The sequence below is a fragment of the Streptococcus sp. Marseille-Q3604 genome, assembly GCF_916619785.1.
Classification (GTDB): Bacteria; Bacillota; Bacilli; order Lactobacillales; family Streptococcaceae; genus Streptococcus.
Genome location: NZ_CAKAKM010000003.1, coordinates 57,672 through 172,576 on the forward strand (window position 1 = coordinate 57,672; position 114,905 = coordinate 172,576).

The 114,905-nt window shown below is 39.2% G+C and carries 118 protein-coding genes, 3 tRNA genes, 1 other RNA gene and 4 pseudogenes (2 of these 126 cut by a window edge); 104 read left to right on the forward strand and 22 right to left on the reverse strand.

The genetic code is table 11. The features are described 5' to 3' along the window. From parC to LG375_RS09750, 12 genes are all read left to right on the forward strand, one after another. Positions 1-2,218 carry the 3' portion of a DNA topoisomerase IV subunit A gene (parC, locus tag LG375_RS09695; protein ID WP_225745721.1) on the forward strand. Its footprint begins 239 nt before the window's first position, so only the last 2,218 of its 2,457 coding nucleotides appear in the window; its start codon lies off the left edge, out of view; the stop codon is at positions 2,216-2,218. 159 nt (positions 2,219-2,377) lie between these two features. Beyond that, complete coding sequence (locus tag LG375_RS09700) at positions 2,378-3,406, forward strand: branched-chain amino acid aminotransferase (RefSeq protein WP_256263069.1); 1,029 nt, start codon at positions 2,378-2,380, stop codon at positions 3,404-3,406. Positions 3,407-3,523: 117 nt separating this feature from the next. After that, a complete protein-coding gene (locus LG375_RS09705) occupies positions 3,524-3,754 on the forward strand; it encodes a DUF2969 domain-containing protein (protein WP_060775851.1) in 231 nt (76 codons plus the stop codon). A gap of 60 nt (positions 3,755-3,814) precedes the next feature. After that, positions 3,815-3,895: transfer RNA gene (locus LG375_RS09710), tRNA-Tyr, on the forward strand. 68 nt (positions 3,896-3,963) lie between these two features. Beyond that, a tRNA-Gln gene (locus tag LG375_RS09715) sits at positions 3,964-4,035 on the forward strand. 120 nt (positions 4,036-4,155) lie between these two features. Continuing rightward, positions 4,156-5,358, forward strand: coding sequence for a 30S ribosomal protein S1 (gene rpsA / locus LG375_RS09720; protein WP_003094841.1), 1,203 nt, complete (start codon positions 4,156-4,158; stop codon positions 5,356-5,358). Between the two features lie 68 nt (positions 5,359-5,426). Continuing rightward, a tRNA-Arg gene (locus tag LG375_RS09725) sits at positions 5,427-5,498 on the forward strand. A gap of 253 nt (positions 5,499-5,751) precedes the next feature. Then, positions 5,752-6,101, forward strand: a transfer-messenger RNA (tmRNA) gene (ssrA, locus tag LG375_RS09730). A gap of 45 nt (positions 6,102-6,146) precedes the next feature. After that, positions 6,147-6,767, forward strand: coding sequence for a DUF3862 domain-containing protein (locus LG375_RS09735; RefSeq protein WP_002885892.1), 621 nt, complete (start codon positions 6,147-6,149; stop codon positions 6,765-6,767). A gap of 82 nt (positions 6,768-6,849) precedes the next feature. Next, a complete protein-coding gene (locus LG375_RS09740; protein WP_073686444.1) occupies positions 6,850-7,533 on the forward strand; it encodes a TVP38/TMEM64 family protein in 684 nt (227 codons plus the stop codon). Continuing rightward, positions 7,511-8,746 carry an aminoacyltransferase gene (locus LG375_RS09745; protein ID WP_080611478.1) on the forward strand — a complete coding sequence of 412 codons (1,236 nt, stop codon included), beginning with the start codon at positions 7,511-7,513 and terminating at the stop codon, positions 8,744-8,746. Before LG375_RS09740 ends, LG375_RS09745 begins: the two co-directional genes overlap by 23 nt. A gap of 97 nt (positions 8,747-8,843) precedes the next feature. Further along, entirely contained in the window at positions 8,844-9,806 is a 963-nt protein-coding gene (locus tag LG375_RS09750) for a Gfo/Idh/MocA family protein (RefSeq protein ID WP_021144497.1), read from the forward strand. Between the two features lie 45 nt (positions 9,807-9,851). Here LG375_RS09750 and LG375_RS09755 read toward each other — a convergent pair whose 3' ends face one another. The 3 genes from LG375_RS09755 to LG375_RS09765 form a co-directional block, all read right to left on the reverse strand. Continuing rightward, positions 9,852-10,154, reverse strand: a complete 303-nt coding sequence (locus LG375_RS09755; protein ID WP_002885967.1) for a DUF1827 family protein — start codon at positions 10,152-10,154, stop codon at positions 9,852-9,854. A gap of 9 nt (positions 10,155-10,163) precedes the next feature. After that, positions 10,164-10,622, reverse strand: a complete 459-nt coding sequence (locus LG375_RS09760) for an NUDIX hydrolase (RefSeq protein WP_084914834.1) — start codon at positions 10,620-10,622, stop codon at positions 10,164-10,166. A gap of 142 nt (positions 10,623-10,764) precedes the next feature. Beyond that, entirely contained in the window at positions 10,765-13,035 is a 2,271-nt protein-coding gene (locus LG375_RS09765) for an ATP-dependent Clp protease ATP-binding subunit (protein ID WP_225745722.1), read from the reverse strand. Positions 13,036-13,277: 242 nt separating this feature from the next. Between LG375_RS09765 and argF the strand changes: the two genes are divergently transcribed. The 25 genes from argF (at position 13,278) to LG375_RS09890 (ending at position 36,000) form a co-directional block, all read left to right on the forward strand. Next, positions 13,278-14,258, forward strand: a complete 981-nt coding sequence (gene argF, locus LG375_RS09770; protein WP_038675579.1) for an ornithine carbamoyltransferase — start codon at positions 13,278-13,280, stop codon at positions 14,256-14,258. Between the two features lie 68 nt (positions 14,259-14,326). After that, the gene (locus tag LG375_RS09775) at positions 14,327-14,557 is read left to right on the forward strand and encodes a DUF1797 family protein (protein WP_002885970.1); all 231 of its coding nucleotides are present in this window, start codon (positions 14,327-14,329) and stop codon (positions 14,555-14,557) included. A gap of 313 nt (positions 14,558-14,870) precedes the next feature. After that, the gene (locus LG375_RS09780) at positions 14,871-15,551 is read left to right on the forward strand and encodes an amino acid ABC transporter permease (RefSeq protein ID WP_002890385.1); all 681 of its coding nucleotides are present in this window, start codon (positions 14,871-14,873) and stop codon (positions 15,549-15,551) included. Then, positions 15,551-16,285: an amino acid ABC transporter ATP-binding protein gene (locus tag LG375_RS09785; protein ID WP_073686440.1), complete on the forward strand. Its 735-nt coding sequence runs from the start codon at positions 15,551-15,553 to the stop codon at positions 16,283-16,285. Before LG375_RS09780 ends, LG375_RS09785 begins: the two co-directional genes overlap by 1 nt. A 171-nt stretch (positions 16,286-16,456) precedes the next feature. Beyond that, complete coding sequence (locus LG375_RS09790) at positions 16,457-16,933, forward strand: ferrous iron transport protein A (RefSeq protein WP_064523218.1); 477 nt, start codon at positions 16,457-16,459, stop codon at positions 16,931-16,933. After that, the gene (gene feoB / locus LG375_RS09795; protein WP_225745723.1) at positions 16,930-19,068 is read left to right on the forward strand and encodes a ferrous iron transport protein B; all 2,139 of its coding nucleotides are present in this window, start codon (positions 16,930-16,932) and stop codon (positions 19,066-19,068) included. Before LG375_RS09790 ends, feoB begins: the two co-directional genes overlap by 4 nt. Before the next feature lie 17 nt (positions 19,069-19,085). Continuing rightward, a complete protein-coding gene (locus tag LG375_RS09800; RefSeq protein WP_155211674.1) occupies positions 19,086-19,226 on the forward strand; it encodes a FeoB-associated Cys-rich membrane protein in 141 nt (46 codons plus the stop codon). A gap of 149 nt (positions 19,227-19,375) precedes the next feature. Then, the gene (locus tag LG375_RS09805; RefSeq protein ID WP_225745724.1) at positions 19,376-20,152 is read left to right on the forward strand and encodes an alpha/beta fold hydrolase; all 777 of its coding nucleotides are present in this window, start codon (positions 19,376-19,378) and stop codon (positions 20,150-20,152) included. Between the two features lie 147 nt (positions 20,153-20,299). Further along, positions 20,300-21,154, forward strand: a complete 855-nt coding sequence (locus tag LG375_RS09810; RefSeq protein WP_080610357.1) for a bifunctional methylenetetrahydrofolate dehydrogenase/methenyltetrahydrofolate cyclohydrolase — start codon at positions 20,300-20,302, stop codon at positions 21,152-21,154. Between the two features lie 3 nt (positions 21,155-21,157). Next, positions 21,158-21,994: an NAD(P)H-hydrate dehydratase gene (locus tag LG375_RS09815; RefSeq protein WP_225745725.1), complete on the forward strand. Its 837-nt coding sequence runs from the start codon at positions 21,158-21,160 to the stop codon at positions 21,992-21,994. A gap of 121 nt (positions 21,995-22,115) precedes the next feature. Beyond that, positions 22,116-24,230 carry a penicillin-binding protein PBP2B gene (gene pbp2b / locus LG375_RS09820; RefSeq protein ID WP_225745726.1) on the forward strand — a complete coding sequence of 705 codons (2,115 nt, stop codon included), beginning with the start codon at positions 22,116-22,118 and terminating at the stop codon, positions 24,228-24,230. A gap of 136 nt (positions 24,231-24,366) precedes the next feature. Continuing rightward, positions 24,367-24,963 carry a recombination mediator RecR gene (recR, locus tag LG375_RS09825; protein ID WP_002886148.1) on the forward strand — a complete coding sequence of 199 codons (597 nt, stop codon included), beginning with the start codon at positions 24,367-24,369 and terminating at the stop codon, positions 24,961-24,963. Between the two features lie 103 nt (positions 24,964-25,066). After that, entirely contained in the window at positions 25,067-25,906 is an 840-nt protein-coding gene (gene licT, locus LG375_RS09830) for a BglG family transcription antiterminator LicT (protein WP_037599275.1), read from the forward strand. A 216-nt stretch (positions 25,907-26,122) separates the two neighbouring features. Further along, entirely contained in the window at positions 26,123-26,620 is a 498-nt protein-coding gene (ybeY, locus tag LG375_RS09835; protein ID WP_037599238.1) for an rRNA maturation RNase YbeY, read from the forward strand. Beyond that, entirely contained in the window at positions 26,601-27,005 is a 405-nt protein-coding gene (locus tag LG375_RS09840; protein WP_002890438.1) for a diacylglycerol kinase family protein, read from the forward strand. The genes ybeY and LG375_RS09840 overlap by 20 nt, the downstream gene beginning before the upstream one ends. 22 nt (positions 27,006-27,027) lie before the next feature. Beyond that, entirely contained in the window at positions 27,028-27,927 is a 900-nt protein-coding gene (gene era / locus LG375_RS09845; RefSeq protein WP_013990908.1) for a GTPase Era, read from the forward strand. Positions 27,928-27,971: 44 nt separating this feature from the next. Next, positions 27,972-28,793, forward strand: a complete 822-nt coding sequence (mutM, locus tag LG375_RS09850) for a DNA-formamidopyrimidine glycosylase (RefSeq protein ID WP_064523240.1) — start codon at positions 27,972-27,974, stop codon at positions 28,791-28,793. Next, complete coding sequence (gene coaE, locus LG375_RS09855; protein ID WP_049546179.1) at positions 28,790-29,383, forward strand: dephospho-CoA kinase; 594 nt, start codon at positions 28,790-28,792, stop codon at positions 29,381-29,383. Before mutM ends, coaE begins: the two co-directional genes overlap by 4 nt. A 50-nt stretch (positions 29,384-29,433) precedes the next feature. Beyond that, positions 29,434-30,657 carry a multidrug efflux MFS transporter gene (locus tag LG375_RS09860; protein ID WP_225745727.1) on the forward strand — a complete coding sequence of 408 codons (1,224 nt, stop codon included), beginning with the start codon at positions 29,434-29,436 and terminating at the stop codon, positions 30,655-30,657. Beyond that, positions 30,647-30,793, forward strand: coding sequence for a 50S ribosomal protein L33 (gene rpmG / locus LG375_RS09865; RefSeq protein WP_002890443.1), 147 nt, complete (start codon positions 30,647-30,649; stop codon positions 30,791-30,793). The genes LG375_RS09860 and rpmG overlap by 11 nt, the downstream gene beginning before the upstream one ends. Before the next feature lie 45 nt (positions 30,794-30,838). Then, positions 30,839-31,075 (forward strand): preprotein translocase subunit SecG, encoded by a 237-nt coding sequence (gene secG, locus LG375_RS09870; protein WP_002886135.1) that lies wholly within the window; start codon positions 30,839-30,841, stop codon positions 31,073-31,075. Positions 31,076-31,137: 62 nt separating this feature from the next. Beyond that, positions 31,138-33,591 carry a ribonuclease R gene (gene rnr, locus LG375_RS09875; protein WP_225745728.1) on the forward strand — a complete coding sequence of 818 codons (2,454 nt, stop codon included), beginning with the start codon at positions 31,138-31,140 and terminating at the stop codon, positions 33,589-33,591. 21 nt (positions 33,592-33,612) lie between these two features. Beyond that, a complete protein-coding gene (gene smpB / locus LG375_RS09880; RefSeq protein ID WP_225745729.1) occupies positions 33,613-34,077 on the forward strand; it encodes an SsrA-binding protein SmpB in 465 nt (154 codons plus the stop codon). 146 nt (positions 34,078-34,223) lie between these two features. Continuing rightward, entirely contained in the window at positions 34,224-35,630 is a 1,407-nt protein-coding gene (locus LG375_RS09885) for a Cof-type HAD-IIB family hydrolase (RefSeq protein ID WP_037599247.1), read from the forward strand. A gap of 1 nt (position 35,631) precedes the next feature. After that, positions 35,632-36,000 carry a S1 RNA-binding domain-containing protein gene (locus LG375_RS09890; RefSeq protein ID WP_002886108.1) on the forward strand — a complete coding sequence of 123 codons (369 nt, stop codon included), beginning with the start codon at positions 35,632-35,634 and terminating at the stop codon, positions 35,998-36,000. Positions 36,001-36,096: 96 nt separating this feature from the next. On the opposite strand, the gene LG375_RS09895 is transcribed toward LG375_RS09890, so the two are convergent. Further along, positions 36,097-37,179, reverse strand: a complete 1,083-nt coding sequence (locus tag LG375_RS09895; protein WP_225745730.1) for a M24 family metallopeptidase — start codon at positions 37,177-37,179, stop codon at positions 36,097-36,099. 315 nt (positions 37,180-37,494) lie between these two features. On the opposite strand from LG375_RS09895, the gene ccpA reads away from it, so the two are divergent. Genes ccpA through LG375_RS09910 form a run of 3 tightly spaced genes read left to right on the forward strand, consistent with a single transcriptional unit; the run spans position 37,495 to position 40,751 of the window. Next, positions 37,495-38,496 (forward strand): catabolite control protein A, encoded by a 1,002-nt coding sequence (ccpA, locus tag LG375_RS09900; protein WP_064523258.1) that lies wholly within the window; start codon positions 37,495-37,497, stop codon positions 38,494-38,496. Between the two features lie 59 nt (positions 38,497-38,555). Continuing rightward, entirely contained in the window at positions 38,556-39,623 is a 1,068-nt protein-coding gene (locus LG375_RS09905; RefSeq protein ID WP_225745731.1) for an MmcQ/YjbR family DNA-binding protein, read from the forward strand. A gap of 12 nt (positions 39,624-39,635) precedes the next feature. Beyond that, complete coding sequence (locus LG375_RS09910) at positions 39,636-40,751, forward strand: glycerate kinase (protein WP_225745732.1); 1,116 nt, start codon at positions 39,636-39,638, stop codon at positions 40,749-40,751. Positions 40,752-40,781: 30 nt separating this feature from the next. Here the strand turns inward: LG375_RS09910 and LG375_RS09915 are convergent, their stop codons facing one another. Continuing rightward, complete coding sequence (locus tag LG375_RS09915; protein ID WP_064523269.1) at positions 40,782-41,237, reverse strand: YueI family protein; 456 nt, start codon at positions 41,235-41,237, stop codon at positions 40,782-40,784. Positions 41,238-41,442: 205 nt separating this feature from the next. Between LG375_RS09915 and eno the strand changes: the two genes are divergently transcribed. Next, positions 41,443-42,747, forward strand: a complete 1,305-nt coding sequence (gene eno / locus LG375_RS09920) for a surface-displayed alpha-enolase (protein ID WP_002886048.1) — start codon at positions 41,443-41,445, stop codon at positions 42,745-42,747. A gap of 149 nt (positions 42,748-42,896) precedes the next feature. On the opposite strand, the gene LG375_RS09925 is transcribed toward eno, so the two are convergent. After that, the gene (locus tag LG375_RS09925) at positions 42,897-43,082 is read right to left on the reverse strand and encodes a hypothetical protein (protein ID WP_002890454.1); all 186 of its coding nucleotides are present in this window, start codon (positions 43,080-43,082) and stop codon (positions 42,897-42,899) included. Between the two features lie 171 nt (positions 43,083-43,253). Further along, a complete protein-coding gene (locus LG375_RS09930) occupies positions 43,254-45,434 on the reverse strand; it encodes an LTA synthase family protein (RefSeq protein WP_064523272.1) in 2,181 nt (726 codons plus the stop codon). A 161-nt stretch (positions 45,435-45,595) separates the two neighbouring features. Here LG375_RS09930 and LG375_RS09935 point away from each other — a divergent pair, with 161 nt between their 5' ends. The 12 genes from LG375_RS09935 (at position 45,596) to LG375_RS09990 (ending at position 57,146) form a co-directional block, all read left to right on the forward strand. Beyond that, positions 45,596-46,759 (forward strand): class I SAM-dependent rRNA methyltransferase, encoded by a 1,164-nt coding sequence (locus LG375_RS09935; RefSeq protein WP_037597587.1) that lies wholly within the window; start codon positions 45,596-45,598, stop codon positions 46,757-46,759. Continuing rightward, the gene (gene aroD / locus LG375_RS09940) at positions 46,756-47,433 is read left to right on the forward strand and encodes a type I 3-dehydroquinate dehydratase (protein ID WP_064523275.1); all 678 of its coding nucleotides are present in this window, start codon (positions 46,756-46,758) and stop codon (positions 47,431-47,433) included. The genes LG375_RS09935 and aroD overlap by 4 nt, the downstream gene beginning before the upstream one ends. Further along, the gene (locus tag LG375_RS09945; protein ID WP_064523277.1) at positions 47,423-48,280 is read left to right on the forward strand and encodes a shikimate dehydrogenase; all 858 of its coding nucleotides are present in this window, start codon (positions 47,423-47,425) and stop codon (positions 48,278-48,280) included. The genes aroD and LG375_RS09945 overlap by 11 nt, the downstream gene beginning before the upstream one ends. 12 nt (positions 48,281-48,292) lie before the next feature. Then, positions 48,293-49,360 (forward strand): 3-dehydroquinate synthase, encoded by a 1,068-nt coding sequence (gene aroB, locus LG375_RS09950; protein WP_225745733.1) that lies wholly within the window; start codon positions 48,293-48,295, stop codon positions 49,358-49,360. Beyond that, positions 49,361-50,527: a chorismate synthase gene (gene aroC, locus LG375_RS09955; protein ID WP_037599262.1), complete on the forward strand. Its 1,167-nt coding sequence runs from the start codon at positions 49,361-49,363 to the stop codon at positions 50,525-50,527. A 29-nt stretch (positions 50,528-50,556) separates the two neighbouring features. Next, entirely contained in the window at positions 50,557-51,663 is a 1,107-nt protein-coding gene (locus tag LG375_RS09960) for a prephenate dehydrogenase (protein WP_064523280.1), read from the forward strand. A gap of 9 nt (positions 51,664-51,672) precedes the next feature. Further along, on the forward strand, positions 51,673-52,011 hold the full coding sequence (locus tag LG375_RS09965; protein ID WP_037599265.1) for a YlbF/YmcA family competence regulator: 339 nt from the start codon (positions 51,673-51,675) through the stop codon (positions 52,009-52,011). A gap of 88 nt (positions 52,012-52,099) precedes the next feature. Further along, positions 52,100-53,050: an L-lactate dehydrogenase gene (locus tag LG375_RS09970; protein ID WP_225745734.1), complete on the forward strand. Its 951-nt coding sequence runs from the start codon at positions 52,100-52,102 to the stop codon at positions 53,048-53,050. Positions 53,051-53,130: 80 nt separating this feature from the next. Further along, positions 53,131-54,414, forward strand: coding sequence for a 3-phosphoshikimate 1-carboxyvinyltransferase (gene aroA, locus LG375_RS09975; RefSeq protein ID WP_225745735.1), 1,284 nt, complete (start codon positions 53,131-53,133; stop codon positions 54,412-54,414). Continuing rightward, positions 54,407-54,898 (forward strand): shikimate kinase, encoded by a 492-nt coding sequence (locus LG375_RS09980; RefSeq protein ID WP_070655119.1) that lies wholly within the window; start codon positions 54,407-54,409, stop codon positions 54,896-54,898. Before aroA ends, LG375_RS09980 begins: the two co-directional genes overlap by 8 nt. Continuing rightward, the gene (gene pheA / locus LG375_RS09985; RefSeq protein WP_002890467.1) at positions 54,889-55,713 is read left to right on the forward strand and encodes a prephenate dehydratase; all 825 of its coding nucleotides are present in this window, start codon (positions 54,889-54,891) and stop codon (positions 55,711-55,713) included. The genes LG375_RS09980 and pheA overlap by 10 nt, the downstream gene beginning before the upstream one ends. Positions 55,714-55,724: 11 nt before the next feature. Further along, on the forward strand, positions 55,725-57,146 hold the full coding sequence (locus LG375_RS09990; protein ID WP_064521331.1) for an LCP family protein: 1,422 nt from the start codon (positions 55,725-55,727) through the stop codon (positions 57,144-57,146). A gap of 14 nt (positions 57,147-57,160) precedes the next feature. Here the strand turns inward: LG375_RS09990 and LG375_RS09995 are convergent, their stop codons facing one another. The 3 genes from LG375_RS09995 to LG375_RS10005 are packed head-to-tail and all read right to left on the reverse strand — an operon-like array spanning position 57,161 to position 59,775. Beyond that, a complete protein-coding gene (locus LG375_RS09995; RefSeq protein WP_004182904.1) occupies positions 57,161-58,099 on the reverse strand; it encodes an ethanolamine utilization protein EutJ in 939 nt (312 codons plus the stop codon). Between the two features lie 16 nt (positions 58,100-58,115). Further along, the gene (locus tag LG375_RS10000; RefSeq protein WP_183139519.1) at positions 58,116-59,180 is read right to left on the reverse strand and encodes an acyl-CoA dehydrogenase family protein; all 1,065 of its coding nucleotides are present in this window, start codon (positions 59,178-59,180) and stop codon (positions 58,116-58,118) included. 46 nt (positions 59,181-59,226) lie between these two features. Further along, positions 59,227-59,775 carry a carboxymuconolactone decarboxylase family protein gene (locus tag LG375_RS10005; RefSeq protein WP_002885920.1) on the reverse strand — a complete coding sequence of 183 codons (549 nt, stop codon included), beginning with the start codon at positions 59,773-59,775 and terminating at the stop codon, positions 59,227-59,229. A gap of 213 nt (positions 59,776-59,988) precedes the next feature. On the opposite strand from LG375_RS10005, the gene rlmD reads away from it, so the two are divergent. The 9 genes and pseudogenes from rlmD (at position 59,989) to msr(D) (ending at position 68,565) form a co-directional block, all read left to right on the forward strand. Beyond that, positions 59,989-61,347, forward strand: a complete 1,359-nt coding sequence (rlmD, locus tag LG375_RS10010) for a 23S rRNA (uracil(1939)-C(5))-methyltransferase RlmD (RefSeq protein WP_225745736.1) — start codon at positions 59,989-59,991, stop codon at positions 61,345-61,347. Positions 61,348-61,456: 109 nt separating this feature from the next. Next, positions 61,457-61,576, forward strand: a pseudogene (locus LG375_RS10015) (cobyric acid synthase); the annotation flags it as partial. Positions 61,577-61,682: 106 nt separating this feature from the next. Next, complete coding sequence (locus tag LG375_RS10020) at positions 61,683-62,558, forward strand: aminoglycoside phosphotransferase family protein (protein ID WP_225745737.1); 876 nt, start codon at positions 61,683-61,685, stop codon at positions 62,556-62,558. A gap of 145 nt (positions 62,559-62,703) precedes the next feature. After that, entirely contained in the window at positions 62,704-63,321 is a 618-nt protein-coding gene (locus tag LG375_RS10025) for a DNA alkylation repair protein (RefSeq protein ID WP_225745738.1), read from the forward strand. Between the two features lie 247 nt (positions 63,322-63,568). Then, positions 63,569-63,889 (forward strand): TfoX/Sxy family protein, encoded by a 321-nt coding sequence (locus LG375_RS10030; RefSeq protein WP_070439264.1) that lies wholly within the window; start codon positions 63,569-63,571, stop codon positions 63,887-63,889. Between the two features lie 227 nt (positions 63,890-64,116). Next, on the forward strand, positions 64,117-64,560 hold the full coding sequence (locus tag LG375_RS10035; protein WP_049514508.1) for a GNAT family N-acetyltransferase: 444 nt from the start codon (positions 64,117-64,119) through the stop codon (positions 64,558-64,560). A 648-nt stretch (positions 64,561-65,208) separates the two neighbouring features. Beyond that, a complete protein-coding gene (locus tag LG375_RS10040; protein ID WP_000873143.1) occupies positions 65,209-65,379 on the forward strand; it encodes a hypothetical protein in 171 nt (56 codons plus the stop codon). A gap of 385 nt (positions 65,380-65,764) precedes the next feature. Further along, positions 65,765-66,982, forward strand: coding sequence for a macrolide efflux MFS transporter Mef(A) (gene mef(A), locus LG375_RS10045; RefSeq protein ID WP_000417519.1), 1,218 nt, complete (start codon positions 65,765-65,767; stop codon positions 66,980-66,982). A gap of 119 nt (positions 66,983-67,101) precedes the next feature. Continuing rightward, positions 67,102-68,565 (forward strand): ABC-F type ribosomal protection protein Msr(D), encoded by a 1,464-nt coding sequence (gene msr(D) / locus LG375_RS10050; RefSeq protein ID WP_000420313.1) that lies wholly within the window; start codon positions 67,102-67,104, stop codon positions 68,563-68,565. Between the two features lie 117 nt (positions 68,566-68,682). On the opposite strand, the gene LG375_RS10055 is transcribed toward msr(D), so the two are convergent. Genes LG375_RS10055 through LG375_RS10070 form a run of 4 tightly spaced genes read right to left on the reverse strand, consistent with a single transcriptional unit; the run spans position 68,683 to position 69,927 of the window. After that, positions 68,683-68,982 (reverse strand): DUF5960 family protein, encoded by a 300-nt coding sequence (locus LG375_RS10055; protein WP_001072467.1) that lies wholly within the window; start codon positions 68,980-68,982, stop codon positions 68,683-68,685. Further along, the gene (locus LG375_RS10060; RefSeq protein WP_000567222.1) at positions 68,969-69,337 is read right to left on the reverse strand and encodes a hypothetical protein; all 369 of its coding nucleotides are present in this window, start codon (positions 69,335-69,337) and stop codon (positions 68,969-68,971) included. The genes LG375_RS10055 and LG375_RS10060 overlap by 14 nt, the downstream gene beginning before the upstream one ends. Positions 69,338-69,349: 12 nt before the next feature. Continuing rightward, a complete protein-coding gene (locus LG375_RS10065) occupies positions 69,350-69,685 on the reverse strand; it encodes a hypothetical protein (RefSeq protein ID WP_000806926.1) in 336 nt (111 codons plus the stop codon). After that, entirely contained in the window at positions 69,682-69,927 is a 246-nt protein-coding gene (locus LG375_RS10070; RefSeq protein WP_001813542.1) for a hypothetical protein, read from the reverse strand. The genes LG375_RS10065 and LG375_RS10070 overlap by 4 nt, the downstream gene beginning before the upstream one ends. 336 nt (positions 69,928-70,263) lie before the next feature. Here LG375_RS10070 and LG375_RS10075 point away from each other — a divergent pair, with 336 nt between their 5' ends. From LG375_RS10075 to LG375_RS10120, 10 genes and pseudogenes are all read left to right on the forward strand, one after another. Next, on the forward strand, positions 70,264-70,806 hold the full coding sequence (locus tag LG375_RS10075; RefSeq protein WP_225745739.1) for a GNAT family N-acetyltransferase: 543 nt from the start codon (positions 70,264-70,266) through the stop codon (positions 70,804-70,806). Between the two features lie 204 nt (positions 70,807-71,010). Then, positions 71,011-71,577, forward strand: a complete 567-nt coding sequence (locus LG375_RS10080; RefSeq protein ID WP_070439270.1) for a hypothetical protein — start codon at positions 71,011-71,013, stop codon at positions 71,575-71,577. Positions 71,578-72,210: 633 nt separating this feature from the next. After that, complete coding sequence (locus tag LG375_RS10085) at positions 72,211-72,504, forward strand: hypothetical protein (RefSeq protein WP_004182883.1); 294 nt, start codon at positions 72,211-72,213, stop codon at positions 72,502-72,504. After that, complete coding sequence (locus LG375_RS10090) at positions 72,497-72,835, forward strand: type II toxin-antitoxin system RelE/ParE family toxin (RefSeq protein ID WP_004182882.1); 339 nt, start codon at positions 72,497-72,499, stop codon at positions 72,833-72,835. Before LG375_RS10085 ends, LG375_RS10090 begins: the two co-directional genes overlap by 8 nt. A 78-nt stretch (positions 72,836-72,913) precedes the next feature. After that, the gene (locus LG375_RS10095; protein ID WP_004182881.1) at positions 72,914-73,702 is read left to right on the forward strand and encodes an alpha/beta fold hydrolase; all 789 of its coding nucleotides are present in this window, start codon (positions 72,914-72,916) and stop codon (positions 73,700-73,702) included. A gap of 365 nt (positions 73,703-74,067) precedes the next feature. Further along, positions 74,068-74,901, forward strand: a pseudogene (locus LG375_RS10100) (ZIP family metal transporter). A 14-nt stretch (positions 74,902-74,915) separates the two neighbouring features. Further along, a complete protein-coding gene (locus tag LG375_RS10105) occupies positions 74,916-75,278 on the forward strand; it encodes an ArsR/SmtB family transcription factor (RefSeq protein ID WP_002890511.1) in 363 nt (120 codons plus the stop codon). Then, complete coding sequence (locus LG375_RS10110; RefSeq protein ID WP_002890512.1) at positions 75,262-77,349, forward strand: heavy metal translocating P-type ATPase; 2,088 nt, start codon at positions 75,262-75,264, stop codon at positions 77,347-77,349. Before LG375_RS10105 ends, LG375_RS10110 begins: the two co-directional genes overlap by 17 nt. 214 nt (positions 77,350-77,563) lie before the next feature. Then, positions 77,564-78,337, forward strand: a complete 774-nt coding sequence (locus LG375_RS10115) for an alpha/beta fold hydrolase (RefSeq protein WP_002890514.1) — start codon at positions 77,564-77,566, stop codon at positions 78,335-78,337. A 12-nt stretch (positions 78,338-78,349) separates the two neighbouring features. Next, entirely contained in the window at positions 78,350-78,790 is a 441-nt protein-coding gene (locus tag LG375_RS10120) for a GNAT family N-acetyltransferase (RefSeq protein ID WP_148512761.1), read from the forward strand. 60 nt (positions 78,791-78,850) lie between these two features. Here the strand turns inward: LG375_RS10120 and LG375_RS10125 are convergent. Further along, positions 78,851-79,027: pseudogene (locus tag LG375_RS10125) on the reverse strand (transposase); the annotation flags it as partial. A 408-nt stretch (positions 79,028-79,435) separates the two neighbouring features. On the opposite strand from LG375_RS10125, the gene LG375_RS10130 reads away from it, so the two are divergent. From LG375_RS10130 to LG375_RS10180, 12 genes and pseudogenes are all read left to right on the forward strand, one after another. Continuing rightward, positions 79,436-80,188, forward strand: a complete 753-nt coding sequence (locus LG375_RS10130; protein ID WP_148512762.1) for a CPBP family intramembrane glutamic endopeptidase — start codon at positions 79,436-79,438, stop codon at positions 80,186-80,188. 41 nt (positions 80,189-80,229) lie between these two features. Further along, positions 80,230-80,376: pseudogene (locus LG375_RS10570) on the forward strand (competence protein TfoX); the annotation flags it as partial. A gap of 26 nt (positions 80,377-80,402) precedes the next feature. Next, positions 80,403-80,945 carry a GNAT family N-acetyltransferase gene (locus tag LG375_RS10135; RefSeq protein WP_004182884.1) on the forward strand — a complete coding sequence of 181 codons (543 nt, stop codon included), beginning with the start codon at positions 80,403-80,405 and terminating at the stop codon, positions 80,943-80,945. 200 nt (positions 80,946-81,145) lie between these two features. Further along, the gene (locus LG375_RS10140) at positions 81,146-81,712 is read left to right on the forward strand and encodes a hypothetical protein (protein ID WP_002890492.1); all 567 of its coding nucleotides are present in this window, start codon (positions 81,146-81,148) and stop codon (positions 81,710-81,712) included. A gap of 179 nt (positions 81,713-81,891) precedes the next feature. Continuing rightward, positions 81,892-82,074, forward strand: coding sequence for a hypothetical protein (locus LG375_RS10145; protein ID WP_002890497.1), 183 nt, complete (start codon positions 81,892-81,894; stop codon positions 82,072-82,074). 452 nt (positions 82,075-82,526) lie between these two features. After that, positions 82,527-83,156: a TetR/AcrR family transcriptional regulator gene (locus LG375_RS10150; RefSeq protein WP_002890498.1), complete on the forward strand. Its 630-nt coding sequence runs from the start codon at positions 82,527-82,529 to the stop codon at positions 83,154-83,156. Positions 83,157-83,433: 277 nt separating this feature from the next. Next, positions 83,434-84,174, forward strand: a complete 741-nt coding sequence (locus LG375_RS10155; RefSeq protein WP_002890499.1) for an ABC transporter permease — start codon at positions 83,434-83,436, stop codon at positions 84,172-84,174. 134 nt (positions 84,175-84,308) lie between these two features. After that, positions 84,309-85,046: an ABC transporter ATP-binding protein gene (locus LG375_RS10160; RefSeq protein ID WP_002890501.1), complete on the forward strand. Its 738-nt coding sequence runs from the start codon at positions 84,309-84,311 to the stop codon at positions 85,044-85,046. A gap of 2 nt (positions 85,047-85,048) precedes the next feature. Then, positions 85,049-86,731, forward strand: a complete 1,683-nt coding sequence (locus tag LG375_RS10165; protein ID WP_002890503.1) for an ABC transporter ATP-binding protein — start codon at positions 85,049-85,051, stop codon at positions 86,729-86,731. Positions 86,732-86,930: 199 nt separating this feature from the next. Beyond that, a complete protein-coding gene (locus tag LG375_RS10575; RefSeq protein WP_002890505.1) occupies positions 86,931-87,104 on the forward strand; it encodes a hypothetical protein in 174 nt (57 codons plus the stop codon). A gap of 131 nt (positions 87,105-87,235) precedes the next feature. After that, on the forward strand, positions 87,236-88,012 hold the full coding sequence (locus tag LG375_RS10175; protein ID WP_037600270.1) for an alpha/beta hydrolase: 777 nt from the start codon (positions 87,236-87,238) through the stop codon (positions 88,010-88,012). A 32-nt stretch (positions 88,013-88,044) separates the two neighbouring features. Continuing rightward, entirely contained in the window at positions 88,045-88,782 is a 738-nt protein-coding gene (locus tag LG375_RS10180; RefSeq protein ID WP_037600273.1) for a DUF4336 domain-containing protein, read from the forward strand. Between the two features lie 143 nt (positions 88,783-88,925). Here LG375_RS10180 and LG375_RS10185 read toward each other — a convergent pair whose 3' ends face one another. Both LG375_RS10185 and LG375_RS10190 read right to left on the reverse strand, forming a co-directional pair. Beyond that, positions 88,926-90,098 (reverse strand): CynX/NimT family MFS transporter, encoded by a 1,173-nt coding sequence (locus LG375_RS10185; protein ID WP_037600276.1) that lies wholly within the window; start codon positions 90,096-90,098, stop codon positions 88,926-88,928. A 220-nt stretch (positions 90,099-90,318) separates the two neighbouring features. After that, positions 90,319-91,161, reverse strand: coding sequence for a DegV family protein (locus LG375_RS10190; RefSeq protein ID WP_201711877.1), 843 nt, complete (start codon positions 91,159-91,161; stop codon positions 90,319-90,321). Positions 91,162-91,286: 125 nt separating this feature from the next. On the opposite strand from LG375_RS10190, the gene LG375_RS10195 reads away from it, so the two are divergent. The 4 genes from LG375_RS10195 (at position 91,287) to LG375_RS10210 (ending at position 94,291) form a co-directional block, all read left to right on the forward strand. Then, on the forward strand, positions 91,287-91,856 hold the full coding sequence (locus tag LG375_RS10195; RefSeq protein WP_021144459.1) for a TetR/AcrR family transcriptional regulator: 570 nt from the start codon (positions 91,287-91,289) through the stop codon (positions 91,854-91,856). Positions 91,857-91,892: 36 nt separating this feature from the next. Then, entirely contained in the window at positions 91,893-92,528 is a 636-nt protein-coding gene (locus LG375_RS10200) for a copper homeostasis protein CutC (RefSeq protein WP_225745740.1), read from the forward strand. A gap of 122 nt (positions 92,529-92,650) precedes the next feature. Further along, on the forward strand, positions 92,651-92,923 hold the full coding sequence (locus LG375_RS10205; RefSeq protein ID WP_064521325.1) for a hypothetical protein: 273 nt from the start codon (positions 92,651-92,653) through the stop codon (positions 92,921-92,923). Between the two features lie 120 nt (positions 92,924-93,043). Then, positions 93,044-94,291, forward strand: a complete 1,248-nt coding sequence (locus tag LG375_RS10210; protein ID WP_225745741.1) for a DUF4767 domain-containing protein — start codon at positions 93,044-93,046, stop codon at positions 94,289-94,291. Between the two features lie 175 nt (positions 94,292-94,466). Here the strand turns inward: LG375_RS10210 and LG375_RS10215 are convergent, their stop codons facing one another. Further along, positions 94,467-96,233, reverse strand: coding sequence for a DHA2 family efflux MFS transporter permease subunit (locus LG375_RS10215; protein ID WP_225745742.1), 1,767 nt, complete (start codon positions 96,231-96,233; stop codon positions 94,467-94,469). Between the two features lie 171 nt (positions 96,234-96,404). On the opposite strand from LG375_RS10215, the gene LG375_RS10220 reads away from it, so the two are divergent. From LG375_RS10220 to LG375_RS10250, 7 genes are all read left to right on the forward strand, one after another. After that, positions 96,405-96,947: a TetR/AcrR family transcriptional regulator gene (locus LG375_RS10220; protein WP_225745743.1), complete on the forward strand. Its 543-nt coding sequence runs from the start codon at positions 96,405-96,407 to the stop codon at positions 96,945-96,947. A gap of 314 nt (positions 96,948-97,261) precedes the next feature. After that, positions 97,262-98,101 carry a DUF4300 family protein gene (locus LG375_RS10225; protein ID WP_225745744.1) on the forward strand — a complete coding sequence of 280 codons (840 nt, stop codon included), beginning with the start codon at positions 97,262-97,264 and terminating at the stop codon, positions 98,099-98,101. A gap of 48 nt (positions 98,102-98,149) precedes the next feature. After that, complete coding sequence (locus LG375_RS10230; RefSeq protein ID WP_225745745.1) at positions 98,150-98,899, forward strand: CPBP family intramembrane glutamic endopeptidase; 750 nt, start codon at positions 98,150-98,152, stop codon at positions 98,897-98,899. Positions 98,900-99,027: 128 nt separating this feature from the next. Next, entirely contained in the window at positions 99,028-100,071 is a 1,044-nt protein-coding gene (locus tag LG375_RS10235) for a FecCD family ABC transporter permease (RefSeq protein WP_225745746.1), read from the forward strand. Positions 100,072-100,075: 4 nt separating this feature from the next. Further along, on the forward strand, positions 100,076-100,831 hold the full coding sequence (locus tag LG375_RS10240; protein ID WP_225745747.1) for an ABC transporter ATP-binding protein: 756 nt from the start codon (positions 100,076-100,078) through the stop codon (positions 100,829-100,831). A 20-nt stretch (positions 100,832-100,851) separates the two neighbouring features. Continuing rightward, positions 100,852-101,868: an ABC transporter substrate-binding protein gene (locus LG375_RS10245; RefSeq protein ID WP_225745748.1), complete on the forward strand. Its 1,017-nt coding sequence runs from the start codon at positions 100,852-100,854 to the stop codon at positions 101,866-101,868. Beyond that, positions 101,849-102,538 carry an alpha/beta hydrolase-fold protein gene (locus tag LG375_RS10250; protein WP_225745749.1) on the forward strand — a complete coding sequence of 230 codons (690 nt, stop codon included), beginning with the start codon at positions 101,849-101,851 and terminating at the stop codon, positions 102,536-102,538. The genes LG375_RS10245 and LG375_RS10250 overlap by 20 nt, the downstream gene beginning before the upstream one ends. Positions 102,539-102,830: 292 nt before the next feature. Here LG375_RS10250 and LG375_RS10255 read toward each other — a convergent pair whose 3' ends face one another. Continuing rightward, positions 102,831-103,712, reverse strand: a complete 882-nt coding sequence (locus LG375_RS10255; RefSeq protein WP_225745750.1) for a diacylglycerol/lipid kinase family protein — start codon at positions 103,710-103,712, stop codon at positions 102,831-102,833. 103 nt (positions 103,713-103,815) lie between these two features. Further along, the gene (locus tag LG375_RS10260; protein WP_225745751.1) at positions 103,816-104,841 is read right to left on the reverse strand and encodes a DUF389 domain-containing protein; all 1,026 of its coding nucleotides are present in this window, start codon (positions 104,839-104,841) and stop codon (positions 103,816-103,818) included. Between the two features lie 771 nt (positions 104,842-105,612). Between LG375_RS10260 and LG375_RS10265 the strand changes: the two genes are divergently transcribed. The 6 genes from LG375_RS10265 (at position 105,613) to LG375_RS10290 (ending at position 111,685) form a co-directional block, all read left to right on the forward strand. Beyond that, positions 105,613-105,852: a GlsB/YeaQ/YmgE family stress response membrane protein gene (locus tag LG375_RS10265; RefSeq protein WP_002890536.1), complete on the forward strand. Its 240-nt coding sequence runs from the start codon at positions 105,613-105,615 to the stop codon at positions 105,850-105,852. 256 nt (positions 105,853-106,108) lie between these two features. Continuing rightward, positions 106,109-106,312, forward strand: a complete 204-nt coding sequence (locus LG375_RS10270; RefSeq protein ID WP_004182825.1) for a CsbD family protein — start codon at positions 106,109-106,111, stop codon at positions 106,310-106,312. A gap of 568 nt (positions 106,313-106,880) precedes the next feature. Then, the gene (gene lpdA, locus LG375_RS10275; protein ID WP_225745752.1) at positions 106,881-108,221 is read left to right on the forward strand and encodes a dihydrolipoyl dehydrogenase; all 1,341 of its coding nucleotides are present in this window, start codon (positions 106,881-106,883) and stop codon (positions 108,219-108,221) included. Between the two features lie 102 nt (positions 108,222-108,323). Beyond that, positions 108,324-109,397: a thiamine pyrophosphate-dependent dehydrogenase E1 component subunit alpha gene (locus LG375_RS10280; protein WP_014634179.1), complete on the forward strand. Its 1,074-nt coding sequence runs from the start codon at positions 108,324-108,326 to the stop codon at positions 109,395-109,397. 16 nt (positions 109,398-109,413) lie between these two features. Beyond that, the gene (locus LG375_RS10285) at positions 109,414-110,445 is read left to right on the forward strand and encodes an alpha-ketoacid dehydrogenase subunit beta (protein ID WP_004182823.1); all 1,032 of its coding nucleotides are present in this window, start codon (positions 109,414-109,416) and stop codon (positions 110,443-110,445) included. A 10-nt stretch (positions 110,446-110,455) separates the two neighbouring features. Further along, positions 110,456-111,685, forward strand: coding sequence for a dihydrolipoamide acetyltransferase family protein (locus LG375_RS10290; protein WP_225745753.1), 1,230 nt, complete (start codon positions 110,456-110,458; stop codon positions 111,683-111,685). Positions 111,686-111,866: 181 nt separating this feature from the next. On the opposite strand, the gene LG375_RS10295 is transcribed toward LG375_RS10290, so the two are convergent. Continuing rightward, positions 111,867-112,460, reverse strand: a complete 594-nt coding sequence (locus LG375_RS10295; protein ID WP_225745754.1) for a class I SAM-dependent methyltransferase — start codon at positions 112,458-112,460, stop codon at positions 111,867-111,869. A gap of 155 nt (positions 112,461-112,615) precedes the next feature. On the opposite strand from LG375_RS10295, the gene LG375_RS10300 reads away from it, so the two are divergent. From LG375_RS10300 to LG375_RS10310, 3 genes are all read left to right on the forward strand, one after another. Further along, on the forward strand, positions 112,616-113,203 hold the full coding sequence (locus tag LG375_RS10300; protein ID WP_073686249.1) for a TetR/AcrR family transcriptional regulator: 588 nt from the start codon (positions 112,616-112,618) through the stop codon (positions 113,201-113,203). 110 nt (positions 113,204-113,313) lie between these two features. Then, positions 113,314-113,625, forward strand: coding sequence for a hypothetical protein (locus LG375_RS10305; RefSeq protein ID WP_225745755.1), 312 nt, complete (start codon positions 113,314-113,316; stop codon positions 113,623-113,625). Between the two features lie 96 nt (positions 113,626-113,721). Further along, a complete protein-coding gene (locus LG375_RS10310) occupies positions 113,722-114,471 on the forward strand; it encodes a CPBP family intramembrane glutamic endopeptidase (protein ID WP_064523347.1) in 750 nt (249 codons plus the stop codon). Positions 114,472-114,728: 257 nt separating this feature from the next. Here the strand turns inward: LG375_RS10310 and LG375_RS10315 are convergent, their stop codons facing one another. Continuing rightward, positions 114,729-114,905, reverse strand: partial view of a hypothetical protein gene (locus LG375_RS10315; protein ID WP_014634186.1) — the 3' portion only. Its footprint extends 21 nt past the window's final position; only the last 177 of its 198 coding nucleotides appear in the window; its start codon lies beyond the right edge, outside the window — the gene reads right to left on this strand; its stop codon occupies positions 114,729-114,731.

The window sequence follows — 114,905 nt, forward strand, 5'->3', positions numbered from 1 at the left end:
CATTTATGATGCCATGGTGCGTATGTCTCAGGACTGGAAGAATCGTGAAATCTTAGTTGAAATGCATGGTAACAACGGTTCTATGGATGGTGATCCACCAGCGGCTATGCGTTATACAGAGGCGCGCTTGTCAGAGATTGCTGGCTACCTTCTTCAAGATATTGATAAAAACACCGTTCCTTGGGCTTGGAACTTTGATGATACAGAGAAGGAACCAACCGTTTTACCCGCCGCCTTTCCAAACCTCTTGGTTAATGGGGCTACAGGGATTTCTGCTGGTTATGCCACAGACATTCCACCACATAATCTGGCAGAGGTCATTGATGCTGTTGTCTACATGATTGATCACCCATCTGCTAAACTGGATAAATTGATGGAATTCTTGCCTGGCCCAGATTTTCCAACAGGGGCTATCATTCAGGGTAAAGATGAGATTCGCAAGGCTTACGAAACTGGTAAGGGCCGCGTCGTTGTGCGTTCACGTACTGAAATTGAACAACTCAAAGGTGGTAAGGAGCAAATCATTGTTACTGAAATTCCTTACGATGTTAATAAGGCAGTTCTTGTTAAAAAAATCGATGATGTTCGTGTCAATAACAAGGTTCCTGGCATTGCAGAAGTTCGTGACGAGTCTGACCGTACGGGGTTGCGTATTGCTATCGAACTTAAGAAGGATGCTGACAGCCAAACCATTCTTAACTATCTTTTGAAATATACGGATCTTCAAGTCAATTACAATTTTAACATGGTAGCTATCGACAATTTCACTCCACGTCAAGTGGGCTTGCAAAAGATTTTGTCTAGCTACATTGCCCACCGTCGCGATATTATCGTTGCCCGTTCAAAATTTGATAAGGAAAAAGCTGAAAAACGTCTTCATATTGTTGAAGGGTTGATCCGTGTCATCTCTATTTTGGATGAGGTTATTGCCCTTATCCGAGCTTCTGAAAATAAGGCAGACGCCAAGGAAAATCTTAAAGTCAGCTATGATTTTTCAGAAGAACAGGCCGAAGCTATCGTGACCTTGCAACTTTATCGTTTGACCAATACGGATATCGTTACTCTCCAAAATGAGGAAGCCGATTTACGTGAGCAGATTGCGACCTTGGCTGCCATCATTGGAGACGAGCGTACCATGTTTAATGTCATGAAACGTGAACTCCGTGATATCAAGAAGAAATTTGGTAATGACCGTCGTTCAGAGCTGCAAGCGGAAACCAAGACCATTGAAATTGATACCGCAAGTTTGATTGTTGAAGAAGAAACCTATGTCAGCATCACTCGCGGTGGCTATGTCAAACGTACTAGCCCACGTTCTTTCAATGCTTCAACGATTGATGAAGTCGGAAAACGTGATGATGATGATTTGATTCTGGTTCAGCAGGCTAAGACGACACAGCATCTCTTGATGTTCACTAACCAGGCCAATGTGATTTATCGTCCAATCCATGAGTTGCCAGATATTCGTTGGAAGGATTTGGGAGAGCATTTATCACAAACCATCACTAATTTATCTAAGGATGAAGAAGTGCTTTACGCCGAAATCCTGGATGATTTTGAAGCTGGTACTTACCTAGCAGCTACCAAGCTGGGTCAGATTAAACGTTTCGAACGCAAGGAATTTACGCCATGGCGTACCTACAAGTCTAAGTCGGTTAAATACGCTAAACTCAAGGATGATAGTGATTGTGTTGTCACAGTCACCCCAATTCAATTGGATGATGTCATGATTATCACTCAAAGAGGTTATTCCCTTCGCTTTAACGCGGACGAGGTACCAGTTGTTGGTGCCAAGGCAGCAGGTGTTAAGGCAATCAATCTTAAGGATGATGATATCGTTCAGGCTGTTTTTGTGGCAAATACTCAAAGTTTCTACCTTCTAACACAAAGAGCCAGTCTCAAACGTGTGGCTACAGCTGATATCCCACAGGCTAAGCGAGCTGGTCGAGGTCTCCAAGTTCTTCGTGAGCTTAAGACGAAACCACATCGCGTCTTTACGGCTGGTCCAGTCTTTACAGAAAATTCTGGTGGTGAGATAGATCTTCTAGCAACACCAGCAGAGGAGACTCCTCAGACCTTGCTTGTGACAGCCACGACAGGCGAAACGGCAGAGGTTGATTTGTCCCTTCTAAATCTTTCAGACCGTACTAGTAACGGTAGTTTCATTGAAGGATTAGCAGACAAAGAAGTCTTTTCTGCCAAGATTATTGAAAAATAAAGATAAAAAAGCTTTGTTCTCTTACTAGAGAGCAGAGTTTTTTTCTTTAAGAGACTAAAGAACTGTTTTAAAAAGAATTGTCAGAATTTTGCAACACAACCTTGAAATTTTCAATGAAAAGGACTATACTAGGAAGCACATAGTAACAGAAAAGAGGACATACACATGACAGTTGATTTAGACTGGGAAAATCTAGGATTTAATTACCGTAAACTTCCATTCCGTTATATCTCATATTTCAAAGACGGTAAATGGGACGAGGGGCAATTGACTGAGGATGCAACTTTGCATATTTCAGAAGCATCTCCAGCCCTTCACTATGGTCAAGAAGCTTTCGAAGGACTCAAGGCTTACCGTACTAAAGATGGCTCTATTCAATTGTTCCGTCCAGATGAAAATGCCAAACGTTTGCAACGTACTGCTGATCGTCTTTTGATGCCACAAGTTTCTGTCGACAAATTTGTAGATGCATGTAAACAAGTTGTGCGTGCCAATGAAGAATACGTTCCACCATATGGTACAGGTGCTACACTTTATCTCCGTCCACTTTTGATTGGGGTTGGTGATATTATTGGTGTGCATCCAGCAGATGAGTATATCTTTACTATTTTTGCTATGCCAGTAGGTAACTACTTCAAGGGTGGTTTGGCTCCAACAAACTTCCTTATTCAAGATGATTATGACCGTGCTGCGCCACATGGTACAGGTGCTGCTAAGGTTGGTGGTAACTACGCAGCAAGTATGTTGCCAGGTAAGATTGCACATGACCGTAACTTCTCTGATGTTATCTACCTTGATCCAGCAACTCACACTAAGATTGAAGAAGTGGGTTCTGCAAACTTCTTTGGTATCACAGCTGATAACGAATTTATTACACCACTCAGCCCATCTATCTTGCCATCTATCACCAAGTTCTCATTGCTTCACTTGGCTGAAAATCGCTTCGGTATGAAAGCTATCCAAGGTGATGTTAAGATTTCTGAATTGGATAAATTTGTTGAAGCAGGTGCCTGCGGTACAGCTGCCGTTATCTCACCAATTGGTGGGGTACAACATGGTGATGACTTCCATGTCTTTTACTCAGAAACAGAAGTAGGTCCTGTAACACGTAAACTTTATGATGAGTTGACAGGTATCCAATTTGGTGATGTTGAAGCACCAGAAGGATGGATTGTCAAAGTTGACTAATTCTTAATAGTAATTGATTATTTTAAGGCTTGCTCTTGCAAGCTTTTTTCTTTTTCGGTAGAATTAAGGAGATACATTAAGAAAGGATGGCTCGAGCCAAGTATCGGGTATAAATCTATGAGTAAAAAAGATAAAAAAATTGAAATCCAAATTAATGATGCCAAAGTAGTCGTCAACAAGGCAACCATCGAAGGTTTTGAACTTCTTGTTGGCAAGAAAGTGATTGGACAAATTGTGGAAATTGATAGTAAGTTTGCCGTTGTTGATAAGGAAAATGTTGCAGGTTTCCACAAAAAAATGGATGATGCAGTAGCTGCCATTATTGAATCGTACAATCTTAATCATTAAAATCCAAAGTAAAGGCTTGCTTTGGTCAAGAAACTGTGATATACTATTTCTTGTTCTTAAGGAGAGATAGCGAAGAGGCTAAACGCGGCGGACTGTAAATCCGCTCCTTCGGGTTCGGGGGTTCGAATCCCTCTCTCTCCATGTCTAAGAAACTGAATCGGGATAGTCGATGTCAAGTACTTAGATGTTTTTTTATAGCATTTTGCTATTGGGGTATAGCCAAGCGGTAAGGCAAGGGACTTTGACTCCCTCATGCGTTGGTTCGAATCCAGCTACCCCAGTAAAAGGTATCGGGTGCATTGGCACCGTCTATGTTAACCATTGTCTTTGCGGGTACCTTTAAAAATATATTGTTATCAAGGGTCAGAATTGGCTGGCTCTTGTTGGAGGATCTTTTTAGAATGAACGAATTTGAAGAATTGCTAAACAGTGTTAGCGAAGTTAACACAGGTGACGTTGTAACAGCTGAAGTTATCTCAGTAGATAATGATCAAGCAAATGTTGTTATCGAAGGAACTGGTATCGAAGGTGTTTTGACACGTCGTGAATTGACAAACGACCGTGACGCAAACGTTGCAGACCTTGTTAAAGTTGGTGAAACACTTGAAGTGCTTGTTCTTCGTCAAGTTGTTGGTAAAGATACTGATACTGTAACTTACCTTGTATCTAAAAAACGCTTGGAAGCTCGCAAAGCTTGGGATAAACTTGTTGGTCGTGAAGAAGAAGTTGTTACTGTTAAAGGAACACGCGCTGTTAAAGGCGGACTTTCAGTTGAATTTGAAGGTCTTCGTGGATTTATTCCAGCTTCAATGATCGATACTCGTTTTGTTCGTAACACTGAACAATTTGTAGGTCAAGAATTTGACGCTAAAATTAAAGAAGTTGATCCAGCTGAAAACCGTTTCATCCTTTCACGTCGTGAAGTTGTTGAAGCTGAAGCTGCAGAAGCTCGTAAAGAAGTCTTCTCTAAACTTGAAGTTGGTTCAATCGTAACTGGTAAAGTTGCTCGTTTGACAAGCTTCGGTGCTTTCATCGACCTTGGTGGTGTTGACGGACTTGTTCACGTGACTGAATTGTCTCACGAACGTAACGTTTCACCTAAATCAGTTGTATCTGTAGGTGATGAAGTTGAAGTTAAAGTTCTTGCTATCGACGAAGAAGCAGGACGTGTATCACTTTCACTTAAAGCAACAACACCTGGACCATGGGATGGCGTTGAACAAAAACTTGCTGCTGGTGATGTTATCGAAGGTAAAGTTAAACGCTTGACTGACTTCGGTGCTTTCGTTGAAGTATTGCCAGGTATCGATGGACTTGTTCACATCTCTCAAATTTCACACAAACGTGTTGAAAATCCAAAAGATGTTCTTTCAGTAGGTCAAGACGTTACTGTTAAAGTTCTTGAAGTAAACGCTGATGCAGAACGTGTATCACTTTCTATCAAAGCTCTTGAAGAACGTCCAGCTAACGCTGAAGGCGAAAACAACGAAAAACGTCAATCACGTCCACGTCGTCCAAAACGTCAAGAAAAACGTGACTACGAACTTCCAGAAACTCAATCTGGATTCTCAATGGCGGATCTTTTCGGAGATATCGAATTGTAAGATAGAAAAGAGGCATGGAAACATGTCTTTTTTTCTATTTTAGAATATGCTATAATAGTATACTGTTAGCACCCTTAGTGTAATGGATATCACGTAAGATTCCGGTTCTTGAGATAGGGGTTCGATTCCCTTAGGGTGCAAAAAGAAAAAACGTTGAAAGATTTGTTCGCTCAACGTTTTTTTAGTTGCTAAGTTTTAGTGAAATTATTATGTAAAATCTTTTAGTGTTGAAAGGAAAAACGCAAACATACAGATGAATGGCTACTAGCTTATCCTAAAATCAAAGTTGACTACTGTATTAGCGTCTCTATAGTGGATTTATTGGGAGAGACAGTTTGGCTAATCTTTTGCAATTTATTAAAGAATTTGATATAATACTCAGTATCTCATATTGGGGTCGTTACGGATTCGACAGGCATTATGAGGCATATTCTGCGACTCGTGTGGCGACGTAAACGCTCAGTTAAATATAACTGCAAAAAATACTAATTCTTACGCTGTAGCAGCCTAAACACCTGCTCGCGTGACTTCTAGCAGATTGCTTATGTTTGTTTAGAGGTTTTATTGATTTATAAGCTACGTTTGACTATTGCCTAGCTGGTTGAAAAGAGATTTATAGGCTCGCAGATAGAAGGCTTGAGTTATGTGTCGTCTATCTGTTAAATGAAAGACATAACCTATGGTTGTAGACGAATATGTTGGCAGGTGTTTGGACGTGGGTTCGACTCCCACCGGCTCCATAAAAACCAGAGGCGTCAGCCTTTTATTTGTATATATAGGAATTTATTATGAAAAAACTTTTGTCTTTGACCGTTTTAGGTCTCTCACTTTTTACTCTAGCTGCTTGTGGAAAATCTTCGTCTAAGACAGAGACGAAGGGATCTTTGGATAATGAAGCCTCTAAGATTTTAACCGTTAAGCATGGGAATGTTCGCCAGAACTTTGATAAGATTACCATGGCAAATGCTTCTCAGGAATTTTCAGGAGGCTCAAATCTTGATAGCTTGAAGGGTTGGTTTGGTGAACCTTCATCAACGAGTCAGGAGCAGGCAGGAGATGCTAAGCTTGATGTTTATAATTGGCAGTATGACAATGTTGTTGTTACAGCGAAACTCTTTAACAATAGCACTGTGGTTAAGTCAATTTCAAACTTTTCTTACGTCCGTGATCCTAAAATCACACTGAAGATGTACGAAAATCTCAAAAATGGAACTAGCTATGACGATGCTGTCAAAACGCTTGGTACACCTGATGTTTATTCGATTGCAGTCTCTTCAGATGCAACAATGACACAAGCGCTTTGGTCTTCGAACCTTGTTGCTAAGAAGGGTGAAACAGGTAGCCTTACCCTTAACTTTAAAAATGGTGCCTTGGAAAACAAGTCACAAGCAAATTTGATTAATAAGTAATCGCAGTAAAAGATGCCTTTCTAAATCAATGAAGGCATTTTTTTGTTATAATAAAAGGAGCGATTAAAATTATGGAGATGTAATGACCAAAAAAAGACTATTTTTTATAGGGATAGCCGGTTTAATACTGGTATTCTTATGGCCTCTTTTAAATAACTTCATCCCCTTAATCAAGGAATGGACCAACGCTAAGCATGATCAAGCCTTTTTAAGAGAAGTTTTTAAGCAGGCTAATTTCCAAAATGCACTGATCCTTCTTAGTCTCATGATTCTGTCATCGGCTATTCCTGGAGTTTCAAGTTCTATTTTTTGTATTTTTGTTGGGCTACTCTATGGCCCTTTGCTTGCGATTCCGATGAATATTATTGGTAATACTTTTGGGAATTTGACTAGTTTTGAAATTCTGAGAAGACTTGAAAAGCCAGAGAAGTCCAAACGCATGGAGAAACTTCTAAACTATATTGAGAACTTTAAGCATCGCTTTATTGGGATTTCACTGGCCTTCTCTATTCCATTTATACCATCAGCTCTGGTCAATTATGCTTGTGTTCAAATGAATTTACCCACAAGGACGAGGATTTTGGCGATACTTATTGGAGTGACGCCAGTATCGATTGTTTATGCAGTTAGTGGAGATTTGTTGCTTAATATCCGTCCAATCCGAATGCCATTAGTGGCAGTACTTGCCATCTTGCTTTTTATCTCACTCGTCATTTACTTTATCCATTTTAGGAAGGAAAAAAATGAGCTTCATTCAAGTAACTAAAGAAGAATTTAACACACATGCTCAACAAGTGTCTGAGCGTTCTTTTATGCAAACTGAGGAAATGGCTAAGCTTCTTGAAAAACGTGGATTTAGCATTAGCTATGTCGCTTGGAAAGAAGGAGACCAGCTAGAAGTCTCAGCAATTGTCTACAGCATGCCTATGACTGGTGGGCTTCGTATGGAGGTGAATTGTGGACCGATTCACTCAAATACAGCTCATCTAAGCGACTTTTACCAAGGTTTGAAGGATTATGCTAAGGAAAATGGTTCTCTTGAACTATTAATCAAACCTTATGATACTTATCAAACTTTTGATAGTAATGGTGAACCAACTAGTGATGAGCAGAAGCAATTGATTAGTCAATTGACTGATTTAGGCTATAGCTTTGATGGTTTACAGACAGGCTATCCTGGTGGTGAACCTGACTGGCACTATGTGAAGGATTTATCAGGGATTGAAGAAAAAGATCTCATCAAATCTTTTAGTAAAAAGGGAAAACCTCTGGTTAAAAAAGCCAAAACGTTCGGGATTAAATTAAAAAAACTGAAACGTGATGAGTTATCCATTTTTAAAGAAATCACTTCAGCGACCTCTGATCGTCGTGAGTATAGTGATAAATCGTTGGATTATTATCAAGACTTTTATGATGCTTTTGGTGACAATGCTGATTTTATGGTTGCTACCCTGAATTTTCAAGATTACTATGACCATTTGGAAAGTGATCAAGCTAAATTGGGGGCTAGAATTGTTAAACTCCAGGCTGATTTAGAGGCTAATCCAAAGTCTGAGAAAAAGCAAAACCAATTGAGAGAACTATCAAGTCAGTTTGAGACTTTTGATGTTCGTAAGGGAGAGGCAACTGCCTTTATCGATAAGTATGGTCAGGAAGACATTGTTCTGGCTGGAAGTCTTTTCGTCTATACCCCTCAAGAAGCTGTTTATCTCTTTAGTGGATCTTATCCTGAGTTTAATAAGTTTTATGCGCCAGCGCTCTTGCAAGAGTATGTGATGACACAAGCTATCAAACGTGGTATTACTTTCTATAATTTCCTTGGGATTATGGGGATTTTTGATGGTTCAGATGGAGTTTTGCGATTTAAACAAAACTTTAATGGTTACATTGTTCGCAAGATGGGAACCTTCCGCTATTATCCACAACCGCTTAAATACAAAGCGATTCAAGGAGTTAAGAAACTGCTTGGACGTTCTTAAATTTTAGAGGACTTCGATTTGAGTCCTCTTTCATTATAAGTCTCTATATGGGCTTGGACCATTGTAAAGAGAGATTAGAAATTAAGGAGGTAAGTTGATGAAACTTGCACTATTGGGTACAGGAATGATTGTGACAGAGGTTCTTCCTGTGTTAACTACTATTGAAGGAATTGAGCTTAAAGCTATCATGTCGACACCACGATCACTTGACAAAGCTAAAGCTTTAGCTAAGCAATATGGTTTGGCTCAGGCGACTAGTGATTATGAGGAGATTTTGTCCAATCCAGAAGTTGATACGATTTATGTGGGAACGCCCAACCATACCCACTATGATTATGCTAAGAAAGCACTTTTGGCCGGCAAGCATGTTATTTGTGAGAAACCTTTCACCTTACATTTGGAAGAGTTTGAAGAGCTGGCTAAGCTTGCGCAAGAAAAAGAGCTTCTCTTGATGGAGGCTATTACCAATCAATATTTGGCTAATTTTACAGCGATTAAGGAAGCCTTGTCTGATATTGGAGATATTAAGATTGTGAATATCAATTATTCTCAATATTCTTCACGTTACGATGCCTTTAAGCGAGGAGAGATTGCTCCTGCCTTCAACCCTGAAATGGGTGGGGGAGCACTTAGAGATCTTAATATCTATAATATCCATCTCCTGGTTGGTCTCTTTGGTAAGCCTAATCGTGTGGAATATCTACCTAATGTGGAGCGAGGAGTGGATACGTCAGGAATTCTAGTTTTGGACTATGGTCACTTTAAGGCTGTTGCCATTGGAGCTAAAGACTGTAGTGCCGAGATTCGTTCAACTATTCAAGGAGATAAGGGAGCTATTACCATTTTTGGTGCAACCAACACTCTCCCTGAGATTGGCGTCACCCTCAATGGTCAGAAAGAGAGAGTCGTCAATCTCAATAGTCTACAACATCGTATGCATGATGAATTTGTGGCTTTTGAAAAGATGGTGGCGACCAAGGATTTTGACAGTGTTGCCAAGCAGTTGGAACATAGTCGTCAGGTTATGGAAGTTCTGGATCAAGCTTCGAAAGCTTTGTAACATACAAAAAAACAAGCAGTGGTATTAGCCATTGCTTGTTTTGTCTTATACAGTTGTTGGGAATGAGATCTCAATCAATTTGTCAGTGTGTACTGTTCTGAGTTTGTCCATCAAAACGATATCCTTGTCGATTTTTCGTTTGAGGAAGAATTCACGGATAACTTCTAATTCATTGTCTTTAACAGCACGGTGTTTATTTGAAATCAAGAGTTCATAATGCTTAGGTGCTTGTGTAAAGACAACATCAGTATTCCCAGCAGAGTAGGTCTCTACGAGAAAGGCATCCGTGTTGTCTAGTTGGTTTTGAACGAGTTCTTGGTGTGTACGGGTCGTATTAATGAGTTTCATAGTTTCCTCCTAAGATTTGCTAGTTGTTATGTTGCTTGCTTTCCATTGTTCGATTCCCCATTTATGGCTGCCACGTTTAAGTTTAGCAATGGCTTCATCAATTGGAAACCAGGCCAGGTTATTGAAATCTTCGAGAGGTTTGCCAATTTTTGAAAAATCTACAACTTCATAAATATAGGCTGGATTGTAATAGTAAGTGTCACGGTGGCTTGAATAGAAGTATTCATCAGCCTGGCCATAGTACTGGCCTAAAGTGGCTGTAAACCCAAGTTCTTCAATCAACTCGCGTTCTAATGCGCTATAGTGATCCTCGCCTGCTTCGATTTCTCCACCTGGGAGAAACCAAGCTCCGTTAGGAGCCTGGACTAAAATAATCTTTGTCTTTTCTTGGTTAGGAATCACAGCATAAACACCGTAACGTGTTTGATAATGAGCTCCCTCAACCTTGTCACCAAATGTTGGATTCATGAGTTGCTCCTTACGTTTATTTGCCTATATTATACTAAAATTTTGCTCATTTTCCTATTGATTTAGGCAGAATTAGGGATAAATTTGAAAATAGGAAATGAAAAGATAAATAAACCAAGTCGTAATGACTTGGTTTATTTGTTTAATCAGATTCTTTTGCTGCCTCAGCTTTTTGAGTAGCTTTTTCGGCTTTTTTAGCAGACTTAATGGTAATGTGGCCTTTTGAAGTCATGACTGCCTTGAGATCTTTTTCGTTTGGATTTTCAAGGTAGAAGTCGGTAATAGCATCTTCAATGTGATCTTGGATGGTACGACGTAGTGGTCGAGCACCCATCTTAGGATCGTAACCAAGGTCAACCAATTTTTCCTTAACTTTCTCAGTTACACTGAGGTGGATACCGTTATTAGCCAAGCGTTGGTTGACATTATCAAGCATGAGGTCCACGATAGTGAGGAGATTTTCCTTGCTAAGGGCAGAGAATTCGATAATACCGTCAAAACGGTTCATGAATTCAGGGCTGAAGAAATCTCCAAGCTGGTTAAGCACAGAATTGGTACGATTTTCACGGGCAGCTCCAAAGCCAACGCTAGCTTCTACTTTACCTGTACCAGCATTTGAAGTCATGATGATGATGGTATCCTTGAAACTTACAGTTCGCCCTTGACCATCAGTCAAGCGACCGTCGTCAAGAACTTGGAGGAACATGTGAAGAACGTCTGGGTGAGCTTTTTCAACCTCATCTAGAAGAATGAGTGAATAAGGATTACGGCGGACTTTTTCAGTTAACTGACCAGCTTCGTCGTAACCGACATATCCTGGAGGGGCACCGACTAATTTGGCAACGGCGTGTTTTTCCATGTATTCTGACATGTCGAAACGAATCATACTGTCAGCTGAACCAAAGAGTTCAATCGCCAATTGTTTAGAGAGCTCAGTTTTACCGACTCCTGTAGGACCTACGAAGAGGAAGCTACCAATTGGGCGGTTTGGAGCACCCAATCCAACACGATTACGGCGGATAGCTTTAGCAATCTTATCAACTGCAGCATCTTGTCCGATAACATGTGATTTAAGATCATCGGCAAGACTAAGAAGTTGTGATTGTTCTTTTTCTTTCAAATCACCGACAGGAATATTGGTTTTTTGTTCCACAATAGCTTCGATATGTTTTTCGGTGATGACAGGCATATCCTGGTCTTTGATGGTTTGCTTTTGCATTTCCTTGTATTTGGCAATTTGGTCACGGAAATAGGCAGCCTTTTCAAAGTCCTCGTCACGAGTAGCTTGAGCCTTGAGGTTTTCAGCCTCAATCAAACGTTTGTCGATATCTTTAGGATCAACAAAGTTGAGGGTCAAGTTCATCTTCGAACCAGCTTCATCAAGAAGGTCGATGGCCTTGTCTGGTAAGAAACGGTCTTGAATGTAGCGGTTGGACAATTCTGCAGCTGCAGTAATCGCTTCGTCCGTATATTTGACGTGGTGGTAGTCTTGATATTTAGGCTGAATCCCACGCAAAATAGTGATGGTTTCCTCAACAGTTGGTTCGTCAACCTTAACTGGTTGCATACGACGCTCAAGGGCAGCATCTTTTTCGATGATGCGGTATTCGTTGAGTGTTGTTGCTCCGACCAGTTGTAGTTCCCCACGAGCAAGGGCAGGTTTTAGGATGTTTCCAGCATCCATATTGCCATCTCCAGCATTACCAGCTCCTACGATTTCATGGATTTCATCGATAAATAGGATAACATCCTGACGTTGACGAATTTCTTCCATGAGTTTTTGCATGCGTTCTTCAAATTGGCCTCGGATACCAGTCCCTTGAACCAAGCTGACCACATCAAGACGGATGACTTGTTTACCTTGGAGTTTTTGAGGAACACTACCATCTACAATTTTTTGAGCTAGACCTTCAACGACAGCAGTCTTACCGACACCGGGTTCACCGATGAGAACGGGATTGTTCTTGGTACGGCGGTTAAGAATTTCGATGACACGAATGATTTCCTCATCACGTCCAATGACTGGATCGATGTCTCCACGACGAGCGATGTCAGTGATGTTAATGCCGAACTCTTCAAGAAGACCTTGTGGCTGTTGAGGAGCTTGTTGGCGTGGTCCTCCTGGACGGCCTGGCCCTTGTGTATTGCCACCGTTTCCTCGGTTACCACCTTCTTGTGTTGGAGGTGTATTGGGAAGATCACCGTTAGAAGAACGGAAGTTATTTAGGTCGCTGAAGAAATCATCGAAGAAGCTGGAACCTCCAGTTTGATTGAATTGATTAAGGGGGTTCTCTGGGTCAGATTTCATGATTTTATAACAATTTTGACAGAGGTCAACTTGTTGCTGATTACCATTTACATTGGTATACAAATGAATACTAGCTTCATTAAGGTTACAGTTTTGACAGAGCATATCAGTACCTCTTTTCTATCTGAATTGGGAAAGACCTTTGTTGAAAATATTCTTGGTCAAAAAAGGTCAAATCTATGACTCCATTATAGCATGCGGGAGATAGATTGCAAGTAAAAAGCATCTAGGTTTGGCACTCTATTGGCAGGAGTGCTAACGTTGAATTTTAATTCAAAATCACTTGTTTATTATGTATAAATATTATATAATATTTTTATATTATTCAGAACGAAAGAGAGATACCTATGACACAAGCTAAATCCTTTTTGAAAGAAATCGACTTTACTAAGCAGGAACTCGAGGAGTTAATTGATTTATCTATAAAATTTAAACAGTTAAAGAAGGAAAGAATTCCGCATAAATATTTAGATGGCTTAAATATTGCCTTGATTTTTGAAAAAACATCTACCAGAACTCGCTCAGCTTTTACAGTGGCCGGTCAGGACCTAGGTATGAATGTGACCTACCTTGGTGCTGGAGACATTCAGTTGGGTAAAAAGGAATCTGTAGTTGATACGGCTAAGGTTCTGGGATCTATGTTTGATGGAATCGAGTACCGTGGTTTTAAGCAAGAAGATGTCGAGGAATTGGCTAAGTACTCAGGTGTTCCGGTCTGGAATGGTTTGACGGATACCTGGCATCCAACGCAAATGATTGCGGATTTCATGACTTTGAAGGAGCGTTTTGGTAGTTTGGAAGGCTTGACCATCGCCTATATTGGAGATGGTAGAAATAATATGGCCAACTCACTTTTGGTCACTTCGGCTATTTTAGGCGTTAATGTCAAGATTATTGCCCCAGAGGTGCTGCAACCTGAAGATGAGATTGTAGCCCTAGCTCAGAAACATAATAATGGTGCCGATTTAACCATTACAGATGATATTTCAGAGGTCAAGGGAGTGGATATGCTTTATACGGATGTCTGGGTATCTATGGGTGAAGAAGTAGACTTTAAATCTCGTATTGATTTACTCCTGCCTTATCAAATTAATGCAGACCTACTTGCCAAGACGGAAAATCCAGATGTCATCGTTATGCACTGTCTCCCAGCTTTTCATGATCTCAATACCCAAATTGGGCAAGAAATCTATGACAAATATGGTTTGGCAGAATTAGAAATCACCGATCAAGTCTTCCAAAAATACAGCGATATCATCTTCCAAGAAGCTGAGAATCGTATGCATTCTATCAAGGCCATTATGTACAATTCCTTGAAAAATATCTAAAATTCCCCCATTTTTCCCATAAGTGTGATAAAATAAGTAAGAAATACACAATTAATAGGAGAAATAACATGGAATCACATTTGGTGAGAATCATTAACCGTCTTGAAATGATGGCGGCTGATGGTGGTAATTTGAAACGTAATTTTGAACGTGAAGGAGTGGTTGTTGCCGAAGTATCATTTAGCAACGATCCTGAAAATGGTCCAGTTTTCACATTGCGTGACGTTGAAGCGCGTGAATCTTATTCATTTGATAGCATCGACTTGATTGCAATGGAAATCTACGATTTGCTTTACTAATAAATTATTTTGGAACTTTACAAGGTCCCAAAAGTCAGAATGCCTGAAACTCGATAGTTTCAGGCATTTTTATCAGGATGAAAGCATGGGATGATGCTTGTATGGCTTGTCAAAACAGGTAGTGTTTCAACTCATTGGCAAAGCTTTTGGCGTGGTGTCATCTTGGAAATACATGAGGTGTCTTGCTTGAGAGATTTGATAGCGATGTCTATAACTTAGTTTTTATACTGAAATATCGCATTTATAAGAAAATACTTTATTTTTATACAGTCTTCTGATATAATATTGAAGAATATTAGTAAGGAGTATCTAGATGAATTTTTCATTTCTACCGCAGTTTTGGTCTTACTTTAACTATGGTGTCTTAGTAACAATTATGATTTCGGTCTGTGTGGTCTTCTTCGGAACCATCCTTGGGGTTTTGGTATCCTTGGCCAAGCGTTCTGGAATCAAACCTTTGGAGTGGCTAGTAAGCCTTTATGTTTGGGTTTTCCGTGGGACTCCTATGGTTGTGCAGATTATGATTGCTTTTAACCTCATCCACATGAACCTTCCAACTGTGCAGTTTGGGATTTTAAACCTTGATTTGTCACGTATCGTTCCGGGTATTATCGTCCTTTCTTTGAACAGTGGTGCTTATATTTCTGAGAGCGTACGTGCAGGTATCGAGTCTATTCCTAAAGGCCAGATTGAAGCAGCCTACTCACTTGGTATCCGTCCATGGAATACCATGCGTTATGTGGTCTTGCCTCAAGCTATTAAAAATATCTTGCCTGCCTTAGGTAACGAGTTTGTCACTATTATCAAGGATAGTTCGCTCTTGCAAACCATCGGGGTTATGGAATTGTGGAATGGTGCACAAACTGTTGCAACAACGACCTACTTGACTTTGACGCCGCTCTTGTTCGCAGCCTTCTATTATTTGATTGTAACAACAGCTATGACGGCACTCTTGAAACAAATGGAACAACGACTTGGGGAGGGACGTAAATAATGGCAAAAACAATTATTGAGATTAAAAATCTTCACAAGTATTTTGGTAAGAATGAAGTTCTCAAAGGGATTGATCTAGATATTAAAAAGGGTGAAGTAGTGGTTATCATTGGTCCTTCAGGATCAGGAAAATCAACTTTCCTACGCTCAATGAACTTGCTTGAGAAACCTACAAAAGGCGTTATTTCTTTTGAAGGTGTGGATATTACAGATAAGAATAACGACATTTTCAAGATGCGTGAAAAAATGGGAATGGTTTTCCAACAGTTTAACCTCTTCCCGAACATGACAGTTAAGGAAAATATCACCTTGTCACCGATTAAAACCAAGGGTGTTTCAAAAGCTGATGCGGACGCGAAAGCTATGGAACTTTTAGAAAAGGTTGGCTTGAAAGATAAGGCAGATGCCTACCCAACAAGTCTATCTGGTGGTCAGCAACAACGTATTGCAATCGCACGTGGTTTGGCTATGGATCCAGATGTTCTCTTGTTTGACGAACCAACATCAGCCCTTGACCCAGAAATGGTTGGTGAAGTTCTTGCAGTTATGCAGGACCTTGCTAAATCAGGGATGACAATGGCAATTGTTACCCACGAAATGGGCTTTGCTTATGAGGTGGCTGATCGTGTTATCTTTATGGATGGTGGTGTTATTGTAGAAGAAGGAACACCACAAGAGATTTTCGATAATACTAAGGAAGATCGTACTAAGGATTTCTTGAGTAAGGTTTTGTAAGATATTCATTAAGTATGTATACATTGTTTGTGAAGGCTGGAACTTTTCCGGCCTTTTCTTTTTGTGTTCTGCTTTTCTAGAATTATTCTTGTTTAGGATAATTTTGCGGAAAAGATGGATAAATATGCTATAATGATGCCATATCAAAAATAATAAAGTAGGTCAAGAAATATGCTCATATATGATGCGGCCTTAAAAACGCCTTACCGGATTCTTGGCATTAACCTCCCTAAGGATAGTCTTTTGCACTTATCTAACCTAGGGCTGGCTGCCGGTGAAATGATTGAGGTGGTAACTAAGACCAAGAACAGTGCTATTATTATCGTGAAGGGGAGTCGCTTAGCCTTTGATGCTTCGATTCTAGATAAGATTGATTTGGCACCTGCAGAGGAAGATCAGGAAAAGATACCTCTTTCTGAATTACCAGTTGGACGTTCGGCTATCGTTACTGATATTTTTTCAGCAAATGAGACCAAACGGCGTCTTATGGATATGGGAATTACAAAGCGTACTCGGGTCTTATTGCGTAAGGTAGCCCCTTTGGGAGATCCTTTAGAAATTAGCTTGAGAGGGTATGAATTAACCCTACGCAAGTCGGAAGCGCAAATGATTAGTGTGGTCATGCTGGACGAGGGAGAGGAAAAATGACAGAAATTTCATTAATAGGTAATCCTAATAGTGGTAAAACCAGTTTATTCAACCTGATAACAGGGACCAATCAGCGTGTTGGTAACTGGCCGGGTGTTACTGTAGAACGAAAAAGTGGTCTGGTCAAAAAGAATAAGGATTTAGAAATCCAGGATTTACCAGGGATTTACTCAATGTCACCCTATAGCCCTGAAGAAAAGGTAGCGCGTGACTATTTGTTGAGCCAAAGGGCCGAAAGTATTCTAAATGTGGTTGATGCGACTAATTTGGAGCGTAACCTTTATCTGACAACGCAGTTGATTGAGACAGGTATTCCAGTCACTTTAGCGCTTAACATGAGTGATGTTTTAGAGGCTCAGGGAAAACAAATTAATGTTGATAAATTATCTTATCATCTAGGCGTCCCAGTAGTAGCTACTAGTGCTCTCAAGCAAACTGGTGTGGATCAGGTAGTGAAGAAGGCAGCCCATACGACGACTTCTACAGTCGGTGATATTGCCTTTCCAATTTATGATGATAAATTAGAAGCTGCTATTTCACAAATTTTGGAAGTCTTGGGAAATTCGGTGCCGCAAAGGTCTGCGCGTTTTTATGCCATTAAACTTTTTGAACACGATGCTTTAGTTGAGGCTGAGCTAGACTTGTCCCCATTCCAACGAAAAGAAATCAAAGATATCATTCGTATCACTGAGGAAGTTTTCACTGAAGATGCGGAGTCAATTGTCATTAATGAGCGTTATGCCTTTATCGAACGTGTTTGCCAGATGGCTCAAAGTCATACGGAAGATTTTGCCCTGACCTTGTCAGATAAGATTGATAGGATTGTTACCAACCGTATTTTGGCTTTACCAATTTTCGCAGCAGTTATGTATTTGGTTTATTTCTTATCTATCCAAACTGTTGGAACCATGTGGACAGACTGGGCTAACGATGTGCTTTTTGGTAAGTATGTTCCAGATTTGGTAACTTCTGGTCTTGACTTTCTTCAAGTTCAGGACTGGCTTAAGTCTTTGATTATTGATGGTATCGTCGCTGGGATTGGGACAGTACTAGGATTCCTTCCTCAAATTTTTGTGCTCTTTATCTGTTTGGGTGTGCTTGAGGACATTGGATATATGAGTCGTATTGCCTTTGTTATGGACCGTATTTTCCGACGTTTTGGGCTTTCTGGAAAATCCTTTATTCCCATGTTGATTTCGACAGGTTGCGGGGTTCCAGCGGTTATGTCTAGTCGAACTATTGAAAATGAAAGGGACCGTCGCATTACCATTATGACGGCAACCTTCATGCCTTGTTCGGCCAAGTTAGAAATAATTGCCTTGATTGCTGGAGCTTTCTTCCCTAGTAACTCATTAGTAGCACCAAGTACTTATTTTATTGGGATGGCTGCCATTATCTTATCAGGTATTGCCCTCAAAAAGACGAGTTTTTTGGGTGGCCTAACCAGTCCGTTTATAATGGAATTGCCTGCTTACCATTGGCCTAAAGCCATGTCAGTTTTGCGCTATGCCTTTGGTAAGGCTATGAGTTTTGTCAAACGTGCGGGAACCATCATTTTCAGTTTGACAGTTCTTATCTGGTTTATGTCTAACTACAACTTTACGCTACATACGGTAGATACGGAAGCCAGCATTTTGGCGACTCTCGGTAGGAGTTTGTCTTGGATTTTTGATCCGCTTGGATTTGGAAATTGGAAGGCAACAGTTGCGGCTCTTACAGGCTTAGCTGCCAAGGAGACTGTTGTTGCCACCTTTGGTATTCTCTATCATAATAGCAGTGAAGCTGGTTTAGCTGAGGCTTTACGAGGAGATTATTCTTCCCTAGCAGCTTATTCCTTCTTAGTCTTTAATTTACTTTGTGCCCCATGTTTTGCGGCTATTGGAGCTATTAAGCGAGAAATGGCCAATCTTAAATGGACAGTTGGTGCTATCGGTTTTCAAACAGGCCTAGCTTATTGTGTGAGTTTAATTCTTTATCAGTTTGGCCAAGTTATCCTATACGGCAAGTCAATGACAATTTGGACTTTTGTTGCTTTCTTGCTGTTAGTGACCATGATTTATTTTGTGGTTCGTAAACCACGTCAGATTAAGGATCAAATCATTAGCTTAGAGAATCTTCAAGAAGCCCATATTTAGGTTTAGGAGGAATTGTTATGTCAACGTTTATCATTGCCTTCATTATTTTTGCTTTGGCTGGTCTTGGCATCCGTCACTATATCAAAGGAAAAGGTTCTTGTGGCGACTGTGAGTGTTCTTGTCCGGTTAAGGAAGAAATGCATAAGGTTAATCGCTAATAATATATAGAAAAATGGTCTCTTAAATGAATAAGAGACTATTTTCTTACGATTGTAAGAAATGTATAAAGGTATCTAGGTTGGAAGTATGATACTATAAGATAGATAAATAATCTAAATTTTTAACAAAAAAGGGAGATGTATAAGGAATGGTTTTGAACAGAGAGATTGTCCTAATTCATGGGACCTGGTGTGATGGCAATGTTTGGGGAGAATTTGCGACAGGTCTACGTCAAATGGGATACAAGGTGCATACACCTAGCTTTCGTTACCATGACCTACCTTATCAAGAGTGCCTAGCTAAAGTTGGGACTGTTACCCTGCAGGACTATCGAGATGATTTAGTGGCTTTGATTGAAAGTCTAGACCAACCACCACTCATTTTAGGGCACTCTTTAGGCTGTCTGGTGGCTCAAATGGTTGCTGAAAAGACAGAAGTTGCTGGTATGATTCTCATGGGACCTGCTCCGACAGCAGATATTTATGCCTTTTATCCAACCATGTTAGCTTGTTTTGGCAAACACTTTTTACGCTGGGGGTTTTGGAAAAAAGCCATGCCCCCTTATAAAAAGGAGTTTTTCAAGTATTGCATGAATGAACAAGAGGAAACTTTGAAAGAGGAAGTTTTTGCTGGTCTGGTTCCTGAATCAGGAAAAGTTTATACTCAGATGGCTCTTCATTGGTTTGATAAGACAAAGGCAGCTTATGTGGACTTTAGTAACATTTTATGTCCTGTTCTCGTCATTTCAGGAACCAAGGATAAGATGACTCATCCTAATATTGCTAGAAGAACAGCTAAGAACTACCGTGATTCTGTTCTCGTTTCCTTAATAGGTGCAGATCACATGTATGAAAGTGGCAAATACCAGCAGAAGACCTTGAAGGTTATTAAGGGTTGGAGCCAGCAAAATGATTTTGTGGATTAGTCACGAAAGATAATCAGAAGAAGTTGGAAGGCAATTCCAGCTTTTTTAGTTTTCACTTGAAACGTCTTTTTGAAAATTTAGAAAATTTAGTCACAAAGAGTCCTCACTATGGTATAATTGAAAAAAAGTATGTATTGGAGAACACCCATGGCGATAATAATGGATGGTAAGGCCCTAGCTGTTAAAATGCAGGATCAATTGCAAGAAAAGGTAGCACGTCTAAAAGAAAAGGAATGGATTGTGCCAGGACTCGTGGTAATCATGGTCGGTGATAACCCTGCCAGTCAGGTTTATGTGCGAAATAAGGAACGTGCTGCTAAAAAGGCTGGCTTCCATAGTCAGACGGTCAATCTTTCTGAGAGTATTAGTGAGGAAGAGTTGATTGAAGTTATTGAGCGCTATAATCAGGATCCACTTTTCCATGGTATCTTGGTTCAATTGCCACTGCCGAATCATATTAATGAAATGCGTATTCTTTTGGCTATTGATCCTAAAAAAGATGTCGATGGTTTCCATCCTATGAATACTGGTAATCTTTGGAATGGTCGCCGTCAAATGGTGCCTTGTACACCGGCTGGGATTATGGAAATCCTTCGTGAGTACAATGTTGAATTGGAAGGTAAGACAGCAGTTATCATTGGACGTAGTAATATTGTTGGTAAACCTATGGCTCAGCTTCTTCTAGAAAAGAATGCTACAGTTACCTTGACCCACTCACGAACACCGCATTTGGCTAAGGTTTGTAGCAAGGCAGATGTCTTGATTGTAGCTATTGGACGTGCAAAATTTGTAACAGAAGAATATGTCAAAGAGGGTGCTGTTGTCATTGATGTGGGAATCAACCGTGATGAAGAAGGCAAACTTTGTGGTGACGTTGATTTTGATCAAGTGAAAGATAAGGTTGGCATGATCACGCCTGTTCCAGGTGGTGTAGGCCCTATGACTATTACTATGTTGATGGAACAGACCTATCAAGCTGCTCTTCGTAGTGCGAAAGGATAGTTTATGAAAGTTGATGACGATTTAGCTAGGCAAGTGATAACACCTCGCTTGAGAGAGTCTCACAAGGGTTCTTACGGTCGAGTGCTTTTAGTTGGTGGACTTTATCCTTATGGTGGTGCCATCATTATGGCTGCCATAGCTTGTGTCAATAGTGGGGCAGGCTTGGTCACAGTGGCTACGGATCGTGAAAATATCACAGCCCTTCATGCTCATCTCCCTGAAGCCATGGCTTTTGACCTTAGAGAGACTGAAAGATTTCTTGAGAATCTTAGGGCAGCTGATGTGGTATTAATCGGTTCTGGCCTAGGTGAAGATGGTGTAGCTAGTCAGGCTATGGACTTGGTGCTGGCAAATATTAGGGCAGATAAAAATTTGGTTGTTGATGGTTCAGCTCTCAATCTTTTGGCTAAGAAGAATAAGAAGAACTTACCAGATTGTCACCTTACTCTCACCCCACATCAAAAAGAATGGGAACGCTTGTCTGGTTTTAGGATTCCAGAGCAGACAGTTTCCAACACTCAAAAAGCCTTAGGTGAGTTCCAAGCTGGGACAATCCTGGTTGCCAAGAGTCACAAGACGGCTGTCTATCAGGGTGAAAAAGTAGCTCATTTAGAAGTTGGTGGGCCTTATCAAGCCACAGGAGGAATGGGAGATACCTTGGCTGGTATGATTACTGGTTTTCTGGCCCAGTTTCCTCCAATTGATCGCTATAAGGCTGTCACAGTGGCTACCTGGCTTCACTCAGCTATCGCTGATGATCTGGCTAAAAATGCCTATGTGGTTTTGCCGACACATATCAGTAAAGCCATTCCTAGCTGGATGAAAAAGTTATCATTATAATCTAAAAAACGTGTCTTATATTGAGGCAAGTTTTTTTAGATTTCGACATTTTTTTAAGATTGCTGAAGCTTATTTGTGATAAAATAAAAGAGAATTTTTATGAGAACATAGAGGAAAAAAAGTGACATCATTTTCGAAAAAACTCAGTCAAAAATGGGAAAAACGGCGCCAAAAACGAAAAGAAAAACGAGCGAATAAACCTAGAAAGCCAGTAAACATCTCCCGTCGTGTTTACTTGCTTTTTGGTGTAGTCTTTGTCCTTTTTTTGTTGCTTTTTGCACGTTTGACCTATATGCAGGTTTATAACAAATCGTTTTATACGAAGAAATTAGATGATAATTCTAAGTATACAGTTAGGATTGCAAGCGAACGTGGGCAAATCTTTGATGCTAAAGGGGTTGCCCTCACGACCAACCAGAGTAAGGATGTTATCACCTTCACACGTAGCAATTTGGTGTCATCAGATACGATGAAGAAGGTCGCTGAAAAGTTGGCGACCATGGTGACTCTGACAGAAACGAAGGTAACAGCACGTCAAAAACGGGATTTCTATCTAGCGGATTCTGCCACTTATAAGCGAGTTGTTAATGATCTTCCAAACGACAAGAAAACAGATAAGTTTGGTAATAAATTAGCTGAAGCTACTATTTATAACAATGCTGTTGATGCAGTTCCTGATGAAGCAGTGGATTACTCTGAGGATGAACTTAAGATTGTCTACATTTACTCACAGATGAATGCTGTTTCTAATTTCTCAACAGTCACATTGAAAACAGGGGACTTGACGCCTGAACAAATTGCGATTGTAGCAGCTAAACAGAAGGAACTCAATGGTATTACGGTTGCTAAGGATTGGGAACGTCATACGGTTGATTCAGCCTTGTCACCTCTCATCGGGAAAGTCTCAAGCTCAGAAGCAGGTTTGCCACAAGAAGATGCCAAGGAATACCTCAAAAAAGGGTATGCTCTTAATGACCGTGTAGGAACGTCTTATCTAGAAAAAGAATACGAGGAGAAACTACAAGGAAAACATACTGTTCGTGAGATTACAGTAGACAAGGAAGGCAAAGTTGCTAGTGATAAAATCACTCAAAAGGGCAGCAAGGGGAACAATCTGCAGTTGACCATCGACCTTGATTTCCAAAAGGGAGTTGAAGACATCCTAGGTCAACAGCTTTCTTCAGAGATTTCAGAAAATAAAGCTACCTATTCTGAAGGAATGTATGCAGTGGTTATGAATGCTGACACTGGTGCTGTGCTTGCCATGGCAGGGCAAAAACATGAACAAGGTGCACAAGATTTTAAGGCCAATGCTTTAGGAACAATCACTGATGTCTTCATTCCAGGATCTGTTGTTAAGGGAGCAACCTTAACTGCTGGTTGGCGTTCAGGTGCTATCTATGGGAACCAAGTCTTGACTGACCAACCCATCAACATTGCCGGTTCAGCCCCTATCACATCTTGGTTTACAGACCAAGGTAGCCGTCCTATTACCGCGACACAGGCTCTAGAATACTCATCAAATACCTATATGGTACAGATTGCTATCAAACTACTTGGCCAACAGTATGTTCCAGGTATGGCCTTGTCGACTGACAATATGGATAAGGCCATGACGACGCTTCGTGATACCTATGCTGATTTTGGTATGGGGGTGTCTACAGGACTTGATTTACCTGGAGAATCAGAAGGTTACATTTCTAAGAATTACAATGTAGCCAACGTCTTGACAGAGGCCTTTGGTCAGTACGACTCTTATACAACCATTCAGCTGGCTCAGTATGTTGCTTCAATTGCCAATGGTGGTAAACGTGTAGCACCCCATATTGTTGGAGGTATCTACGATGCAGGAGCTAATGGTAGTCTAGGAACTCTAGCTTCAACGGTAGATACACGTGTATTAAATACCTTACCTCTCGATTCTGAGCAATTAGGCCTTATCCAACAAGGTTTCAATGATGTGGTCAATTCTGGCTCTAGCCTTGCGTCTGGTAAAGCTATGGCAAGTTCTATCATTCCGATTAGTGGTAAAACAGGGACAGGCGAAACATATGCGACGGATGGTTCCGGTAATTCTGTAACAACGGTTAACCTTAATGCGGTTGCCTATGCGACTGCCAAAGATGGCACTAAGCTGGCTGTAGGTATTATGTATCCACACGCTCTAGATTGGAAGAGTAAGGCCCATCAAAATGCAGTCAAAGCTATTATGGAGCTTTATCAAAATACTCACTAAACAATGAAAATCTCTTGTGCCTTGCACGAGGGATTTTTCTGTGATATAGTGTTTGAGTGTTTATTCTTGGGTAAAGACTTATCCATGACAGTGATAAAAGATAAGAAATAAAAAATATAGAGAAATGGAGGCCTTCATGCTTTATCCTACTCCAATTGCGAAGCTGATTGATAGTTTTTCAAAACTCCCTGGAATTGGGGCTAAAACAGCGACACGCCTAGCTTTTTATACCATTAGTATGTCTGATGAAGATGTCAATGATTTCGCAAAAAACCTCTTGGCAGCAAAACGTGAATTGACTTATTGTTCGGTCTGTGGTCGTTTGACAGATGATGATCCATGTAATATTTGTACCGATGAAACCAGAGATCGTACTAAGATTTTGGTTGTTGAAGATTCCAAAGATGTTTCAGCTATGGAAAAGATTCAGGAATACCGTGGTCTCTACCATGTGCTTCAAGGGCTTATCTCCCCTATGAATGGTGTTGGACCAGACGATATTAACCTGAAAAGTTTGATTACCCGCCTTATGGACAGCGAGGTTGACGAGATTATTATTGCCACTAATGCAACAGCAGATGGTGAGGCGACGTCTATGTATATTTCGCGTGTCCTTAAACCTGCAGGAATCAAAGTGACTCGTTTAGCGCGTGGTTTGGCAGTCGGTTCTGACATTGAGTATGCTGATGAAGTGACCTTGCTAAGAGCTATCGAAAATCGAACAGAACTATAAGTAAAAAGTGTTGGTCAGGCCAGCACTTTTAGTTTGTAGTAAGTAGGTTTCTCATTAAAAATTTGGTAAAATAAAGTAAGCGCTTTTTTAATGAGGGATCATGATGCAGATTGAAAAGATTTTAAACAACAATGTTGTCCAAGCTTTGGATAATAATGTGGAATACATTGTCATGGGTAAGGGACTAGGCTTTCAAAAGAAGGTCGGAGACCTTGTTGATAAGGAAAAGATTGAAAAGACTTTTGTTTTGGAAAATACAGAGGCAGTAGAGGAATGGTCTCGTGTTTATGTCAATTTACCTGATGGTGAAATGCAGGTCTTTTTGAATATCCTTACTTTTGCTGAGGCTGTCTTGCAAACCAAGTTTGATCCCTCTTTTTTCATCGCCCTTGCTGACCACCTACATTACGCTATTGAAAGAAGTAGAGAAGGTGTTTCTTTGCAGAATCCCTTGGCTTGGGAGGTTCGAAAATTTTACCCTCGGGAGTATGAGATTGGAAAACAAGCTCTTCGTTTGATTGCCAAGGATTTAGAAGTTAAATTGGCAGATGATGAGGCTGCCTCTGTCGCTTTACATTTTGTCAATGCACAAAAGGATGTGGGTCTCCATGAAAAAGACCGACAGATGACTCAAATTGTGGTTGGAATTAGTGACATTGTCCGTCTTCATTTTGGTTGTGATTTGGAGGAGGATAGTTTCTCTTATAACCGATTTATTACACATCTTCGCTATCTAGCGCAACGGATTGTGAGTGGGGTTAGTGGTGGTAAAAATGATGCTTTTCTTTACGAGCAGGTTAGGGTAAATTATCCAGAATCCTTTATCTGTACCCAAAAGATTGCTAACTATATTAAGACAGGTTACACTTTTGAATTGAGTTTGGACGAACAGGTCTATTTAACCATTCATATTCAACGTCTTAAGGATAGTTTGGATAAGTAAGCGATTCACGGAGAGGCCATACAAAAAGCAGACAATTAGACTTAAGTCTGCTTTTTCTGTGTCCTTATGGTATAATGAGGTGATTAATATTAAACTAAAAATACTCAAAGTTAGGATTCTATGTATTTGAGTATTTCTATAAAAAGCTAATGAGTTAGTGAAAGGAAGCGAGCGGTTCTGTGCTTGAAGTGAGCATAGCCGTTCCTAAAGAATCTTATGTATATTGAAATGATTGACGAGACTGGACAAGTCTCTGAGAAATTAAAAGAACAAACCTTGGAGTTGCTAGATTTTGCAGCAGAAAAACTTGGCAAGGAAGACAAGGAAATGGCTGTTACATTTGTAACCAACGAACGCAGCCACGAACTAAACTTGGAATATCGTGATACAGACCGTCCAACAGATGTCATTAGTTTGGAGTATAAGCCTGAATTAGATATTAGCTTTGATGAGGAAGAGTTGGCTGAAAATCCTGAATTAGCTGAAATGATGGGAGAGTTTGATAGTTATATCGGTGAACTCTTTATTTCCGTTGATAAGGCTCATGAACAAGCTGAGGATTATGGACATAGTTTTGAACGTGAGATGGGTTTCTTGGCTGTTCACGGTTTTCTCCATATCAATGGCTATGACCATTACACCCCAGAAGAAGAAGCGGAAATGTTTGGATTACAGGAAGAAATTTTGACTGCTTATGGACTTACGCGACAATAATCCACAAAAAAAGTGGAAAAATAGAGAATTTACAGCTAGTTTTGAGTTTGCTCTGACAGGAATAATAACGGCTTTCAAAGAAGAACGCAATATGCGCAAGCACTTGGTTTCAGCTATCTTGGTGGTATTGGCTGGCTTGATTTTCCGTGTGTCTGCGACAGAATGGCTCTTTCTTTTGATGGCAGTTTTTCTCGTAATTGCCCTAGAGATTGTTAATTCTGCCATTGAAAATGTTGTCGATTTAGCTAGTAATTATCACTTTTCGATGCTAGCCAAAAATGCCAAGGATATGGCCGCTGGAGCTGTTTTAGTGGTTTCTTGTTATGCAGTCATTACGGGGATGATTGTTTTCATACCTAAAATTTGGCACTTAATTTTCAATTAAAACGAAATAGGAAAGAAGTTATATGACATTTAAATCAGGATTTGTGGCTATTCTCGGCCGTCCTAATGTAGGAAAATCAACGTTTTTGAACCATGTTATGGGGCAAAAGATTGCTATCATGAGTGATAAGGCTCAAACAACCCGCAATAAAATTATGGGAATTTACACAACCGATAAGGAACAGATTGTCTTTATCGATACCCCAGGGATTCACAAGCCTAAGACGGCCCTTGGGGATTTCATGGTGGAATCTGCTTATTCAACCCTTCGTGAGGTTGATACAGTCCTCTTTATGGTACCAGCGGATGAGCCTCGTGGTAAGGGTGATAATATGATTATCGAACGCCTCAAACAAGCTAAAGTTCCAGTTATCTTGGTAATCAATAAGATTGACAAGGTCCATCCAGATCAGCTCCTAGAGCAGATTGACGATTTCCGTACACAAATGGATTTCAAGGAGATTATTCCGATATCTGCCCTCCAAGGGAACAATGTTTCCCACCTTGTGGATGTCTTGAGTGATAACCTTGAGGAAGGGTTCCAATATTTCCCAGCGGACCAAATCACCGATCACCCTGAGCGTTTCTTGGTATCAGAGATGATTCGTGAAAAAGTCCTTCAGTTGACACGTGAAGAAATTCCACACTCTGTTGCGGTTGTCATTGATGAGATGAAGCGTGATGAAGACACGGATAAGATTCATATTCGTGCGACAATCATGGTTGAGCGTGACAGCCAAAAAGGGATTGTTATTGGTAAACAAGGTTCCATGCTCAAGAAAATTGGTACCCTTGCTCGTAAAGATATTGAAGTCATGCTCGGGGACAAGGTCTTCCTTGAAACCTGGGTTAAGGTTAAGAAAAATTGGCGTGATAAAAAACTTGATTTGGCCGATTTTGGTTACAATGAAAAAGAATATTAAAAAGCTGGGCACTTGCTCGGCTTTCTTGCTAGAAGGAGGAGCAGATGCCTGAGTTACCTGAGGTAGAAACTGTTAGACGAGGTTTAGAACGGTTAGTAGTAGGTCGGACTATTTTGTCGCTTGAGGTCAAGGTTCCAAAAATGATTAAGACCTCCTACGATAGTTTTTTGACTGATTTACCTGGTCAAACCATTCAAGCCCTGCGACGAAGAGGCAAGTACTTGATTTTTGACTTTGGACAGTTGATTATGATTTCCCACTTGCGTATGGAGGGAAAATACCTGCTGTTTACAGATCAAGTTCCTACCAACAAGCATTTTCATTTATTTTTTAAGTTAGATGATGGCTCCACCCTCGTCTATCAAGATGTCCGCAAGTTTGGGACCTTTGATTTATTGGCTAAAAGTCAAGAGGAGGCTTATTTTACAAGGAAAAAGCTTGGTCCTGAGCCTACTAAGAAGGCCTTCAAATACGCTCTATTTGAGAGAGCCTTGATGAGTTCTGCAAAGCCCATTAAAAGTCTCCTCTTGGAGCAAAAATTGGTGGCTGGTCTAGGAAATATCTATGTTGATGAGGTGCTTTGGGCGGCCAAGGTTCATCCTGAAATGCCAGCAAAGGAACTCAGCAAGGCAGCCATGAAGCGGGTCCATGATCAAACGATTGCCATTTTACAGCTTGGCATTGAAAAAGGCGGCTCAACCATAAGGACCTATCGTAATGCCCTTGGTGAGGACGGAACCATGCAGAACTATTTGCAGGTTTACGGAAAGACGGGACAGCCTTGTCCACGCTGCGCAAGCACAATTGAGAAAATCAAGTTAGGAGGGAGAGGGACACATTTGTGTCCTCATTGTCAGAAACGATGATTATTGGGTTAACAGGTGGTATTGCTTCAGGAAAATCAACGGTTGTTGAAATGATTAAAGAGGCAGGTTACAAGGTCATTGATGCTGATCAGCTTGTCCACGATATGCAGGCTAAAGGAGGCCGTTTGTATAGTGCCTTGCTTGATTGGTTGGGAGAGGAGATTCTCCTTCCTAATGGAGAATTGAATCGTCCTAAACTAGGGCAACTGATTTTTTCGAATGAGGAGATGAGACATCGGTCTGCTGAGATTCAAGGGACAATTATTCGAGAGGAACTAGCAGCTCAAAGGGATTGTTTGGCCAAGAAAGAAGATGTTTTTTTCATGGATATTCCCTTACTTATTGAGAATGGGTATCAGGAATGGTTTGACCAGATTTGGTTGGTGGCAGTGTTACCTGAGGTCCAGCGCCAACGCTTGATGAAACGTAATCACTTAAGTTCAAGGGAAGCTAGTATGCGAATCGCTAGCCAGATGTCTTTAGAAGAGAAAAAGCCTTATGCCAGCTTGATTCTTAATAATAACGGTAGTCTCGATGATTTGAAGGATAAAGTGAAGAGCGCAATAAATGATTTACCTAGCTCCTCATAGCTAGTCATTGTGATATAATGGATAGTGAATTTTAGAAAGAAGATGATTATTTGCGCCAAAAAGAGCTTAAAAGTACTGATTGGCAACGTAACCTTAAAATTGCATGGATAGGAACCTTTTTTACTGGAGCTAGTTTCTCCATTGTTATGCCTTTCATGGCCCTCTACATTGAGGAACTAGGTGTTAAAGGAGACATGGTTGAATGGTATACTGGTTTGTCTGTTGCCATCTCTGCTTTAGCCTCGGCCCTGGTTTCTCCTATTTGGGGACGCTTAGCTGACCGTTATGGCCGAAAGCCCATGATGATTAGAGCCAGCATGGTGATGACTTTTACAATGGGAGGTCTTGCCTTAGTCCCAAATGTTTTCTGGCTGCTTTTCTTAAGAACGCTGAATGGTTTGTTTGCGGGGTATGTTCCAAATGCCACAGCTTTAATTGCTAGTCAGGTTCCTCAGAACCGTTCTGGTTATGCCCTGGGGACCTTATCTACGGGTCTAACGGCAGGTGTTCTGATTGGCCCTTTGTTAGGTGGTACCTTGTCTGAGGCGTTTGGTATGAGAGGGACCTTTTTATTGGTGGGCCTCATTCTATTTATCTGCTGCCTCTTAACTGTCTTTGGTTTGCGAGAGAATTTTCAACCTATCGAAAAGGGAGAGATGATGACTCTTTCTCAGGTTTTTGCGAAAATTCCCAGCAAATCTATGTTGATTGGCCTTTTTGTGACCAGTATGATTATCCAGATTTCTGCCCAATCGATTGCACCTATGTTGGCCCTTTATATTCGTTATTTAGGTCAGAGGGACAATATCCTTTTTTACTCAGGTTTAATTGTTTCTGCTATGGGCTTCTCTAGTCTCTTGAGTACCCCTTTTCTGGGAAAATTGGGAGACCGTATTGGGAATCATCGCTTACTTTTAATGGGGCTATTTTATAGCTTCCTCTTGTATTTCCTTTGTGGTTTTGCCGGTTCAGCCTTGCAATTGGGTATCTTACGTTTTGCCTATGGCTTCGGTGTGGGTGCCCTTATGCCTAGTGTCAATTCTTTATTGACCAAGATGACACCCAAGGAAGGAATCTCAAGAATATTTAGCTTTAATCAAAGCTTTGCATACATTGGACAAGTTTTAGGTCCTTTTGTTGGTTCAGCAGTTGCGACTGGACTAGGTTATCGCTGGGTCTTCTTTGTGACCGCAATGATTGTCTTTGGAAATTTTGTCTGGTCCTTAATCATCTTTAGAAAATCGCTAGGAGTCAAGAATATAGGTGAGAGTTAAAATCAATTTAAAGTGTAGTGAATGTGGGAGCATCAACTATCTCACAAGTAAAAATAAACAAAATCATCCTGAGAAAATTCAGGTACCCAAATTCTGCCCCAAGGATAGAAAAGTAACCTTACATGTTGAATCTTAAAGGGTTCTATGGTAGAATAAAAAGGACTTTTTCGGAGGAATAACTATGTACGACTTATTATTAACGCTGCTCTTGGTGATGTCAGCTATTATTGTGATTGCGGTATTCATGCAGCCACAAAAGAATCCAAGTAGCAATGTCTTTGATGGTGGTGGGTCAGAAGCACTATTTGAACGTAGTAAACCACGTGGTTTTGAAGCCTTTATGCAACGCTTTACAGGAATCATGGTTTTTCTATGGATTGTAGATGCAATCGTCCTTTCCATTCTCTCAAGTAAGTAATGAGCTGACTGAGGTTGGCTCATTTTTTGCGTTATAGTCAATAAATAAAAGAAAAGGAAATCATGAAAGAATCTATTATAAATTATTTGAAGGAGCATGGGAAATCCAGTGTAAACGACATTGCCCAGGCTCTTAATCATGCTGGGGGAGAAAAGTTTCCTCAGCTCATCAAGGCCATATCAGCCATGGAAAGTAAGGGACAGTTGCGTTTTAATCGAGATGGCTCTGTTTCCTTGCGTCCTAAGAAAGAAAATCCAAATCAGGTGACTGTTGAAGGTGTTTTCCGTGCCAATAAGAACGGTTTTGGTTTCTTGCATGTCGATGACAGTGAAGATGATATGTTCATTGGTCGTAATGATGTTGGCCATGCCATTGACGGTGATACTGTTGCTGTTGTTATCAAGAAGCCAGCGGATCGTTTGCGTGGGACGGCAGCAGAAGCACGAGTTGTTGAAATTGTAGAACGTTCGCTTAAGACTGTTGTAGGGAAATTTATCCTTAGCGACGAGAAAGAACCTTATGCTGGTTACATTAAGTCTAAAAATCAAAAAATTCAGCAGCCAATTTTTATTAAGAAAGAACCAGTTGCCCTAGACGGTACTGAAATTATCAAGGTTGATATTGAAAAATACCCTAACCGTCACTATGATTACTTCGTAGGAAGTGTTCGTGACATTATTGGTCATCAAGGGGATGCTGGTATTGATGTCTTGGAAGTCTTAGAATCAATGGATATTGTTTCAGAGTTCCCAGAGGATGTCATGGCGGAAGCAGAAGCTGTACCAGATGCACCTAGTCAGGAAGACCTCCTTGGTCGTGTTGACCTTCGTCAAGAGGTGACTTTTACTATTGATGGAGCTGATGCTAAGGACTTGGATGATGCGGTCCATATTAAGCGTTTGCCAAATGGTAATTTTGAGCTTGGTGTTCATATTGCCGATGTGTCCTACTATGTCACTGAAGGTTCAGCTCTTAACCGTGAGGCCGTAGCACGTGGGACTTCGGTTTATGTGACAGACCGTGTGGTGCCAATGTTGCCTGAGCGTCTTTCAAATGGTATTTGTTCACTAAATCCCAATGTTGATCGCTTGACTCAGTCAGCCATTATGGAGATTACTCCAAAAGGTAAGGTGGTTAATCATAAGATTTGTCAATCTGTGATTAATACAACCTTCCGTATGACCTACAGTGATGTCAATGAGATGTTGGCTGGAAATCCAGAAAAGATTGAGCAGTTTAAGCCAATCATGGACTCTGTATCAGCTATGGCAGAATTGCATAAGATTTTAGAAGACATGCGTGAGCGTCGTGGTGCCCTTAACTTTGATACATCTGAAGCTCGTATCTTGGTAAATGAGAAGGGGATGCCAGTGGATATCGTGGTGCGTGAACGTGGAATAGCCGAGCGAATGATTGAATCCTTCATGTTGGCTGCCAATGAATGTGTGGCGGAGCACTTCACTAAGGCTAAGTTGCCATTTATCTACCGTATCCACGAGGAGCCAAAAGCTGAGAAATTACAACGCTTCATGGATTATGCCTCTATCTTTGGTGTTCAAATCAAAGGAACTGCCAATAAGATGGATCAACTAGACTTGCAAGAGTTCATGGCGCGAGTTCAGGGTAAACCTGGAGCAGAGGTGATGAATATGATGTTGCTTCGTTCTATGCAACAAGCCCGCTATTCAGAACACAACCATGGGCACTATGGACTTGCGGCTCAGTATTATACCCACTTTACGAGTCCAATCCGTCGTTACCCAGACCTCTTGGTTCACCGAATGATTCGTGAGTACACTAACAATATGTCTCAAGAAACACGTGAACATTTTGAAGAGGTTATTCCTGAGTTAGCGACATCATCTTCAACCCTTGAACGCCGTGCCATTGATGCCGAACGTGTCGTTGAAGCGATGAAAAAAGCGGAATACATGGAAGAGTTTGTTGGTCAAGAATTCGACGGTATTGTCGGAAGTGTGGTTAAATTCGGTATGTTTGTGGAATTGCCAAACACCATCGAAGGTTTGGTTCACATCACCACCCTTCCAGAATTTTACAATTACAATGAACGTACCATGACACTTCAGGGTGAAAAAACTGGTAAGACTTTCCGAGTTGGTCAGCCTATCCGTGTCAAATTAACACGTGCGGATAAGGAAACCGGAGATATTGACTTCCAATACCTTCCAAGCGAGTATGATGTCACTGAAAAAGTAGATCACAAGGCACGTCAGGAACGTGAAGAGAAAGCGAAAGCCTTCCGCAATAGAGGTCCACGTCGTGACCGTCAAAATGGAGATTTCGAACGTCGTGGTAAACGTGGGGATAACCGTAACCGTCAAGATGGTAATGGTCGTAAAGGCTCTTATGACGAAAAACGTAAGTCATCTAAGAAACCAGACAAACGTAAAAATCAAAACCGTCCTCATAATGATAACAAGGGACGTGAGAGTGGTCGTCGTAAGAAAAAAGGGAACAAACCTTTTTACAAGGACGTTGCTAAAAAACGAAAATAGGATGAGAATGGAGGGACTGCTATGCCAAAGGGTGAAGGCAATGTTGTTGCTCAGAATAAAAAGGCTAGACATGACTATAGTATCGTTGATACTATTGAAGCGGGTATCGTACTGACAGGGACAGAGATTAAGTCTGTTCGTGCGGCCCGCATCCAACTTAAAGATGGCTATGCCCAAATCAAAAATGGTGAGGCCTGGTTAATCAATGTCCATATTGCTCCTTTTGAGCAAGGAAATATTTGGAATCAAGATCCAGACCGTACGAGAAAGTTGTTGCTCAAGAAGAAACAGATCACCAAACTTCAAAATGATCTTAAGGGTACAGGAATGACTCTAGTTCCTCTTCAGGTCTACCTAAAAAACGGTTTTGCCAAGGTATTGCTCGGTATTGTCAAAGGGAAACACGATTACGATAAACGTGAGTCTATCAAGCGTCGTGAACAAGAGCGTGATATTAAACGTATTATCAAGAGTGTTAACCGTTAAACTGCCTATCATCTAAGACTACTATAGTCTTAGATGATTTTTTGTTTTTGGCTTTAAGACATGATATAATGAGAGTACCATGCGGTCTTTAGTTAGGATACTAGCTATACCTGACTCTAGCTGTGATACTGTAAAGGAGATTAGCGATGCCAGTAGATGCTAAAACAAAATACAAGGCCAAGAAGACTAAGATTGTTTTCTTTGACATTGACGACACCCTTCGTGTTAAAAAGACAGGCTACATACCTGAATCTATTAAGGCTGTTTTCAAAGGGCTTAAAGAAAAAGGAATTTTGACGGGGATTGCCACAGGACGTGGCTACTATGGTGTCGTTGAGGACATTCGAGACCTAGAGCCCGATTATTTTGTAACCATCAATGGAACTTATGTGATTAATCGAAAAGGGGAAGAAATTTATAACCAACCCCTCGCTCGTGAGGTTACAGAAGCTTTTGTTGCTTGGTGCAAAGAGATTGGAATTGCTTGGGGCTTTGCTGGTAAGGATAAGCCAGTTGTCTCAGAGCGTTCAGATTTGATTGATAATGCTATGAAACCAGTCTATGGTCTTTGTGATGTGGAGCCAGACTTTCACTTGTCGAATGATGTTTACCATATGTGGACTTTTGCGGAAAATGATGGTGACCTTGAATTACCAGAAGAACTCGCATCCCATGTCCGTATGGTACCCTGGCATGAACACTCCTCTGACGTCGTAGCAAATGGTATCTCAAAGGCCTCTGGTGTCGAGCATGTCTTGGAGCATGAAAATCTTAAACCAGTCAATGCCATGATGTTTGGTGATGGTCCAAACGATATGGAAATCTTTGACTATGTTGGACTTAAGATTGCTATGGGTAATGCCACACCAGAATTGAAAGAAAAAGCAGATTACGTTACAGGAACAATAGAAGAAGATGGCATTTTCAATGCCTTGGAGGAACTCGGATTGGTAGAAAAAGAACTTCATTTCCCACAACTTGACTTGGATACAGTAGAAGGTCCAGTCGCAACAATTAAAACAAATCATGGTAATTTGGTCATCAAACTCTTCCCTGATCATGCACCATTAACAGTTACTAACTTTGTCAATTTGGCCAAGAGTGGCTATTATGATGGTGTGATTTTCCACAGAATTATCAAGGATTTTATGATTCAAGGTGGTGACCCAACTGGTACTGGTATGGGTGGTGAGTCAAGCTTTGGTGGTAGCTTCCAGGACGAATTTTCTGAAGAGCTCTATAACCTCCGTGGTGCGCTTTCTATGGCTAATGCTGGACCAGATACAAATGGTAGCCAATTCTTCATCGTTCAAACGTCTGAAATTCCTTATGCTAAAAAGGAACTTGAACGTGGTGGATGGCCAGCACCAATCGCAGAAGCTTATGCTGAAAATGGTGGAACACCTCACCTAGACCGTCGTCACACAGTCTTTGGTCAATTGGTGGATGAAGACTCTTACAAGGTGCTTGATGAGATTGCCAATGTTGAGGTTGGGGCTCAAGATAAGCCACTTGAGGATGTTGTAATTGAAACAGTTGAGGTAGCAGACTAAGATGAAAATTGGAGACAAGCTTAGGGGTGTTATCACAGGCATCAAGCCTTACGGTGCCTTTGTTTCATTGGAAAATGGTACCACAGGCTTGATTCACATCTCAGAGATTAAGACAGGTTATATCGACAACATTTACAATACCCTCAAGGTAGACCAGGAGGTCTTGGTTCAAGTTGTTGATTTTGATGAATTTACACAAAAGGCTAGTCTTTCTTTGAGAACCCTTGAGGAAGAAAAAAATAAAATCCCTCATCGTCATCGTTTCTCTGATAGTCGTTTAAACTATGGCTTTAAACCCTTGGCAGAAGCAATGCCAGGATGGATTGAAGAAGGACTTGACTATCTTAGACAAGAGCATGAGGAAAAATAGCAAAAGCTGACTCTCGATGGGTCAGCTTTTTTGGTGTTTTCGATTTGGCTACAAACAAAAAGGTCTTCAACTTAATTGAAGACCCATGTTTATTAATTAGACATCAAAATAGAGCAATTCTTTTGGTGTGTGTGTGAAGACTTCAAAGCCATCTTTTGTCACATAACCACAGTCCTCGATACGAACACCAACTTTTTCAGGAATGTAAATACCTGGTTCGACTGAGAAGCACATTCCTTCTTCAATGACCATGTCATTTCCTTCCATGATAGAAGGGAATTCATGCACATCCATTCCGATACCGTGTCCGAGGCGGTGGTTGAAGTATTCGCCGTAACCAGCTTTTTCAATAACATTACGTGCTGCAGCATCGACTTCGCTGGCAGTTACACCTGGTTTAATCATATCTAGGGCAGCCTGTTGAGCTTCTAAAGTCAAGTGGTAGATTTCTTTTTTGAAATCATCGGGTTTTCCAACAGCGACTGTTCGCGTCATATCTGAAGCATAGCCATTCACCATACAGCCCAAGTCGAAGAGAAGAAGAGCATCTTTTTCAATTTTGTTGCTTCCAGGAATGCCGTGTGGGTTGGCTGCATTGTTACCAGTCAAGACCATAGTTTCAAAGCTCATTTCATAGCCCAAGCGTTTGATGCCAAATTCGATTTGAGCAATGATGTCTGTTTCAGTAACGTCGAGAGAAATATTGTCGAAACCAATATTAACAGCTTTATCAGCATAATCACCGGCAACAATCATTTTTTTAATTTCATCAGCAGACTTGATAACGCGCATTTTTTGGATGAATGGTGTCAGGTTTTCAAAGCGACCTTCAAAGACCGTTTGCAATCCTTGGAACTTAGTCACATTGAGATTGTCAAACTCTGCATAAATAATAGGGCTGTCTGTACTTGCTAGACCAGCTTTGATTTTTTGCCATGGATTTTCAGAATCCACATAACCAAAGACTGGGAAGTCGAGTACAGTAGAGGCACGTGCAACCTCAAGAGCAGGCACAAAGAGGGCAGGCTCACGATTTTCGTAGACGAAGAGGAACATTTGGCGTTCATGTGGGTCACAATCAAAACCAGTAAGATAATTGACAGTTACAGGATCTGAAACAATAGCTAGCCCTGCTTTATTTTCATTCAAAAAATGACGAATGCGATCAAGTTTAGACATAGAAAAAAACTCCTTTGTATTTCTTATACTCATTCTGTCACTTTTATAAGGAAAATGCAAGCTGTTTTTTTTGGCTTTTCATTAAATCATTTACTTTCATTGAGACTTTTTTAGGATAGTTTTGTAAGCGATGGATAGTCTTGGAAACACGAAATGAGAGGCCTTTTTCTGAAATGGCTTTCTTCCTCATAACCACGAAGAAGGAATCCCTTTCATTTTTTTGTAAAAAATCAGTCAAAATAATTGAAAGTGTTTTCAGAATCTGATACAATTAGCGTGAAAGAGTGAGCGTAAAATGAGAAAGGAAGTGTTTTTATGAATACTGATGAAACAATCACTATTTATGACGTTGCGCGTGAGGCAGGGGTTTCGATGGCGACTGTGTCTCGTGTGGTAAATGGAAATAAAAATGTAAAAGAAAACACCCGAAAAAAAGTGCTTGAAGTCATTGATCGTTTGGATTACCGTCCAAATGCGGTTGCGCGTGGCTTGGCGAGTAAGAAAACCACTACTGTAGGAGTTGTCATCCCAAATATTGCTAATAGTTATTTTGCTACTTTAGCAAGGGGGATTGATGATATTGCAACGATGTACAAGTACAATATTGTTCTTGCATCTAGTGATGAAAATGACGATCACGAAGTTACCGTGATTAACTCTCTATTTGCCAAACAAGTAGATGGTATCATCTTCATGGGTTACCACTTGACGGAAAAAATTCGTGCAGAATTTTCTCGTACCCGTACTCCGATTGTTCTGGCAGGAACAGTGGACCTCGAACATCAATTACCGAGCGTTAACATCGACTATAAAGCTGCCGTTGAGGATTCTATTACACAGCTTGCCAAGAATAATGAAAAGGTTGCCTTTGTATCAGGTCCACTAATTGATGATATTAATGGCAAGCTCCGTCTAGCTGGTTACAAGGCTGGACTTGAAAAGAATAATTTGCGCTACAATGAAGGTCTTGTCTTTGAAGCCAAATATAGCTATAAAGATGGCTTTGATTTAGCACAACGTGTTTTGAACTCTGGTGCCACTGCTGCCTATGTTGGAGAAGATGAATTGGCTGCAGGTCTCTTGAATGGCCTCTTTGCTGCAGGTAAATCAGTTCCAGAAGACTTCGAAATCATCACAAGCAATGACTCACCGATTACAAGCTATACACGTCCAAACCTTTCTAGTATTAATCATCCTCTCTATGATTTAGGGGCAGTTAGCATGCGTATGTTGACTAAAATCATGAATAAGGAAGAACTTGAAGATAAAGATGTTATTCTTAATCACGGTCTTACCTTACGTCAGTCAACAAAATAAAAAAGGAGTTGGGACTTAAGTTTGTCTCAACTTCTCTTTTTTAGAAAAAGGGAGAACCAATGACTTTTGAGGATGCTTATTTTAAACAGAAGATCCTAAAACAGGATAGCCTAGAGCCTTTTGGTTTTACAACTACTGAGCAAGGTTACGAGTTCAGAAAAACACTGATAGCTGATGAACTTGAAGCTCGATTGCTTATTGATTTAGAAGGTAAGTTGACGGGACAGGTTGTTGATATCGATCTTGATGAGCCTTATGATATCTTCAGGAGTCCTCAGGCCACTGGAACTTACGTTGGTCAAGTCAGAGAAGCTTATGGAGAACTTCTCTCACAGCTAGCTGATTCTTGTTATGAAAATCAATTGTTCTCATCTCCACAAGCTAATCGCCTAGCTCAGTTTTTAGTTCAAGAATTTTCAGACCAAGCAGACCATCCTTTCGAAAAGGAACCAAGCTATTTGTCCTTTAGGGTTGATGGTAAATGGTATGCCTTGTTTTTTCCTCTTAAGGGAGAAAAACTAGGGCTTGATGGAGAAAAGGCGGATTTAATTTATGATGTGGTTAACCTGAAGGTTAATCCAAAGCAAATGGATAAGCTCTTGAAAATGGATGGTGTTTTTCCTAGCTACCATATGTCCAAGAAGACCTGGGTTAGCCTTGTTTTAGATGAGACCTTGCCAGACCAGACCGTTTTTGAGCTTCTTAGTGACAGTCGTTCCCTAGTGGCCCCAAAACATCTTAGAAAGGCTTCGGAGCCTCATTATTGGATAATCCCGGTCAATTTGAAATACTATGATATTGGGGAGGAGTTTTCCGCAAATGAGGAGATTCTTTGGACACAGAAAGCTAGTATGCAAAAGGGAGATTTGGTGGCTATCTATATTACGGCACCTACCAAGGCCATCCGTTACCTCTGTCAGGTTTTAGAAGCGAATATCCCTAATCAAGGTTATCGTGAAGAGGCGAGTATTAAGGAGTTGATGCGGATTAAGCCCTTATACACCTTTAATGACACCGAATTTGACAGTGATAGACTAAAGAGTTTAGGTATCAAAACTGTTCGAGGTCCAAGACATATGACGGAAGAGTTAGTTCAGTCCTTATCCCCTTACCTAAAAGAAAAATAGAAGGAGGACATCATGCGAATTTTGATTGCACCTGATTCCTTTAAGGAAAGTTTGTCTGCAAAAGAGGTCGCCTTAGCTCTTAAATTGGGTTTTGAAAAGGCCTTACCCGACACTGAATTTGACCTCATGCCAATAGGTGATGGTGGCGAGGGCACCTTAGATGCTCTTGCTGAAAATCTAAATCTTGAGAAGAAAAGTATCGAGATTCCTCATGCCTATACAAGTGATGGAAGTGTTTCTTTTGCCAGCAATGGCCAGACTGCCATTTTTGAAATGGCTGCGATTTGTGGCTTGGAACAGATTCCTAAGGATAAACGAAATCCTCTAGCTCTAACGACACAAGGCGTGGGTGAACTAATTGTTCATTTGGTTCAATCTGGCATCCGAGATTTTATCATAGGCGTAGGTGGGTCTGCTACCAATGATGGTGGTATTGGTATGGCATATGGATTGGGTTATCGTTTTTATGACTCTCAGGGACAGGAGCTTGAGCCAATAGGTGCTAATCTTGGTCTTATTAAAAAGGTATCCTCTAAAAATAAGATTGATTTGTCTGGTGTTACTATTCATCTGATTACTGACGTAGATAATCCCTTGTGTGGTCAAGATGGAGCGACCTATGTTTTTGGTGGACAAAAAGGCCTAGCTCCTTCACAATTTAAAAAGGTTGACCAAGACATGACACAATTCTACGAAAACTTTGCTCCTGAGGTTTTAAAACTAGCTGGTTCAGGAGCCGGAGGAGGCATGGTAGCGGGTTTAGTAGCCTTTGCAGGCGCAGAAATTAAATCAGGGATTGACTTTGTACTTGATTGCGTTGATTTTGATCAACGTGTGAAGGAAGTTGATTTGGTCATAGTTGGTGAAGGACGTATGGATAGCCAGTCCTTGTCTGGTAAAGCACCAGTCGGGGTGGCTAGGCGGACACCATCAACTATTCCCGTCATTGCTATCTGTGGTAGTTTGAAGGATGACCTGCCTGATTTTCCAGTAGCAGGTATCTCAGCTGCTTTCCCTATCATTGGACAAGTATTAGAGTTAGACCAAGTTTTAGCTACGGCTAAGGAGAATCTCTATCGCACAGGACTCAATATTGGGAATCTCATCAAGCTCAGTAAAACATTGTGATATAAGAAAAAGCTGACTTTGCATCAGCTTTTATTTTCCAAATAGTTTAGCAAAAAATCCCTTTTTTTCAAGGATAGGTTCAGTTTTACTAGGAGCAAGGATATCAGGATAGAGCTCTGAAAATAACACTTTATCAAGATTCTCTGCATGATTACTATGTACGATAAGACCGTATGGTGAATGGGCCTTGGCCTCGTCAACGATAGTTGCAGAAATATTTAGTGCTTGAGCGGTCTTGATATAGGTAAATTGTGTCTGGTCGGCTAATTTTGGCGAAAGTTTGAGACTAAGATTAGGGTAAACGGCTAATAAGTCTTTTAATATTTGCGGAAAATTGTCAATTACAGTTTTCTTTTCGGTATTTTCCAATAGAACAGCTAGGACTACACGTTCCGCATAGGTTCCAAAATACTGACGAAGTTCATCGGGATTTAGGCGTTTTTCGCCACTAGCGCATTGGAGCACTTTGTTTTCAAGTGAAGTCATAGGAATCTCCTCTTAGTTTTCTACTTGTATTATACAATATTTTGAATTCCTTTTCATTTGAGTTGCTTTCTGAGATTTTCAAAAATAATTGAAAATATTAAAAAATAGAAAATCGCTAGAAAATTCTGGTTTTAATTTGCTTAAGCCTTGATATTATGGTAATATATAGGTGTAAAAAATTTTAACTCATAAGGAGAGTATTGTAATGTCAATTATTACTGATGTTTACGCACGCGAAGTCCTTGACTCACGCGGTAACCCAACACTTGAAGTAGAAGTTTACACTGAATCTGGTGCATTCGGTCGCGGTATGGTTCCTTCAGGAGCTTCAACTGGTGAACACGAAGCAGTAGAACTTCGTGATGGTGACAAAGCTCGTTACGGTGGTCTTGGTACTCAAAAAGCAGTTGATAACGTAAACAACGTTATTGCTGAACACATCATCGGATTCGACGTACGTGATCAACAAGGTATTGACCGCGCAATGATCGCTCTTGACGGTACTCCAAACAAAGGTAAACTTGGTGCCAACGCTATTCTTGGTGTGTCTATCGCTGTAGCACGCGCAGCTGCTGACTACCTTGAAGTTCCACTTTACAGCTACCTTGGCGGATTCAACACTAAAGTTCTTCCAACTCCAATGATGAACATCATCAACGGTGGTTCTCACTCAGACGCTCCAATCGCTTTCCAAGAATTCATGATTGTACCTGCTGGTGCACCAACATTCAAAGAAGCTCTTCGTTGGGGTGCTGAAATCTTCCACGCACTTAAGAAAATCCTTAAAGAACGTGGACTTGAAACAGCCGTAGGTGACGAAGGTGGTTTTGCACCTCGTTTCGACGGAACTGAAGATGGTGTTGAAACTATCATCAAAGCTATCGAAGCTGCTGGATATGTACCAGGTAAAGATGTATTTATCGGATTTGACTGTGCATCATCTGAATTCTACGATGCAGAACGTAAAGTTTACGACTACACTAAATTTGAAGGTGAAGGCGCTGCTGTTCGTACTGCTGCAGAACAAATCGACTACCTTGAAGAATTGGTTAACAAATACCCAATCATCACTATCGAAGATGGTATGGACGAAAATGACTGGGACGGTTGGAAAGCTCTTACTGAACGTCTTGGTGGTAAAGTTCAATTGGTTGGTGACGACTTCTTCGTAACTAACACAGCTTACCTTGAAAAAGGTATTGCAGAACACGCTGCTAACTCAATCCTTATCAAAGTTAACCAAATCGGTACTTTGACTGAAACTTTCGACGCTATCGAAATGGCGAAAGAAGCTGGATACACAGCAGTAGTATCACACCGTTCAGGTGAAACTGAAGATTCAACAATCGCTGATATCGCAGTTGCAACTAACGCTGGTCAAATCAAGACAGGTTCATTGTCACGTACTGACCGTATCGCTAAATACAACCAATTGCTTCGTATCGAAGACCAACTTGGTGAAGTTGCAGAATACCGTGGTTTGAAATCATTCTACAACTTGAAAAAATAATTCTATAGTCATATAGAATAAAAAGAGGTTCCTTAGGAATCTCTTTTTTGTGTTTCTAAAGAATCTTAGATTGTGTTATGCATTGTCTCTAAATAGAAACTCTAAACATAAAAAGCCCCCTCAATCCTATTGATTTAGGGGACTTCGTCTTAGAATAGACCTTTAATCTTGTCTAAAGCTCCACTAACCATTTCGTTACCTGAAACAAGTGACTTAGCTTGGTCAAAGTATTCGCCCAAATCATCTTTATTGTCATCGACAAACTTTTTAGCAGCTTCGAAATCTTTCTTTTCGATCATTTCTTTTACTTGGTTAAATAGGTCCATTGGATTCATATCTGTTCTCCTTTATAAGTTTTTTTACAAAAACTATTTAATCACGCTTATAGCAAACTAGCAAGAAATATGTTTGAGGCGAGTGCTATGAGGATTATGATTTTCCAGTTAAGTAGGATTGATAATTGTTTAATCTAAAAAAGGCAGTCCAAACAGGACTGCTTTTAAGGCTTATTGTTGTTCCGTTGAAGAACTACTTGACTCTGATTCACTTGAACTTGAGCTCGATTCAGATTCTGCAGGATGTAGTTCCTTGTAAGATGGGGTCTTGAATAGATCAGCTGTTGATTTATTGCCTTTTTGTTTGTAGAGGCTGGTTGATTTATCTTTCAGCTTTTTATTGATTTCTTTTAGTTGATCCATCTGTTTAGTGTAGGAAATCTTGCTAGAATCAACATGCTTCAAACCGTTTGGCGTATAGAAACGAAGAAGGTCACCTGTTTGAACAGCGTCACTCATCGAAAGCTGAGTTGCTACTGCCTTACGAATGGCTTCGTTATCTTTTTTAGTTGTCTCATCAGGGTTGGTAATTTCTTCCCCTGTTTGAGTGTTATAAAGTCGACCAGAGTAGCTGGTGTATTGAGGAGTAACATATTGACCTGAGGTTCTAAATGCGACGGTTTGCTTATTATCGGGAGATAGGAGGTCTTGTCCCATCTGGATATAAGAGCTAGTGTCAACACCAAGAACGTGAAGGAGAGTTGGAAGGGCATCAACCTCACCACCAAAGGTGTTAGAGATACCACCACCAGTATAGCCTGGAATATGAATCATGTAAGGAACGCGTTGAAGCATGGCTTTATCATAGTTTGACCAAGTTTCAGGGTTCTTACCGAGAAGTTCAGCAAGATTGCTGCTTCGTGTATCAGAGATACCATAGTGGTCACCGTACATGACAATAATCGAGTTATCGTAAAGACCGGTTTCCTTGAGGTAATCAAAGAAGTCTTTGATTGCTGAGTCGAGATAGTTAGCTGTTGCAAAATATCCGTTGACTGTCTCGTCTTTTGTTTCGGCAAGTGGGAAACCTTGTTCCTTTTCATCGCCTGAGAGAGAAGTATATGGGTAGTGGTTAGATACTGTAAGGTATTTAACGTAGAAAGGTTGTTGCATTTGTTCCAGATATTTGATGGAATCTGGGAACATGTACTTGTCATTTAGACCATACTGGAAGGAGTTTTCATCAGTTTTTTCAGTGAAGGCTGATGAGTCAAAGAAGTAATTATAACCCCATTGTTTATAGGTATTATTACGATTCCAGAAGGATCCAGTGTTTCCGTGGAAAACAGCTGATGTATAGTCACCTGTTTGAGCTAGGATAGATGGTGCCGCATAGGCGGTATTGGTACCGCCATAGTTTACCATGTATGAGCCTGTGCTTAGTCCAAAGAGAGACGTTTCCATCAAGGTTTCAGCATCAGAAGTTTTACCTGATTTTACTTGGTGGAAGAAGTTTGAAAAGGCTAGCGTTTCATTTGAGTGATAAATGGAATTGATGAATGGTGTAACCTCATAGTCTTGACCGTCTACTTTGAGCTTGTAATCAATGAGGAACTGTTGGAAGCTTTCCAAGTGAATAACGATGACGTTTCTTCCTTTAGCAATTCCGTAATACTTAGGATCAGGTGCTGCGTAATGCTCTTTAACGTAAGCTTCAACCTTTTTCATATCCTCAGCTGTTGCAGATGAACGAGCCTGTGAGGCCTGATAAGTTAAGTTACCAGAATAGGCTGTGAAGAAGGGGAGCCCCATAGCACGAACAATATAGTTATTTGAGAAACCACGTGTCAACAACTCGCCACGGTTAACTTCCGCTAAAAAGAGGTTAACTGAGAGAAGGAGTGTCGACAGTGCAGTAACGGCAAAACTAGCTCGTTTGTTAAATGGCTTGCTGTCCATCTTAAGCTTCTTCCTGAAACCAGCATAGATGAAGAAAGGTACATCAATCAGGTAGAAGAGATAGCTTGGCTCAAGAAGGTTCTTGGCGGAGTCTCCTAGTCCTGCTGCCGAACTAGAACTTGCTAGGATGGTATTTACAGTGATGAAGTCTGTAAACTCTCCAAAGTAAATCACATTAGCGATAAGTAAGAGGTTAAGGATGACATAGATAGCAATGGTAATGCTATAAAAGAAACGTCGTTTCTTGAAGTATAGTCCTAAACCTAGAAGCATTAATCCTAGTGGAATAGGGTTAATCAGCGAAAGCATAACCTGATATCTGCTTTCCAACTCAAGATTAATGTTGACGTAATAAGCGAATATGGTTTTTAGCCAGTAAAAGAAGAGTAACAAGAGGATAAATCCAAGTCTTGATGAAACTCCTTTCCAAAAGGCTTCAGTAATTTTTTTCAAAGTAATACTTCCTTTGATTCTATATTATCTTAACCATTATACCAAATAAGATAATGACTCTCAAAAATTTACTGCCATTGAGTGTGATATTCCTTGACATATAATTGATAAAATCTAGTCACGAAACAGAAATAATAGCATTTTTTTGGTATAATAGTAACATGAGTATATTGACGGTAAGTCCCTTTGCGGAGAAAAAAATCAAACAAGGAAAACAGCTTCTTTTAGCCGAAGATTTTCCAAATATAACTGAAAATAATCAGTTGGTTTATCTATATAGCCAATCCAAAGACTTTTTAGGAACGGGCTATTTGTCAAGTCAAAATAAGGGGATAGGATGGTTTCTGTCCCCTAAAAAACAACAATTGACAGTGACTTATTTTCAAGGACTTTTTGAAAGGGCTAAGGCCAAACGTCAATCCTATTATGATAATGAATTGACGACAGCTTTTCGTCTTTTCAACCAAGATGGTGACGATTTTGGTGGTCTCACAATTGATTTATATGGGGATTATGCCCTCTTTTCATGGTACAATGCCTTTGTTTATTCCTTGAAAAATGATATTGTAGAGGCTTTCCAAATGGTCTTTCCTGAGGTCTTGGGAGGCTATGAGAAAATCCGCTTCAAGGGTCTTGATTTCGAATCAGACCATCTTTTTGGGCAAGAGGCGGCTGATACCTTCACCATTTTAGAAAATGGGGTAACTTATGAAGTTTTCCTCAATGATGGGCTAATGACGGGGATTTTCCTTGATCAGCATGAAGTGCGTGATGGTTTAGTTAATGGCTTAGCTTTGGGGAAATCAGTTTTGAATATGTTCTCCTATACGGCAGCTTTTTCAGTTGCTGCGGCTATGGGTGGAGCGGTTGAAACGACATCAGTTGATTTGGCTAAGCGTTCACGTGAATTATCGACGGCTCATTTTGAAGCTAATGGTTTCAGTATGGAAAATCATCGCTTGGTCGTGATGGATGTCTTCGATTATTTCAAATATGCAAAGAAAAAAGGCTTATCTTATGACCTTATCGTCATCGATCCGCCAAGCTTTGCTCGAAATAAGAAACGCACTTTCTCAGCAAATAAGGATTACCACAAGTTAATTGCACAAAGTCTTGATATTTTATCAGAGCATGGGACAATCATTGCAAGTACCAATGCTGCTAATATGACAGTGCAACAGTTTAAGAAACAACTACGTAAGGGCTTGGGAGATGTTTCAGCGGACTTCGTTAACCTGCAACAATTACCAGCGGATTTTACCGTCAATCCTAATGATCCAACATCAAATTATTTGAAAGTATACACAATAAAGGTAAATAAATGAAAATTGTAGTTCCGATTATGCCAACTAGTTTAGAGGAGGCACAAGCGCTTGAACTGTCTCGTTTTGAGGGGGCAGACATTATTGAATGGCGTGCAGATTTTTTAGATAAGGATAGTATTTTAACGGTTGCTCCGGCTATTTTCGAGAAATTCGCAGGCTTTGAGATTATCTTTACCATCCGTACAATGCGTGAGGGTGGTAGGCTTGAGTTAACGGATGCGGAATATGTCGCACTGATTAAGGATGTAGCTGCGATTTATTCGCCAGATTATATTGATTTTGAGTATTTCACACGTAAGGCTGTCTTTGATCAAATGCTCGAATTTTCAAACTTGGTTTTGTCTTATCATAACTTTGAGGAGACACCTGAAAACCTCATGGAACTTTTGTCTGAGATGGCAAACTTGACACCACGAGTGGTTAAGGTGGCAGTTATGCCTAAGAATGAGCAGGATGTTCTCGACCTTATGAACTTCACACGTGGCTTTAAGGCCTTTAATCCTGAACAGGAGTTTGTGACCATGTCAATGGGTAAACTAGGTCGTTTGTCACGTTTTGCGGGCGACTTGATAGGGTCATCATGGACCTTTGCCAGTCTTGATAATGCCAGTGCTCCAGGACAAATTAGTTTAGCAGATATGCGCAGAATCAGGGAGGTTTTGGATGCAGATTGATGGACACACACGCCTAGCAGCTGTTGTCGCCAATCCAATCAAGCATTCGATTTCGCCATTCATTCATAATTCGGCCTTTGAGAAGACACAAGTTAATGGTGTTTATGTGGCCTGGGAGATTCCGGAATCAGACCTAGCCGAGACAGTTGAAAATATTAGACGTTACGACATGTTCGGTATCAATTTGTCCATGCCATATAAGGAAGCAGTTATTCCTTTTTTGGATGAGATTAGTCCTGCAGCTCAACTGATTGGTGCTGTCAATACAGTTGTTAATCGTGGTGGGCGTTTGACTGGTCACAATACGGACGGTTTTGGCTTTTTTGCTAGTCTAAAGAACTTTAGCCCTAAAGATGCCCATCTGATGATTTTGGGTGCTGGTGGTGCGGCTAAAGCTATTGTGACGCAGGCAGTTCTTGATGGTGCCAAAAAAGTAAGTGTCTATGTTCGCCCTCAGTCATTGGATAAGGCAAAAGAGAGCTTTAAGTCCTTACTTGAACAGACAACTTGTCACTTGGAGTTTCATGCTTTAAATGATCTTAAGTATTTTAAAGAGGAACTAGGCCAGGCTGATTTATTGGTGAATGCGACGAGTGTAGGTATGTATGGCGCATCCTTGCCTATTCCTACAGATACAAAATTTCCTAAGGGACTCTTGGTTGCTGATATCATTTATCAGCCTTTTGAAACACCTTTCTTGGCCTTAGCTAGGAAACAGGGAATAGAGGCTGTGAATGGACTTGGCATGTTGCTTCATCAAGCAGCAGGTGCCTTTAAATTGTGGACAGGCAAGGACATGCCAACAGACGCCATTTGGCAGGAATTAGAAAATATTTACAATAGCTAGGAGGGGACGACGATGAAACTAGAGGTAAATTTAACACATAACCCTTATGACATTATTATTGAAAAAGGAGCCCTTAAGACTGTCGGTCAATGGGTGAAGTCACTTTGGGAACCACAAAAGATTGCCCTTATTACAGACAACCATGTGGGTGGCTTATACGCTGAAAAAGTTAAGCTTAGCCTGGAGCACGAAGGTTTTGAGGTTGTCGTTTTTGATTTTCTAGAAGGTGAAGCGAGTAAAAATCTTAAGACTGTTAACAAGGCTTATGAGTTTTTGATTAAGAATGGCATGACTCGTAGTGATGGCATTGTTGCTCTTGGTGGTGGCGTTGTTGGAGACTTAGCAGGCTTTGTCGCTTCAACCTATATGCGTGGGATTCATTTCGTTCAGGTTCCAACCAGTCTAACTGCCCAAGTGGATTCATCTATTGGTGGTAAGACTGGTGTGAACACACCATTTGCTAAAAATATCGTGGGAACTTTCGCTCAGCCTGATGGGGTTTTGATTGACCCTAATGTCCTTGAGACACTTGGTAAACGTGAATTGATCGAAGGTATGGGTGAGGTTGTCAAATACGGTTTGATTGACGATCCTGAACTTTGGCACCTCCTTGAAAGCATTGATGGTTCGGTTCACAGTATCCTAGAAAACTCAGAAACCATTATTTACCGTTCATGTAATGTGAAGCGTAAAATTGTGGTCGAAGATGAGTTTGAAGGTGGTGTCCGTATGTACCTAAACTTTGGTCATACGATTGGGCATGCCGTTGAACAAACAGCTGGTTACGGTAAAGTCATGCACGGTGAAGCGGTAGCTATCGGAATGGTTCAGATTTCACGAGTTGCTGAGGAAAAAGGTCTGATGCCTAAGGGGATCACACGTCAAATCGCTGAGATGTGTGTCAAATTTGGCTTGCCAGTAGACTATGAGCCATGGCGTGTTGAGGAGCTCTATACAGCCCTCACACATGATAAAAAAGCTCGTGGCAATAGCATTAAGACAGTTATCGTTCCAGAGATTGGTAAGGCAGCTATCAATCAGATTCCTTTAGTTGAAATGAAAGAGTACTTGGAGAAATAAATGAGATATTTAACAGCAGGTGAGTCTCATGGCCCACGTTTAACAGCAATTATTGAAGGTGTTCCAGCTGGTCTTCCCTTGACGGCTGAAGATATCAATGCTGATTTGAAACGCCGCCAAGGTGGTTATGGTCGTGGTGGCCGTATGAAAATTGAGTCTGATAAAGTTGAAATCACTTCTGGTGTTCGTCATGGGAAAACAACAGGGGCTCCGATTACCCTTCATGTTATCAATAAGGACCATCAAAAATGGTTGGACATCATGGCTGTGGAAGACATTGAAGACCGTTTGAAAACCAAACGTAAAATCACTCACCCACGTCCAGGACATGCTGACTTGGTTGGTGGAATGAAATACCGTTTCGATGATTTGCGTAATTCCTTGGAGCGTTCTAGTGCGCGTGAAACAACTATGCGTGTGGCAGTAGGTGCTGTCGCTAAACGTATCTTGGCTGAGCTCGATATTGAAATTGCTAACCATGTTGTTGTCTTTGGTGGTAAGGAAATTGATGTGCCTGAGAATTTAACGGTAGCTCAAATCAAGGAATTGGCTCAACAATCAGAAATTTCAGTTGTTAACCAAGAACGTGAACAAGAGATTAAAGATTACATTGACCAAATCAAAAAAGAGGGAGACACAATCGGTGGTGTCGTTGAAACTATCGTTGGTGGTGTTCCTGTTGGTCTTGGTTCTTATGTGCAATGGGATACAAAACTTGATGCTAAGATTGCTCAAGCAGTTGTATCCATCAATGCCTTCAAGGGTGTGGAATTTGGTCTTGGTTTCAAAGATGGCTACCTCAAGGGCTCTCAAGTGATGGACGAGATTCTCTGGAATGAAGAGGATGGTTATACACGTCGCACTAACAATCTTGGTGGTTTCGAAGGTGGTATGACCAATGGACAACCGATTGTGGTGCGTGGGGTTATGAAACCCATTCCAACCCTTTACAAGCCTTTGATGTCAGTAGATATCGAAACACACGAACCTTACAAGGCAACAGTTGAGCGTTCAGATCCAACGGCCTTGCCGGCAGCAGGTGTTGTTATGGAATCCGTAGTTGCTACAGTCCTAGCTAATGAAATCTTGGACAAATTCTCTTCCGATAACATGGAAGAATTGAAAGAAGCGGTAGCACGTCACCGTGACTATGTGAAAAACTTTTAAGCAACATCAGACAATAGATGGGAGTAGTAATGAGTAAGAAAACAATTTATATCGCAGGATTGGGCTTAATTGGTGGTTCCTTGGCTTTAGGGATTAAAAGAGACCACCCTGATTATGAGATTCTTGGATATAATCGCTCTGACTATTCTCGAAATATTGCGCTTGAGCGTGGTATCGTTGACCGTGCAACCAGTGATTTCAAAGAGTTTGCCCCACTTGCTGATGTGATTATCCTTGCAGTGCCAATTAAGCAAACTGTGGCCTACTTGCAGGAATTGGCTGACTTAGATCTCAAAGATAATGTCATCATCACAGACGCAGGGTCTACTAAGTTGGATATCGTTGAGGCAGCTGAACGTTACCTAACAGGTAAAAATGTTCAGTTTGTAGGTTCCCACCCTATGGCTGGTTCCCATAAATCAGGGGCTATAGCAGCTGACGTGACGCTTTTTGAGAACGCCTATTATATTTTCACACCGACAAGTTTGACAAGAGAGACAACTATCCCAGAGCTTAAGGACATCTTGTCTGGGCTTAAGTCACGTTTTGTGGAGATTGATGCGTCTGAACACGACCGTGTAACCAGTCAAATCAGTCATTTTCCACACCTGTTGGCATCAGGTCTTATGGAGCAGGCTGCTGATTATGCTCAGGCTCACGAGATGACTAATCACTTTGCGGCTGGGGGATTCCGAGATATGACCCGTATTGCTGAGAGTGAACCGGGTATGTGGGCTTCCATTCTCATGACTAATGGGCTTGCTGTTTTGGATCGTATTGAAGATTTCAAAAAACGTTTGGACCATGTGGCTGACTTGATTAAGGCTGAGGATGAGAATGCCATTTGGGAGTTCTTTGACAATGGTCGTAAGAAGCGTAAAGAGATGGAAATCCACAAAAAAGGTGGCGTGGAAAGTGCCTTCGATATTTTCGTGGATGTGCCTGACCGTGAGGACGTTATCCTTAGCATTATGGAATTGTTGCGAGGAACGTCTTTGGTTAACCTTCGTATCAATGAAGAAAATCGTGAAGATATTCACGGTATCCTTCAAATTACTTTTAAAAATGAAAAAGATCGTACACATGCTAAGACTGTTATTGAAGCCAATACAGACTATCATGTGGTGATCGCCTAGGAGAATAAAATGACAAATATTTATGATTTAGCAAATGAGTTGGAACGTGGCATTCGTGCCCTTCCTGAGTACAAAACTTTGGTAGAGAAAAAAGAAGCTATCGCAGCTGATGCTGAGGCTAGTGCTCTTTTCAAAGAGTTCACTGATTTCCAAGAGGATTTCTATGCTAAAATGCAAGCTGGTACAATGCCAACAGCAGAAGAACAAGCAGCTGTTCAAGAATTGGGGCAAAAAGTGGAAGCTAATGACCTTTTGAAAGAATACTTGGCTGCACAACAAGGCTTGTCTGTTTATTTGAATGATATTGAACGTATCATCTTCAAACCTTTGCAAGAATTGAATAGCTAATCAGAGAGGGTGTGTCGGTTGACAGGCCCTTTTCTGCATTCAAAAGAGATTCTCTAAGAATGAAGATCAAATATTAAGGAGGAAAATGATGGCTCGTAAAATTGGAATTATTGGTATGGGAAATGTTGGAGCTGCGGTAGCTCATGGAGCTATTGCTCAAGGTTTGGCTGATAGTTATGTCTTTATAGATATCAATGAGAAAAAGGCTGAGGCGGATGCCCAGGATTTTAAAGATGCTATGGCCAATCTGCCTAGCTATGCCAACATCGTGGTTAATGATTATGCAGCACTTGAAGATGCTGATGTGATTATTTCATCCCTTGGAAATATTCAGTTACAGCATAATGCCGGTGAGGACCGTTTTGCTGAATTTCCATTTACCCGAGAAGCTGTTTATCAGGTTTCTCAGGAACTCAAAAAATTGGATTTTAAAGGCATACTCTTGGTTATCTCAAACCCTGTAGATGCCGTATCAGCCCTCTATCAAGAGTTCACAGGTTGGCCAAGAGAACGTGTGATTGGGACAGGGACTCTACTCGATACAGCTAGAATGAAGGCAGCGGTAGGAGATGATTTATCAGTCAATCCAAAATCAGTATCCGGCTACAATCTTGGCGAACATGGGAATTCCCAATTTACAGCCTGGAGTCAAGTCAAGGTCAAAGGTCAAGATATTACAGTATTGACCAGTGAAGAAGAGCGTCAAAATCTTTTTATGGCTTCTATGAAGGGTGGCCACAAGGTCTTTTATGGTAAGGGCTATACTTCATACGGCATTGCCAGTTCGGCTCTTCGTTTGGTATCTATTATCCTTTCGGATGCTCAAGAAGAAGTGGCGGTATCTAGCTATCAAGCAGCCTATCAGACCTACCTTGGCTATCCAGTTATTTTAGGACGTCAAGGGGTGGTTGCTCCTGTTCACTTGTCTTTGTCGGCTGAGGAAGATCGTCTTTTGGAGGAGTCTGCTAACTTAATTCGGAACCGTGTTCAAGAGGCAGTTGCCTTTATAAGAGAAAAGTATACTAATACTAGAGAGTGAATATTTTGACAATTCAGTCTATGGTTAGGCTTTTAATTATGGTATAATGAGAGCAACTATAAAATTTTCAGGAGTAACCTATGAAACTAGAAACCAAGGCACAAGGTCTTCATGGCAGCTTGCGTATCCCTGGTGACAAGTCAATCAGTCACCGTTCGATTATGTTCGGAAGTCTTGCCAAAGGTGTGACAACTGTTCGTGATATTTTACGAGGTGAGGATGTCCTCTCAACCATGCAGGTCTTTCGTGATCTGGGTGTGACTATCGAGGATGACGGTGATGAGGTTCGCATTCACGGTGTTGGTTTTGATGGTCTCAAGGCTCCTCAAAACAAATTGGACATGGGTAACTCTGGAACATCCATTCGCTTGATTTCAGGTGTGCTCGCTGGTCAAGATTTCGATGTAGAGATGTTTGGGGATGATTCCCTTTCAAAACGCCCTATGGACCGTGTGACCATTCCCTTGCGTCAGATGGGTGTAGAGGTATCAGGTCATACGGACCGCGATTTGCCACCTTTGAAAATGCATGGTAGCAAGTCTCTTAAACCTATTCATTACCAATTGCCTGTGGCCTCTGCTCAGGTTAAATCTGCCCTTATTTTTGCAGCTCTTCAAGCTGATGGCGAATCTGTTATCATCGAGAAGGAAAAAACACGTAATCATACGGAAGATATGATTCAGCAGTTTGGTGGTCAGCTTCAGGTAGATGGCAAGGAAATTCGTATTTCTGGTGGTCAAACTTTCACTGCTCAAGAAGTTGTGGTTCCAGGTGACATTTCTTCAGCTGCCTTTTGGTTGGTAGCAGGACTTGTGGTACCTAACTCTAAGATTGTCTTGGAAAATGTTGGTATCAATGAGACGCGTACGGGTATCATTGATGTGATTAAAGACATGGGTGGTAAGATTACCCTTTCAGATATTGACCAGGTTGCTAAATCTGCGACCATTACGGTTGAAACTTCAGAACTTAAAGGAACTGAAATTGGTGGAGATATCATTCCACGTTTGATTGATGAACTTCCAATTATCACACTCTTGGCGACACAAGCCCAAGGCAAGACTGTGATTCGTGATGCTGAAGAACTTAAGGTCAAAGAGACTGACCGTATTCAGGTGGTAGCGGATGCCTTGAATGCTATGGGTGCTGATATTGTACCAACTGAGGATGGTATGATTATCACTGGTAAGACGGTTCTTCATGGGGCAGAGGTTAATACCTTGGGTGACCACCGTATTGGTATGATGACAGCTATTGCTGCCCTTTTGGTTCAAGATGGTGAGGTTGACTTGCAACGTGCGGAAGCTATCAATACAAGTTACCCAAGTTTCTTTAGTGACTTGGAAGGATTGCTCCATGGCTAAGGTTTTATTGGGCTTTATGGGAGTTGGTAAGAGTTCCGTCGCCCCATACCTGGATGGTCGTTTCGTGGATATGGATCAGGTCATCGAGGAGAAAATCGGCATGTCCATTGCTGATTTTTTTGCAAAAGAAGGTGAAGCAGCCTTTCGTCAGATTGAGTCTGAGACTTTGGAGGAACTCCTTCAAGAGGGAGATGACGTCATCATCTCTACTGGAGGTGGTGTCGTTGTGACGGAGCGCAATCGTCAGCTCTTGACGAAAAATCGTAAGCATAACGTTTGGCTCCATGCTTCTTTCGATGTGGTCTATAATCGCATTGAAAAGGATACCAAGAATCAGCGCCCACTCTTTCTCAATCATTCCAAAGAGGATTTTAAGGCTATTTATGACGGTCGAATGGCACTCTATCAAGATTTAGCAGATTTGGTTGTCACAGTTGATAACCGAACGCCAGAAGAAGTAGCAAGGTTTATCAAATGTATGTAGGTTATTTGGGCCCTAGTGGGTCGTTTACGCATAATGCAGCCTTAAAGGCTTTTCCTGAGGCAGAATTGGTTTCTCTAGGTACCATTACCGAGGTTATCAAGTCTTATGAAGAGGGACGTGTGGATTATGCGGTCATTCCGGTGGAAAATTCCATTGAGGGCTCTGTTCATGAGAGTTTAGACTATCTCTTCCATCAGGCCGATATTCGTGCTGTGGCAGAGATTGTTCAGCCCATCAAGCAGCAGTTGATGGCGACGAAACATCATGAGAAAATTGAGAAAATCTTCTCACACCCACAGGCTATTGCCCAAGGGAAAAAGTATATTAAACAGCATTTTCCACATGCCAAGATTGAGACAACAGCCAGTACAGCCTTTGCGGCGCGTTTTGTCGCTGATAATCCAGATCAGCCATATGCGGCCATCGCTCCGCATGCAGCTGCTAAGGAATACGGTCTTCAAATCTTGGCTAAGGATATTCAGGAGATTGAAAAGAATTATACCCGCTTTTGGGTGTTGGGGAACACCGTTCCTGAGATTCCGCTCAATCAGATTGATTGCAAATTAACGCTGGCCTTGACCCTGCCTGACAATATGCCAGGGGCACTTTACAAGGCCTTATCGACCTTTGCCTGGCGAGGCATTGACTTGACCAAGATAGAAAGTCGTCCTTTGAAGACGGTACTTGGCGAGTATTTCTTTATTATTGACTGTGATTATACAAAGGAAAAGTTGGCTCAGTTCGCTCTTGAAGAGCTGACTGCAGTTGGAATTGGATATAAAATCTTGGGTGCTTACCAAGTCTATGAAATTTAAAGGGAAATCTTATGACCAAATCTAACAATGGACCGTTTACGCATCATGAACGGTTACGTTACAGCTATCTTTTAAAAAATCTTGCTCACCTGAATGGACAGCAGGCCTCAGAATTCAATTATCTTCAAGGAAAGTTGGATGCCTATGAAGCTGAGCGGCGGTATCAAGCGCAAATAGAGGACTATCAAGCAGCATGGCGCCAGCCTTATGACAATCGTTCTGACTACTATCAAGAACGTGATTATGAGTCTGTCAATCAGCTAACTGAGGAAGGTTTGCCCGTCTATCGGGAGGAAGTCGCTCAAAGTAAACCTAAACGTAAAAAGGTTCAAAGGCAAGCAACTCCTTCAACAACGTCGGCTCCAAGGTCCAAGTCGCAAGTAGCCAAGAAGAAGCGACCAAAGAAAAAGAGAAGGCTCAAGAAAGTTGTTAAGCTGGTGCTTAGTTGCTTGAGTCTTGGAGTTGTGTTCTTAGTGATAGCCATGGCCTATCAATTTTACAAGGGAACAGACCTTTCTGCTGCAGGTAATAATGGTAAATCCTATCAGCCTGCTGTAGTTGAGACCTTTAATGGTAAGGATACCAAGGATGGGGTTAATATCCTTATTCTGGGTTCTGACCAGCGAGTTAGCCAAGACTCTACCGATGCCAGAACGGACTCCATCATGGTTGTCAATGTGGGCAATAAAGAAGGTAAGATTAAGATGGTTAGCTTTATGCGAGATACCTTGGTCAATATCAAGGGGGCTTCAGAAACCGACTATTCTCAGGACTTGAAACTTAATACGGCTTTCAATATTGGTGAGCAAAATAATCATCAAGGGGCAGAACTCATGCGTGAGACCCTCAAACGAAACTTTGACATTGATATTAAGTACTATGCCATGGTTGACTTTGAAACCTTTGCGACAGGGGTCGATACCCTCTTCCCGAATGGTGTGGAAATTAATGCGAAGTTTGCGACCATTGATGGTAAAAAAGTGTCATCAGTACAAGTTCCAGATGATTTGAAGATGGACAAGAATGGTCATGTGCCAAATCAAACCATTAAAGTTGGTAAGCAGGATATGGATGGTCGCACCCTTCTGAATTATGCTCGTTTCCGTAAGGATGACGAGGGAGATTATGGCCGTACCAAACGCCAGCAACAAGTGATGCAGGCCGTTATGAAGCAGCTTAAGAATCCACTTAATCTCTTCAATGGACCTGAGGCTTTGGGGAAGGTTTACTCACTGACCTCAACCAATATGAGTATGACGGATATGTTGGATTTGGGACTGTCAAATGCTGGTAGTTTCAAAAAAGGGATCAATTCGCAAACCATTCCTTCGGATGGTGATTGGATTGACAGTTATGATTTGTATGGCGGTCAAGGAATTGAAATTGATTTTGATAACTATCAGTCAAAATTAAAAGAACTAGGATTTAGATAAGAAAACAAGCAGGTTCACACTGAACCTGCTTGTTTTTTGGTATTAAGAGCTTGTATAATCGCCTTGTATAAGAGTTTTAGAAAATGATAGAGCAAATAGGTCATGATGCCAAGAACGAAGACGAACTCTACCTTATAAACCAATTGGGTAGCTGGATTGACTAGTCCAAGACTGGTAGTGGCTGCCTTAAAAGCATTGACACTATTGACCAAGGGAAAGCTAAAAGCTGCAAAAAGTGGCATAAAGCCTTTTCTAACCAGTTTTACGAAGAGATCAAGAGCATAGAAAAAGAATGCTTGCGAGAATAAGAGTAGGGCAAGTAAAATAATAGTTGCAGGTCTTTGATTACTCTTGATTGAGCTGGTAATGAGAAGGGCCAGAGGTGCTGCTAAAATGGCAAGTATAGGTCGATAGAGGTGAGGGATGGCTATCTGTCTCATTCTCCACAAAACAAGTGGAAAGAGGGCCAGAGTCGCTAATGCCGTTACTCCCAGAATAAGTCCCTTGATGCTAGTTGGAACACTAGCTGGTACTGTCACAAGACTGATAGCAGGTCCAACGTAGATCACGAACCAGCTTGGAAAGACTTGGTTCAAAGATAGTGGGCGCATAAAACGCAGACTGAAAAAAATAATATAGGCAATATAAAGTCCAAGGAGCCCAACCCAAGTCACACTTAAGCCTATTTGAGCTAGTGGAAGGCGGCTGGCAAAGAGAAAGGCAGCCATAAAGTAGCTAGCAAAGGCCGAAGCAATGACTGGATTGTGCAAATCTTCCCTTACTTGTTCAAAGCCAAGAATCAAGCGTCCTAGTATAAGCATAAAACCTATACTTGCCAGAAACCAAATGCCCTGAGCAATCAGGGCATAGTGGTTTATTTGATTGGATAAACTAAAGAGGGCAAGAACTAGACTAGATAGGGCCAAGGGAATTTTCTTAAAAAATACCTTCATTGGTCTACCGACCTTTCTAGCTAGCTGCAAGAATGTGACGAAGCTGTACCGCACTCGGAGATACAATTGGAAGGAAGACGCCTTCATTCCAACGACGGATAAAGCTTGACTCTGATTCTTTCAAATAGCCACGACCACCACTAGCCTGAAGTTCGAGGAGCAGGCTGTTGGCTACGACGTCGACAATATCGATACGCAATTGGAAAAGTTCACGTGGTTTTTCAATGAAATAATTAGCATCATTAAGACCCGCAAAGAGTTGGTCTTGAATAGCAAGAAGATTTCCACGTGTTGCTTCAAATTCCTCACGAAGAACGCTACGGTTACTGTTTAGACTAGCTTCAACCTCATCAAGAGAACGTTGTGCCAAACCAAAGGCAAGACCAAACTGGAAGCCAAGGAAGTTCGGACGTGTTTTAGCAATATAGTCTGTACCTTCTTTTGAAAGGACCCAATTAGGATCTAACTTAACGTGATCAAAAGTAAGAGAGGCAGTGTTAGCACCTTGAAGGGAAACAAATTCCAAATCTTCAGAACGGCTGAGGCCCTCAGCTTCAGATGGAATGGTGATAATCCAAGGTTGGCTACCATCTTTAAAGTCAGCAGCAAAGAGAGCAGCGAATTTATCAGAACGAAGGTTAGTCACCCAAGGCAAACGACCATTGAGATAGTAGTCATCACCTTCTTGGCTGATAGTAACATTCAATTCTTCAATATCAGACAAGAATTTGACTGCATTAGACAAGCCAGTTCCACCAGCACGCTCACCAGTATACAATTCTTTCAACCATGTTTCACGAGGGTAAGCATTGTCGCTAGCTAGGATATACTCGATGAAAGTACGGTGTCCCCAAGAAATAAAGGAAGCTGTCAAAGAATGTTGTGCCAATTCATTAAGCACATCAACAACTTGAGTAGGACCACCACCTAGGCCATCAAACTCAGCAGGTACGCCGATTTTAAAGACGTCGTTTTCAGCGATTTTTTCAAGAAGTTGGTCCGCAATTGGTCCAGACTCTTGGTCAATATGGTCAGCGTTGGTGTCCAACCAAGTAAGGAATTCTTTTGAAAAATGTGACATAGGCTTAGGTCCTCCTCTAGTTTATCTTTATCAGTTTATCTTTGCATTAAGCGAATTCTTGAAGTTCAGGGTTAATTGGTGTTTGTGCGAGATTGTTAGCGTAGTTACACAAGCTTGCAAGGCTGACACCCAAGATAACGTCAAGGGCATTTTGTGCAGTGTAGCCAGCTTCCAAGAAGTCGTTGTAGGCTTCGTCACCAACAGCACCTTTGGTATTGATCACGGCAATAGTGAATTTAGCAAGGGTATCAAGTTTTGGATCATCTTCGATTGGTGTACGGTTACGAAGGGCTTCCAAAAGTTGAGGTGTCATTTGGATTTGCTTGATTGAAAAGGCTGTATGACCTGCCACACAGAAGGCACAACCATTAGTAACAGCAGCTGTAATTTGAACAACCTCACGTTCAGTTGGTGTCAATGAATTGCGACGGTTGATTTCACCGACAGTACGGTAAGTTTCAAGCGCAGTTGGCGCATTAGCAAGGAGACCAATCAAGTTTGGAATGTATCCCCCATTGGCATCTTTGACTGTTTGAAGGACGTCTTTGACTTCTTCCGGTGCAGTTTCGATTGTATGAATGGTAATATCTGGCATGATTATTCTCCTTTATATAGAAACGACATCTAGCCAAGCGGCTGAGTCGTTTAATTTTTTGTCATGGACCTATGATAGCACTGTATGACTTTTCTGAAAAATCTATATTATTTATGGCCAGCCATAAATTTGATTTATATGTGCTATAATGGAGGGTAGTAAAAGGCTTTGGAAGATCTGCTTAAGCCCTATAAGAGTAAAGAAAGTTGAATTATGTTAAATAAAAACGCTATTGTAGAAGTTGAAATTGTCGATTTGACACATGAAGGAGCAGGCGTTGCCAAGGTGGATGGCTTTGTCTTTTTCGTGGATAATGCCCTTCCAGGCGAAATCATCAAGATGCGAGTGCTTAAGCTCAAGAAAAATATCGGCTTTGGTAAGGTTGAGGAGTATGTGACCCTTTCACCAAACCGCAATCAGGACATTGATGCAACCTATCTACGTTCAGGAATTGCTGATTTTGGCCATATGACCTACGAGGAGCAGCTTAAGTTCAAGCGTAAACAAGTTGTGGACAACCTCTATAAGACAGCCGGTATCTCGGACGTAGAAGTTGCTGAAACACTAGGTATGGAAACACCTTACGCCTACCGTAATAAGGCGCAGGTGCCCGTTCGCCGTGTTAAAGGTCAGCTTGAAACAGGTTTCTACCGCAAGAATTCGCACGACTTGATTCCAATTGAAGATTTCCTTATCCAAGACAAGGAAATTGATAAACTCATTGTCTTTGTCCGTGACCTTCTCCGTCGCTATGACCTCAAACCTTATGATGAGAAGGAGCAGACAGGTTTGATTCGTCATTTGGTAGTTCGTCGTGGTTATTATTCAGGTCAGATGATGTTGGTCTTTGTAACGACCAGACCAAAAGTTTTCCGTATTGATCAAATCATTGCTAAGGTTACGGAAGCCTTCCCAAATGTCGTTTCTATCATCCAAAACATCAACGATAAGAACACTAACGCCATCTTTGGTAAGGAATTTCGTACCCTTTATGGTCAAGATACCATTACAGATAGTATGTTGGGTAATGACTATGAGATTTCTGCCCAGTCTTTCTATCAGGTTAACACCGAGATGGCTGAAAAACTCTATCAAACAGCCATTGACTTCTCAGACCTAAACAGCGACAGCATTGTTATTGATGCCTATTCAGGTATCGGGACAATCGGTTTGTCATTCGCCAAACAGGTCAAGGAAGTCTACGGCGTTGAAGTCATCGAAACAGCCGTTGAAGATGCCAAGAAAAATGCAGAACGCAACGGCATTACTAACGCCCACTATGTGGCCGACTCAGCTGAAAATGCCATGGCCAAGTGGAGCAAGGATGGCATTAAACCAGATGTCATCATTGTGGATCCACCACGCAAGGGCTTGACAGAAAGCTTCATCAAAGCCAGTGTTGCCATGCAACCTGAAAAGATTACCTACGTCTCATGTAACCCAGCAACCATGGCGCGTGATATCAAACGCTATCAAGAGTTGGGTTATGAATTGAAGAAAGTCCAGCCGGTGGATCTTTTTCCGCAGACGCATCATGTTGAGTGTGTGAGTTTATTGGTAAAACGCAGTTAAACATCTCGCTTTTACATTTCAAGGCGAGATGCTTCAAAGCTCCACTGGAACTTTGAACTCCCACAGACGCATCATGTTGAGGCAGTGTGAAAGTAGTTAATTTACAGTGAATGATAAAGCTATTGAGGCTAGTGCTGAAGAACTTGTTGATGTTCTCATAATTCCACTAAATGACCATTTCTGTCTTGTCTCGGATAAATCTGGGAACATTATAGAGGAAATTGACTAATTTTCATTATGTAAATCTAGATCTAGGATACTAAAGTGAAGACGAACTGGATGGGTTACTAGTGAAAACTGCAAAAAGTGTTGTGAAATGAATCGGAGAGCGCTTGATGGATTTTAGTAGTAAGATAGCCATAAATAAAGGCTGGTCAGATGATAAGAAATATTGTGTAACAGATCAGAAACAGCAAAAATATTTCTTGCGTGTTTCTGATAAGGAGAAGTTAGATTCTAAAAAATTTGAATTTGATATGATGGAGAAAGTTGCTTTTCTTGGAGTTCCGATGTGTAAACCGATTAGCATAGAACTCTGCGATGACGAAGTACATTCTTTACACGAATGGATAGACGGGAAAGATGCTCGAGAAACCATTTTAACTTATTCGAAAGAACAACAATATACTTATGGAGTAGAAGCAGGAATAATCCTTCAAAAAATTCATTCACTCCCTGTTACAGAAGTTCGTGAAGATTGGGAGGTCTTTTATAATCGAAAAATTGATGACAAAATCTCCAAATACAAAGAATGTCCTGTTCAATATGAAAATGGTCAGATCTTTATTGATTTTTTAAATGCAAATCGTGAATTGTTAAAAGATAGACCTCAGGTTTTCCAACATGGAGATTATCATATTGGGAATTTCATGATTGGTGAAGATCGTAAAATTTATGTCATTGACTTTGATCGATTTGATCTTGGAGATCCTTGGGAGGAATTCAATCGTATTGTATGGTCTGCTCAAGTCTCTCCCTCTTTTGCGTCAGGTATGATAGATGGATATTTTGATCATAAGGTTCCGGATTTATTTTGGAAGCTTCTCGCTATCTACATTCTAAATAATATAGTTGGTGCTCTGCCATGGTCTGTTCCTTACGGAGTTGAAGAAATATCAGTAATGCAAAATCAAGCTAAGGAAATTTTAGAATGGTATGATGATATGAAGCAAATCATTCCTAGTTGGTACTTGAACAAGGAGACTGAATAATATAAACGTTGGAATATCAATTTTTGAAAAATCAAATTACGATTACTTGATAATCTTATTTCGAATTTAAATCGCTATAAATACTTGTACGGAATTTAATAGTTTAAGATCTTGAAACTTAGAATATTGTGAGGGGAAAAATTGCATGAAAGAATATATTTTAAGTTTGGAAAAAGAATTTTCTTTAATAGCAAATGGATTTAAAGAAGAAGAGAAGAGAGCACTTGTTGATTATAAATCAAACGACAATGCATATAATAAAGAATTAGCATTTTTAGCTTATAGATCCAATGTATATCAAGTTAGAATGTTTAGTGTATTTCTCTTTGGTTATTTATCATTAGATGAAGAAATCTTGAGATTTATGAGGGATGAAGTTTCAAAAGATGATAATTGGAGAGTTCAAGAAGTATTAGCAAAAGCATTTGATGAATTTTGTAAGCAAACAGGTTATGAAAAATCCCTTCCAATTATTGATGAATGGTTACAAAATAGTGATCCAAATGTTAGAAGAGCTGTTACAGAAGGTTTGAGAATATGGACGAGTAGACCATATTTCAAGGATAATCCTAGTGAAGCTGTTAGACGAATTGCAGCATTAAAAGAAGATTCCAGTGAATATGTTAGAAAATCAGTTGGCAATTCTTTGAGGGATATTAGCAAAAAATTTCCAGAGTTAATTAAAGAAGAACTTGATTGTTGGGACGTTAAGAGTAAAGAGATTCTACAAGTTTACAAATTGGCAAGTAAATTTATTAAATGATACCTATAAACTATAAAGTTGAAAAAATGGTAACTATAAAATATTTTCTTTCTATAGTATAATTTTAAACAACAACTCAGTCACTTTCGTTCTATAATATAGAAGTTTGCTATCACGACATTTTGAGGCAGTATCACTGCTTGTACGAGCTACGAAGTAGCATAGTAGAAACGGAAGGCCCACCATATTGAACTAATATAAGTATTAAAAATCCTGTAGACCAATGCAAATTTTGGAGGTGTAGATTATGGCTTCAAGTAAAGAGTATTTAGATTTCATTTTAGAACAACTATCTGAGTTGGAAGAAATAACATATAAAGCAATGATGGGTGAATATATTATTTATTATCGCGGGAAAATTGTTGGTGGGATTTATGATGATAGGTTTTTAGTGAAGCCTGTTAAATCTGCAATAGCATATATGCCAAATGCAAAATATGAGTTGCCGTATGATGGAGCAAAGGAAATGCTATTGGTAGATGATGTTGACAACAAAGAATTTTTAACCGGCTTATTCAATTCAATTTATGATGAGTTACCTGCACCAAAACCGAAGAAAAAGAAATAATCAAATTCGAATTTGTGGAGAGGATTTGAATGAAAAATGCCGTTATATATGTTCATGGTAAGGGTGGTAATGCAGAAGAAGCTAATCACTATAAACAATTTTTGATGACAGCTTTGAAATCATTGGATTTGATTACAAATCATTGAACCCGTGGGATGCTAAAATCGAGTTTATAAATTATTTGCGAAACAATAATAACAATAAATATTTTAAGAAGTGGGTTGTTGATGGAAATACTAGAGGTTATGGAAAACAGGAAAAATTATATTGAGTTGCTATTATTGGCAGATGAGCAGGAGGATATGATAGACCGTTATATTGATAAGGGTAAAATGTATGTACTTGATGATAATGGTATTAAATGTGAGTGTGTTGTAATCGATGTGGGAAATGGCGTACTTGAAATTAAGAATATTGCGACAGTGCCGGAATATCAAGGCAAAGGTTACGCGAAAGCCATGATTGATTTTATTATCACGAAATACAGAGAAGAGTATTCTACTCTGCAGGTAGGAACGGGCGATAGTCCAATGACGATTCCGTTTTATGAAAAGTGTGGGTTTGTGCGATCACATATCGCCCCGAACTTCTTTACAGACAATTATGACCATCCAATATATGAAGGTGGCATTCAGTTGGTAGACATGGTTTATTTGCGGAGATCTTTCTAAATCCCAGTTTGTCTAACTGAATATTAAACTGTTTAAGACACTTACTTATTTCGAAGACGGGAAATGCTAAGGATGTGGATATGTTTCCAATGACTGCGCATGTTGAGGCGGTAAGTTTGCTAGTCAAGGAGTAAAACGACGAAGATTAGCATTTACTTCCGCCCATGCGATAGCTGTCCGTGATTGACAAGTGCTAGCACGCAGACAGAACGGAGATAGCGAACCGCTGAGTGTGTCGCTCTGCTCGTAAAAGCTTAGAAACCTTTGAACGAAAGGGATAATGAAAGCCTTGATTGCAAGGCTTTTTGCTTTATGGTGGGTAAGTATCAGAGTGAGAAAATTTTTGGAATGAGTAGAAGTGATAGCTAGAAATTATCAGTTTCTATTTCCATTTACCCTGTGGGTACGTGTTTGTTTCCATTGACAAGGAGTTTGTGGGAATAGAAATGTACCCACCTTGTTTGAATCAAGTGAAGTGTAGTTGAAGGAAATCTGTTGAAAGCAATACTTCATTTTACCGAATAAGTAATAATTTAGGCAACTTCAAATCGATTAAAAAAAACTATTTTAAAGGTTAAGAGTAGACAAAAATTGTCCACTCTTTTTTGCAAACTCAATTTATCAATAAATGAAATGAGGGAATGTAAAATGAAATATTTTGAGGTTGAGTTAGAAAATCCTGATGAATTTTTAAAACTACAAACAGAAGATTTTGTGAAAGCTAATCGCTTGCTACTAAGGAAGATAATCCAGAGCGTTACAGTCTATGAAGAAAACTTCGTCATATCCTTTAAATCTGGCATCGAATTGGAAGTATGAGTCTCATTCCATAACTTTTATATTGAACATATCATCTTGTTGTGTTATACTATAAATTGATATAAACAAAGATGTAGGAGGAACCGAAACTATGACAGCCTCAATGCGTTTAAGATAAGCTGGCAATAAAAAAAGCAGAATCTATACCCGATGATAGGCTTTTTTGTTGTGCTTATTTATACGATATTGAGCATTCATTAGTTACGGTGAGGATATTGGTTATTTAACTATACCTTTATTTAACTATGTCTTTAATATGAATGTTTCCAAATTGTATGTATGCAGACCAAAAGCCACATTGTGGGGTTTGGCCTGCATTTTTTATTGCCTAGAATGCTATTCAAAATAGAAATTCAAGCAAAATAATATGCAGGAGATAATATAAATGGAAAAATACAACAATTGGAAACGAAAATTTTATGCAATATGGGCAGGGCAAGCAGTATCATTAATCACTAGTGCCATCCTGCAAATGGCGATTATTTTTTACCTTACAGAAAAAACAGGATCTGCGATGGTCTTGTCTATGGCTTCATTAGTAGGTTTTTTACCCTATGCGATTTTGGGACCTGCCATTGGTGTGCTAGTGGATCGTCATGATAGGAAGAAGATAATGATTGGTGCCGATTTAATTATCGCAGCAGCTGGTGCAGTGCTTGCTATTGTTGCATTCTGTATGGAGCTACCTGTCTGGATGATTATGATAGTATTGTTTATCCGTAGCATTGGAACAGCTTTTCATACCCCAGCACTCAATGCGGTTACACCACTTTTAGTACCAGAAGAACAGCTAACGAAATGCGCAGGCTATAGTCAGTCTTTGCAGTCTATAAGCTATATTGTTAGTCCGGCAGTTGCAGCACTCTTATACTCCGTTTGGGATTTAAATGCTATTATTGCCATCGACGTATTGGGTGCTGTGATTGCATCTATTACGGTAGCAATTGTACGTATACCTAAGCTGGGTAATCAAGTGCAAAGTTTAGAACCAAATTTCATAAGGGAGATGAAAGAAGGAGTTGTGGTTCTGAGACAAAACAAAGGATTGTTTGCCTTATTACTCTTAGGAACACTATATACTTTTGTTTATATGCCAATCAATGCACTATTTCCTTTAATAAGCATGGAACACTTTAATGGAACGCCTGTGCATATTTCTATTACGGAAATTTCCTTTGCATTTGGGATGCTAGCAGGAGGCTTATTATTAGGAAGATTAGGGGGCTTCGAAAAGCATGTATTACTAATAACAAGTTCATTTTTTATAATGGGGACCAGTTTAGCCGTTTCGGGAATACTTCCTCCAAATGGATTTGTAATATTCGTAGTTTGCTGTGCAATAATGGGGCTTTCGGTGCCATTTTATAGCGGTGTGCAAACAGCTCTTTTTCAGGAGAAAATTAAGCCTGAATATTTAGGACGTGTATTTTCTTTGATCGGAAGTATCATGTCACTTGCTATGCCAATTGGGTTAATTCTTTCTGGATTCTTTGCTGATAAAATCGGTGTAAATCATTGGTTTTTACTATCAGGTATTTTAATTATTGGCATTGCTATAGTTTGCCAAATGATAACTGAGGTTAGAAAATTAGATTTAAAATAAACAATATTGGAGGAATATTTATGTATCTTATTTTCATGTAACTCTTCCTGCTAAAATCGCAGGGTTTTCCCTGCATACAAGCAAATGAAAGCATGCGATTATAGACAGGAGGAAATGTTATGGAATTAATATTAAAAGCAAAAGACATTCGTGTGGAATTCAAAGGACGCGATGTTTTAGATATAAATGAATTAGAAGTATATGATTATGACCGTATTGGTTTAGTAGGAGCAAATGGTGCTGGAAAAAGCACTTTACTCAGGGTACTTTTAGGAGAATTAACTCCCCCAGGATGTAAAATGAATCGTCTGGGTGAACTTGCCTATATTCCCCAGTTGGACGAAGTAACTCTGCAGGAGGAAAAAGATTTTGCACTTGTAGGCAAGCTAGGTGTTGAGCAATTAAATATACAGACTATGAGCGGTGGTGAAGAAACAAGGCTTAAAATAGCACAGGCCTTATCGGCACAGGTTCATGGTATTTTAGCGGATGAACCTACGAGCCATTTAGACCGTGAAGGAATTGATTTTCTAATAGGACAGCTAAAATATTTTACAGGTGCACTGTTAGTTATTAGCCATGACCGCTATTTTCTTGATGAAATAGTAGATAAAATATGGGAACTGAAAGATGGCAAAATCACTGAGTATTGGGGAAACTATTCTGATTATCTTCGTCAGAAAGAGGAAGAACGTAAGAGCCAAGCTGCAGAATACGAACAATTTATTGCGGAACGTGCCCGATTGGAAAGGGCTGCGGAGGAAAAGCGAAAACAGGCTCGTAAAATAGAACAGAAGGCAAAAGGTTCTTCAAAGAAAAAAAGTACTGAAGACGGAGGGCGTTTAGCTCATCAAAAATCAATAGGAAGTAAGGAAAAAAAGATGTATAATGCTGCTAAAACCCTAGAGCACAGGATTGCGGCCTTAGGAAAAGTAGAAGCTCCGGAAGGCATTCGCAGAATTCGTTTCAGGCAAAGTAAAGCATTGGAGCTCCATAATCCATACCCTATAGTCGGTGCAGAAATTAATAAAGTATTTGGGGATAAGGCTCTGTTTGAAAATGCATCTTTTCAAATTCCGTTAGGAGCAAAAGTGGCGTTAACTGGTGGTAATGGAATCGGAAAAACAACTTTAATCCAAATGATCTTAAACCATGAAGAAGGAATTTCTATTTCGCCTAAGGCAAAAATAGGTTACTTTGCACAGAATGGTTACAAGTACAACAGTAATCAGAATGTTATGGAGTTTATGCAGAAGGATTGTGACTACAATATATCAGAAATTCGTTCAGTGCTAGCATCTATGGGGTTCAAACAGAACGATATTGGAAAAAGTTTATCTGTTTTAAGCGGTGGAGAAATTATAAAATTGTTGCTTGCTAAAATGCTCATGGGTAGATATAACATCCTAATAATGGATGAACCCAGTAACTTCCTTGACATACCAAGTTTAGAGGCTTTGGAAATACTAATGAAGGAGTACACCGGAACTATCGTGTTTATCACCCACGATAAACGATTACTCGAAAATGTAGCAGATGTAGTTTATGAAATTAGAGATAAGAAAATAAATCTGAAACATTAAATTTAAGGTAGTCGCTGGTCAGTATAGTCTGTTCTGGTTGGCGACTCCATTGTTAAAGAGTATAAAGACTTTAGATTTTATGAATATTAAAAATAGGAACAGTCAATTGAACTGCTCCTATTTTTCTGCTAAATATATTGTAGTTTTCTTATATGTATAATGATAGATTAGCGGATTCTCATCTACGGTACTTACTTCAAATATGAAGAAGTGATCGCGGTTATCTCTGGACTTTTCCTTATTGAGGACAAAGTAATTCTTACGTGAAGTCGCCATTGTTTTTAGGATATCATCAGTTAGGAAGGTCAATGGAATATTCATGTTAGAGTAGCGGTAGAAGTCACGTTCAAAATCTTGGTAGCTCTCGCTATAATAGTCCATTTGTAGGTGATTACGCTGAAACTCAAGCTGATTCATAGAGCACCTCCTCGACAAGTTCAATACTAATAATGTCTTTTAATTTCAAATTGATGTGACCTGTTGTAGTTTTTATCAAAATGAAATCTTTGGTCAGACTTGGTATTGTTCCAGTGTAGGAAACACGCTTGTTTTTTTCAATCACTTGAATGCGTGTGCGTAGCTGCCCGGCGTATACTTGACTGAGGAGTAATAATTTCTTCTCTAGTGATAAGTCAGACATGTACGTTACTTTGTTTGTATCATCAGAGAGTGCTGATGCATGTTCAGATAGGAAAAAGCCCATCCATTTTTGCATCTTTGTATCCTGGTACTCTCTTGCTGATTGAAATGGTAAATATGAACGGTCAATCATATCAAATCCTTTCTATGCAGAGGCAAGGGTATTTTTATCAAATTGAATCGTAAAACCTTGAATTCCCCCACCTGTGTAACATTCTTTAAAGCGATTGATTACCTCAGTATAGATTATCACAGATGAGCTTGTTGGCTTAATGCTAAATGTAAATTCCAATGGTAATCGGTTTTCAGATTTAGCATGTACTAGTCGTATCGATATTTCAGTTGTTTTGAGTTTTCTCTGACGAAGTTTTGAAGTTGCTGTTTCAACGATTCCATGTAAAAATCTTTCAAGCATTTCAATATCATTACATCCTTTGCTACGGATTTCTGAAAATTGTACTGTATTTTTTTCTTGTTTCATTTTAATCCCTCCAATCCACCCGCGGAATGACCACCGATAAGTTTACTGCGTTCAATATTTCTGGAACCTTCAGTTAGGACGGTTCCTTTTTGTATGGCTAAAAAACCAAACTGTTCTCTGACAACATCAATAGCTGTCTGAAGTCTATTATCTTTTTCAATTTGTTCTACATCATCAAAGAGTGATAGTAGAGTATAGCTTTCATCTACGAAGCCACTATAAGATACACCAATTTGTCTCACTGCACCAGAGGTGTATTTTTTCGGAATAATACAAGTACATAACTCACCATTGTTTTGGGGAGATTTGCGGGTTCAATTTTATTCTGAGCATTTATAGATTTTTTCATCTCAGTCCTAGAATAGCCAATATGAATAGAAACGACAGTAGTCAATACTAGGGCTACTGTTCCGTTCCACAGTATCATTTAAAAATCATTTTCACACCCTTTCGTCTATTAGTATAGAAGAAAGCTCTCAGCACATGTGGAGTGTATAGCGTTGATACAAAGAGTCAAATCATGAAAAATCCTTCATTTGAAATGATTGTATAAACAGTTGGAATTTAAGGAGAGAAAAATGATTTTAGAAACGGAAAGATTGATTCTTCGCCCATGGGAAGAAAAAGACGCCAATGATTTATTTCAATATGCCAGTAATCCCGAGGTGGGTCCGATTGCAGGTTGGCCAGTACATACAAGCGTTGAAAATAGTAGGGAGATTATAAAAAGTTATCTTTCAGCACCTGAGACATACGCCATTGTTTTAAAAGAAACGATGCAGCCAGTGGGTAGCATAGGACTGATGATTGGCTCTGCAAGTGATAAAGGGATTCCGGATACTGAGGCGGAGATTGGTTACTGGATAGGAGTTCCCTATTGGGGTCAAGGCCTGATACCAGAAGCAGTTCGTGAGATGATGAGACATGGATTTGATGACCTGAATCTGGAGAAATTATGGTGCGGTTATTTTGACGGCAATACAAAGTCACGGAGGGTTCAGGAAAAATGTGGGTTCCGTTATCATCATACAAAAGAGAACGTTCCGTGTGCATTGGAAGGTGTTCTTCGTACAGAACATATAACCTGTCTCTCAAAGGAAGAGTGGATTTCGTTTAAGTAAATCACTGTTTGTGCGAGGTAATACCTTTTAACGATTACCTTATGATATTGTTAAAAGCTTTATAGACATGTTTCCACATACAGACAGCTTCACTTGATAGACTCAGCGATCAGTCGTTTCATGTCGAGGCAGTATCACTGCTTGTAAGATCTGAAAAATAAATTTGTGTAGCGCTCGCTGTAAAGTTTAAATGGAGGGTTATCGATGGTTATATTGGAATTTTATCAAGGTGATTATCAAAAGGATTTAGTCACGTTTGACTCTTTAGAAGAGGGGAGAGCGTTTGTAGCTCAAATCCCTGGGTATACTTTAGAAACAGAAGATGGGTTTGAAGTGGAGTATGTGAACCCAAAATACTTGTCGGATTATATGGAAATTGTCTTTAATGGAAATATTGTCCCTTTATCTAGATTTTTGTTTAATTCTGAAGAAAATGTGGACATTATTTGGAAAGAAATTTCGAATCTATCCGTTAAAAACGATAAAGTGATCGAAGGATATTCAAAAATCGACGCGTATGTCGTTAACAACGATGAAGTGAAAGCCTATGTCGAAGCAAGAGAAGCGAACTATCGCAAGGCAAAAGACTTCTTAGAACGCTGTGGATATGAAGCCGACAGAAGCTTTTTCGGAAGCGAAGACGGCGAAGCGATTCTCTACAGAAAACGTGGCGCTGAAGATTGGCACTTCTTGTGTCACTTAGACCCGCTGTTTGTAGAGATTGAAGATGTAGAAGGATATGTCAAAGAAGAGATTCAACCGTTAAACTAAAGAACGTTGCGAAGGCGTGGCGTGAGTTATATTTAAAAAGACTTCTATTTTGCTAGATGGTGGAATTAAGGAGAAATTTATGACCTTAAAACAAATTAAATTTAATCCTTTTAAACACTGGGAAATCATCAGCAACTTGTATAAGCAGTCCTTCACAAAGGAGGAGCGAATTCCCTTTTTTGGACTCTGGCTCTTATCATTGAGAAAAACGACTTTACATTGTGCCCTTGTCTCATTCGTGAATTAGGTAGGCGTTGACTTTGCTGTTATGAGACAAACAGGGCAACTAGTTCCATTCGACTATCAGGATATCTTTGACTCTTTTTCTTTTGGACTCGGAGATGTATCGATTCGTCCTATAAATCAATAGAATATACCTTACCAAAATTGTACTGAACTGAAATTGTTATCTAATTGAGTAAAGAACAAAAATTTTGTTCTATAATATAGATATTTTCTAGTACAACATGTGGAGACGGTATCACTGCTTGTACGAGCCTAGAAAATATGTAGAGGGAAAAGCCTTGATTGCAGGGCTTTTTATTGTAAGTCATTTTTATTTTTAGTTGAATACTTTTTCTTTTATATGTTAGAATGTATATACAAAATGTATTTACAAAAGGAGTTTTTAGTATGGCAAAGACACAAGCGGTAAATTTTCGAGCAGATTCGGTATTTTACCAAAAAACGAAAGACATCTTAGCAGACGAAAAAATTACGGTATCAGATGTTCTCAATGCAGCACTTAGAAAAATTGCCAATAGGACAGTTGATGCAAGAGAATTTGTTTCTAGTGATGTGCAGGATACGCAGTATCAAGTGGCTTTTGAGGATTTAAAGAAGGAAATTTTAATCGGGCATCAGGAAATTGCGCAAGGTAAAGTCACTTCTGTAGCAGATGTGAGAAAGGAATTTGGTCTTGACTAAGTTGAAACGCTATCAGGTTTTTCTTGCGGATCGAGCTAAGCAGGATATACGAGAAATTCACGACTATATCGTTATGAATTTTTATAGCCAACAATCTGCGGATGGGAAAGTCGATTTGATATTGACTGCTCTTGAAACCTTAGAAATATTTCCAGAAGCATGTCCACTTGTGTCTAGTAGAGGTTACGGTGAAATGACTGACGATGGGAAAACCTATCGTTATATGCCAATAGAGAACTATCTCGCATTTTATTATATTGAGAATCATACAGTATTTGTTGCTCGTATTCTAAGTGCAAAACAAGATTGGGTGAAGATTTTCTATAAGTAGATTTAAGAGTCGGATGGACATAGACTTTCAAGACAAGTATGGTATTGGCAATATGAGACATTTGGAAGGGTATCAAATATGAAATTTCATGAATTTGGTGATAAAAATTTGCCTCCCATTTTATTGATACACGGTGGCGGAAGTTCATGGTGGAATTATCTTAGACAAGCTCGTCTCCTGTCTCATAATTACCATGTCATTTTACCAACACTCAATGGTCATGGTGAAGAATACAAACTTGATTATGTTTCTACTGAAGATTCTGCTTTGGAGATTCTAGACTATATCAAATCAAACTGTGGTGGGAAATTGTTTGCGATTGGTGGTGTTTCACTTGGTGGTCAAATTTCCATGGAGCTTTTGTCTTTAGACAGTGAAATTGCTGAGAAGGCCATCATAGATGGAAGCCTCTGTATTCCTCAACCAAGGTTAGCTAAAATCAGCATCTTTCTAGTGTCTCTATTTGGTAAACTGATGTTCAATAAATTCTCTTGCAAACTTCAGTTAAGCATGATGAACAAACTCTATCCTAAACTGGCTTATCCAGAGGAAATAAAAGCTTATTATTTGGAGGATCTGCCAAGGACGCTTGTCAAAACAATGGTGACCATTTACAAAAACTATATGGGGCGTTACAAGCTGAAGGATACGATTTCTGCTAGCAAAGCTCAGGTTTTGTATATCTATGGTGAAAAAGAATTAAACTGTGTGAAAGTATCGGCGAAATTATTTCAGCAGCTACATCCAAATACGATTTTGTATGAAGTAAAGGGCTATAATCACGGCTATTTATCAGCTTACCTGCCTCAAGAGTGGGTTGATTTGGTGATACCATTTTTAAAGAGTGATTCATTTATAGTAAACTGAACCAAAAATAGTACATAATCTTCAACACGTTATAAAAACCTTGAAATCAGTATGTTTCAAGGTTTTAAGTACTCTTACGGATAGCATTGGGAACATCTAACTTTCTTGAGGAGTAAAGTTTGTTTCTCAATATAGTAATCGTTAAATTGTGTCAAAGCGTTATATGATATGATAATTCCAAATAGTCCTTTGGGCTTTTTATGGCATTGTGATATTCTCTAAGAATACGAGATTGCTTCAATAATTTACAAAGTTATGTGGATTTCTCATAGCTTTTTTACTTTCTTCCTTGACAATTGAGCAAGTGTTCAACTATAATGATAATAGTTGAGTGGTTGTTCAACTGAATCATCGATTATTGAGGTATGAGATGTAATTTTTCTTCTCTATCACCAGTAATGCAAGCTTTATTAGCTGGCTTATTCAACTGGTTTTGTACCCTTATCGGTGCTAGTTTGGTCTTTTTTGTCAAAACCATTCATCAAAAATTCATGGATATGATGATGGGCTTGGCAGCGGGCATTATGACGGCAGCGGCAGTCTGGCCTTTGCTTGTCCCTTCTTTGGACTATAGCCAGTCAATAGCTGCGAACAGATTTTACTGGTTGACGACGGCTGTTGGTTCTATTGTCGGGGGCTTATTTATCCGCTTTATTAATTATTTGGTTCCCGACCTGCATTTGAATCATCAGATGAGTGATAAGGAAGGGATTTTGAATCCCAAAAGACCCTTATCAAAGACCATGCTGCTTTATCTGGTGGTAGTGTTTCATAATATACTAGAGGGCTTAGCAGTTGGTGTGGCATTTGCTAGTGTGGCAAATCTCGCAACTAGACTTTCCTTTACGTGAATGAGTGCCCTTGGATTGGCCTTGGGAATTGGCATCCAAAATATTCGAGAAGGCTCTGCCTTGTCCTTGCCACTACGGGTAGAAGGGCGAAGTAGGAAATCAGCTTTCTACTATGGCGCCATGTCAGCGATTGTTGAGTCGATTGCAGCTGTTTTAGGGGCCTATGCTGTTATGTCTATGACCCAGCTACTACCTTATGCTCTCTTATTTGCGGCGGGAGCCATGATTTATGTTGCAGTGGAAGAACTTGTGCCAGGTGCTCAAGAGCACAAGAATACCGATATTGCGACAGGTGGGGTTATGGCCGGATTTCTAATCATGATGTTACTTGATACAACTTTAGTATAGGAGGAATAGAAAATATGTCACAGTGTTTAACAGCTTGTAATCCAGATTTAATTCAAGGGGTCCATGAGACGGAGTTTGATACCGTTACATTGCTAAATATGTCCAATTTTTTTAAGGCGATTTCTGACCCAACTCGTTTGCGGATTTTACAAGCAGTACGGCAAAATCCAATTTGTGTCGGAGACTTAGCGATTGCGTTACAGATGACCAAGTCTGCTATTTCTCACCAACTACGCTATCTGAGGGACTGCCAATTGGTCAAGGGGGAGAAAAAAGGAAGGATGACCTATTATGAACTTGCGGACGATCATGTCGCAGCAGTCTTGTCTTTGACACTGAAACATTTGAAAGAGGAAAAACATGAAGAAAGAGTATGAACTTCGAGGAATTGACTGTGGCAATTGTGCTGCTAAGATTGAACGTGCTGTCAATCAATTGGAGCAGGTAGAATCTGCCACTGTCAATCTGATAGCTCAAAAGCTGATTTTGGAAACAAAAAGCGAAGATGGGATAGATAAGGAAATTATTGACTTGGTGGATGCTATTGAACCTGGAATCGAAGTTATCAGTGAGAAAAAGGAAGAGGCACTTCCAGAAAAACGAGATTGGGCGAAAGAGCTGCTACTTGCTGTTATGATTCTATTTGCCTTCGGCTTTTTCCTGCCAGAGGAGTATTTCTGGATTCGTCTGGTCTATTATCTGACCCTATATATCATTATCGGCCATAAGGTTCTTATCAAGATGGTTCAAAATATTCAACGTGGTAATCTTTTTGATGAAAACTTTTTGATGAGTATCGCGACCTTAGGAGCCTTTCTCTTGGGAGAATTTCCAGAGGCAGTAGCCGTCATGCTTTTTTATCAGATTGGGGAGTATTTCCAAGATAAGGCCACCTCTCAATCTCGTCAGTCCATTGCACGATTGATGGATATTCGGTCGGATAAGGCTTGGAGACTAGAGGGGGGAGAAACCGTTCAAGTAGACCCTGAAACAGTAAGGGTTGCGGACCATATTTTAGTTAAGCCTGGGGAGAAGGTGCCCCTAGATGGTCTGGTCAGAGAAGGTCGTTCTATTCTGGATACGTCAGCCTTGACAGGAGAATCACTGCCTAGGGAAATTGGCGTTGGTGAGGACATTACAAGTGGTGTGATCAATTTGACTAGTCCATTGGTAATTGAAGTGAGTAAGACTTTTTCGCAATCAACGGTCAACAAAATTTTGGAATTAGTTGAAAATGCAAGCAATAAAAAAGCGGAGACGGAACGGATGATCACACGTTTTTCGCGTGTGTATACACCAGTGGTTGTCGGAATCGCTTTTCTGCTTGCAAGCCTGCCTCCCTTGCTTGGTTTAGGGGAGTGGTCGACTTGGCTTTATCGGGCACTTACCTTTTTAGTCATTTCTTGCCCTTGTGCTCTTGCGGTTTCGGTACCAATGAGTTTCTTTGGCGGGCTAGGGGGAGCATCTAAATTAGGTGTCTTAGTGAAAGGTGGGAATTATTTAGAGGCTCTTGCCAAGTTGGATACGGTCGTATTTGATAAGACGGGGACAATTACAAAAGGTATCTTTGCGGTGGATACCGTTGTCAACGCAGAAGGTGTCGAGGATGATATTCTGTACCTCGCTGCCCATCTGGAAAGCTATTCCAATCATCCAATCGCAAACTCTATTCGAACAGCCTATGGACAGGAAGTGGACGAGAATAGGGTGAGTCAGATTACCGAGCTACCAGGGCAGGGCATGTCCGGTAGGGTAGATGGCAGACAGCTCTATCTTGGGAATGCTAGATTAATGGAAGTTCAAGGGATTGCTTATCCAGCTATTGACAGCACAGGAACAGTTCTCTATTTGGCAGAGGACAGTCATTTTCTAGGCTATTTCCTTATCACAGACCAAGTGAAGGAGACGAGCATCGAGGCCTTGAAGGATTTACAGGCAGTCGGAATTAAAAAGACGGTTCTCCTTTCAGGCGATCGTCAGGCAGTGGTTGATGAATTTGCACAGCAATTTGCCTTTAATGATGCATTTGGAGATTGCTTGCCTCAGGATAAGGTGAGTACATTTGAGGAAATTCTGACTCAGTCTCAGCAGGCTGTTGCCTTTGTTGGAGATGGGGTGAATGATGCACCGGTTCTTGCTAGGGCAGATGTTGGTATTGCTATGGGAGGGCTAGGTTCGGACGCAGCCATTGAATCAGCAGATGTTGTACTGATGGATGATGACCTTGGAAAACTTCCTCAAGTCATTCGACTGGCAAAAAAGACAGTCAGAATAGCCCAACAAAACATGACCTTGGCTATTGTAGTTAAACTAATTTTCTTGGTTCTAAGTGGATTGGGAATTTCTAATATGTGGGAGGCCATCTTTGCAGATGTTGGTGTAACGCTACTAGCAGTATGGAATGCATTGAGGGTCTTGAGGATAGATACCTCCACTTTGTCAAAGTAAGTGAACTGATGTTAGTATGATTTTATGGACACGTTTTGGTAGAATAGTATCTAACCAAAGGAGATGTCCAAATGAGCCAAAAATATACCAAAGAGTTCAAGGAAACTAGTGTTCAATTACATGAAGCAGGACACGTGGAGTGTGTAGCTTTGCTTCTACGAGCTGATTAAACAAGGATTTAGCAAGTGAAAGTCCTAAAGTAAGGAGTCTAAACATGAAATTCCATGAATTTGGGGATAAGAATTTGCCTTCTATCTTACTGATACATGGTGGTGGCAGTTCTTGGTGGAATTATCTTCGTCAAGCACGAATCTTGTCAGAAGAATACCGTGTTATTCTACCCACTTTGAATGGCCACGGCGAGGAATATCAACTTGATTATGTTTCTACTGAAGATTCTGCTTTGGAGATTCTAGACTATATCAAAGCAAACTGTGGTGGGAAATTGTTAGCAATCGGTGGTGTTTCACTTGGTGGTCAAATTGCCATGGAGCTTTTGTCTTTAGACAGTGAAATTGCTGAGAAGGCCATCATAGACGGAAGCCTCTGTATTCCTCAACCAAGGTTAGCTAAAATCAGCATCTTTCTAGTGTCTCTATTTGGTAAATTGATGTTCAATAAATTCTCTTGTAAACTTCAGTTAAGCATGATGAACAAACTCTATCCTAAACTGGCTTATCCAGAGGAAATAAAAGCTTATTATTTGGAGGATCTGCCAAGGACGCCTGTCAAAACAATGGTGACCATTTACAAAGACTATATGGGGCGTTACAAACTGAAAGATAGGATTTCTGCTAGCAAAGCTCAGGTTTTGTATATCTATGGTGAAAAAGAATTAAACTGTGTGAAAGCATCGGCGAAATTATTTCAGCAGCTACATCCAAATACGATTTTGTATGAAGCAAAGGGCTATCATCATGGCTATTTATCAGCTTATCTGCCTCAAGATTGGGTTGATTTGGTTGAGCCTTTTTTAAAGAAGAAATAAGGAAAAATAAAGATGAATAGAATAGTAGACGATCAGATAACGCTTATTCCTTATTATAGAAATGATGACATCTCCCTTCTTTGGTATCAAGATAGTGAGGTTTGCAAACAAGTAGATAATACTGATCAGATTTACAATCTAACAAAACTTCATAAAATGTATGATTACCTAACTTCACATGGTTCTTGCTATTATATCCAATATGAAGGAGTGTTAGTTGGAGATGTGACACTCCTATATAACTCGGAACTTTCTATAGTTATCAGCAAAGAGTATCAGAATTTACAGATCGGAAGACGATGTGTTTCTGAAATGATACATCTGGCGAAAGAACAAAAAATGGTAAAGGTCTCTGCACAAATATATCCTTTTAATACTCAAAGTCAAAGAATGTTTTTGGCTTTGGGATTTCAGAAAGTAGATGAAGAGTGGTATGAATATAAGTTGATATAGAACAGTTGTATATTTCCATATATATTGGCTCTTTGTCAACTGTAGTGGGTTGAATAAAAGCTAACACCTGGAGAGGGCTATCGTTGTCCTCTCCATTTTTATATTCAGAGCGATAAAAATTCGTTTTTTAAAGTTGTCAAAGTTCCGAAAACCAAAGGCATTATGCTTGATAAGTTTAATGAGATTATTCGTTGCTTCCAATTTGGCGTTGGAATAGTGTAACTGAAGGGCGCTAGCCTTCAAATTTTCCTCCCAAAATGTGTCCAAAATATTGACAGAATTCCACTATCACTAAACGTTGAGGCAGTAAGTTTATTAGAAAAGTGTAACTAATCCTCAAAAGGTTCACTGAACCTTTTGAGTCCGCTCATGCGACAAGGTGAGGCCTAAGGTCGAGAAGGTGCCCTGGGGTATAGGAGTCGTAGAGTAAGGAGTTTATAACGAAACGATACGGTAACAGCGAACCGACGAGTGTGTAGGATTGCTTATAAAAGAGTAAAAACCTTGTAACGAAGCAATAATGAAAAGCCTTGATTGCGAGGCTTTTTTTGCGTTTTTGTGATAGAATATGCCTAGTTATAAATCGAGAGCAATTAGAAGCAGTAAAATATTTTATACATAAAATAATCAAGATAAGGAAGATAAATGACAGAAATTGAAAAAAAGAATTTAAAAAATTATCTTTATTTTACATTTGGAATTACTTATATAGCTTGGGGGCTTCTTGCCATATTTACACAATCTTATATTTTGGGATTAGAAACGTTTATAGGGAGAATCTTACATATAGTTGGTGCACTCGGACCAGCTATTGCAAATGGGTTTTATTTGAAAAGTAACAATATAAAATTTAAACATTTTGTATTCAATAAGAGAGAAAATAGTAGTAGTTATTTCATTATTCATATGATAGCAATTTTGATACTATTTTCTGTATCTTCTCGAGAATTAAATGGAGTATCAATTTATCTAATGCCACTATTCTTTATTCAATTAATTTTTTTTGGTGGTGGACATGAAGAATTAGGATGGAGAGGTATATTACAACCGTTACTTGATAAAAAATATACTTATTGGCAATCTAATTTGATTGTAGGATCAATTTGGGGAATTTGGCATCTGCCTTTATGGTTTATAGTTGGAGAAAGTCATCAAGGATTTCCTTTTATTTTATTTTTTATATATACATTATTTTTAAGTTTTGTTTTAGGGCTTCTTTATCGTCAAACGAAATCTGTGGGGTACTGTATATTATTTCATGCGTTCGCAAATTTGTTAAATCTCTATTTTGTGTTAAAAATAAATGTTATTTTTATTATCATTTTTATTGGTTATTTAATTTATACTATATTGGCGAGTAATAGAATTAGTAAGGAAAAGCAGGTAGAAACATTGTAAAAGACCCACAGGAAGTTTTCTGGGATGGATATCATTCGTATCTTTCGGATTCCGAGTTGAGTTATCCCTATGAAGGTTCAAAGACATTAATGCATGTATTCGACAGATTTGGGGATTCGGATTTAATTACGGAACTACTGGATGGTATGTATGAGGAACTGCCAACATCTAAACCTAGAATAAAATAATTAAATTGGAATTTAAGGAGAACAAAATGATTTTAGAAACGGAAAGATTGATTCTTCGCCCATGGGAGGAAAGAGACGCCCATGATTTATTTCAATATGCCAGTAATCCAGAAGTTGGTCCGATTGCAGGTTGGCCAGTACATACCAGTGTTGAAAACAGTAGGGAGATTATAAAAAATTATTTTTCAGCACCTGAGATATATGCCATTGTTTTAAAAGAAACGATGCAGCCAGTGGGTAGCATAGGATTGATGATTGGCTCTGCAAGTGATAAAGGGATTCCGGATACTGAGGCGGAGATTGGCTACTGGATTGGAGTTCCCTATTGGGGTCAGGGGCTTATACCAGAAGCAGTTCGTGAGATAATGAGACATGGATTTGATGACTTGAGTCTGGAGAAATTGTGGTGCGGTTATTTTGACGGCAATACAAAGTCACGGAGGGTTCAGGAAAAATGTGGGTTCCGTTATCATCATACAAAAGAGAACGTTCCGTGTGCATTGGAAGGTGTTCTTCGTACAGAACATATAACCTGTCTCTCAAAGGAAGAGTGGATTTCGTTTAAGTAAATCACTGTTTGTGCGAGGTAATACCTTTTAACGATTACCTTATGATATTGTTAAAAGCTTTATAGACATGTTTCCACATACAGACAGCTTCACTTGATAGACTCAGCGATCAGTCGTTTCATGTCGAGGCAGTATCACTGCTTGTAAGATCTGAAAAATAAATTTGCGTAGCGTTGCAAAGTTAAAATGGAGGGTTATCGATGGTTATCTTGGAATTGTATCAAGGTGATTATCAAAAGGATTTAGTCACGTTTGACTCTTTAGAAGAGGGAAGAGTCTTTGTAGCTCAACTCCCTGGGTATACTTTAGAAACAGAAGATGGGTTTGAAGTGGAGTATGTGAACCCAAAATACTTGCCGGATTATATGGAAATTGTTTTCAATGGAAATATTGTCCCTTTATCTAGATTTTCGTTTAATTATGAAGAAAATGTGGACATTATTTGGAAAGAAATTTCGAATCTATCCGTTAAAAACGATAAAGTGATCGAAGGATATTCAAAAATCGACGCATATGTCGTTAACAACGATGAAGTGAAAGCCTATGTCGAAGCAAGAGAAGCGAACTATCGCAAGGCAAAAGACTTCTTAGAACGCTGTGGATATGAAACCGACAGAAGCTTTTTCGGAAGCGAAGACGGCGAAGCGATTCTCTACAGAAAACGTGGCGCTGAAGATTGGCACTTCTTGTGTCACTTAGACCCGCTGTTTGTAGAGATTGAAGATGTAGAAGGATATGTCAAAGAAGAGATTCAATCGTTAAACTAAAGAACGTTGCGAAGGCGTGACGTGAGTTATATTTAAAAAGACTTCTATTTTGCTAGATGGTGGAATTAAGGAGAAATTTTTGACCTTAAAACAAATTAAATTTAATCCTTTTAAACACTGGGGAATCATCAGCGACTTGTATAAGCAGTCCTTCCCAAAGGAGGAGCGAATTCCCTTCTTTGGACTTGGCTCTTATCATTGAGAAAAATGGATTTACACTGTGTCCCTATCTCATTCGTGAATTAGGCGTTGACTTTGCTCTTATGAGCCAGACAGGGCAACTAATTCCATTCGACTATCAGGATATCTTTGACAATTTCTCTTTTGGACTTGGAGATGTATCGATTCGTCCGATAAATTAATAAAACGTACCTTACCAAAATTGTACTGAACTAAAAATATTATCTAATTGAGAAAAGAACAAAAGTTTTGGTCTATAATATAGATATTTTCTAGTATCGCATGTGGAGGCAGTCTCACTGCTTGTACGAGCCTAGAAAATATGTAGAAGGAAAAGCCTTGGTGACAGGGCTTTTTGTCATATAGTGGGGAAGTATCATAGTGTGAACTAGTCTTTAGTAGCTGAATTTTCAGTTTAGGTAAAATAGAACTTATTGAAATAGTTATGTGGATTATTTCATTACTTCTTTAATCATTTTAAAATCTTTAAATTAAGATTTGGAGAATTTAAATAATATTTGCATTTGAAAATGAAATGATTAATAAAACAGCTTCCGATAAGATATTTGACATTATTAGTTTCGTGCACTACAATAGAAGTTACATACCGATGGTATGATAGAAAGGGACTATAATGGCAAGGAATAGAAACTCACATGAAACTAGAAAAAAAATACTAGAGGTCTCTAAAAATCTATTTTTAGAAAAAGGATTTGATAATACTTCAATACAAGATATCATAGATGGCTTAGGTGGATTAACAAAAGGTGTTATCTATCATCATTTTGAGTCCAAATATGATATACTGCAAACGATCATTAGCGAAAATAATCAAGAAATTTTAAATTATAATTGGAGAGGAAATACTGGATTAGAAAAGATACAAAATTCTTTGATGGACTCTTTCTCTAATTTTGAACACCAAAGGCTCGTTTACTCTGCCTCAATCATGCTAAGAAGTCCACGTTTGTTAGGAGAGCAGTATCTAGGTCTATTTTCTGATTTTTTACCCGAAATTAGAGAAAAAGTTTACGAAGGAGTTGAAGATGGGTCTATTAAAACAGAATATCCAGAAGAGCTAGCAGATTTAATTGTTTTAACACTAAATATTTGGATTGGTTTTCAAATTTCCGTTTTTTCATTAGTAGAATTAAAGCGCAAAATGAATTTCATTAAACTTACTTTTGAAGGTCTAGGGGTACAGTTAATTTCTGATGAAATGATGGAGGTGATTTTCAACTTATTCGATCACTTAAAAAAATAGTAAATAAGTCGTCGCATGACATTCTTGTTAATACTCATTTCTATTTATGTATTATCAATTGAATAAATTATCTTACATAATTTATAATTAAAAAATAACATACTTTAAGTGTGTTATTAAAAATCTATTATACATACCGTAGGTATGTTTGTTTTTAGTATAGACATACCGATAGTATGTATAGTGACATTTTCTGAAGAATAAACTTATTTTTAAATATTTGTCGAGATTAGTCTGAATAGTTTATTCTTTATTTACGCTTTGGAGGAAATAATCTATGTTGTCGCTTATTAAAATTGAATTAAATAAAGTTTCTAAATCTAAATTATTTTTAGCTTGGTTGTGTACTATATTTATAGTGTTAGGTATTACAGCAATCATTATTATGGGTTTAGGTACTGACAATAAACTAGGAGAATTCACTGGACAGGATTCTAATGTTATTAGAGTTACTGGTAAATGGGAAGGTTGGGCAATTGTAGCTTCATTATTTTCATCTTTATTTACAAAAGCAGCATTTTTGATTTTCGAATCTTATTTATTATCTACGATTATTATTGATGAATTTAAACGAAGAACAATTTTTCAGTTGTTTTCTTACCCTATTTCTAAAATAAAGTTACTTTGGGGAAAAATTCTTTCAGTCATTCTAATAGCATTTATTGCCCATTTTTCTGCACATTTAGTGATTCAATTATTCATTAGATTCCTGGCTGTTGTAACTGAATCTAGTTATATCCCTCTAGCTAGTCAATTAATTAACTTAGCTGGAATAACGTTTGGAACAGTACTAATAGGCTTACTACCATTTGTTTTAGGTATGATTAAGCATTCGACAGCTATAACAATGCTTACTGGACTTGGTTTAGCAGCATTACTTTCGAATGCCAGTCCAGGAAGTTTATCTAATAATATTGCTGATAACCTATTCTTTTTGATATTTGCATGTTTCATAAGTTTAATGATTACTTCTTTTTCAATCTCTAGTATTTCAAGACAAGATATTAGTATCAAGTAGCATACCTGAGTTTAATTGAAGGAAAGTGATAATTCCTTGATGATTTCTATAAAAAAGAGACTGTATAAGTTGGTAGTTATGCACCGGAAGAAAAATTCTAGCATTTAAAGCTAGATATAGAAAGAGAGATAGAAATGAGAAATATCGTTGAAATAAAAGAAGTTTTTAAAACAATTGATAAAGAAGAAATTTTAAGTGGTATCAACCTTCAAATTGCTGAAGGAGAAATCTATGGTTTTTTAGGACCGAATGGTGCTGGAAAAACAACGTTAATGAAATGTATGTTATCCCTATCAACAATTACATCAGGTAGTATTGAAATTTTTGGGAAAAATCTACAAGAACACAGAGAAGAAATCCTAAGTCAGATTGGAAGTATTATTGAATCACCAATTTTTTATGATAATTGCACTGCAAAAGAAATCTTGGAAATTCACGCTCAGTATATGGGAAAAAATATTATTGAATCAGATATAATAAGAGCCTTAAGTATGGTCGGATTAAAAAATACGACTAAAAAAGTAAAAGAGTTTTCGTTAGGAATGAGGCAAAGGCTTGGTTTAGCTCGTGCCTTTCTAACAAAACCTAAATTGTTAATTTTAGATGAGCCAATCAATGGTTTAGATCCAATAGGGATTCAAGAAATTCGAAATCTTTTGTTGTCGCTTTCTAAGGAGCATGGAATTACTATTCTAATATCGAGTCATATATTATCGGAAATTTCACAGATAGCAGATAAAATTGGCTTTATCAAAAATGGAGAAATTGTAGAACAGGTTTCTATGAAAGAGATTAGGAGAGAGAATATTGACTTAGAAGAATATTTTATGTCACATTTTCTAAATGAAATTAAGAATTATGAGGTAGATTAAGGATGAAACAATTGATAAAGAACCATCAGAAGGCTTTTTATGCTTTCATGATATTTAATATACTGGTCCCTTTAACTAACGTTGCTTTTGCTTATTCTATTAAAGGTATTATTGATAGTGGCATGTCCCAAAATAAAGAAGCCTTAACTCAAGCGGTACTAGTAGGAGCTACTGTTATTTTCATCTATGCAGCACTCAACTTTATATCTCTTCGATTGAGAAATAAACTTGTTAGGCAAATCATGTCAAGATACAAAAACAAGGTGTTCCAATCTATTTTAGATAGGGATTATAGAGACTTTTCTAAAGAAAAATCAGGGAAATTTATTTCCGTATTAACCGAAAATATGAAGAAAATTGAGCAAGATTATCTATACCAGTATTTTAATATTTCAAAAAACCTTTCCTTAATGATTTTTTCACTTCTAGCTATGTTTATAGGTAATTGGTTTTTGACCTTATTAGTTATCATTGCTAGCATTATTCCAATGATGATTTCAGGATTTATTGGACAAAAATCAGCCTCTTTACAAAATAGAGCTATGGTTGCCGATCAGAAGTATTTAGCTAAGGTTAAAGATATTTTAGCAGGATTTCTTGTTATTAAAAGTTTTAATGTGAAAGATGCTATCTGTGAGGATTATAGTCATGAAAGTGAAAAATTTGATGAAATAAATTTTATAAAAGGGAAATTTGACGTTTTAGCTAATGTTATTTCACAGCTTTCAGGGATGATTGTTTTTTTGGTAGCCTTTGGTGGAGGGATGTATCTCGTATTTAATAGCTCTACCACAATTGGGAGTGTAACAGCTATTGTTCAACTGGTCAATTTTGTAGTAATGCCACTGAATGAAGTTGGAATGGGAATAAGTAAATTTCGTGAAGGTCAGGCAACACTAGATGCATTTGAGGTAAAAGATGTAACTGAGCTTCAGACTGGTGAAACAAAAGAATATTTCGATGATGTTATTTCTTTTTCAAATATAGACTTTTCTTACCCTAATACTGAAGAAAAAATTTTTAATCATTTATCTTTGAAGATTCAAAAAGGGGAAAAAATTGCAATTGTAGGAATGTCAGGGAGTGGAAAATCAACTTTGCTCAATCTATTACTGCGTTTTTACGATGTAACAAGTGGGCACATCTCCATTGATAATATAGATTTGCAAGCTATTTCAGCAGGGAGCCTTTATAACTTAATGACTATTGTTCAACAAGACATTTATATCTTTGATGATACTTTAAGATCAAATATTACTCTTAATCAATTCTTCACTGATGAGGAAATAAAGCAAGCGGTACAGCAGTCAGGTTTAGAAAGTTATGTTTTAGAAAATGAATCTGGTCTACAAGCTTTATGTGGAGAGAATGGCTCAAATCTATCTGGCGGACAAAAACAAAGACTTAGTATTGCGCGTGCCTTAATTCGAAAAACACCAATCTTATTATTGGATGAGGCTACCTCATCTTTGGATAATCAAGTAACTACTGAAATTGAAAATTCAATCCTGGATATTCAAGATTTGACTGCACTTGTAGTAACCCACAAGTTGAATGAGAACATTTTGAAAAAATACGATAGAATTCTCTTTATGAAAGGTGGCGTCATTGTTGAAGATGGTTCTTTTGGTGACTTGATGGATAGGAGAGGTGAGTTTTATAAGTTGTTTGAGTTGAGTGTGTAATTCTCTTTCGTTCTATAATATAGGAGTATACTAGCACGACATGTTGAAGCGGTATCACTGCTTGTGAGGCCTAGAAAATGTGTAGAATGAAAAGCCTTGGTGACAGGGCTTTTTATGGTAAGTCATTTGATATTTTTATCTGAATCATATTTCTTCTTCATGTTACAATAAATATATACAAAATAGAACGCTTAGAAAAATGGAAAATATAATGGTTAACCAAAGCAAATATGTGTCTAGTGATTTTCCAGAGGCAACGTATCAAGTGGCTTTTGAGGATTTGAAAAAGAAAATTTTAGTCGGGCATCAGGAAATTATTCAAGGTAAAGTCTCTTCTCTAGCTGATGCGAGAAAGGAATTTGGCCTTGACTAGGTAGGTTGCGATATTGTCTCTCTTACTTGTAACAGAGCTAAGCAGAGTAAATAGTAGAATAATAAAGGTGAACATAGACTTTCAAGTAAATATAGTACTGTCTATATGAGACATTTTGGAGGGTATCAAATATGAAATTTCATGAGTTTGGTGATAAAAATTTGCCTACCATTTTATTGATACATGGTGGGGGTAGCTCTTGGTGGAATTATCTTAGACAAGCTCGTCTCCTGTCTCATAATTACCATGTCATTTTACCTACACTTAATGGACACGGAGAAGAGTATCAAGAGGATTATATATCAACGGAAGATTCGGCACAGGAAATTCTAGATTATGTTCGACAAAACTGTGATGGAAAACTGTTTGCTTTAGGTGGAGTTTCACTTGGAGGTCAAATTGCTATGGAACTTTTGTCCTTAGACAGCGATATAGCTGAGAAAGCCATCATAGACGGAAGTATCTGTATTCCTCAACCAAGGTTGGCGAGATTTAGCATCTTGTTGGTATCTTTATTTGGTAAACTGATGATTAGTAAATCCTCTTGTAAACTTCAGTTAAGCTTAATGAATAAATTCTATCCCCAATTAGCTTACCCAGACGAGATAAAAGATTATTATATGGAGGATATGCCAAGGACACCTAACAAAACATTAGTGACTATCTATAAGACTTATATGGGGCATTATAAGTTGAAGAGTAGGATTTCAAAAAGTAAAGCACAGGCTCTCTATATTTATGGCGAAAAAGAATTGAACGGTGTTAAAGAATCAGCTAGATTATTTCAGCAGATGCACCCCGATACTATCTTGTATGAAGCAAAGGGCTATAACCACGGCTATTTATCAGCCTACCTACCTCAAGAGTGGATTAAGTTGGTTGTTCCATTTTTGGAGAATAACGATTGATTATACTTTATTAATTTAGAAAGCAGAGTTTCATGGAAGTCAAAAAATATAGTCCTCTCAATTCCTTAAAAAAGATAGCAGATAACCTGTGGATTGTGGATGGGGAAGAAGTACTGATGGATTTCAAATTCTTCAAAGTGCCTTTTTCAACTAGAATGACGGTTATCCGTTTGAAGAATGGTGGTATTTGGGTGCATTCACCGATTAAGCCTAGTGACAATTTGCTTTTTGAAATTAAGCAATTAGGTGAGGTAAAACACCTTATTGCACCCAATGTCTTACATTATAGTTATATAGATGAATGGCATCAACTATTTCCTGAAGCAAAAGTTTGGCTAGCTAGTGGTGTTCAAAAGCGTGCCAGAAAATCGGGAATGAGTTTGGATTATGGTCAGGAATTAAGCAAGGCCAATTGGAACGAAGAAATTCTTTTTACAACATTTGAGGGAAGTTTTTATGTAAAAGAGGTTGTTTTTTTCCATAATGAAAGTTCAACTCTGATTTTAACGGATCTTATTGAAAATATAGAAACTGAGAATGTATCGATTTTTGAAAAGCTACTGTTTAAAATAGGCGATAATCACTATCCAAATGGTAAAACACCAAGAGATTTAAGAATATGTTTCTTATTTGGCAAAAAACAAGCTTTGAGGAGTTATCACAAAATAAAGAAATGGGAACCTAAGAATATTATTATTTCTCATGGACCGTGTATGATTGGACAAGCAAAAGAGATGTTAAACCAAGCGTTCTTTTGGCTAGAGAAATAGGGTTCTGTGGTTAAGGGAACTTGTCGAAAGACAAATACGAATACTTCGACCTTTGTATTTAAAAGTTGCATTCATTCGCCGCACGCAAAATAACACCCCACAAGCTACAACTTGTGGGGCATTTTCTTTTATTAGTTTTTCTCTTACAAAATAAGGTCTGTTTTTTCAACTTTGTAAAGGGCAATTCCCATGATTATGGTCAAGACAAGAAGAATTAAAACAGCAGGGGTCCAAGAGTTAAAGAGTTGTTTGCTTGAACCGAACAAGACTGGACCAAGGGCTGCAAAGATATAGCCTCCGGTTTGGGCTAAACCTGATAGTTGGGCTGTTTTTTCAGGCGTGCTAGCCTTCATTGAAAAGGCAACCATCATGTAAGGGAATAGGACACTAGCAGAACTTCCGATTAAGAGGTTAAGGACTAACCAATACACAAAGCTGTCTGTATTGATTAGAAGCATGGAAACTCCGATGAGTCCTGCTAGGACGGTAGCCACTAGCATCAAATGGCGGTTACGATCAGAAAGTTTAGTGATTAGGCTAGGAACGATCATAGAGAATGGAATACTCGTCAGTGTGAAAACGGAAGCTAGAATTCCGGCATTGGCATCACCAACACCGGCTTGTGTAGCCATGGTTGGGAGCCAAGTGATAGTGGTATAGAAGAAGAGTGATTGTAATCCACCGAAAATCATGATAGCCCAGACCTTGCCACTCTTATACCAACTGCCTGAATTTTCGCTGGTAGAAGTTTCTTGTTCTAAGTAATGATTGTGACGGACATTAGGAAGCCAAACTACAAGAGCTAAGGCACAGACCGCGGTCAATACCCAGACCAAACCTTGCCATGAGGTTGCCTTAGTGATTGGAACGGCAACTGATGAAGCTACGGCTGTGGATAATCCCATGGCTGTAATGTAGAGTGTGGTTAAGAATCCTAACTGATTTGGCTCGTTAGCCTGAATTAGGCTTGGGAGAAGGACGTTGATAAAGGCAATTCCAGCTCCGACTAACAGCGTTCCCACATAAAGAAGAGGGAGATTAAGGGTACGCAAAGCAGAACCAAGTGTCATCACAATTAAAACACCGAGGAAGAGTCTTTCTATACCAAAGCGTTTGGCCCAGCTAGCCGCAAAAGGTGAGAATATCGCAAAGGTCAAGAGAGGGAGACTTGTCAAGAGACCGAGAGAACTGACCTCAACGCCTAGACCAGAAGCAATGTCTGATAAGACCGTAGACAAGGTTGTGAACGGGGCCCGCAAAACGATCCCTAGAAGAAGGATTCCAGGGATTAGAAAATGTGAATGTTTCTGTTTCATAAAGCGTCTCCATGTTTAATAAGGGTATTTTAATTTTTAAGAATATGACACTAATGCGTCACTTCCATCTTACCATAAATGAAGGGGGTGATGAAAGCGATTACGTTGGATTGTCAAGAAAGAATTTTTAGTTTTATAATCCTATTCTGCTGATTATCAAATAGCATAATCTGATTTTTAAAAGACCGAACATGTAGTCCAGCCTCTTTTCAATGTCGTCTTAAATTTCATACCCCATAAGGAGTCCGCCTTCTTCAGCATAAAAGCTACAGAGTCCAGAAGTAGGAAGGACTTCGATGCTTGCTTGGGCAAATTTTTCACGAACCAATTCAGAGAATTGCTCGATAATTTTTTCATTGTTGCGGTGGGCAATCGTAATGTGGCCTCCAGCATAACCAGCCTTGAGGAGTTCATCAAAGGCAGCTTTGATGGCTTTCTTTTGACCTCTGGCTTTTTGAAGCAATTCAAGAGTACCTGTCTTACTAGCTTCACCGACCATACGGATATTGAGGAGTCCAACAACGGTGCCAACTAGTTTACTTAGACGACCATTCTTCACCAAATTATCAACTTTGGCTAAAACAAAGAGCAACTTAGTCTTGGCTTGATAAGCTGTGATGCCATCAACGACTTGATCAAAATCAAGGCCTTCAGCGACTAAGTGATTGAGTTTACGAACGATAAGGTCGACCTCGCCACCAGCTGACAGGCTATCAATCACGTGAATCTTAGTATCAGGATGCTCTTCCAGATAAATTTTCTTAGCGATTTCAGCACTATTGTAGCTACCAGAAAGGGTTCCAGTAATCGTCACGACGACGATATTGTCCGCTCCTTCAAAGGATTTCATATAATCATCAGGACTCGGACAGGCAGACTTAGAAGCAGTCGTAGTCGCATACATTTCCTCCATCATTTGATCAATATTGAGTTGGGCATCATCCCTGTAAATGGTCTCGCCCACTTGGATAGTCAAAGGAACACTGACAAACTCCGTATCTGGTGCCAGATTGTCCAAAGAACGGTAGTCACAGCCTGAATCCGCAATAATTTTCCATTTCATAGGTTACACCTCATATCTGCATAATGTACATTGACAAGTTATTTGTCTTCTTTTACAATTTTATCATGAAGTGCATTGCTATCAAAGCAGATCTCATCAGGTGTGACAGATAGAAAGTGAATGTTATGGCAGAAAGAAAAATCTCAGAGAAATCTTTGGAAAATCTCAAACGATTTAACCAAGAAAACAAAGCAATTACACGAGAATCCATCGAAATTTCTCTCCTGCAATTGTTGGAGAAAAAAGACTTTAAAAAGATTACCATATCGGAACTTGTTGAACGTGCGGGTGTATCCCGTGCTGCCTTTTATCGCAATTATGGTTCTAAGGAAGAGATTTTGAAGTCTATTTTTGAGTCTAGCATTGCAAAGATTACTAAGTCCTTGGACGGCTATAATCTCAAGACTGATCTCTATCAGGTCTGGGTTTATCTCCTTAAGGAAGTCAAAAAAGAAGCCAAAATCATCAGTCTTGCCATTGATTATAATTTTGAGCAGGTATTGACCAAGGCAGTTTATGATTTTTTGGAAAAACGAAATGGTAGCTCATCAAATGGTGCCGGTAGTTACCTCAATTCCTTTTGGAGCTCGGCTATTGTTTCAGTGATTTCCAAATGGGTCAAGGATGGCATGAAGACCCCAGCGGAAAAGATTGCCAAACTAGGTCTCCCGCTTTTTCCACAAAAGAAGAAGTAGTAATCGCCTACTACTACAACTAATCGGAGGTTCAGTATGCCAATATATGAATTTTGTGCAGAGAATGTCACTAACTTAGAAAAAGCCTTTAAGGCTGGTGCTCAACGCGTGGAGTTGTGTGATAATCTGGCTGTTGGAGGCACGACACCTTCTTATGGTGTCATAAAGGCAGCTGTTGAGTTGGCCAAGGATTATCAGGCTAAAGTGATTGTGATGATTCGTCCACGAGGAGGCGACTTTGTCTATAGCCAGCAGGAATTGGCTATCATGCTAGAAGATATCAAGTGTGCGAGTGACTTGGGTGTTGACGGCTTTGCACTGGGTGCTCTGACTTCAGAAAATCAACTCGATACAGAAGCTCTAAAGACCTTGCTGGATGCCAGTCGAGGCTTAGAGGTCACCATGCATATGGCCTTTGACCAGATTCCTAAAGCAGATCAGCCTAGTGCAATCCAGTGGCTTAAGGACCACGGTGTGACGCGTCTGCTCACCCGTGCCGGTACTCCCGAGACTGCTCTAGACTTGCGCTTGAAACGTTATGCAGACTTGGTTGGGCTAGCAGAAGGTCAGTTGGAGATTTTGGCAGGTGGTGGTATCTCCTTGGATAATCGTGACCAATTTCTTGCCATACCTGGTCTTGAGCAAGTTCATGGAACACGTGTTGTTTTTTAGATTTCAAGGGAACCAGCTTCTTGGCTTGGTTCCTTTTAATTTTTGTACCATGAAAAGTCACTTTGCCTTTCTGGTCATTCTTTGGTAAGCTATTACTATAGCATTAAAAAATTGGGGGATGTATGTTAGATAATTTGTTAAAAAAGAACCCTGTCTTGGGTGTCATTATTTATCCGTTATTAGGGTTAGGAGCTATTTGGCTTGGTCACTATTACTCACAGAGCCTTTCACTATTGGAAAAAACGGGTGGTCAGCTTAAGGTTAATACTTTTGTTTACATTGCCTATCAATTAGGTGGGATCAAACTCGTCATGGGTTTCTTTATTCTTTTAGCGCTTTTCTTTTTCTATCTGGGCTATACTTACTTAAAAAAACTTGGCAATACTCAGAAATAAGGACCATGGTTATACATCGACTGCAGCTGCTTGCTTGCAGTTTTTTTCTTTTCTAACTGGTCAACCAGAATCCCCGTTTTATGCTAAAATAAAAGTATTACGCTTCAAAAAGGAGATGAGATGAAAGCAGAAGAATGGTTAACCTATTTTATAAAGATTTATGGACGTCGCCCAAAGATGACAGAGGTCGACGAGGCGATACAAAATGGTAGTCTCTTGGCCAATCGAGCAGAAGTAGAGAGCTTATTGTTAGCATCTAAGAAGAGTTTTTGGCAAACCTTAAGTCAGTATGTTGTGACTCATAAGGTCGCAGCGTCAGTTCTTGCAGTTTCTTGTATGACGCTTCTTGGTGGTGGTGCCATTTTTGCTTGGCATTCCCTTCATTCACAAGCTCAACAAATGTCATCCCTTGCGGTCTCTTCGTCAAGCAGTCAGACTGGTCAAATGTCTGGCTCAGACAAGTCCAAGCAATCGAGTTCCAAAACTTCTGACTCGTCTTCAAGCTCTAGTTCTCAAAGTCAGAGTGCCTCATCAGAAGCCAAAATGCCTGCCATGGATGTGGATGCTATTCGAAATGGTGATTTTTCAAGCATCGAAGGTGAATGGGTTTCTGACAGTGGTCATGTTGTGACAATTACCAAGTCAGGGCTCACAAAGTCTGAAGAGACAGGAAGTACTGATGGCAAGACTGTCGTTAAAGATTTCAATGGTCAGCCTATGTTTTATTTTGCGGACAATGGTCCAGGGCATGGGGTCAATCCTTTTGTGCCTGTGCCAGCCAATCAAGCAGCACCGTCTCCGGACAATTCTGTCAAAGACACAGACCGTTTGGTTCAAATTCCAGAGTCTGCTGGGCCAGGGGTGGTTTACACGTCTTATTACAGAGTGAAAAGCAAGAGCCAGTCCAGCCAGACTAGCCCAACCAATACGACAGCCCTTTGGAATAGTGACAAGGCTGCCAAGCTCGCAAGTTACATGGTGGAGTTTGGGCACAAGATGAATCAAGAAAGTTATAGAAGGCTAACACCTAACGGAAGTGATGATTTCTTTGGTGCCATGTCTTTTGCTAAAAATAACCGCATTATTGTAGGTGAAAAGACTGAACAAAATGCCCCAATGACCAACCAACAAAAGGTAGACGTTGCCTTTTCTGACGATGGTACAGGGACAGCCGACTATATCATTGTAGACAGCTACGGGTATTCAGGTTCTGCCATGATTCTCTACCATTTCACCATCCATAAAGGTCAACCGGTGGTCCTAGTTTCCATGCAAAATCAGGGGAATCCTGAAAACATGTATTACATGTACCCTACCAATAATAAGGACATCCAAGAAGCCTTTGCCAATATTGTGAATGACAAGTGATGGTTTGAGGGGGTTGAAAGAAAAATTTTACATCTTAAAAATACAATATAAGTGAACAAAAGATTTTCTATGTTCCAAATCTGTTTATTTACTATTTAACTATGCAGAATGATTCTCTATATAAAAAAGCCAGTCTATCGTCTAGACTGGCTTTTCCTATTATAAAATAACTTAGTTATTCATCTTTTCGCTTTTCTGTCATCAGAGCTAATGGAGTACATATCAATACAATAATTGCTCCTACAATAAATACATTATCAAATGCCCTGCTTAACTGCTCATTTTTTTCTTTAACAATGACTTTAAGAGCAGATGCTAATTCATCCTTTTGAGCTAATAATTTAATCGCTGTACCAACTTTAGCTTGTCCTCCAGATATAGTTTTCAAACTAGTTGATAACTGTGGGACACTTGAACTAACAGTTTCAACTCCATTGATTAATAACTGATTTGCATCATAAATCTTTCTATAATTACTCCCCTTTTTAGGTTCTGGAAGATTATCTGTTTTTTGAGCAGCTATTTTGATTGCCTCAACCATATTACTTTGTTTGGTTGAAATACTATTATTTTTCTTAGTCGTATCGAAAGTTTTTGAAATTTCCTTCTTAGCAACTTTTTTTACGTCTGTTGATAAAACCCGTTTTTCAATTTGGTTATACGCTGTTTCCTTAATTTGTGTTTTAGCAATATTGACATTACTATTTAAAATGGTAACGAGGAGAGCCATACCAATGGCTTGCCCAATATATCTAGAAGCATTAACGATACCTGACCCAATTCCAGCCTTATTAACTGGTAAATATTTTACAGATGACGTTAATGCCATTGCCATAAATCCTAGTCCTAAACCAATAATTACATTACAACAAACAATGAGGCTTTGTGAGGTATTATACTCAATAAGACTAAGCATAAATAATCCACCTGCTGTAATAACCAAACCGATACTAATGAGCAATCTTGCACTAATTTTTTGGTACATCTTAGTTGCTAACGGCATACCTACTACGATAGCTAAAGAGGTAGGAATAATAAGATATGCCGAATGCAAAGCAGAATAGTTACGAACATTTTGCAAGAAATAGTTTAAGATCAATGAAGGTACGATAATCGCAAATCCAAAAATCATATAAATAAGACTTGAAGATGTAAATGTACTTTCCTTGAATAAATTTAAGTCAATGATAGGTGATTTTACTCTTCCTTCGGTTAAACAAAGAAAAAATAGGCCTACAACACTAATAATAAAACTAGCTATGATGGTTTGTGATGCCCAACCATACTCGTGACCTTCTAATAAACCAAATATAAGTCCACCTAAAGTACAAGTAAGAAAAATAATACCTAGCCAGTCCATATTCTTTGAAATTTTTAAATCATATGATTCTTTTGTCCCTACTAGAATCATCAAGAATGCAAAGATAGCGATTGGAACATTAATACCAAAAATCCAATGATATGTTGTCCAATGGACAATTAAACCACCAATTACTGGTCCCCCCGCTGCAGCTAAGGCACTGAAGGTCCCCATAATAGCAGTAATACGGCTGGTATTCTCTTTCCCAAGTAGTTCAATTCCCATGGGGAGAACAATTGGAGTTAATATGGCACCTCCAATTCCTTGGAAGAACCGAAAAATAATTAAGAGTAATAAAGAATCAGCCACCATACATGAGAATGAGAAGATGCCAAATATGACTACACCAATTAGCATAACCAATTTTCTACCGTAGATATCAGCGAGTTTTGAAACAGTAATAATAAATACAGACATTGCTAAAACATAGATTGTTGCTACCCAACTTGTATCAGTCAATCCTGTATGTAAGTCTTCCATAATATTTGGTAGGGCGATATTAACAATCGTGGCATCTAAAGCTCCCATAAAGAGTGCTAAAACTAGACCTATAAATCCTAGAATTTTTCTTGATTTTGTCATTAAATTCTATTCCCTTCATTAATTATTTTGTTAAATGATTAATGATGCATCAATTATCTTCGCGAACATAAAACAGTCTTTTTTAACTTTTATAATTCACATAAAAAGAATATAATAATACCCATATATTGACCATGACAACATCAAACAATATGTTTAATTAAGGAAAAAATGACAAAGAAAAGAAAGACTAATAGCGTTACTAACCTCAAGTCTGCTTTGATAGACCTCCTACTTGAAATGGAGTACTCAAAAATAACCATTGGAAATATAACTCAGAGAGCAAATGTTAGTAGGGGAACATTTTATCAACATTTTCTTGATAAGGATGATTTAGCATACTCTATCGGAACAGAGACGATGCAAAGATTTTGGAAGATTTTAGCTCAAGGAAATTTAGATAAAGAGGACATGCTTTTAAAGGCTCTACTATTAATAAAAAATGACTATAAACATTTTAAAGCAATTTCAAAAGCACCTCACGTTCAATTTAAAGATAAGGTTCAACAACTTATTTGTGATCTTATAAATAACAACCCAGCTATTAGAGAAAAGATCAAGAAAAAGACGAAGATTTCAGATGAAATTGTGATAAAAGCCTTCTCTACATCTTTTGAAACCATTATCTCATCCTGGATTGATAATGATTTATCGGAAAGTCCCGAAAAAGTTGTAGATAATATCATTAAAATTGAACAGCTATTTTGGAAATAATAAAAAATATAGAAAAAATGATAAAAATCCGTAGTCTTCAAACGGTGTGAGCCTATACTGAGACTTTACGCCGTGATAAAAACGCCTGAAGAATTGGTATTTCAGGCGTTCGGAATTTTTGAGACTCTAGGCTCAAAAATTAGCCATGGAACTTCGAAGAAGTTCGCTGGCGTCCGCTATCACCTAAGGAAAGTCTCAAGTAAAAGCCTTTATCTTCAATCTAAAGCCTTGGCAACAAGGCTTTTTCTTGTGGAAAAGTATTCTGAGAATAAGTAGCTGTCAAAATCTGGTATAATGAAGCCAAGGAGGCGCCTATGAAAACTTTGAAAAAACAGACGCTAATTCTTTTATTTATCTCTAGCCTGCTACTCGTCGGTTTAGCAGTTTTTTCACATATCCACAAAAAGGAGGAAAAACCAAGCTACTCCAACCTTAATAGCAAGGCCAGTCTTAATGAGGTACGTTCCATTCTCTCGAAACATTTGAACGAGGAGAGTGTGGATAACTTTATCAATCTGGTTAGGGATTACAATGATACCGTGGGTACTGTTGGACTTTCTGGGAGTTTTGCGCCATTTACCAAAACAGACTATGATGTGGAAAAAATCAGTAGCCTGTGGACAGCCAAGCATGGTGACTTTATCGGTACCAACTGCCGTATCAACACCTACACGCTACTGAAAGGCAAAATCAAGATTCCTCAAGTCAAAAGTGATACTGAGCTCCTTTTCCAAGACAAGGACGCCATTGACAAGGGCAAGCTCTTTGATGCCAAGGATCAGGAAAATTTTGAAATTCTCTTTTCAAGGGTCAAGACTGAAGCTACCCAAGATGTCAAGGTTCACGCCAAGCATATGGAGGATTACTACAAACAGTTCACCTTTGATGACAAGGCACGCATGCTGTCGGTTGTTGTCCACGATAATCTGGATGGAGATTCCCTTTTTGTCGGTCACGTCGGCGTCCTAGTTCCTACGGCGGATGGCTACTTATTTGTTGAAAAGTTGACCTTCGAAGAGCCCTACCAAGCCATAAAATTTGCCAGCAAAAAAGATTGCTACAAGTATCTGACAACCAAGTACAAGGACTATACTGGACCAGGCCTAGCCAAACCCTTTATCATGGATAATGACAAATGGGTGGATATGGACTAGCTTAACGTGAAGCGGAAGTTTTAATAGGGAAGAAAAAGGAAGCAAGATATGAAAAGAAAACAAGCCTTGTTGCTTTATCTAGCAGGGACCCTTGGACAAATCTTATTAGTTAGTCTCCTTGTTTGGCTTCTAAGAGCAGGAGGAGTTAGGGTTGATTATGGGACTCCAATAGGCCTCTTTACCCTTATGTTAGGTGGCTTGTCCTCAGCCATTTGGGGAGCAATTATTAGCATCCGCTATCATCACTCCAGTTTTAAACAGCTTGTCAGAGATTTTTTCCAAGTCAAACAAGCTCCTCTTAACTATCTCTTAGTCCTCATTTTTATAGGTTTGGATTTTTTACCACAGGTCTTTAGTGGGGAAATGATTATTCCAACTTGGTATCTCCCCATAATTTTATTTGTAAAAGCCCTCGTCTTTGGTGGTATAGAAGAAATCGGTTGGCGTTATTTTTTCCAGCCTACTTTGCAAGAAAAGTTGACCTATCTAGCGTCTACGCTGTGTACCTTTGTAGCCTGGTCACTATGGCATTTACTCTATTTTTACATTGATGGGTCTATGGCCACGGTTTATTTGCTACCATTTTTGCTAGGCTTATTAAGCAATTGTTTCATCTTATCCGCTATTTATACAAAGACCAGAAGCCTTTGGCTTTGTGTGATGACACATGCGTTGATCAATGCTTTATCGCAACTGTCATCAGTTGAGAACATTTGGTTATCCCTTGTGATTAAGGTGTTGATAATTCTTCTTGCCATGAGAATTGCTAGTAGCAGTTTGGAGAAGGTTAAATCCTAAGAGTAGTTAAGTGACTGCTCTTTTTTCTATGTAATACTCAAATGACCTTGCCCTTCTTTTTGAGGCATGTTATACTAGAAAATGTATTGTCAAAATTTTCTGACATTACAGGTGGAAAGGAGGTGCTAATGCCTTTTAAAAAAACAAAACACCTTGTTTTTTCCCGCTACCTAAGCCTGCTCTGTTTGCTTCTGCTTTTGCTAGTAGCATCAGTTTTTATAGCAGTCTCTTTAGGGGCGGTCACTATAGATATAGGTGATACCTATGGTGTCATCTTCAGTAAATTGGGGCTTCCGATGGTCAGTCATAACATAGCCAAACCACTTGAAGCTATTATCTGGAATATGCGAGTTCCTAGGGTTATCCTGGGGTTAATAGTTGGTGCAGGCCTTTCCATGTCTGGGAGTGTCATGCAGTCAACCGTCAATAATCCTATTGCAGAGCCCTATATATTAGGAATCTCGGCGGGTGCAACTTTTGGAGCAACCTTTGCCATCATTTTAGGCCTTAAAGCTGTGGTAGGCTTGGGTGCCTTTGTGGGGGCTATCCTAGCGACGGTTCTTGTCCTAATTATTGCCTCTATGCAGGGGAGAGTGACCACATCTGGCTTGATTTTATCTGGAACGGTTGTTAATGCCCTCTTTATTGCCTTTGCCAATTTTATAATCTCTATTGGAGCGACAGCGGACAGTGTCATGACCATTAAGTTTTGGACCATGGGTTCATTGACAGGAACATCTTGGTCAGATTTGATGCTTCCAGCAGTAGTGGTTGGTTTGGCTTTTCTCTTTTTCTCAACTCAGTATCGTGTCTTCAATGCCATGATGATGGGCGATGAAGCAGCTTTGACTTTAGGGATTCCACTTAAACTCTATTGGTATCTTTATATCGCTATCGTTGCGATCATAACGGCAGTCTTGGTTGCTAGTTGTGGTATTATTGGCTTTGTGGGCTTGATTACCCCTCATATCGCTAGAAGTATAGTCGGGACTAACTATCGTAAGCTTTTTCCAGTGGCAACTCTCTTAGGTTCCTTGTTTGTGGTTTGGGCAGACGTCTTGGCTAGAATCCTCGTCAAAAATGCAGAGTTACCTATCGGTATCTTTACAGCCTTGGTTGGCGCACCTTTCTTTATTTATATTGTGACTAAAAATCGTAGGAAGGTGGTTTAGACTTATGGATGTAAAGTGTAAGGATATTCATTATTCGATTGGAGAGAAAAAAATCCTAAACGGTGTCTCTCTAGAGGTTGAAGGTGGGCAATTCCAGACCATACTAGGACCAAATGGGAGTGGGAAATCAACCTTGCTCAAAACCATTTACCGCCAGTTGAAACCAGATAGCGGTCAGATTTTACTTGATGGAAAAAGCCTAGATCAGATAAGCCTAAAGGAAACTGCAAAAGAAATGGCCGTTGTGACACAGTTTAACACCCTTCAATTTGATTGCACGGTGGAAGAAATTGTCATGCTTGGCCGAACGCCCCATCTTTCCTTTCTACAAAAAGAATCGGAGCAGGACCACTTGCTCGTCCAGGATGCCCTAGACAAGGTTGGCATGTCTGAAAAGAAGACACGCTATTATTCGTCCTTATCAGGTGGCGAAAAACAAAGAGTTATCCTAGCGCGTGCTTTGGCTCAGGAACCCAAACTCCTCTTATTGGATGAGCCTACCAACCATTTGGATATTAAGTATCAGTTGGAGATGTTGGCCTTGGTCAAGGAACTCGGCATTAATGTTCTCGCAGTTCTCCACGATATTCAATTGGCCTGTCGTTTTTCAGATTATATTTACTTAATGAAAGGGGGTGAGATTGTTGCCCAAGGTGTCCCAAGGGATGCCGTAACCCCACAATCCTTGCAGGCGGTTTATGATGTTCAGAGTCGTATTACTTGGACGGATGACCAGCAGGCAATGATTCAGTATTTATAAGCCTAGGAAAGGGAGGCCTTATGAACAAGAAAACTTTTGGTATCGCATTAATCGCTGCAGCAGTCCTCACATTGACAGCATGCAGTTCTACATATAAAAACAGCACATCATCGTCATCAGCAGCAAAAGAAACGGTGAAAAAGACTAACTCAGAAACCCAGTATCCTTTGACCGTCAAAACTTATGACGATCAAGGAACTGAGATAGATCAAGACTTCAAAAAGGCACCAGAAAAGGTTATCACAAACAACCTTTCATCAACGGAAATCTTGATTGAGCTTGGTTTAAAAGACAAGATTGTCGGTATGCTTAACCCTGACAATGAAGTAACCGATAAATATAAGGAAGACATTGCCTCAATCCCACATATCGGTGATAAGAAGACCATCTCTCAAGAAGCCATCTTGGCTTACGGACCTGATGCCCTTATTGGTCGTAACATGATGTTCTCAGACAAATCAATGGGAACCATCAGCACGTGGAACAGCAACGACATTCCCGTCTATACGCAAAAAGCTTCTGTTTCAACAACCAAACAAGATTTGAATAATATCATCGAAGATGTTAAAAATATTGGTGACATTTTCAACGTTCAAGACAAGGCAGACAAGTATGCAGGACAACTCCAAAAGCGTATCGACGCCGTTAAAAAGAAAAACAAGTCTTCTGACAAAGACTTGAAGAAGGCTTTGATCATGTGTGCCTACAACGATGAGACCTTTGGAACTTACAAATCTGCCCTTCAAGAAAGTATGCTTAATCAGCTTGGCTATACCAATGTTGCGACAGGAACATCAGATTTGACTCTGGAAAATCTCGTGTCTATGGAACCAGAATTGATTATCTATGTAACTAGTGACCGTAATAAGGCCATGGACAAGGATGCTACAGACAAGATGGAAAAGAACGCTGTTCTTGAAAATGTACCAGCCGTTAAAAACAAGAAAATCATGACTATTTCTTATGATGAGCTTATGGATTACGGTCCATCTGTGATTGATTCTCTTGAGAAGGTTAATGACTTTGTTAATAAATAAAGACTTTGTCTGCCATGGCATTCGAGTGACGATTGCCCTTCCTGAGTCTTATGATGCTACTAAGACTTATCCAGCTGTTTTTCTGAACGATGGACAACTGGATTATCTGGGAAAACTAGCGGATTCCGTTATCCTGGTAGGCCTTGAGCCCAAGAATCGCTTGGATGATTTTACACCTTGGTATGCTCAGGCTTTGAGACCTGGAAGTCCTGATTTTGGTGGCAAGCTAGCCAGCTATCATGACCATCTATTTGGCCATATTTTAAATAGCATCCAAGAGGAGTTTCGATTGGATGACAGTTGTATGGCTTACGGAGGCTACTCGCTAGGTGGACTGGCTGCTATCCACAGTCTTTATAGCAGTGATAAGATGCCTTTTATCTTTTCCATTTGTGGATCCTTCTGGTATCCAGATTTTGTAGATTACTGCCAATCCCATCAGCTTCTTAATAAGTCTTGCTCGGTCTATTTACGTAACGGTTTGACCGAAGGGGCTAATCATAAGAATAGACTGGCCAAGGCTCCTAGCTTTGCCAAAGAAGTACATGAATGCATCAAAAAACAGTGCTTGTCCACTTATTCAGCATTTGACCCCTACGGTCACCATGACCATCTCCAAGAAAGATATGATGCTTTTTCGGACTGGTTGATTGAAGAGTGGAAACTCTGAAATGCTGCTATTGGTGATTGAGTAGGAAAGAGAGAAGAAAAGTAGTGAAGAAAATTCCGACGATGGAATCTCTTCACTACTTTTTGTTATGCTCGAAAACTACCATCACAGTTGATGCTTCCGAAAAGTTTTTAGACATGAATCAAAAAACGTCTTAACTCCGTATATTCAAAGTAATTTACTTACCTTTGACTTATATCCTAACTTCAAAAAGGACAAGACTATTATTGTTGCTGATGCAGTAACTTATATCATTTAAAACTTTTTTGTTGGAGAAGTAGAAGGGAAAAAACTATACTTTGGTGCCTGTGAACACTTCGATATGGTTCCCTAGTATTTTTATATCTACTGGAAGATTATCTGATTTGTCTCCATCAACATCTGACTCTAACTCAACCTCTGAAGAAATCCTAATATTACGCGCTTTGATATATTCGATATTATCGTTACCTACTAGATCCCCTTTTAACAAATCTGGGATAGTCGATAATTTAGAAATGATGGATGCATCTTTTAAAATCAAGATATTTCCATATCCATCTGTATTATCATCAAATAGTTTTTTGTCTGCATAGTAATTAGATAGAAGAACTAAGACCTGACTAGCTTCACCTTCATAATTGCCATTTTCGCTTTCAATACGAACATTAAATACATCGTCTTCCACAACAGACTTCATCGTATTGATTGCATATGCAAAGATACCGTACTTTGTTTTATCTTCAATATCAACGTTATGAATAGCTTCTGGTAAAGATCCAACACTAAAAATATAGCCAAAATAATTTTGATTAGCTTTTCCAACATCAATGGTTTTAGTAAAATTGAAATCAAGTTCTTCAATCGCTTGATCAATACTTTGGTTGATTTCTAATAGCTTAGTGATTAAATTACCAGTTCCACCAGGAATAATCCCAAGTTTTGGGATGTGATTTTTTTCAGCAATCCCTGAAATAACCTCATTTACAGTACCGTCTCCACCAAAAACAATTACTGCATCATATTTTTCTTTAGAGGCTTTTTCAGCAAATTGAGTTGCATCTTTGGCTTTTTGCGTAATCTTAGTTTCAACATAATCAAAATACTCTTTAGCCTTATTCTCCAAGCTCTCTTTATAATTTAATGCTGTTTCTCCTCCAGAAGTTGGATTAATAATTATCATTACTTTTTTCATTGCTATTTTCTCCTATGGACTACTAGTGACAATACTTTTCAACGGTTTCTTATGCTTATCAAATTAATATCTCACATTACTTGTTGTTATTTGGGGATTCTTTTTACTTATCCTTTTCTATTTGTTGAAGATCATCATCGTTTTTATATTGAATGATGTAATCGACTAATTCTTTTTCAGTTAATCTATCATTTGTTAATTGTGAAACCTCAATCGAGATATTTTTCAAACCATATTCATTTTGTTTGTTAATGATACTTTGTAACTCAGCTTCTGAAAGATATTTACCTGAAATGGTTAGCTTTAGTGTATTGTTTTCTTTACTATATTTCTTTTTCAAAATAGTATGGTTTTCAAATTGATCAGATAGATAATTATTGATAGACTCATTGATTAGCGTATCTCGAACTAAGGTAGTTGCAGAAGCTAAACTTGGAATAATGAGAACAAGCGAGACTAGAATTAATATTTTTCGCATTTTCGAGGCTTTACGATTATGTTTAACATAAGGATTATTAACCATCATCACATTAGTGCCAATATATGTAGCAATCATAATAAAACTGCAGTTAATGGAGAACAAATATGACGCCCCTATCATATACTCAAGATTTCCTGTGGCAACAGAATACCCCACGGTACAAACGGGTGGCATAAGAGCAGTTGCAATGGCGACACCAGGAACAATGTTATTAGCTTCTTTCTTTCGTGCTCCAATAATGCCGGCTAATCCACCGACGAATGCTATTACAACGTCCCAAATTGTGGGCGAAGTTCTAGCAATAATTTCCGTACTTGCATAAGAAATGGGCGAAATTAAAAAATAAAGTGTAGAGGCTAAGAGGCTTACTGCAACTTGAATAAAAAGAACTTTAAACGATTTTTTGAGAAGTTTTGTATCTAATATTGCTAACGCAAAACCTACTCCAAGGATAGGTGTCATCAATGGAGAAATCAACATTGCCCCTATAATTGTTGGAATAGAATTCATATTCAAACCAATAGATGCAATCAATATCGCACACAATAAAGTGGTTAAGTCACTTTTTGATAAATCTAAATCCTCATAGATTTTGTCCCTAAATTCTATTAGAGAATAAAGTTTACCATCCTTCAAAACTTTTTCCATAACAGTACTCCCTCTTTGTTAGTATAGTCACTTTTTAAGAAGTTACTCAATACTGTTTGACCTCTTCTGAAAGGAAAGAATATCTTGAGGGAACAACTTTTTAAGCTCACTCTTTGATGACGTATCTAAATCATTGGCCATTATTATTGTAACTTCTTTACCTGGGTGTGTTTTATATTCTACTTTCAATTTGTAATCAATTCACTACTCCATATTAATTTTAAACTCCTACTGAAAGTGATGTAGTGTTTGGTGTATTATTTATACTATTTTGTTAGATACTTACTATTTAAAGAAAAATGTGTAAGGGTTTACATGTCTCAATTATACATTTTATTTTTACTTTCGTCACTCGAACATCTTAGGGCTATTTTCTTTTGTCGCTAAAATGCTAATCAATCAATCAATCATATGAATGTAGCAGTTTAATCAAACTTTTTATTCATAAATCAATCCATTTAGAGGAAGCCCTAATAATAGTAGAAGCCTGTGTAGATTTTTAACAAAAAATGAGATAAGTGAAATTGTAAAACTATGCAAGCGATTGCAAAGACCAATAATGGTTTTCATGTCTATTTTTGTGTAAGCGCAAACATTTTCATTGACTTATCAATTTGATTAACTTATACTGTTATTAACAGGTATATACTAACATTAATCTTATGATTGTTAAGATTAATATAAAAAATGTTTTAGCTAAAATGTAACTCTTTAGATGGTTTGATTTTCCAAACAATCTAACTTTCCTCTATTTAGAAAGGGGGAGACATTATGCTTTGGGCTATTATTGTCGGAGGCTTTATAGGTTTTATTGCTGGTGGAATCACTAAAAAGGGAGGTTCCATGGGAATAATTGCCAATATCTTTGCAGGTTTAATTGGTTCATCTGTTGGACAGTCACTCTTCGGTTCTTGGGGACCTAGACTAGCTGGAATGGCCTTAGTTCCATCAATTTTAGGGGCAGTTATTGTTGTTGCAGTAGTATCATTTTTCTTAGGGAAAAAAGAATAATTTTCAATATTTCGACAGGAAGACTCCAATCAACTAGCAAACTTAGTGCCGATAAATTAAAAAAGTGGTAAACATGGACTAGCTAATGGTTTATCAGCAAATAAAGATAACGTTAGTGAGGGTGTTCAAGCTGTTTATGACTCGACTTCAACACAAAAGCTATAATTTAACTTATCTTTTTATACTCAAAAATTTGAATGTATTGTTTAAGAGCGTTCATATTTAAAAATCTTTATGTCCAAAGGAGGATAATATTATGTCAGTAGAAGAAAAACTTAACCAAGCTAAAGGCGCTATTAAAGAAGGTTTCGGAAAAGTAACTGGTGATAAAAAAACAGAAAAAGAGGGTGCTGCTGAAAAAGCAGTCTCAAAAGTGAAAGAAGTTGCCGAAGATGCCAAAGATGCTGTTGAAGGAGCTATCGAAGGTGTGAAAAATATGATTAAAAAGGACGATAAATAATTAAATAGTCAATTGATTTTTCACATAAAAGTTACAAAAGCTACTCTACAAAAAAATAGAGTTGTCATATTCTACTCCTAATTACTCACTTATAAGATTACTTTCAAAATAACTACAAATCGATATTCTTATAATATTATTCAGTTGAAAAATTAACTTTCTTTAGATTAATTCAAATTCCTTTTTAACTCCATATACATATTCTTTCTAATAGTAAAAGCACTCTAATTTCTATAGTTTTATCCAAGCTATAGACGCTAGAGTGTTTTTTATAACATTTTGAAGAATTATTTAATGATTAGGGGAGATTTATATTTATCTAGTGTCTATAAAAATCAGCAAAGTATAAGTGCTAACATCATCCCGATTAGAGAATGGCAAACGTTTGCATTGCTTGTGAATGTTTTCACCACCAAAACATCACATTTTCAGTGAATTACTTGATTTTCATAAGTATTAGTTTTATAATTAAAGCATAGAAAGCGCTTTCAAAAATATCCCCGAGTTTTTGTCCTACTTGAAGTGGTTCGGCTAACAGCCTACTTCCATTCTAGAAAGGAGTATTGTTTTGAGTCAATGTGATATTCTCATTATAGGGGCAGGTCCTGGTGGTTATGTTGCTGCTGAAGAAGCTGCCCGTTTAGGTAAAAAGGTAACTGTCATTGAGAAAAACTCCATAGGTGGCACCTGTTTGAACGTTGGCTGTATCCCATCCAAAGCCTATCTTGAACATGCTCATTGGCTATTAGCTGCTAAAGAAGCCTCTCAGTATGGAGTAACAGTTTTAAATGATAATCTTGATTTTCAAAAACTTGTTGCTCGCAAAGATCAAGTCGTAGCAACACTACAGTCTGGTATTCAATCAAGTTTTAAACAATTAGGGATCACCTATATTGAAGGTGAGGCAGCTTATATTTCTGGTAAAACCTTCCAAGTTAATGGTGAAAGAGTCTCAGGTAAGTCTGTTATTTTGGCGACGGGGAGTCATCCATTTATTCCTCCTATTCCTGGTATTAACGATGTTGACTACTTGACAACGGATAACTTTTTCAACTTAAAGGAACTTCCTCAACGTTTGATTATCATTGGTGGAGGTATTATTTCCGTTGAGTTAGCTTTTGCCATGGCTCCACTTGGTGTGGATGTGACAGTGATAGAGGTTGCACCAACAATTTTAGCAACTGAAGATGACGAAGCACGTTCCATTATTAGAGAAAAGATGGAACAACTTGGAATTACCATTCTGGAGGGAGTTAGCATAGATAGGGTTAGAGAAAATGCTGTAATTTTAGCAGATGGCAAGTCCTACTCTTATGATAACTTACTTGTAGCAACAGGGCGTAAGCCAAATATTGAGTTAGCCCAAATGATGGGCTTGGAGCTGACCGAAAAAGGCTTTATTAAGGTAGATAGTTATTACGAGTCATCTCAAACAGGTGTTTATGCGATTGGGGATTTGATTCCTGGATATATGTTGGCTCATGTTGCTAGTAGCGAGGGAATCAAAGCTGTTCGAGCCATTTGTCGTCAGGCTGAGGAACCAGTTGATAATTCAAGTGTTCCACGGTCGCTCTTTACAACGCCAGAGATTGCTTCCTTTGGCTTGTCAGAAGAGGAGGCGGTACAACAAGGATATGATATATCAGTTGGTCAACTTCCTTATGTTTATAATGGTCGAGCCATTGCGTCTAATTCAGCAAAAGGTTTTGTTAAAATTGTCTCCGAAAAACGCTATCACCTACTATTAGGTGCCGTTATCGTTGGTCCACATGCAACTGATATTCTACAATCCTTGATTGTCTTGAAAGATGCTGAAGGAACACTTGATCAGCTTGATAAGACAATTTTTGCACATCCAACAATTTCTGAGTTGGTTCAGGAAGTTGCAAGACTGATTTTAAGGTCCTAAGGTCGATGGATAGGTTTAGCACAGCCATTCTCATTTTTCAATCTATATATCTGTCAATAATATTTGTTTTTTATAAAGCTCTCTATAGAAGGAGGAAACAATATGACACATTATCAAGAATTGCCACAAGCCCTAATGAAAGAAAAACATCAGGGACAAACCTTAACCAAGGAAGAAGTTAAGGTTCAAACTGCCCATGATCTTGGTGTGGAAAATGTTTCAAAAGAAGAGGCTAAATCCATGTATAAGACTATGTGGGATATTCGAAATTTTGAAGAAAATGCACGACATTTCTTTTCAATCGGTCAAATTCCAGGATTTGTTCACCTTTACTCAGGTGAGGAAGCTATTGCGACTGGGGTATGTGCTAACTTGACTGATAAAGACTACATTACTAGCACACATCGAGGACATGGACACTGTGTGGCTAAAGGTGGAGACCTTAAAAAAATGATGGCTGAAATCTTTGGTAAGTCTACTGGGCTTGGTAAAGGTAAGGGTGGCTCTATGCATATCGCTGACTTGGATAAAGGAATCCTTGGTGCTAATGGTATGGTAGGCGGAGGCTTTGGTCTTGCGACTGGTGCTGCTATGCGCAACAAATATCTAAAGACTGATGATGTTGCTGTATGTTTCTTTGGTGATGGTGCTGCCAATGAAGGTAATTTTCATGAGTGCTTAAACATGGCCTCTATTTGGAATCTACCTGTGGTATTTGTAAATGAAAACAACCTTTTTGCAGAATCAACACCACAATGGTATTCATCAGGTTCTCCAACAATTGCTGAACGTGCACAAGCTTACAATATGCCTGGAGTTCGCGTTAATGGTAAGGACTTATTTGCTGTTTATCAAGTGGCTAAAGAGGCCATTGAACGTGCACGTCGTGGAGATGGTCCAACGTTAATTGAAGCTATTACTTATCGTAACCATGGCCATTTCGAAGGAGATGAGCAAAAATACAAAGCACCAGATGGAATCGAAAAAGAATGGGCAGATGTGGATGCCTTGGAAGTATTTCGTGACCTAGTAACTGAAAAGGGTATCCTTAGCCAAGATGAATTGGATGAGATTGTTGCCCAATCACAAAAAGATGTTGAAGATGCAATCCACTTTGCTCAAGAGAGCCCAATTCCAAAAGAAGAAGCTCTCTACGAAGACGTATTTGCAGACTGATTGAGGAGGATTCATAATGACTAGAGAAACATTATTTATGAAAGCCATCAATGAAGGGCTCGATCAAGCCATGGAAAGAGACGAGCGAGTTGTTCTCCTAGGAGAGGATATCGCAGGTGGTGTTAATGTTGAACACTTAGAAAATAATAATGAGGATGCCTGGGGCGGTGTCATGGGTATCACACGAGGATTGATGCCGAAATATGGCAGGGAACGAGTTATTGATACTCCGATTTCTGAGCACGGCTATTTATCAGCTTCGGTTGGAATGGCGCTTACGGGACTAAGGCCTGTACCAGAGTTGATGTTTAATGATTTTATTGGATTCTGTTTTGATGCCCTATTAGGACAGGCATCTAAGATGCGTTACATGTTTGGCGGTAAAGCTAAAGTTCCCATGGTTGTTCGTACTATGCACGGGGCAGGAGCTTCAGCTGCGGCGCAACACTCTGGATCCTATTACGGTTTATTTGGATCGATTCCTGGTATTAAGGTGGTCGTTCCTGCTACCCCTTATGATGCCAAAGGATTACTCCTAGCATCAATAGAGGATGATAATGTAGTTATCTTTTCTGAGGACAAGACTTTATATGGATTAAAAGGGGAAGTGCCAGAAGAATACTATACTGTACCAATTGGTAAGGCTGCCGTTCGTAGAGAAGGTAAGGATTTAACAATTGTGACAATTGGTAAGATGTTGTATGTAGCCTATGAGGTCGCCGACCGCTTGGCAAAAGACAACATTTCTGTAGAAGTGATTGATCTTCGTACAGTTGCTCCATGGGATGAAGAAACAGTGTTAAATTCCGTGAAGAAAACTGGTCGTTTAATTATTGTGGATGAGGCAAATCCACATAACAATACTGCAACTGATATTGCATCTGTAGTTTCAGATAAAGCTTTTGATTATCTTGATGGACCAGTGAAATGTGTTTGTGCACCAAATACTCCTGTTCCATTTGCGACAAACTTAGAACAAGCCTATATTCCTGATGCGGATAAGGTTTTGAAAGTAGCTGATGAATTGATTCAGGACTTGAAAGGATAGGAGGGCGCTTATGGCAACAGAAATTTTAATGCCCAAGCTCGGCCTAACCATGACTGAAGGACTCATTCAAAAGTGGTTGGTCCAAGTTGGTGATACAGTAACAAGTGGTCAGCCTTTATTAGAAATTAGTTCTGAAAAATTGACTAGTGAAGTCGAATCCCCTGCTTCTGGGGTTGTTCTAGACATTGTGCATGGTGAAGGTGTTACAGTTAAATGTAAGGAAGTCGTTGGATGGGTTGGTCAGGAAGGAGAGGATGTAGGAACCCAAGAGGCTCCTGCACAAGAGGAAACTCCAACTGAAGTCGCTAAAGATTCAACACCGTCTAGTCCTAAATCTACTACAGCACCTATAGCTCGTACTAGTGGTGAACGCATTTTCATTACACCGGTGGCTCGTAAGATGGCTGTTGAGAAAGGCTATGATATCTCCCTTATTAAAGGGACAGGTGGAAATGGTCGTATTACAAGACGTGATGTAGAAGCTTACCAACCAAGTCTTGTTGTTGATAAGGTTGTAGAACCTCTACCACAAGCTATGACCTCAGTCCAATACGGTGAGGGACTCCAAGGCATGCGTAAGATTATTGCCGAACGTATGATGAACAGTCTTCATTCTTCTGCTCAAGTGACACTCCATCGTAAGGCTGATTTAACTGAGCTTTTGAAATTCCGTAAAGAACTTAAGGCCAAGGTCCATACTCCACTTGAAAATGGTGAACTAGGTATCACAACTCTATTAACTAAAGCAGTAACCAAAGCTTTGAGAGATTTTCCAGCTTTGAATGCTTGGTATGGCGGCGGCATTCATCAGATTCAAGAAAGCATTCATATTGGTATGGCAACAGCTTTGGATGATGGTTTGGTTGTCCCTGTGATTCGAGACGCAGACCGTATGACTTTAGCAGATCTTGGTCAAAGCATTAAGACTCTGGCTAATCAAGCTCGAAAAGGTACACTTCCATCTGACCTATATAGTGGTTCTACTTTCTCAATTACGAACCTAGGGGGGCCAGGTGTAGAATACTTCACACCAATCCTTAACTCCCCAGAGGTGGCAATTCTTGGAGTAGGAGCAACTCAACAAGCTTTGGCATTTAATGAGGAGGGAGAGGTTGTTCAAAAAGACTATCTTCCATTGAGTCTGAGCTTCGACCATCAAATCATCGATGGCCTTCCAGCAGCTGAATTTTTAGCACAAGTTATATCTTATCTTGAAGACCCGTATCTCCTTATTTTCTAACAGAATTATCCATTTGTAAGATGCAATTGTGGACGAATAGGACTTACTAGAGGTATAAAAGTAAAGTAATTGTTGATGTTCCGCAACCTAGTATGAAGAGAAGACTAACTTAGTCTTCTCTTTTCGTGTTGCTAAGGGGAGAGCTTTTCTTAAGTCAAGTGGGAATTTGTCTATCAATTTCCTAATGTCTTTTAATAACAATATACAAAACCCATTTGTGATTTTGCCTTTCTTCAATCTTTGAAAAGCCAATACTTGTTAATAACTGACTCAATTCAGAACTTGTTCCATAATCTGTCATATGATACTTAATTTTTTCTTTTTCGGAAGCAATAATCAGAATAGAATGATTGGACATGACTCTATAGATTTCCTGAAAACTCTCTTTTAAATCTTTCCAGAAAATATGGGTCTGAATGGCAAAGACAAGATCAAAATAATGATTTTGGTAGGGAAGGTTTTCGACATTGCCAACCATCAGCTGGACATTATCGTTTTCTATTGACTTTAAAAGCATCCGTTTAGCAGTTTGATAAGACTCCTTGGAAATATCAATGCCATGAATGTCAAGATTTTTATCTAAAGCAAGTAGGTTTTTGATAGTGCTACCGCCGCCATAACCGACTTCTAAAATACGACTATTGTTAGGGATAGTGGTTTGTTTTATTGCCCAAAGGCTGAGTTCCTTAAAATAGGACGACCAGATGTTGGTAATCACTCGGCCAACAAGACCACTCGGATTTCTAGATTGCTTTATAAGATATTGAATGAGCATGTTCCCTCCCATTTTTGAAAATAAAGTTTGAAATATAGATGGTTTAAATTCAAACTTTATTATAGAGAAAGCTAGTAAGAATAGCAAGGAAAAATGAAATATATACTCATATATTTCAAACTTATGCTACAATTGGTAATAACAGAGGTATTCACATGAATCAATATCAAAAGACGACTGAGAAAAAGAAGCAAGCGATTATTCAAGCAGCTTTGCGTTTGTTTAAAGACAAAGGTTTTAAGGAAACGAGTATAAAATCTATTGCAGAGGCAGCAGAAGTATCTCCTGTTTCTATCTACAATTATTTCGGGAGCAAAGATAATTTGGTGGCTCTCTGTGTTAATGACTTGTTTGAAGAAATAACCCAACAAGCTGAGGACATTTTAAATAGCAATCTAGATTTTAAAACAAAATTAGACCAGGCTTTTGCCCTATGTCAGGAGAAAATGAGTCAGCAAATCTCGGACTATTTTCAAGATAAAATGGTGGAAGATTCTGTTTTCTCAACTCTCCTAACGAAAGCAATCACTGCAAAAAAACGTGACATCTATCGTGCTTATATTCATCTCGGAAAAGCAGAGGGCCTTATTGCTGAAGACCTATCGACAGAGCTTATCTTAAATGTCATGGATGCTCTTAATGGTATGGGAAATCAATTAGCCCATAGTGACAATTTAGAGACAGAGGTTGAGCAGATTCATCAGATCTTTTTGTACGGTATTTTAGGAAAAAAGAAATCATGATTTTCCTAATTCTATTATTGTTCACAGCTAGCAACATCCCATCCCAATCAGTTGTATATTCTCATGCATGGGTGTAAAATTTACTATATAAAGATAAAGAGGAGCAAGTTATGGAATTAAAAGATTTTACAGAAAAAGAACAAAAGCAAATCGAAAAAGGTTTGAGCACAGCTGAGATTTCTGATAAGGAAGCGGCTAAGAAGTTACTCGCTCTCGTACCACAAGAATGGATTAAACGCATTCCTTTCTTTGTCAGAGGGCATGCGACGACTAAGACAGTCGAGCGTGTAGCCAAGCAATATCCTGAACTTTATGCAGCGGCTAAGCGCCAAGGGGACCTTCCTGAAAAAGAGAGAGAAGAGCTCCGTAAAATCATGTCAGGCATCTTTGAAGAAAAAATGAATAAACACAAGATTAAATAAGATTTTTAAAGACAATGTATTTATTTCTACAATTACGAATTAACCTTCCATAAAAAAGAGATACTGTCAATTTTACCATCCCGTTACGGAGAAAAAATGAGCAAATTTATTTCAAAACAATCAGTCGCTATCTGGTATGTACTGTCTGCCCTCTTTGCTACATATATAGTAGGGCAAGTTATCCTATGGTGTTTCCCAGACAGGAGTAGTCTGGGTGCCTCACTACTGTTTATCCTAATGAACTGTGTTCCCCTGATTATGGCGGCTGTCTTTTCTCTTGTGTTGAGTGAAGTCAAATCCTTGGGTGAATTCTTCAAAAAGGTCTTTCTTCAAAAAGAAAGTCCCCTGTCCTGGATTCTAGCTCTCTTCATTCCAGTCATCTACTATGGAATCTCATTCTTTCTCAGGAATGTTAGCTTTACTGGGAACACCTTCTTGGCCTTCTTACTATATTTTCCCTGGACCTTTTTATATGGGGGGCTGGAAGAAGTAGGTTGGCGTTGGTTTTTACAAGAACATCTTTACTTTAGTAAGCACTTTATAACTAAAATGATGGTTCTTTCCATTGTCTGGTTCCTCTGGCATATCCCTATCTATCAACTCCCTTGGATTACAGCAGGTTCCTCCAACTATCTCGTTTTTTACCTGATGATTTTAGGAAATACTTTTCTATTTGGAGCTCTCAAAGAGTATTCGAAAGGAGCTGCTCCTTGTATCCTCGCTCACATGCTGATCGATAGTCTGGCTGTCCTTATGCTGGTTCAGAGCTCTCTTACTCAGATTATCCTTCTGGTTATTTTCGAAATCCTACTAGCCTCTTGGCTGGTGGCGGTACGAAAATCATAGAAATAGAGTTGAACCTCCCACTGAATTTCGGTGGGAGCTTTTCTTTCCTATCTGTTGATATAATGACACAGTTTCATTTTTAGGAGGTGACTCGTTTGGCCAAGGATACATTTCATCATCAAAAGGCTGAAAAAGAGAGAGAAGAGCTCCGTAAAATCATGACAGACATCTTTGAAGAAAAAATGAATAAACACAAGATTAAGTAATGTTGTATCAAAAGAGGTATAAGTCTACAAACTTATACCTCTTTCATATCTTTACTTCTTACTTGATTTGGATAGGGTGATGGCAACCATTGTCGCACACAGGAAAAAGGCTGCTAGTAAACCTTTTGTAGTCGTGGTCATAAAGGGTTTATCAAAGACATAATAGTTATAGACAGAAAATCCCAGTCCAATAAGAGTTACAATAATCGACACAACAAATAGCGTCAT

Excerpts from the sequence above, each read along its gene's own strand:
- LG375_RS09705 (WP_060775851.1), top strand. The coding sequence starts at position 3,524 with ATGAGTAAAAAAGATAAAAAAATTGAAATCCAAATTAATGATGCCAAA.
- rpsA (WP_003094841.1), top strand. The coding sequence starts at position 4,156 with ATGAACGAATTTGAAGAATTGCTAAACAGTGTTAGCGAAGTTAACACA.
- LG375_RS09735 (WP_002885892.1), top strand. The coding sequence starts at position 6,147 with ATGAAAAAACTTTTGTCTTTGACCGTTTTAGGTCTCTCACTTTTTACT.
- LG375_RS09740 (WP_073686444.1), top strand. The coding sequence starts at position 6,850 with ATGACCAAAAAAAGACTATTTTTTATAGGGATAGCCGGTTTAATACTG.
- LG375_RS09745 (WP_080611478.1), top strand. The coding sequence starts at position 7,511 with ATGAGCTTCATTCAAGTAACTAAAGAAGAATTTAACACACATGCTCAA.
- LG375_RS09750 (WP_021144497.1), top strand. The coding sequence starts at position 8,844 with ATGAAACTTGCACTATTGGGTACAGGAATGATTGTGACAGAGGTTCTT.
- LG375_RS09755 (WP_002885967.1), bottom strand. The coding sequence starts at position 10,154 with ATGAAACTCATTAATACGACCCGTACACACCAAGAACTCGTTCAAAAC.
- LG375_RS09760 (WP_084914834.1), bottom strand. The coding sequence starts at position 10,622 with ATGAATCCAACATTTGGTGACAAGGTTGAGGGAGCTCATTATCAAACA.
- LG375_RS09765 (WP_225745722.1), bottom strand. The coding sequence starts at position 13,035 with ATGCTCTGTCAAAACTGTAACCTTAATGAAGCTAGTATTCATTTGTAT.
- argF (WP_038675579.1), top strand. The coding sequence starts at position 13,278 with ATGACACAAGCTAAATCCTTTTTGAAAGAAATCGACTTTACTAAGCAG.
- LG375_RS09775 (WP_002885970.1), top strand. The coding sequence starts at position 14,327 with ATGGAATCACATTTGGTGAGAATCATTAACCGTCTTGAAATGATGGCG.
- LG375_RS09780 (WP_002890385.1), top strand. The coding sequence starts at position 14,871 with ATGAATTTTTCATTTCTACCGCAGTTTTGGTCTTACTTTAACTATGGT.
- LG375_RS09785 (WP_073686440.1), top strand. The coding sequence starts at position 15,551 with ATGGCAAAAACAATTATTGAGATTAAAAATCTTCACAAGTATTTTGGT.
- LG375_RS09790 (WP_064523218.1), top strand. The coding sequence starts at position 16,457 with ATGCTCATATATGATGCGGCCTTAAAAACGCCTTACCGGATTCTTGGC.
- feoB (WP_225745723.1), top strand. The coding sequence starts at position 16,930 with ATGACAGAAATTTCATTAATAGGTAATCCTAATAGTGGTAAAACCAGT.
- LG375_RS09800 (WP_155211674.1), top strand. The coding sequence starts at position 19,086 with ATGTCAACGTTTATCATTGCCTTCATTATTTTTGCTTTGGCTGGTCTT.
- LG375_RS09805 (WP_225745724.1), top strand. The coding sequence starts at position 19,376 with ATGGTTTTGAACAGAGAGATTGTCCTAATTCATGGGACCTGGTGTGAT.
- LG375_RS09810 (WP_080610357.1), top strand. The coding sequence starts at position 20,300 with ATGGCGATAATAATGGATGGTAAGGCCCTAGCTGTTAAAATGCAGGAT.
- LG375_RS09815 (WP_225745725.1), top strand. The coding sequence starts at position 21,158 with ATGAAAGTTGATGACGATTTAGCTAGGCAAGTGATAACACCTCGCTTG.
- recR (WP_002886148.1), top strand. The coding sequence starts at position 24,367 with ATGCTTTATCCTACTCCAATTGCGAAGCTGATTGATAGTTTTTCAAAA.
- licT (WP_037599275.1), top strand. The coding sequence starts at position 25,067 with ATGCAGATTGAAAAGATTTTAAACAACAATGTTGTCCAAGCTTTGGAT.
- ybeY (WP_037599238.1), top strand. The coding sequence starts at position 26,123 with ATGTATATTGAAATGATTGACGAGACTGGACAAGTCTCTGAGAAATTA.
- LG375_RS09840 (WP_002890438.1), top strand. The coding sequence starts at position 26,601 with ATGGACTTACGCGACAATAATCCACAAAAAAAGTGGAAAAATAGAGAA.
- era (WP_013990908.1), top strand. The coding sequence starts at position 27,028 with ATGACATTTAAATCAGGATTTGTGGCTATTCTCGGCCGTCCTAATGTA.
- mutM (WP_064523240.1), top strand. The coding sequence starts at position 27,972 with ATGCCTGAGTTACCTGAGGTAGAAACTGTTAGACGAGGTTTAGAACGG.
- coaE (WP_049546179.1), top strand. The coding sequence starts at position 28,790 with ATGATTATTGGGTTAACAGGTGGTATTGCTTCAGGAAAATCAACGGTT.
- secG (WP_002886135.1), top strand. The coding sequence starts at position 30,839 with ATGTACGACTTATTATTAACGCTGCTCTTGGTGATGTCAGCTATTATT.
- rnr (WP_225745728.1), top strand. The coding sequence starts at position 31,138 with ATGAAAGAATCTATTATAAATTATTTGAAGGAGCATGGGAAATCCAGT.
- smpB (WP_225745729.1), top strand. The coding sequence starts at position 33,613 with ATGCCAAAGGGTGAAGGCAATGTTGTTGCTCAGAATAAAAAGGCTAGA.
- LG375_RS09885 (WP_037599247.1), top strand. The coding sequence starts at position 34,224 with ATGCCAGTAGATGCTAAAACAAAATACAAGGCCAAGAAGACTAAGATT.
- LG375_RS09890 (WP_002886108.1), top strand. The coding sequence starts at position 35,632 with ATGAAAATTGGAGACAAGCTTAGGGGTGTTATCACAGGCATCAAGCCT.
- LG375_RS09895 (WP_225745730.1), bottom strand. The coding sequence starts at position 37,179 with ATGTCTAAACTTGATCGCATTCGTCATTTTTTGAATGAAAATAAAGCA.
- ccpA (WP_064523258.1), top strand. The coding sequence starts at position 37,495 with ATGAATACTGATGAAACAATCACTATTTATGACGTTGCGCGTGAGGCA.
- LG375_RS09905 (WP_225745731.1), top strand. The coding sequence starts at position 38,556 with ATGACTTTTGAGGATGCTTATTTTAAACAGAAGATCCTAAAACAGGAT.
- LG375_RS09910 (WP_225745732.1), top strand. The coding sequence starts at position 39,636 with ATGCGAATTTTGATTGCACCTGATTCCTTTAAGGAAAGTTTGTCTGCA.
- LG375_RS09915 (WP_064523269.1), bottom strand. The coding sequence starts at position 41,237 with ATGACTTCACTTGAAAACAAAGTGCTCCAATGCGCTAGTGGCGAAAAA.
- eno (WP_002886048.1), top strand. The coding sequence starts at position 41,443 with ATGTCAATTATTACTGATGTTTACGCACGCGAAGTCCTTGACTCACGC.
- LG375_RS09925 (WP_002890454.1), bottom strand. The coding sequence starts at position 43,082 with ATGAATCCAATGGACCTATTTAACCAAGTAAAAGAAATGATCGAAAAG.
- LG375_RS09935 (WP_037597587.1), top strand. The coding sequence starts at position 45,596 with ATGAGTATATTGACGGTAAGTCCCTTTGCGGAGAAAAAAATCAAACAA.
- aroD (WP_064523275.1), top strand. The coding sequence starts at position 46,756 with ATGAAAATTGTAGTTCCGATTATGCCAACTAGTTTAGAGGAGGCACAA.
- LG375_RS09945 (WP_064523277.1), top strand. The coding sequence starts at position 47,423 with ATGCAGATTGATGGACACACACGCCTAGCAGCTGTTGTCGCCAATCCA.
- aroB (WP_225745733.1), top strand. The coding sequence starts at position 48,293 with ATGAAACTAGAGGTAAATTTAACACATAACCCTTATGACATTATTATT.
- aroC (WP_037599262.1), top strand. The coding sequence starts at position 49,361 with ATGAGATATTTAACAGCAGGTGAGTCTCATGGCCCACGTTTAACAGCA.
- LG375_RS09960 (WP_064523280.1), top strand. The coding sequence starts at position 50,557 with ATGAGTAAGAAAACAATTTATATCGCAGGATTGGGCTTAATTGGTGGT.
- LG375_RS09965 (WP_037599265.1), top strand. The coding sequence starts at position 51,673 with ATGACAAATATTTATGATTTAGCAAATGAGTTGGAACGTGGCATTCGT.
- LG375_RS09970 (WP_225745734.1), top strand. The coding sequence starts at position 52,100 with ATGGCTCGTAAAATTGGAATTATTGGTATGGGAAATGTTGGAGCTGCG.
- aroA (WP_225745735.1), top strand. The coding sequence starts at position 53,131 with ATGAAACTAGAAACCAAGGCACAAGGTCTTCATGGCAGCTTGCGTATC.
- LG375_RS09980 (WP_070655119.1), top strand. The coding sequence starts at position 54,407 with ATGGCTAAGGTTTTATTGGGCTTTATGGGAGTTGGTAAGAGTTCCGTC.
- pheA (WP_002890467.1), top strand. The coding sequence starts at position 54,889 with ATGTATGTAGGTTATTTGGGCCCTAGTGGGTCGTTTACGCATAATGCA.
- LG375_RS09990 (WP_064521331.1), top strand. The coding sequence starts at position 55,725 with ATGACCAAATCTAACAATGGACCGTTTACGCATCATGAACGGTTACGT.
- LG375_RS09995 (WP_004182904.1), bottom strand. The coding sequence starts at position 58,099 with ATGAAGGTATTTTTTAAGAAAATTCCCTTGGCCCTATCTAGTCTAGTT.
- LG375_RS10000 (WP_183139519.1), bottom strand. The coding sequence starts at position 59,180 with ATGTCACATTTTTCAAAAGAATTCCTTACTTGGTTGGACACCAACGCT.
- LG375_RS10005 (WP_002885920.1), bottom strand. The coding sequence starts at position 59,775 with ATGCCAGATATTACCATTCATACAATCGAAACTGCACCGGAAGAAGTC.
- rlmD (WP_225745736.1), top strand. The coding sequence starts at position 59,989 with ATGTTAAATAAAAACGCTATTGTAGAAGTTGAAATTGTCGATTTGACA.
- LG375_RS10020 (WP_225745737.1), top strand. The coding sequence starts at position 61,683 with ATGGATTTTAGTAGTAAGATAGCCATAAATAAAGGCTGGTCAGATGAT.
- LG375_RS10025 (WP_225745738.1), top strand. The coding sequence starts at position 62,704 with ATGAAAGAATATATTTTAAGTTTGGAAAAAGAATTTTCTTTAATAGCA.
- LG375_RS10030 (WP_070439264.1), top strand. The coding sequence starts at position 63,569 with ATGGCTTCAAGTAAAGAGTATTTAGATTTCATTTTAGAACAACTATCT.
- LG375_RS10035 (WP_049514508.1), top strand. The coding sequence starts at position 64,117 with ATGGAAATACTAGAGGTTATGGAAAACAGGAAAAATTATATTGAGTTG.
- LG375_RS10040 (WP_000873143.1), top strand. The coding sequence starts at position 65,209 with ATGAAATATTTTGAGGTTGAGTTAGAAAATCCTGATGAATTTTTAAAA.
- LG375_RS10055 (WP_001072467.1), bottom strand. The coding sequence starts at position 68,982 with ATGAATCAGCTTGAGTTTCAGCGTAATCACCTACAAATGGACTATTAT.
- LG375_RS10060 (WP_000567222.1), bottom strand. The coding sequence starts at position 69,337 with ATGATTGACCGTTCATATTTACCATTTCAATCAGCAAGAGAGTACCAG.
- LG375_RS10065 (WP_000806926.1), bottom strand. The coding sequence starts at position 69,685 with ATGAAACAAGAAAAAAATACAGTACAATTTTCAGAAATCCGTAGCAAA.
- LG375_RS10075 (WP_225745739.1), top strand. The coding sequence starts at position 70,264 with ATGATTTTAGAAACGGAAAGATTGATTCTTCGCCCATGGGAAGAAAAA.
- LG375_RS10080 (WP_070439270.1), top strand. The coding sequence starts at position 71,011 with ATGGTTATATTGGAATTTTATCAAGGTGATTATCAAAAGGATTTAGTC.
- LG375_RS10085 (WP_004182883.1), top strand. The coding sequence starts at position 72,211 with ATGGCAAAGACACAAGCGGTAAATTTTCGAGCAGATTCGGTATTTTAC.
- LG375_RS10095 (WP_004182881.1), top strand. The coding sequence starts at position 72,914 with ATGAAATTTCATGAATTTGGTGATAAAAATTTGCCTCCCATTTTATTG.
- LG375_RS10105 (WP_002890511.1), top strand. The coding sequence starts at position 74,916 with ATGTCACAGTGTTTAACAGCTTGTAATCCAGATTTAATTCAAGGGGTC.
- LG375_RS10110 (WP_002890512.1), top strand. The coding sequence starts at position 75,262 with ATGAAGAAAGAGTATGAACTTCGAGGAATTGACTGTGGCAATTGTGCT.
- LG375_RS10115 (WP_002890514.1), top strand. The coding sequence starts at position 77,564 with ATGAAATTCCATGAATTTGGGGATAAGAATTTGCCTTCTATCTTACTG.
- LG375_RS10120 (WP_148512761.1), top strand. The coding sequence starts at position 78,350 with ATGAATAGAATAGTAGACGATCAGATAACGCTTATTCCTTATTATAGA.
- LG375_RS10130 (WP_148512762.1), top strand. The coding sequence starts at position 79,436 with ATGACAGAAATTGAAAAAAAGAATTTAAAAAATTATCTTTATTTTACA.
- LG375_RS10135 (WP_004182884.1), top strand. The coding sequence starts at position 80,403 with ATGATTTTAGAAACGGAAAGATTGATTCTTCGCCCATGGGAGGAAAGA.
- LG375_RS10140 (WP_002890492.1), top strand. The coding sequence starts at position 81,146 with ATGGTTATCTTGGAATTGTATCAAGGTGATTATCAAAAGGATTTAGTC.
- LG375_RS10150 (WP_002890498.1), top strand. The coding sequence starts at position 82,527 with ATGGCAAGGAATAGAAACTCACATGAAACTAGAAAAAAAATACTAGAG.
- LG375_RS10155 (WP_002890499.1), top strand. The coding sequence starts at position 83,434 with ATGTTGTCGCTTATTAAAATTGAATTAAATAAAGTTTCTAAATCTAAA.
- LG375_RS10160 (WP_002890501.1), top strand. The coding sequence starts at position 84,309 with ATGAGAAATATCGTTGAAATAAAAGAAGTTTTTAAAACAATTGATAAA.
- LG375_RS10165 (WP_002890503.1), top strand. The coding sequence starts at position 85,049 with ATGAAACAATTGATAAAGAACCATCAGAAGGCTTTTTATGCTTTCATG.
- LG375_RS10575 (WP_002890505.1), top strand. The coding sequence starts at position 86,931 with ATGGAAAATATAATGGTTAACCAAAGCAAATATGTGTCTAGTGATTTT.
- LG375_RS10175 (WP_037600270.1), top strand. The coding sequence starts at position 87,236 with ATGAAATTTCATGAGTTTGGTGATAAAAATTTGCCTACCATTTTATTG.
- LG375_RS10180 (WP_037600273.1), top strand. The coding sequence starts at position 88,045 with ATGGAAGTCAAAAAATATAGTCCTCTCAATTCCTTAAAAAAGATAGCA.
- LG375_RS10185 (WP_037600276.1), bottom strand. The coding sequence starts at position 90,098 with ATGAAACAGAAACATTCACATTTTCTAATCCCTGGAATCCTTCTTCTA.
- LG375_RS10190 (WP_201711877.1), bottom strand. The coding sequence starts at position 91,161 with ATGAAATGGAAAATTATTGCGGATTCAGGCTGTGACTACCGTTCTTTG.
- LG375_RS10195 (WP_021144459.1), top strand. The coding sequence starts at position 91,287 with ATGGCAGAAAGAAAAATCTCAGAGAAATCTTTGGAAAATCTCAAACGA.
- LG375_RS10200 (WP_225745740.1), top strand. The coding sequence starts at position 91,893 with ATGCCAATATATGAATTTTGTGCAGAGAATGTCACTAACTTAGAAAAA.
- LG375_RS10205 (WP_064521325.1), top strand. The coding sequence starts at position 92,651 with ATGTTAGATAATTTGTTAAAAAAGAACCCTGTCTTGGGTGTCATTATT.
- LG375_RS10210 (WP_225745741.1), top strand. The coding sequence starts at position 93,044 with ATGAAAGCAGAAGAATGGTTAACCTATTTTATAAAGATTTATGGACGT.
- LG375_RS10215 (WP_225745742.1), bottom strand. The coding sequence starts at position 96,233 with ATGACAAAATCAAGAAAAATTCTAGGATTTATAGGTCTAGTTTTAGCA.
- LG375_RS10220 (WP_225745743.1), top strand. The coding sequence starts at position 96,405 with ATGACAAAGAAAAGAAAGACTAATAGCGTTACTAACCTCAAGTCTGCT.
- LG375_RS10225 (WP_225745744.1), top strand. The coding sequence starts at position 97,262 with ATGAAAACTTTGAAAAAACAGACGCTAATTCTTTTATTTATCTCTAGC.
- LG375_RS10230 (WP_225745745.1), top strand. The coding sequence starts at position 98,150 with ATGAAAAGAAAACAAGCCTTGTTGCTTTATCTAGCAGGGACCCTTGGA.
- LG375_RS10235 (WP_225745746.1), top strand. The coding sequence starts at position 99,028 with ATGCCTTTTAAAAAAACAAAACACCTTGTTTTTTCCCGCTACCTAAGC.
- LG375_RS10240 (WP_225745747.1), top strand. The coding sequence starts at position 100,076 with ATGGATGTAAAGTGTAAGGATATTCATTATTCGATTGGAGAGAAAAAA.
- LG375_RS10245 (WP_225745748.1), top strand. The coding sequence starts at position 100,852 with ATGAACAAGAAAACTTTTGGTATCGCATTAATCGCTGCAGCAGTCCTC.
- LG375_RS10250 (WP_225745749.1), top strand. The coding sequence starts at position 101,849 with ATGACTTTGTTAATAAATAAAGACTTTGTCTGCCATGGCATTCGAGTG.
- LG375_RS10255 (WP_225745750.1), bottom strand. The coding sequence starts at position 103,712 with ATGAAAAAAGTAATGATAATTATTAATCCAACTTCTGGAGGAGAAACA.
- LG375_RS10260 (WP_225745751.1), bottom strand. The coding sequence starts at position 104,841 with ATGGAAAAAGTTTTGAAGGATGGTAAACTTTATTCTCTAATAGAATTT.
- LG375_RS10265 (WP_002890536.1), top strand. The coding sequence starts at position 105,613 with ATGCTTTGGGCTATTATTGTCGGAGGCTTTATAGGTTTTATTGCTGGT.
- LG375_RS10270 (WP_004182825.1), top strand. The coding sequence starts at position 106,109 with ATGTCAGTAGAAGAAAAACTTAACCAAGCTAAAGGCGCTATTAAAGAA.
- LG375_RS10280 (WP_014634179.1), top strand. The coding sequence starts at position 108,324 with ATGACACATTATCAAGAATTGCCACAAGCCCTAATGAAAGAAAAACAT.
- LG375_RS10285 (WP_004182823.1), top strand. The coding sequence starts at position 109,414 with ATGACTAGAGAAACATTATTTATGAAAGCCATCAATGAAGGGCTCGAT.
- LG375_RS10290 (WP_225745753.1), top strand. The coding sequence starts at position 110,456 with ATGGCAACAGAAATTTTAATGCCCAAGCTCGGCCTAACCATGACTGAA.
- LG375_RS10295 (WP_225745754.1), bottom strand. The coding sequence starts at position 112,460 with ATGCTCATTCAATATCTTATAAAGCAATCTAGAAATCCGAGTGGTCTT.
- LG375_RS10300 (WP_073686249.1), top strand. The coding sequence starts at position 112,616 with ATGAATCAATATCAAAAGACGACTGAGAAAAAGAAGCAAGCGATTATT.
- LG375_RS10305 (WP_225745755.1), top strand. The coding sequence starts at position 113,314 with ATGGAATTAAAAGATTTTACAGAAAAAGAACAAAAGCAAATCGAAAAA.
- LG375_RS10310 (WP_064523347.1), top strand. The coding sequence starts at position 113,722 with ATGAGCAAATTTATTTCAAAACAATCAGTCGCTATCTGGTATGTACTG.